Below are 104,894 nucleotides of genomic sequence, written 5' to 3'. Positions count from 1 at the left end.
AGCGAACGCTCCAGACCGGGATGGCCGGCGTGCAGCGCCGCCCGATCCTTGGCCGGCATGCGCTGCTCGAGCGGGCAGAACGTGTAGTCGGCACCCAGCCGATCGGCGGCCAGCCAGCCGTGGAAATTGGCGGATTTGGCGGCCGCGGCATAAAGCGGCAAGGCCTCGCTGCGACGCCCTTGCCGTTCAAGCACGCGTCCCTTGAAATACTGCCACCGGACTTCCTGCTGCTGGGCCGGAAGCAATTGCGAGAATGCATTCAACGTTCGGGCGTCATCATTCACGCTGAACTGGTAGCGCATGTACCATTCCCGCAGATTGGCGCTGCGGGCCGGCTCGGGCAGGGCCTGATAGCGCGATTCGGCCTCCGGAAGATAATTCACCAGCGACCACAGGGCGATCTCATGCCGGACGGTCTGCACCTGCTCCGGCGTCAATGCATAGGTACCGGCATTGGCATCGAGCAATGCCGAAGCCTGTGCGGGATTTTTGCGGGCCTGGGCGCTGTAACTTTTCGTCAGAACGCGTGCACTGCGGCCATCGCGTGGCAGGCCGGCAGTGTCCGCTGTTGGATCGTTCAGAATGTCCCGGTAGCGGGAGGCCAAACCGGCGTCGCTGGCCGGCATGACCGCAATGACTTCCGCAAGCCGCGCTTCGGCATCATCAGCCAACAGCTGGTCGAATCGCTGCCAGGCCGCAGCACTATCCAGTGCGCCACTGACGCGCAGATGATCGAAGACCAGCGCGCAGTGCGCAGGCGATTTGCTTTCCGTGCGCCATACGGCAAGTGCGCTTTGCTGCCATGGGGCATCCCGCTTCGCGGGCTCAACCGCCAGCAGGCTGGCACAACGGTTGCCGGTACTGCTATCCGGATACTGAGTCTGCCATTGTGCAGACGCCGGCCAGTCCTGGCGGCGGACCAACTCACTGCGCCATTGGCCGATCAGCCAGACATTGGCCGGATCTTCCGGATTGCTGCCGATCAGCGCCAGCGGCGCGCTATTGGCGTTCATGTCCTGCTTGAACTGGATTGCTTCCAACCAGGGCAGCAAGGGGTTGCGGCGCAGATTCTGCCGCTGGGTTTCGGTCAGCGCTCCCGACTTGGCGGACAGGAAAGCGCTCCGGAGTTCGGCTTCCTGCGGCGGTGCGGTGGCCGCTGCGGCGGGTAGGGCGGCGGCGATTATAATGGCCAAGAGAGCGAGCTGCTTCCGGTGCATCGCGGAATTCCGATTTACGACGGCGTCAAAGGATAAGCATATGGCGGCTTGGTGGATATATCCAGTGTTGGGCATCGCCGCCGGCCTGCTATCGGGCTTGCTCGGCATCGGCGGCGGTCTGCTGCTGGTGGGTGCGCTCATTCTGCTGCTGCCCGCACAAGGCGTTCCGGAGGCCATTGTGGTGCCGGTTGCCCTGGCCAGTTCGCTGGCCAGTATCGTGCTGACCGGCCTGTCCTCGGCCTATGCGCATCACCGCCGGGATGCCGTGCTGTGGCCGACCGTGCTGTGGTTGGTGCCCGGCATGTTGCTGGGGGCGGTTGTTGCCGGCTTCGGCGTGGTGCAGTGGGCCGGCCCGGGCCTGCGCTGGGTCGTGGCGGGCTATTGCGTGTTGGTCGCGCTGCAGTTGCTTGCCAACTGGCCCCGAGCCGGTGCTGCCGGCTCGAAGGCTCCGGTCGGCTTGCGATGGGGCTTTGCCGGCGTTGTGATCGGGGCAGTTTCCGCCGTCGTCGGCATCGGCGGCGGCAGCATGACGGTGCCTGCGCTGATTTGGCGGGGTGTCGAGGCGGTGAAGGCCGTGGCCACGTCGGCGGTGTGCGGCGTGTTCATTGCCCTGGCGGCAGCCCTGACCTACAGCCAGTTGCACAATCCGCATCCGATGCCGGAATACAGCGTCGGTTATGTTTATCTGCCGGCAGCCCTGGGCGTTGCATTGACCTCGGTGCTGTGCGCCCCGCTCGGTGCGCGCTGGGCCCATCAATTACCGGCGCCGGTTCTCAAGCGTCTGTTTGCAACATTCCTTCTGCTCATGGCGCTGTCGCTGATGTGGAAGTCCTGATCCACTACAGTTGTTAGAATGACGGCTGGCTCGATGATGGAATGGCGATGACGACGGTGGAACAGTATCTCAAGGCGGCGCGACACGCCCATGCCATCGGCAATCCGTTTTTGGCCGGACAGGTCCTTGCTGCGGCATTGATGGTTCACCCGGAACAGCCTGCGCTGTTGACGGAGATGGCCTTGATCTGCCACCGCAATGGTTCAGTCGATGAGGCGGTCGAATGGTTCGAGCGCGCAGCTACGGCTGAGGGCAGTCCGGCATCCTGGTCCAATCTGGCCAGCGCCCTTTGCGATGCGTCGCGCTTTCAGGAGGCATTGGCTGCATTGCAGCAGGCGCGGCAAAATTCTTCCGGCGATGCCTTCATGGGCTTTTGTGCGGCGCGTGCCTTGAGCGGTTTGGGGCGTAAGGATGAGGCTTTGCAAGAAGCCGCCGCCGCCGTCCATGCCGATCCCGAAGATACCGATTACCGTCTGTTGCGAGCGGACATCGCGGCTGCGCTGGATTACCGTGAACAGGCCGCCGAGGATCTCGAAAAACTAATCGAAACGATTACTGACCCTACGCGCGCGCTTCAGGTCGCCTCCTTGCTAATGCGTATCGGACGGTTCGAAGCCGCGCTGTCGCAATACCGGCTTCTGACCTCACGCCTTCCGGAATCCTTCGATGCCTGGATTGGACTGGCGCTTGCCAGCGAACGCGCCAACGATCTCGCCGGTCTGGCAGCCGCCTTGACCCATGCAGCGCGTCTGGTTCGCGTGCCATTTCAGCAGGTGGCGGTGAATCATCTGCGTGGCAAGCAGGCTTATCGCGATGGTGAGTTTGATCAGGCCTGCACGCTCATGGATTCTGCCTGGACGCTGCCGGATGCGGAGACCCGTTGGAAGGCCCAGGTTGGATTTGATTATGCCCTGAGTCTGGACCGGAATCATCGCTTCGGAGAGGCTTGGAACGTGCTGGTGGAAGCGCATGCCTTGCAAGCGCCCACATATGAGGGGCCGGCCATCTTGGAAGCCCGAACCGGTTTTTTCAGGATTCTGCAGACAGCGGTACCGGTCTTTGAAGGTCCGCCATGCATTCCGGATGGCCGCACCGACCCGGTGTTTGTGGTCGGATTCCCGCGTTCGGGTACGACCCTGTTGGAACAGATTCTGGATTCCCGGCCGGGCCTGAAATCCTTCGATGAAAAGCCTTATCTGGTCAAAACATTGCTGGAGTTCAATGCGCTCGGGTTGCGCTATCCGGAGGATCTGGACCGTCTGGATACGCAGCAGATCGCCGTATTGCGCACTTTTTATTTCGAGCAGGTTGAAGCAGACCTGGAGTTGGAAGGACAGCGCGTGGTCGATAAGAACCCTTTGAATTGGGTATACCTGCCGTTCATCCAGACGATTTTCCCGCAGTCAAACATCATTCTGGCGCTACGCCATCCTTTGGATGTCGTCCTGAGCTGTTACATGCAGAACCTGCGCTCTACCGGAAACCTTTATAGCAGCATCGACCGCATCGCCGAACTCTATGTCGCGATGGCGGATTTCTGGCAACGTCTGCAGCCTGATTTCAAGGTCGCCATTTTGACCACCTGTTACGAAGATTTGATTGCCGATCCGATGGCTGAAACCCAGCGCTTAGCCATGTTTCTCGACATGCCATGGAATGAGAGCTGGCTGGACAGCGCCGAGCATGCGCGCCGCAAAGGCATCATCAGCACGCCGAGTTATGCCCAGGTTCTGGAGCCGCTGAACAGCCGCGCCATCGGGCGCTGGCGGCATTACCGACCGTATTTCGATCCAGAGGTTATGGCGCGTCTGACGCCTGCGATTGCAGCCATGGGTTATTCTCTGGACTGATCGCGGGTAATTCAAGATCCAGTGCGATGGCCAGATGATCTGAGCCTGCGGCGATGTGGGTCTGATATTGGCTGCTGTTCATGCCGCCGACCAGAATATGATCGATTGGCCGCTTCGCGGCCCAGCTCGGAAACGTAGGAAGGCTGATCTGCGGTGGCGCCAGACTGGTGAACTGGAACAGCCGGCTCATTTCCGGTGCCAGCAGGTCGCAGTTGAAATCGCCCATCAGCACCAGCCGCGGCCGGTCCGAAAGCAGCTCCGCAAGATAGGCAATCTGCACGCGCCGTGCGCTGGCACTGAGCGACAGGTGGGTGACGGCGATGTGCCAAGGCAGGCCTTCATTGGCGAATTCCGCCAACAGCACGCCCCGGCCGGGAATGCGGCTGGGCAATACAAAATGGTCAATCTTGGACGGCTTCAGCCGCGACAGCAGTGCGTTGCCGGAGCCGGCAAAACGACTGATGCGGCGGGTGGCCTGGTGCGAGCTGAAGGGAAAACCGGCTTTTTCCGCCAGATAATCGGATTGGTTGGAAAAGCCGGAGCGCATACTGCCCGGATCACATTCCTGCAGGCCGACCACATCGAACGGCGCATAGGTCTGGGCCAGTTCATCGAGATTGCCGCGTTTGCCGTTTGGCAAAACATGCGACCACGAACGCGTTACATACTCGCTATATGCCCGGGTGGTGGATCCGGCCTGGATGTTGCTGCTGAGGAGTTTGAGCCGACGGTCCGTCATGCGATGCCCCGCCGGAGCGGGGCCAGGATTTATTTTTTCGCAGCGGCAGGAAGCGCGGCACGCTCCTTGGCAACCAGATATTCGGCCACTTTCAAGGACTCTTCATGCGATTTCGCTGTGATGCGGTATTTGCCGTTGACGATGATGGTCGGCGTGCTGTTGACGCCGGCGCGCTGGGCGAACTGGCGGGCACGGTTGACCTTTCCGGACACGGTGGTGCCTTTCATCACGCTCAGGATTTTCGCGCGGTCGACGCCCAGACCGGCATAGACATCGGCGAATTCTTCAACACTGGCGGTCGTTACTTTCTTTTCGATGAACACCGCCTTGAACACGGCGTCGTGGGTGCGTTCTTGGACTTTCAGGGCTTCCGCGGCGAAAAATGCGCGGGCACCGTTATCCCAGATACCGCCGAAGGCGGCCGGAACGTAACGCAGTTTGACATCAGCCGGCAATGTTTTTTTCCAGTTATTGATCAGGGGTTGGAACTGGGCGCAGTGGATGCAGGTGTAGCCGAACACTTCGGCCACCTCAATGCCACCGGTGCCCCAGGTGGGCTGTGCCGGGCTCAGCACAACATAATCCTTGCCGGCAACCGGGACGCCGGCTTTCAATTGGGCACCAACGGCAAGCGGGGCGAGCAACAGCAGACTGAACACAAGACGACGGATCATAAATACTCCTTAGGGAAAACAAAGCCGATAACATCAGGATGCTATCGGCTTGCTGAACGGATGCTGTCGGGAATTACTTCGCAGCGGATTTGCCGGCCTTGTGCAGACCCTGCAGATACGTGGCCAAGCCTTGGATTTCCTCATCGCTCAGGCCTTTTGCGGCCTGCGACATGATGACGTTGGCATTCTTGTCTTTGCCCCACACCGTGCCGGCACGGAATTCGTTCAGACGCAGGCTGGTGTAATCGGCATGCTGGCCGCCGAGTGCAGGGTAGGTCGGGCCAGGCATGCCGGCGCCGGCCGGGCCGTGGCAGGCCATGCAGGACGGGACGCCATTGGCGGCATTGCCGGAACGGTAGATCTTCTCACCGACCTGATAGAACTTCTTGCCGGCATTGGGGCCTTGGGCGATCACGGTCTCGTCGGCCAGGCCGGCGATGACTTTCTGTTGGCCGAAGTAGGCACCGACATCGCGCATGTCCTGTTCCGTCAAAACTGCGGCCATGCCGAGCATGATGGCGTTGTTACGTTCGCCGGATTTGTACATTTTGAGCTGGCGCCAGATGTACTGCTCATGCTGGCCTGCAAGTTTCGGGTACAGCGCGGCGGCGGCATTGCCGTCCACACCGTGGCAGGCGGCACAGGCGCCGGCCTTGGTCTGGCCTGCCTTCGGATCGCCGGGTTTGACCGGACCGGTGTCCACGGCTAGGACGGGTGCCGGCATGGCAGCTGCCGTGGCATCGGCCGGAGCGACCTCGGGATTTGCCGGAGCAACAGCCTGCTGGGCAATGGCGCCAGTGAATACCAAAGCGGTGCTCAGGACGAGGATGTGGGAGAGCTTCATTGAGACTCCGAAAAGCGAATAAGGTGGATTAAGCGTCGGGCAAACCCGTCAAGCGCCAATTATCCCAGTGTTTACGGGGTTCGGTCAATCCGTAACGGCGCTTTGCCGGAGAAACAAAGGGTAGAATAGGCCAATTCCCCCCGAAGCGGTCCCCATGGCCAATCCTCTTGCCCAAGCCGAATTCGTGCTCTCGGCCAATGCCCTCGCCCAGCTGCCGAAAGACAGTCTGGCCGAAGTCGCATTTGCGGGCCGCTCCAATGCCGGAAAATCGACCGCGCTGAACGCCTTGTGCAATCAGAACTGCCTGGCCCGGACCTCCAAGACGCCGGGCCGTACCCAGCATCTGGTGTATTTCCGCATCACCGAGAACCGCTATCTGGTCGACCTGCCCGGATATGGCTATGCCAAAGTGCCGATTGCCGTGCGCGACCACTGGCAGGCGTTCATCACCCGCTATTTCCAGATCCGCGAGCCCTTGGTCGGCCTGGTGCTGGTGATGGACGTGCGGCACCCCATGCGGGATTACGACCTGCAGATGCTCGACTACGCCTTCAAGCGCAATATTTCCGTGCATTGCCTGTTGACCAAGGCCGACAAACTGGGCCGCAGCGAGCAGGCACGCACCTTGGCCCTGGTCAAGAAGGAGCTGGCCGGACGCGCCAGCGTCCAGCTGTTTTCCGGTTCCGCCAAATTGGGTCTGGACGAAGCGCGCGAGGTGGTCACGGGCTGGCTGATGGCGGCACCCATTGCCGAAGGGCAGGCGCATGGCTGATTCGGACTCCCCCCTGATTACCGGTAAAGACCAGCTGGTTGCTTTCCACGCTTCCGGTGCCCGTGCTCCGCAGGACTGGCGGATCGGCACCGAGCATGAAAAATTCGGCTTCCGCCTCGATGACTTGCGTCCGCCGGCCTACGAGGGCGAGCAGGGCATCGGCGCCCTGCTGAAAGGATTGACCCGCTTCGGTTGGCAGCCGGTTGAAGAAGGCGGCAACATCATCGCTCTATTGCGCGACGATGCATCGATCACTTTGGAACCGGCCGGACAATTCGAGCTGTCCGGAGCGCAGCTGGAAAACATCCACCAGACCTGCAAGGAAACCAATCAGCATCTGGCCGAAGTCAAAGCGGTCGGCGACGAGCTCGGTATCGGCTTTCTGGGCATGGGCTTCCAGCCCAAGTGGGCGCGCAGCGACATGCCCTGGATGCCGAAAGGCCGCTACAAGATCATGCGCGAGTACATGCCGAAAGTGGGCACGCTCGGTCTGGACATGATGACCCGCACCTGCACGGTGCAGACCAATCTCGATTTCGAAAACGAAGCCGACATGGTCAAGAAATTCCGTGTGTCTTTGGCGTTGCAGCCGGTTGCCACCGCGCTGTTCGCCGATTCGCCGTTCACCGAAGGCAAGCCCAACGGCTATCTGAGCTACCGCTCGCACATCTGGACCGACACCGATCCGGACCGCACCGGCATGCTCGATTTCGTGTTCGAGGACGGTTTCGGTTTCGAGCGCTATGTCGATTACCTGCTCGACGTGCCGATGTATTTCGCCTACCGCGACAAAAAATACATTGATTGCGCCGGCCACAGCTTCCGTGATTTCCTCAACGGAAAACTGGCGCCGTTGCCGGGCGAATTGCCGACCTTGGCCGACTGGTCCGATCACATGACCACCGCCTTTCCTGAAGTGCGTTTGAAGAAGTATCTGGAAATGCGCGGTGCCGATGGCGGTCCGTGGCGGCGCCTGTGCGCCCTGCCGGCATTCTGGGTCGGTCTACTTTACGACACCGAAGCCTTGGATGCGGCTTGGGATCTGGTCAAGGATTTCAGCATGACCGAACGCAACCAGCTGCGCGATGGCGTGCCGAAACAGGGCTTGAAGCTGCCGTTCCGAAACAGCAGTCTGCGCGAATTGGCCATCGAAGCGCTCAAGATTTCCGCGCTGGGTCTGAAGAACCGGCGCCGTCTCAACCGGCACGGCGATGATGAGGCGCTGTTCCTGCATCCGCTGATGGAAATCGCGCTGGCGAACGAAACGCCGGCCGAACGCAAGCTGGCGCTGTATCACGGCGTCTGGGGCGGCGATATCGACCAGATCTTCAAACAGTTCGCCTACTGATCCGCTGGTGTTTGCGCCGGCAAAGGCGTAGGGTGGGGGTTCGCATGGATTTGTCCAGCTCCGTTCCCGCCCGTGACCCATCTGGGTCGCACGCCGGTTCTGACTTGCCCGGGATTCATATCACTCACGATTTGAATCCGAGCACGCCATGGCCCCGCCACTGCAGACCTGCGTCGATACCCACCACTTCGATGGCGTTGCCTACCGCATCCGGCGTCTGATTGACGGCAATCAATTCGACGATCCGGACGGCGTCACCGAGGCGCTCGGCATTTCATCGGCGAGCTGGCCGTTTTTCGGCATGCTTTGGCCCTCGGGTCTTCTGCTGGCCGATCTGATCAGCCGGGAAGTACTCGGGCCCGGCAGAATCCTTGAACTCGGTTGCGGTCTGGGCATGGCCAGTCTGGTGGCCAATGCCCGCGGTGGCGATATTCTGGCGACCGATTATCATCCGCGTGCGGAAGTTTTTCTACACGATAACAGCCGTCGAAACGCCTTGACGGATACACCCTTTCAGCGCCTGGATTGGCGCGTGCCGGATCCCGATCTGGGTGTGTTCAACCTGATTATCGGCAGCGATCTGCTCTATGAGCCCGATCATCCGGATTTGCTGACCGCTTTTTTGATGCGGCATAGTGACGCCGCGACCCGCATCATCATCGTCGATCCCAAACGGCGACTTCATGTCCGCTTCCGCAAACAGATGGCCACGGCTGGATTCGCGTGTCAGAGTGTGGCAGGCACGCCGGCGCACTTGGCAACGTTTGGATTCAAGGGGGTCGTGCAGCGTTTTTCCGGATTCAATCCACCGCAGTGATGGATCTGGCCGCCTGTTCGGCCCACAGTCCGTAAGTGACGGAACTGGGGTGGAAACCATCCGCGGCCATGAAGTCCGGCTGCATCGGTGCATCGAAATGCAGCACACGGCAATCGCTACGCGTTGCGACGAAGGCGCACAGCGTCTGATTGAATTTTTTGGCGCGTGCTCCCAGCACCCAGCGCAGCGGCTGCGGCAGCGCCGGAAAGTGATGCATCGGCGGCAGTGCGGTGAATAAGATGCGTTGTGCTCTGAATTTTTCGCGCAAGGTCTCGGCCAATTGCAGCTGCTGATTGCGCCAGGTGTCCAGCGATATGCCGCCGGTCACATCATTGACCCCGAGTGAAATCAGTACCGCATCGAATGATTCGGCCGGAGCCTGTTCCAGAATCTGCAGACTCTGCGCACTGTTGCGCCCATTGGCGGCCCAGAGCTGCCAGGAGATCCGGTAGCTGCCGGACAGCTTCTGGATCAATTGGCCGGACAAGGCCTGCGTTTGGGTTTCGGCACCGACCCCGGCCGCAGCCGAGTCACCCAGAATCAGCAGCCGAAGATTCCGTCCTTGGCCGATTTCGCCGCTTCGCGCCCCCGGGGGTTCCGGCAGGCGTGGCGTGACTTTACGGACATAAAGACCTTGAAGCAGCAGTAACGGTGCCAGCGGCAGAGTCAGTAGTGGATGCATGCACAATCAGGGCGTTGCGGTTTGATCGACCAGCAGAATGTCTTCGCGGCGGAAGCCTTTGGCTACGGCCTTGTCAATCAACTGCTCGCGCAGTGTTGCATCCATCGTCGGCGTGCGTGAAAGCAGCCAGAAATAGGAGGTGTCCGGGCCGCTCACCAGTGCGTACTGATAACCCGGCTGGTCCAGTTCGAACACGATGTAGGCCCCGTAGAACGGGCCGAAGAAGGAGACTTTCAGATGGCCTTTGTCTTCGCCATCAACGAAAAACGCCTTGCCGGCCGATTCCTTCCATTTCCCGGATTCCGCCTCAAAGCCGCGATTGACGACGGTGATGCCGCCGCCCTCGCGTTTGCCATATTCGGCGGTGACACGCGTCAGGCCTATTTCGAAGCGATGATCGATACGGGCGATTTCATACCAGGTGCCGAGGTATTTTTCAGCCTGGAAGTTTTCAACCGGCTTGATGTTATCGGGCTTGCCGGTGCATCCGGCCAGGGTCATAAGCGCTATTAACAGGATATTTTTCATGGGCAACTCCTTGAATGGTGCTTCCAGCCTAGCCCGATTGCACGCGCTTCACTGTGCGGTACGCCCTATACGGGGCAGGAACCGCCCGAAAACCGATGCCGTACCGAGCCCACTGGCGGGTTGGTCGTTTTCGAATGCGATGTTTCCGTTGATGATGACGTTTTTGACCACCCCGTCGTTGCGGTTGACCACGCGCAATAGGCCGCCGAGCTCATCGAAGCGTGCCTCGGCATATTCTCCGACCTTGGCGGCCCGCAGCGCGTCGGGATCAATCAGCACCATGTCGGCGCGCCCGCCCGGAAAAAGCTTTCCGGCATCGATGCCGTACCAGTCGGCGATTTCGCCGGTCAGCCGCCAGACCGCCTTCTCGGGCGTCATGATCGCCTGCTGCTGCGACGCCAGCTGCAGCATGCAGATGCCGAAGTTGTAGAAAGCCATGTTGCGCAGATGCGCGCCGGCATCGGAAAAGCCGATGATGGCGCAGTCATTGTTAAGATTGGCCGCGACGCGTGCCGGATTATGATTGGCAATCAGTGTCGACCAGCGCAGGCTGCGGCCGTAATCGATGACCAGGTCGAGGAAGGTGTTCACCTCATGCTCGCCGCGCTCGTCGGCGATCTGCTTGACGGTCTTGCCGACCAAGGACGCATCCGGGCAAGCGATGACATGCGCGTCGCCGAAATCCCGGTGCCAGACCCGTCCGCCCCATTTGCGCTGGTATTCGGCCTTGAACCGGGCACGGTAGTCCGGGTCGGCGAACAGCTTGTTACGGTCGAAATCGCGCTTCAGGTGCAGCGCGGCTTCGCCGGCCGGGAACTCCTCGAAGATGATGAAATCGATGCCATCGGCGTACACCTGGAACGGCTGCGGCAGGGCCTGCCAACGGAAATTGGCGCCCAGCCAGCGGTTGAAGAACCGGGTGCCTGCGCTGACGATTCTGTCCAGACCCGGTCTGGCTTTCACATCCATCAGGGTAATCAGGGTGGTTTTCAGGCTGCGCCGCATCGCCAGGCTGGCCGAGGTGAACAGGTAGAACACGGCATTGACTGGATTGTTGAGGTTCGGTGCCGACTGCAAGATGGCACCGCGCCGGCGCAGCAGCCTATGCAGGCGCCGGTATTCGCGCCAATGCGCATATACCGACGGCAATGCCGCCGAGCGGTAACGGTCGCCGTCGACTTTGTCCCAGGGATTGGTCATCCCGGACAGGCCGAGCAGCCCCTGGTCGATGCCCTCGTTGAGGTGCTGCTCCATGGCCTGCATTTCCGCTTCGGTCGGCTTTTCTTTCGGATCGACCGCGCGCGCCAGTCCCATCACCGCCGTGCGCAGATCGGAATGGCCCATGTAGCTGGCGATGTTCGGGCCCAAGGGCAGGCTCTTCAGGTGCGCGATATAGCCGGACGCGTCATTCCAAGTCTTGATCCTGCGCAGTGCCGGCAGAACGAATTCGCGCGGAATCGATTCGACCCGCGTGAAGATGTCCGAAGCGTCCTCGGCATCGCAGTAAATCATGCTAATCGAGCAACTACCGACCATGCAGGTGGTTACGCCATGCCGGACCGATTCCTGAAGACCGGGCGCGAGAAGGAGCTCCGCATCGTAATGGGTGTGGATGTCGATGAAGCCAGGGGTCAGCCACAGGCCGTCGGCCTCGATGACCCGCTTGGCGGAATCGACCGGTAGCGGGTCGGCGCTGATGGTGGCGATACGCCCGTCGTGGACCGCGACATCGGCAACATACCGCACCGATCCGGTGCCATCAAACAGTATGGCGCGACGTATCAGCAGATCGTATGGTTCGTGCATTGCAATGTGCCGAGGTCAAGGGGTTGCATCCGATGATAGCGCATTGTCAGAAGGCACTGTCAGGCCTTTTTGACGAACTCCGACTTCAACTGCATGGCGCCGAAACCATCGATCTTGCAGTCGATGTCGTGGTCGCCCTCGACCAGCCGGATGTTCCTGACCTTGGTGCCGACTTTCACCGATGACGAGGACCCTTTGACCTTGAGATCTTTGATGACAGTCACGGTGTCGCCATCCTGCAGGATGTTGCCCACGGCGTCCTTGACGGCTTTGATGTCTTCGGCGGCTTCTCCCGCGGCAATCTGCGGCCATTCATAGGCGCATTCCGGGCAGATGAAATTGTCGCCGTCCCCGTAGGTGTAAATGGATTGGCATTTGGGGCAGTGCGGCAGTGCGGGCATGCAATTTTCTTCAGCCGAAGCGGAGAACTTCATTGTACGTCCTGGGCCTGTGGCTGCCGAAATTGCTGCGCAGATTGCCGGCGCCGACAGCCGTGCCATGGCTTTCTATGGAGAATTCACAAAGTTTTTACAATTATTTTAAGACGCTCCCGGCTCAATTCACGGGATGGCAGAACGCGCGGGCGGTCCTGGCAGGGCTTGGGTGGGTATGTCTCTATTTATTAGGGAGATAGGAGCTTTGCATCAGCTATCTGCTTGATTTAATTATAAAAAAACATAGTCATTATTAATAATATTAATACATATCGACTACTTATTAAAATAATATGGATTTACCTAGGCTTTGGAGCGCCCTCTCTCTACTCCCTCGCTCTCGGGTGTGTTCATTCCATAACACTTTAAGCCACGCACTGCTTGGCTTCTTTTTCCGCCATTGGCAGCCGTCTGCCGACTCTGTATGCTTGACCTATATTAATATAATAACGCATTGAAACCATGAAAGAAAACCAAACGGTGCAGCTGCGCACTTGGATGTGGCGCGCCTTTGTGAAAAGCGCGCTGATTCCCTTGTTGCTGGTCGAAACGGTATTGATTGCCGTTTATCTGCTGAGCAACAGTGCCATCCGCGTTGCCCAAATCGACTACCTGCGCGAAACTGCCCGCAATGACCTACGCTTGGTTGTACGCCAGGAATCCCGCGTCATCGATCAGCAGCTGTCCTCCATCAGTGCATTGACGCGGATGTATGCCAATGAGGTCGGAAGCGCGCTGCGTGACCCCAAGGCCGCGCCCTTGAGCAAAAATCTGGCATTGACCCCTACCGGCGTCCACTACAGTCCGAAAGACGACGGCAGACCAGCCGTGTTCTATTCCGCGGCCCACTGGAAAAACAACAGCCACGATCTGGCCAAACTCGCCAAGCTCGAGCATGTCGACGGACTGATGCGGCAGATCAAGGCAGAGAATCCACTGGTGGCGGCGATTTACCTGAACACCTGGGACAGCCTGAATTACATCTACCCCTGGTTCCTGACCCCGGAACAGTACGATCACAGCCTGGCGATTCCGGAATACAACTTCTATTACCTGGCCGATGCCAAGCACAATCCGAAGCGCGAAGTGGTCTGGACCGATGTCTATGTCGATCCGGCCGGCCAGGGTTGGATGATGTCTGCAATCGCGCCTGTATACCGGTCCGACTTCCTCGAGGGCGTGGTCGGCATCGATCTTACGGTCGGTACCATTCTCAACGAGATCAGCAGCCTTGAAGTTCCGTGGAAGGGGTATGCGGTGCTGGTCAGCGCGGAACTCAATATCATGGCCTTGCCCAAGGCGGGCGAATCGGATTTCGGACTGACGGAACTGACTGACTTCACTTACAACGAGGCTGTCAGCCAGGAGCTGTACAAGCCATCCGATTTCAATCTCGGCAAGCGCGCGGACACCCGCAAGCTGGCGAATGCCATGACAGGCAGTCCTTCCGGCATCCAAGCATTGAGTCTCGGCGGTAAACCGCATCTGGTGGCCTGGACCACCATTGAACAGACCGGCTGGCGCCTGATGACGGTGGTTGCAGAAGAGGACATCTTCGAGCAGACCAATGCCTTGGCGAAGCGGTTCACCCAGATCGGCTATCTGCTGATTGCCGGCTTGGCATTCTTCTATTTGGCGTTCTTCACTTACATGTGGTTGCGCTCACGCTCGCTTAGTGCGCGCTTGGAAAAGCCCATCATCGGTGTTTCCGGGATGATGGATCGGATCGGTAATGGTCAATGGCAACCAACGAAAGTCAATTCCGAAGTCAGTGAGCTCGATGCGATGGCTGGCCATGCGTCGGCTATGGGCCAGCGTCTCGGCAAGAGTGAAGCCGAGCGGCAACAGGCTCATCAACGGCTTGAATTGGTGCTGGAAGGGACCACGGAGAGCATCTGGGAGCAGGATCTGCGCGCCAACACCGTGACTCTACGTGGCCGTCTGGTCAAGCGCTTCGGGCTCAGCGGTGAAACGGTCAGCGAGGAGGAGTTCCGCGCGCATGGGCACCCCGAGGATCTGCCGGCGGTGCTGGAAGCCAAGCAACTCGCGATCGACGGCGTGCAGGATTTCTATTACAGCGAATACCGCTTTGCCGATGCCGCCGGCAATTACCACTGGCTGCTCAGCCGCGGGCGCGTGCTCGAGCGCGACCCGGTAACGGGCAAAGCCCTTCTGGTCGGCGGCACCCACCACGACATCGATGCACTCAAGAATACCGAAATGGAACTGCGCGCGGCCAGCATCGAGGCGCAGGCCGCCAGCGTGGCCAAGTCGCGTTTCATCTCGAGCATGACACACGAGCTGCGCACGCCGCTCAATGCCATCCAGGGATTTGCGCAGCTGATGCGCATGCAGCACCCGCCGGGCTCCGGCGACAACGAACCGGAATACATCGATGAGATCCTCAGTGCCAGCAACCACCTGAACCAGGTGATCGGTGACATCCTCGAATGGTCAAGTGCCCAGGCCGAGCAGCCCGTTCTGGATCTGCAGCCGGTCGGGTTGCGCGAGGTGATGTTGGCCAGCACCGAGTTGGTGCGGCTCGAGATCGAGCATGCCGGATTGTCCCTGAACCTCGATCTGCCTGACGATGCGCTTTATGTTGTGGCGGACGAGCGTCGCCTGCGTCAGATCATCCTGAATCTGATTTCGAATGCAATCAAATACAACTCCCCCGACGGACAGATCACCCTGACTTACCAGATTGCCGGAAAGGACGTCCGCATCATCGTCGAGGACACCGGCATGGGTATCGGCGCCGAATTGCAGGGCCAGCTGTTCCAGCCGTTCCAGCGCCTCGGGCGCGAGAATACCGCGATTCTGGGTACCGGCATCGGCCTGTCCATCTGCCGTGAGTTCGCTGGCCTGATGGGCGGCCGTATGGGCGTGAGCAGCCATCCGGGAATCGGCAGCAGCTTCTGGATCGAGCTTCCCGTCCACGGGTCCGCTACGCCATCCGGGTTGGAAGTGTCGGCAGATTCCGGCATTCCCGGCCCTGTCGTCACGGGGAGGGGCCGGGTGATATTCGTGGAAGACAATCCGGCCACCCAGTTCCTGGTCAAGAAGGCGCTGGAAGACCTGGTTCAGATCGAAATCATCGCCAACGGCCGGGACGCGCTTGCGCGTATAATGGAAGCGCCGCCGGAGCTGTTGCTGCTTGATTTCAATCTTCCTGAAATGAACGGTGAAGAAATCCTGCGGGAGCTGCGTGCCGATCCTCGGACACGGACGCTGAAAGTCATCATCGTCAGCGGCGTGATCGCTGCCGGACAGCAGCTTGATCTGGATTGCCAGGGTTTTATCGGCAAGCCGATTGACAGCGACGAGCTGCGTGAATTGGTCAGTGCGATGTTGAATAACTGAGGTTGAATCGATGCTTCCCGAACACCTGAAGAATGCCACCGTTGTCCTAGTCGACGATACGCCAGCAAATCTGCGCCTTCTCGAATCCAGCATGAAGGCCTTCGGGCTGCGCAATCTGACCGCCTTCACCGATTCAGCGGATGCATTGGATTGGCTCCAGCGCATGCCATGGGATCTTCTGGTGCTCGACCTGGATATGCCGTCACCGAACGGATTCGACATTTTGCATAGTCTCGGCCAACGCGACCGCAGCACATCGCCGATCATCATCGCCAGCGCACTCAGTCGGCCGGAAGACCGTCGCAAGGGGCTATCGCTCGGCGCCAATGATTACATCTGCAAGCCCTTGGATCTTCCCGAACTACTTTTGCGTGTGCGCAACAATCTTGAGCTGGCAGTTGCCAACCATGCATTGCGAACCGAACGCGACCAGCTCGAGCAGGCCGTACACGAGCGAACCGCCCGGCTGCGCGATAGTTACCAGGGCATCATCGGCATGCTCTCTCGTGCCGCAGGATTTAAAGAAAATGAAACCGGACGTCATATGCTGCGCACCGGTGAATATGCCGTGCTGATGGCGCGGGCGATAGGCCTGACAGAAGAGCAATGCCAGCATCTGCATCTGGCAATGCCGATGCATGATATCGGTAAGATCGGTATTTCAGATGCCATTTTGCAGAAACAGGGGCCGTTCACCGCTGAAGAGCGTGAAATCATGGAGCATCACGCCCGCATCGGGTTCCACATCCTGAATGACTCTGCGGCGACACCGCTGACCCGGCTGGCGGTGGAAATCGCGCTTTACCATCATGAGCATTGGGACGGCAGCGGTTATCCGCAGGGCTTGAAAGGTGAAGAAATACCGCTCTCGGGCCGCATTGCCGCCATCTGCGATGTCTACGACGCCCTGCGCTCGGCGCGGCCATACAAGACCGATTGGTCGGCCGAAGACACCCTGACTTTCTTTAGGGAGCGCTCTGGGACACATTTCGATCCCGCGCTGGTGCACGTCTTCGAGCGCGTATTCGATCAGCTGGAAAGCATCCAGAACAATTTAGTTAATGAAATGCCTAAGTCCCTGAATGAGCTTGCCAAGCTGGCCGGTTCACCGATTTCGGACGTCCTCAAGGAAAGCAATATCTAGGTATCTGTCGCGCGCCCGATTTCAGTTATGATGGGAATCGGTTGACGTTTTTTGTGACGGAGAAGTTTACATGGACAGACGTGATTTCCTGGCGGCCTCGGGCGCATCGCTCGGCGGTCTGATGATTCCCGGTTTCGGCCGTGCAGTGGCCGCCGAAGCGCTTCTGGAAACCATGGACCCGGCCCGCAAGAAAGTGCTGGCCGATATCGCCCTCGGCGCCGCCACCGCCGCCGGTGCCAGCTACTGCGACGTCCGCATCGGCCGCTATCTCCGGCAGTCCATCACCACCCGTGAAAAACGGGTGCAGAACGTGCTCAACAGCGAATCCACCGGTGCCGGCATCCGTGTCATCGTCAATGGCACCTGGGGCTTTGCCGCCAGCAGCGATCTCAGCAATGACGGCATCGCGCGTGCAGCCCGCCAGGCGGTCGCTATCGCCAAGGCCAACAGCGTGGCGCAGACCGAGCCGGTGCGTCTGGCGCCGGTCAAAGGTGTCGGTCAGGTTTCCTGGGCCACGCCAATCGGCCGCAATGCCATGGCCGTACCGGTCAAGGACAAGGTCGAGTTGTTGCTCGGCGTGAATGCCGCGGCCATGGCCGCCGGTGCCAATTTCATCAACTCGCAACTATTCATCGTCAATGAACAGAAGTATTTCGCCTCCACTGATGGGTCCTACATCGACCAGGACGTGCACCGGATCTGGCCGAATTTCAATGTCACCGCCATCGACAAGGCCAGCGGCAAGTTCCGCAGCCGCAACGCACTATCATCGCCGATGGGCATGGGCTACGAGTACCTGGAGGGCGGCCGGAGCATCGCACTGCCCAATGGGCTGACGGCTTACAAAGATCGCTATGACATGCTCGAGGACGCCGTACAGGCGGCCAAGCACGCGGTGATGAAGCTAAAGGCGCCTTCAGTCAAGCCCGGCAAATACGATCTGGTGCTCGATCCGAGCAATCTGTTCCTGACCATCCATGAGAACGTGGGCCACCCGCTGGAGCTCGACCGTGTGCTGGGTTATGAAGCCAACTTCGCCGGCACCAGTTTCGCCACGCTCGATAAGCGCGAGCAGGGCTTCCGCTACGGTAGCGATATCGTCACCCTGTTCGCCGACAAGACCGTGCCGGGAACGCTCGGTGCCGTCGGCTTTGATGACGAAGGTGTCCGTACCAAGCGCTGGGATCTGGTTAAGGACGGCATTCTGGTCAATTACCAGGCCATCCGCGATCAGGCCCATATCATCGGCGAAGCCGAATCGCAGGGTTGCTGTTATGCACAGAGCTGGGCAGACGTGCAATTCCAGCGCATGGCGAATGTTTCGCTGTCGCCGGGCAAAAACCCCCTGAAGCCCGCCGACATGATCAAGAACGTCGAAAAAGGCATTTACATCCTCGGCCGCGGTTCGTTCTCGATCGACCAGCAGCGTTACAACGCCCAGTTCGGCGGCCAGCTGTTCTATGAAATCGAAAATGGCAAAATCACCGGCATGATCGAAGACGTGGCTTATCAGATCCGGACCCCGGAGTTCTGGAACGCCTGCACCGCCATCTGCGATGAAAGCGATTTCCGTCATGGCGGTTCCTTCTTCGACGGCAAAGGCCAACCGTCCCAGGTGTCGGCAGTCTCCCATGGCGCGGCCACCACCCGTTTCGACGGCATCAACATCATCAATACCGCCCGCTCGCTCGGATGAACCCCGTCGCCATGACTAATGGGCTATGCCAATGCCGAGCGGCCTTCACTATGATGGGGATTCGCCTGCTGCCCGCTGGTGGCGCGACCCCCTCTATAACCCAGGAGCACTGCGATGGATAGACGACATTTCTTGGCGGCATCGGGCATCGGCCTGAGCGGCTTCATGATTCCAGGCTTCGGCAACGCCGTGGCGGCCGAAGCCTTACTGACCAAAATGGATCCCGCACGCAAGAAAGTGCTGGCGGACATCGCCCTGAATGCCGCGACCGCTGCAGGTGCCAGCTACTGTGACGTCCGCATCGGCCGCTATATGCGCCAATTCGTGATTACCCGCGAAGACAAGGTGCAGAACGTGGTCAATACCGAATCCATCGGCGCCGGCATCCGCGTCATCGCCAATGGCACCTGGGGCTTCGCGGCGACCAGCGACCTCAGCAATGCGGCTATCGCTAAAGCCGCCCAGCAGGCGGTCGCCATCGCCAAAGCCAATGCCAAGTCACAGACCAAGCCGGTGCAGTTGGCGCCGGTCAAGGGCGTCGGCGAAGTGTCCTGGGCCACGCCGATCAAGAAAAACGCGATGGAAGTGCCGGTCAAAGAAAAAGTTGACCTTCTGCTTTCCGCCAACAGTGCGGCCATGGCCGCCGGCGCCAACTTCGTCAACTCGATGCTGTTTCTGGTCAACGAGCAGAAGTATTTCGCTTCCACTGACGGCTCTTACATCGACCAGGACGTGCACCGGATCTGGCCGACCTTCACGGTCACCGCCATCGACAAGACCACCGGCAAATTCCGCAGCCGTGACAGCCTGTCCTCGCCGATGGGCATGGGTTACGAATATCTCGACGGCGACCGCCACATCGAACTGCCGAACGGCTTGATGGCCTACAACGACCGCTTTGACATGAAAGAAGATGCCATTGCTGCGGCCAAGCAGGCGCAGTTGAAACTGAAAGCGCCCTCGGTCAAGCCCGGCAAGTACGATCTGGTGCTCGATCCTTCGCACCTGTGGTTGACCATCCATGAAAACGTCGGCCATCCGCTCGAACTCGACCGTGTCCTCGGTTACGAAGCCAACTATGCCGGTACCAGCTTCGCCACCATCGACAAATTGAAAGACAAGTTCAAGTACGGCAGCGACCGGGTCACCCTGTTCGCCGACAAGATCCAGCCGAACACCCTCGGCGCCGTTGGCTTCGACGACGAAGGCGTCCGTACCAAGCGCTGGGATCTGGTCAAAGACGGCACGCTGGTCAACTACCAGGCCATCCGTGACCAAGCCTATATCATCGGCGAATCCGAATCGCACGGCTGTTGTTATGCCGACTCCTGGTCGAGCGTGCAGTTCCAGCGCATGGCCAACGTCTCGCTGGCACCGGGCAAAACACCGCTGTCGGTGGCCGACATGATCAAGAATGTCGAAAAGGGCATCTACATCATCGGCGACGGTTCGTTCTCGATCGACCAGCAGCGCTACAACGCCCAGTTCGGCGGCCAGCTGTTCTATGAAATCGAAAATGGCAAAATCAAGGGCATGGTCGAAGATGTCGCCTACCAGATCCGCACCCCGGAATTCTGGAGCGCCTGTTCGGCCATCTGCGACGAGCGCGACTACCGTTTCGGCGGATCGTTCTTCGACGGCAAGGGCCAGCCCGGCCAGGTTTCCGCGGTCTCGCACGGTTCCAGCACCGCGCGCTTCGACGGCATCAACGTCATCAGTACGGCCCGGTCCCTGGGCTAACCGACCTCACTACAGGAGCAAGTATCCATGAGCATGTATACGGAACAACAGGCCAAAGCGATCCTCGACAAGGTCATTGCGCTGAGCAAGGCCGATGAGTGCACCGCCACCCTCGGCGGCGGCATCAACGGCAACATCCGCTTCGCGCTGAACAACGTGTCCACCAGTGGCATCGTCACCAATGCCGAACTGGCCGTGCAGGTCGCGTTCGGCAAGCGTGTCGGCGTCGCGACCATCAACGAGTTCGATGACGAATCACTGGCACGCGTGGTCCGCCGCGCCGAGGAGCTGGCGCGGCTGGCGCCCGAGAACGAGGAATTCGTTCCGGCCATCGGCAAGCAGACCTATAAACCCACACCGACTTACAATGCAGGCATCGCCGCGATTACCCCGGAGTACCGCGCGCAGGTCGCCGCCGATTCCATCAACCCCTGCAAAAATGATGGTCTGATTGCCGCTGGATTCCTGTCCGACAGCGTTGGTTTCTTTGCGTCGGCCAACAGCAATGGCAATTTTGCCTACCAGCAGTCGACCGGTCTGGATTACACCTGCACCGTGCGTACCGAAGACGGCACCGGCTCCGGCTGGGTCGCCCGCAATGCCGGCAGTGTTGAAGACTTCAAAGCCTCGCGTGAAATCCAGACGGCCATCCAGAAAGCGAAAGGCTCACGCGGTGCGAAGGCACTTGAGCCGGGCAAGTACACGGTCATCCTGGAGCCAGCGGCTTCGGCCGGCTTGATTTCATTCATGATGAATGGTTTCGATGCCCGTCAGGCCGACGAGGGCCGCAGCTTCCTGACCAAGAAAGGCGGTGGCAACAAAATCGGCGAACAGGTTTTCGATCCGCGTGTCAGTCTGCATACGGATCCATGGAACCCGGACGTGCCGGTGATGCCCTGGGACGGCGAGGGTCTGCCGCGCGAGAAGATGAACATCATCGACAAAGGCAAAGTGTCCTATCTCGAGTATTCCCGCTACTGGGCCAAGCTGAAGGGCAAGGAAGCCAAGGGTTCCCCCGGCAACCTGATCATGGCCGGCGGCACCAAGTCCACCATGGATCTGGTCAAGGGCACCGCGAAAGGCATTCTGGTCACCCGCACCTGGTATATCCGCATGGTGGATCCACAGACCGTGTTGCTGACTGGTCTGACCCGCGACGGAACCTTCTACATCGAGAACGGCGAAATCAAATATCCGATCAAGAACTTCCGTTTCAACGAGTCGCCGGTGATCATGCTCAACAACATCGAAGAACTCGGCAAGCCGATCCGCCTCGGCGATGACGAGTCGCCGTTCGTGATGATGATTCCGCCGATGAAGATCCGCGACTTCACCTTCACGTCGCTGTCGGACGCCGTGTGATGCCCCGGGAGCCGGCATGGACCGTGCCGACTTCCTGCGTTTGATGTTCGGCGGTGCGGCCATGGCCGTACTGCCGCGCATGGCCGCCGCAGGCCCTGAATACGACTTCCGTTTCACCCGGCTGATGTACGAGTCCGGGGACTGGGATGTGGATGCGCGCATGCCGTCCAACATCATCACCTCGCTGATCGATTACACCAGCCTTCGGGTCGACCCGAAAGAACACGTCATCGCTCTGTCGGATCCGAAAATGCGTCTGGCGCCGTTCTGCTATCTGGCCGGTCACAAGCTGGTGCAGTTCAGTCCGGCCGAGCGCCGCAACTTCGAAGCCTACCTGCGCAGCGGCGGCTTCATTTTCGTCGACGACTGCAACCACGATATCGATGGCTTGTTCGCCAAGTCCTTCGAGGCCCAGATGGCCTCCATTTTCGGACCGAAGGCCCTGCGCAAGATTCCCAATACGCACCCGCTGTATTCCAGCTTTTTCCGCTTCAGCGAGCCGCCGACCACCAGTTTCGAATTGAATGGCTGGGGCGACGATATCGTGCATGATTACCTCAAGGGCATCGAATTCGATGGCCGCCTCGGCCTGCTGTACAGCAACAAGGATTACGGCTGTGAGTGGGATTACGATTGGCGCAACAAGCGCTTTCTGGCCGAAGACAATACCAAGTTCGCCGTCAACATCGTGATGTATGCCCTCAATGCCTGATTTACCCAGAACCCACACCCGGAACGCCACGTCATGACCAGTACTGAAGCCGACATCCAAGCCACCCTCAAGCAGCTCGGCGAGCTGCGTGCCGCCATCGCCAAGGCCATCGTCGGCCAGGACGCAGTGGTCGAGCAATTGCTGATCGGGCTGCTCGCCGGCGGCCACTGCCTGCTCGAAGGCGTACCTGGACTGGGCAAGACCCTGCTGGTGCGCTCACTCGGACAGGCGCTGGCCCTGTCGTTCCGGCGCATCCAGTTCACCCCAGATCTGATGCCAAGTGATATCCTCGGCACCGAAATTCTGGAAGAAGATCACGGCACCGGCAAGCGCCACTTCAAATTCCAGCCCGGTCCGGTATTCACCAATCTGCTGCTGGCCGACGAACTCAACCGCACGCCGCCGAAAACCCAGGCCGCCCTGCTGGAGGCCATGCAGGAACATACCGTCAGCTATGCCGGCGTCACGCATGCCTTGCCGGAACCGTTTTTTGTGCTGGCAACGCAGAATCCGCTGGAACAGGCCGGAACCTATCCGCTGCCCGAAGCCCAGCTCGACCGATTCCTGTTGCATATCCGTGTCGATTATCCGAGCGAGGCCGAGGAGCGCGACATCCTGATGCAGACCACCGGCAGCGGCTCTTCGCAGGTGCCGAAGGTGATGGCTGGCGAGGCTGTGCTCGAATTGCAGAAACTGGTGCGCGAGGTTCACATCAGCGCTGACATGCTGGCTTGGATCAATCGTCTGGTGCGTGCCAGCAGGCCGCAGTCCGAAACACCGGGCATCGGGCAATGGGTGAAGTGGGGCGCCGGCCCGCGTGCCGGACAAGCGCTGGTGCTTAGCGCCAAAGCACGCGCCCTCATCTATGGCCGCTTCGCCGTCACCGAAGACGATGTATGCGCCCTGGCAGCGCCGGTGATGCGCCATCGCTTATTGCTCACCTTCATGGCCGAAGCCGAACAGAAAAGCGCTGATGATGTGGTGGCTCTGTTGCTGGCCGCGGTTCCGTATCCGCGCTGAGACATAACGCGATGTCCGGGCCCGATCTGATTCCCGCCGATGTACGGGCGCGCTTGAAAGCGCTGCGCCTGGTGTCACGGCGGGTGTCCGGTGCGCTCGGCATCGGCCAGCATCACAGTCGCTCGCGCGGTGCCGGCATGGAGTTTGCCCAATACCGTGCTTACGAGCCGGGCGACGAGCCGCGCCAGATCGACTGGAAGCTGTATGCGCGCTCGGATAAATTCTTCGTGCGTGAATCCGAACGCGATAGTCCCTTGGCAGCCTGGGTGCTGCTCGATGCGAGTGCTTCGATGGCGCAGTCCGATGCTGCGCGCCCCGGTTGGAGTCGTTTGCAGGCCGCGAAAGCGCAGGCGGCCTGCGTGTTCGAACTGGCCTGCCGGCAAGGCGATCGTTTCGGCCTGATTGCCGTCAGCGGCGAGCGTCTGCAGGTCATCAATGCCGGTAGCGGCACCCGCCATCGGGATCGTTGCCTGCAGGTGCTGGGCGGACTTTCCGCGGCGGGAGGCTGGCCGGATGAAGCCGGCTGCCGACCGATCTGGGAGCGCATTCATGCCAATGATCTGGTGCTGTTGCTCAGCGATGATTTCGATGAAGCCGCGCTTGCTCTAATCGAGCGTCTCGCCGCGGCCCGGCGTGAAGTGCTGAATATCCAGATCCTGACCGTTGAGGAGCGCGACTTCCCGTTCCGTGACGGCCGGCGTTTCATCGATGTCGAATCCGGCGCGGCGGTGCTGACCGATGCCGCTGCCGCCCGCGAGGATTACTTGCATGCCTTTGCCGCCGCCTGCCGCGAACTGACGCTTCGTCTGAGCTCGGCCGGCATCCGCCATGTGCCGTATGTTCTGGATGAAGGCCTTGATGCGCCATTGCAACGTCTGTTCGCGCAGGGCAAGGCGCGCTTTCAGGAAGGCGCATGAATTTCCTGCTGCCCTCCGCGTTGTTCGCCCTGATTGCTCTGGCGCTGCCGGTGTTGATCCATCTGAGTCGGCGCTCGCAGGAACAGCGCACCGATTTCGCCGCCTTGCGCTGGCTGCAGGCCCGCTTCCGTCCCCGCCGTCAGCCGATCGTGCAGGAATGGCTGTTGTTGCTGATCCGCTTGCTTCTGCTGAGCGTGCTTGTGCTTTTTCTGGCGATTCCGGTCCGTCAGCAAACGCCGGCTCCGGAACATTGGCTGGTTGCGGTGCCGAGTGCGGTCTGGCCGTCCGATGCCGAGCTGCCTTCGGAAAAGTCGGTCAGCCGGCATTGGCTGGCTCCGGGATTTCCGCCGGCTGAGCGTCCTGTGCCAAACACGACGGTGCCGGTAGCGAGCCTGTTGCGCGAATTGGATGCAAAGCTTCCTGCAGGAACCCAGCTGACCATTCTGGTGCCGGAAAGACTGCGTGGATGGGATGCCGAACAGCCGCGATTGCAGCGCCCGGTGCGTTGGCAAATCGTGAAAGGCCAGATGGCGGCACCCGCGTCGCGGCTTGAAATACCGTCAATGGTGCTGACGCCCGATCGGGCCAAGGCCGAGCGCGCGCGTTATTTCCGTGCCGCCTACCGGGTCTGGCAAGCGCATTTGCCGGATGCGCAGCAACGTGATGTGCCTTTGGTTGCCGCAGATGCCACGCCACCGGCATCGGCACGGATATGGGTGTATCTATCTTCCGGCAAAATTCCGGAAACGGCGCGCCGGTGGGTTCAAGGTGGCGGCACACTCATGCTGGTACCCGATGCGGTATTCGATGCCGGAGAATCAGACGTGCTTTGGCGCGCGGAGGACGGCAGCATACTGCTCGTGCAGCAGGCCGTCGGCAATGGGCGCATTCTTCAATGGCGACAGCCCTTGAATGGAACGCAAACCCCGCAACTGCTTGATGCCGCCTTTCCTGAGCGTTTACAGGCCGTGCTGACGACATCACCCCAACCGGATGCCACCTTGGCCTCAATTCAGCAGCCACGTTCCGGTGCCTCGCCTGTCGCGCCCGATCCGCAACCGCTGCAACCGTGGCTGATGCTTGCCGTCGCGCTGTTGTTCGTTGCCGAACGCGTTCTGGCCACACGACCAGGCCGGAGCTTGCCGGCATGACGATCATGGCGCGTCCAATGCGCTGGCTCAGGCAGGCCCGGCAACGTGAGGTCGGCATCGCGCTTGCTGCAAGCCTTCCGCTGTCGGCAGCAACAGGCTTCATCCTCTGGCGGAGCTTCGGGGCCTTTGCCGCCGGTGTGTGTGTAGTAGCGACCTTATTGCTGTTGGCCATCATTTTGCAGCGCCGACTGAAGAACAGGGACGAAGCTTGGCTGATAAAGCGCCTTGATGCGTTGGCGGTCATGGAAAACAGTACCGATCTGCTGTTCAGCAATCTGGGAGACGAACCGCGTCTGGTGGCCTTGCAGCGTCAACGGATGCAACAACGGCTGGCGGCCTTGCCGGAGCAGGATCTGCGCCGCCACTATCCGGTGGCACGGATTTCCGGAATGCTGTTACTGTCCTTGGCTCTGCTTGCTGCTGCGCATTTCTGGCCCAAGTCGCAGGATGCAGAAACGCTGATCACAAAGAATAAGTCGAGTTCGGCTGCGCGTACTCCGGTAAAGCTGCTTGAGGGCCGCCTTCGGATCAGCCCGCCGGCGTACACGGGGCTTCCGCTTCGTAACGAAACCGGTCTGCCGGCGAAGTTTCCGGAGGGCAGCCGGATTGCCTGGCAATTGCGTTTCGCACCACAACCCGAGCAGGTGCAGTTGCAGTTTTTCAGCGGCCGTACATTGCCACTGCGACGTGATGGCGATGTCTGGACAGTGGATGCCGTCATGCCCGCCTCGGATGTGTACCGGGTCGTCATTGACGGGCAGGCCCAGACCAAACCCTGGCAGCGGCTGGATGCCATTCCCGATCAGGCGCCGCAATGGCGCGTCAGTCTGCCCGATCGCAGCCTGAGTCTGCTTGCTCCGGGACAACGCACGTGGCCGCTGCAGCTGGAGGCGGAAGACGATTACGGGCTGGCCGACGCGGCCATGGAAATACAGCTCGCGCAGGGCAACGGCGAGAACATCCAATTCAAAAGCATCAGCCGGCCGTTGAACGGCCAGGGCACGGCAAAACGGCGGCGTTATGCCGCTGCATTGGATCTGGCAGCGCTCGGTATGCAGGCCGGCGATGATCTGATTGTGCAGTTCCGCGTTGCTGATAGGCGTCGGCCACAGGCCAATAGTACGGTCAGCGCCGCGTATATCCTGCGCTGGCCGGTCGAGGATGCCTATGAGGCCAGCGGCGTCGAAGGCATGCTAAAAAAAGTGATGCCGGCCTATTTCCGGAGTCAGCGCCAGATCATCATCGACAGTGAAAAACTGTTGGCGGATAAAAAGAAAATCAGCCGTAATCAATTCGAAATTCGTTCCGACACCATCGGCGTTGATCAACGCATCCTTCGGTTACGCTATGGTCAGTTCCTCGGCGAAGAAACCGAAACTCCGGAGCCGCCACCGGAGGACGGCGAGCACAGCGCGGATGATGGACACGACCATGGCGACGGCAAAGCGCCTGAAAAATCCGCGACTGTTTCCAATCAGAGTATCCTCGAAGAATTCGGCCACACGCATGACATTCCGGAGGCAGCCACCCTGCTGGATGCCGAAACAAAATCCTTGCTGCGTTCGGCATTGAATGAAATGTGGCAGGCTGAACTGCACCTGCGGCAGGCCGAGCCGGCCAAAGCGCTGCCCTTCGAATACCGGGCATTGGCCTTCATCAAGAAAGTGCAGCAAGCCGAGCGCATCTATCTGGCCCGTGTCGGTCCTGATCTGCCGCCGATTGATGAAAGCCGTCGACTCAGCGGCGACCGCAGTGGCTTCAAGGCGCCCGAAGACATGCTACGTGCCGCCGATCGCGAGGACGCTCCCCTGCTGGTGTTCTGGCAAAGTCTGGATGCGTCGGATCGGCCGGAGACGGCTGGGTTGAAACGTTGGATGGCCGATCATGGCGATCGTCTGCCCGACTCACTGGGCCTGAAAGTGGCGCTGGCGGAAATGGAGAGTCGACCGGATTGCCGCAGTTGCCGCGAGGCTGTCAAAGCGCTGCTTTGGCCGGTACTGTCTAAACCGCCGGCCGTGCCGAAGGCGCGGCGTCCGCAGTCGGTTGAGAGTCCCTATCAGCGTGCATTACAAAGGGAGCGGCAGCCATGATCTCAGCAAGTCTTCTTGCCGGTCTGTTCGCGATTGCCGTGCTGATCAGCGCGGTTCTGATCCAGCTTTCGGCACGTCGCCATCCGTCACGCCTCTGGCGTGGCATCGCCTTGACGGTGTTGAGCGCGCTTTCGGCGCTGTTGCTGTATTTCACGCTGTTGCCACCCTCGCGGCAGGCGCCGGCTGGCGAGCGCGTGGTGATGACGGCGCATTCCGATACTGTCGGTAATCTTCCTGTGGGCAAGCGTGTAGCCTTGCCGGAGGCACCGACAAGACAGGATGTGCCGCGCGTTCCGGATCTGGCGACGCTGTTGCGGCAATCACCTGGCATTGAAAGCTTGCTGATTGTCGGGGATGGTCTGACCGCCCGCGACCAGGATGCAGTTGCAGGTCGTGGCATCCGGTTTCTACCCGGCACAGCGCCTGTCGGTCTGGTGGATTTCTGGATGCCGGAATCGATTGTGATCGGTGGCCGTTGGCAGTTGCGTCTGCGTGTCTCCGGCATTACCGGCGCGCGCGTAGAACTACGCGATCCTTCCGGTGCATTGGTTGATACCACGGCAATCAGCGCTTCCGGAGACGCCGCATTGTCCGACATCGCACGCGCGGCCGGTCGGGTGAATTATCAACTGCGGGTCTTGGATTCCGCCGGAAAAATCAGGGAGAGTTTCACGGTGCCGGTGGCCGTCAGCCAACCGCCGGCATTGAAACTGCTCAGCCGCTCCGGTGGCCCCGGGCCCGATTTGAAGGCGCTCCGGCGCTGGGCATTGGATGCGGGCCTGCAGCTGCAAAGCCACATTGATCTCGGGCCAGGGATGGCCGTGCGCACCGAGGATGCCACAATCCGCGCCGACACCTTGGCCGCTCAGGACATGCTGATTGTCGACGAACGGGCCTGGCAGGGATTCGATGGCGACCAACGACGGGTTATCCGTGAAGCCGTTGGCAACGGTCTCGGCTTATTGTTGCGCGTGACCGGACCGGTGTCGGCACAAACGGTCGCGGATTTCCGGCAGATGGGCTTGCGCATTGATCCGGCAACGCTAACGCAGAATGTGCAATTAACGCCGGATACCGAAAATGCCGAATGGCCGACACTGAGCCGGCAAGCGCTACGCGTCAGCGCTGCCGATGCCCGGATTGCACTGGCAGGCACGCAGGGTGAAGCTTTGGCCGTCTGGCGCGCTCAGGGCAATGGTCGCGTCGGCATTATCCTATTGTCGGACAGCTACCGCCTGGCCTTGGCCGGTTTCGGCGATGCCCACAGCCGGATCTGGAGCGGTTTGGTTTCGGTGTTGGCGCGTCCGCAATCGGAAGCGTCACCGGTGCGACGAAGTGATTTGGCCTGGCCGCACGAACGCATGGTGTTCTGTCAGTTGCAGGCGGATGCGAGCATTCAGTCCGAGGGCGAATGGCAGCCGCTGATTGTCGAAACCACCGGAATAAACCGGGGTTGCGCGGGATTCTGGCCGGAAACCACCGGTTGGTACACGCTGAACAGCGGCGCAAACCAATTGCCGTTTTATGTCCACGCACCGAAAGAAGGTGAAGCATTGCGGCGCAGCCAGATCCGTGCCGCCACGCTGAAACTGGCCGCACGCGCTCCGGACACGGCCATGGCATCACGCGTGCCGGTACCGGGTTCGCCCTGGCCCTGGTTCATCGGCTGGTTGGTGGTCAGCGGCATGTTGTGGTGGCTGGAGCGCAGCCGGCTCGGGCGTGAACGCGTTCTGTAATTAGGAAAGCCAATGGTTAGCGATGGATTTGCGTGAAAGGACTACCAATCCGATGGCGATAACCAAGACCAAGCCCTGCATCACCATCACGAAAGTGCCGGGATTGACACCGCTGAGGATGAACAGGCCGATGTCCTGCACGATGACGCCGGCCAGTGACAGTTCGAGCAGCACGGCTGACCAGCGCTTGCGCAGTATCAGGCCGATACACCCGGCCGCGCCGCCCCAGACCGCAATGGCCGTAGCCGCCACCGCCCAGGCCGGACGGCTGTTGTACAGCGCCTGTTGGGTCGCATCCATGGCGGCGATGTCTTCTGCGGTCAGTATGACGTCGCTGAGATAGGCGGCACAGCCCATCAGGTTCCAGAGCAGGGCGAGGATTGAAACGGGCAGGTACCACTTCGGACGTGCGGACATGACGGACTCCGTACTCAGGTTTCCGCCATTACAACGGCCTGATATGCATCCGTCAAGTTGCCGGGCTTAGGGGTTCCGCTGAGAGCGCAGGAAGGGGAGCAGTGTCGCGCTCCATGCTCGGTATCCAGCATCGTTCGGATGCACACCATCGGTCACGAACAGTGCCCCGTTCTGTCCGCCTTTTAGATCGGTGAACAGCGGATGCAGATCAAGGAACACGGTATAAGCGGCATGCGGCTGACGTGCAGCCAAGTCCTTTATTCGTGCGTTGACCGGAACCACCACATCGCGGTTGCGCACTTCGTCGTTGGTCGGCAGTAGCGACTGCAGGATGATGCGCGCCTTCGGTTTTCGGGCATGCACGGCATCCAGGACCGACACAATTCCTGCGAAAACGCTCTCGACCACAGGATCTTCCTGTGCCCAGGTATTGTTGATGCCAATCATCAGCACGATGAACTCCGGATCCAGTTCCGGTGCATCCAGTTGACCCAGGCCGCCTGCAGTCTTTCGCTGGATGCGGTAAAGCACATGTTCGGTTCGGTCACCGGAAATGCCCATGTTCAGCGCCCGGTTTTCCGGAAGTCCTTCAACGAAGGCCGGCTTCCAGCTGTCTATGCCGAACTTCTGCCCGCGCACCCAAGGGTTCTCGCCGAGTTGCCAGAAATCGGTGATGGAGTCGCCGAGAAAGACCAGTTTCACCGCCGGCAAGGCGGCAAGGTTTTCCAGTTCGGCATTGATGGTTTCCGAGCGCAGCTGCCAGTACTCTACGCGCCGTAACGGGGATTCCGAAACAAAACCGTTTTCGCCTGCGGCGGAAACCGAACAGGAAACGGCAATCGCGGCAAAAGCCAGCATCCGAAACATGGGCAACATGAAGCGTAAATTCGATAATGGCTGCGTCTTCATGAAATCGATGTCCTTGGTGAATGGCCGAGTTATTTCTGCAGTTCCCGCAATCCCAGCTCCGCCAGCATCTGCACCATCTGTCCGGCCTGCTGGGCCTGTTCGCTCGAGGCATTGCCCTGCTGTGCGCGTTTGGCCACACCTTGGGCGATGGCGGCCAGGCGGAAGAAGCTGAAGGCCAGAACGAACGGCCAGTCGGCAGGGATGCTGCGCCCGGTCAACTCGGCATAACGGACCAGCAGCGCCGGCTCGTCGGGAATGCCGAGTGCTTCGCGGTCCATGCCGGCCAGACCCGGCAGGGCCGGATTGCGCGGCAGACGCAGCGCCATGCACAGATAACCCAGATCGGCGAGCGGGTGGCCGAGCGTGGACAGCTCCCAGTCAACCACGGCGAGCACCTTGCCGCCGTCCGGCGTGAACATGAGATTGTCGATGCGGAAATCCCCATGCACCAGGGCAATGCTGCCGTCATCTTCCGGGCAGCGCGGGGGGAGCTGCGTAATCAGCGCTTCCATGGCTGGAATGGCCTGCGTTTCCGAATTGCGGTATTGCCGGCTCCAGCGATCCAGCTGGCGTGCGAAATAGTTTCCCGGCTTGCCGTAATCAATCAGACCGGCTTTGTCGACATCCACCGCGTGGATGGCCGCCAGTGTTTGCAACAGAACCTCGTAAAGCGCGGTGCGCTGTTCCGTCTGCAGTTCCGGCAGGGACGGATCCCAGAACACCCGGCCGTCGATATAGGACATCACATAGAACATTGACCCGATGATTGCGTCATCGGTGCACAGGTGCAGGGGATGTGCAACCGGAACGCCGGAGCCGTGAAGTGCTTTCAGTACGCGGAATTCCCGGTCGACCGCATGCGCCGAGCCCAGCAAGGTGCCTGGCGGTTTGCGACGAAGCACATACCGGCCGCTGGCGGCTTCCAGCAGATAGGTCGGATTGCTCTGCCCGCCTTTGAACTTGCTCGATTGCAACGGGCCTTGAAAGCCGGGAATGTGTGCGCCCAGATATTCAGCCAGTGCTGCATCTGGGAGTTGCAGGGAAGCGCGGGAGTCGCCCATGGAATTACTTCAGTAGCCCGCGGGCCAAGGACGTGATGTGCACTTCATCCGGGCCATCAACCAGACGCAGACAGCGGGCGCCGACCCAGGCATGCGGCAGGAACGGATGTTGTAGACCTTCGGCGCCGAACAGCTGGATGGCGCGGTCGATGACCTGCAACGCCATGCGCGGCGCGACGATTTTAATCATTCCTATTTCGTTTTTGGCGGCCTTGTTGCCGCCGGCGTCTAGCATGGCGGCGGCATTGAGCGTCAGCAGCCGCGCCTGCGCGATTTCGCAATGCGACAGTGCGATCATTTCCTGCGCCATGCCTTGCGCACCGAGCGGCTTGCCGAAGGCGATACGCGATTTCGCGCGCTCGATCATCAGTTCCTGCGCGCGTTGCGCCAGGCCGATCAGGCGCATGCAGTGGTGGATGCGGCCCGGACCGAGCCGCGCCTGGGCCAGGGCGAAACCGCTGCCTTCGGCACCGATCAGATTCGATTTCGGAACACGGACATTCTCGAAAACCAGTTCCATGTGACCGCTGGGCGCGTCATCGAAGCCGAAGGCTTCCAGCGCACGCGCAATGCGAACTCCCGGCGTATTCATCGGCACCAGTACCATCGAGTGCCGTGCGTGTTTATCGGCCTCCGGATTGGTCACGCCCATCACGATCAGGATGGCACAGCGCGGATCGCCTGCGCCGGTGATCCACCATTTGCGTCCGTTAAGGACATAGTCGTTTCCGTCCGTACGGATACTAAGCGCGATATTAGTGGCATCGGAAGAGGCCACCTCCGGTTCGGTCATGGCAAAGGCGGAACGGATCTCGCCACGCAGCAGGGGCGACAGCCATTTGGTTTTTTGATCGGTATTGCCGAAGTGCGCCAGGACTTCCATGTTGCCGGTGTCCGGCGCATTGCAGTTGAACACTTCCGAAGCCCACAGCACGCGCCCCATCTGTTCGGCCATCGGCGCATAGTCCCGGTTGCTCAGGCCGGCACCGTGTTCGGCATCGGGCAGGAACAGATTCCACAGGCCGGCATCACGGGCCTGTGCTTTCAGGGCTTCGATTCGTGGGCAGGGCAACCAGCGCGTTTGCGGATCGTTTTGCCATGCGGCGACCTCGGCTTCCGCCGGGTAAACATGCTCCTGCATGAATTCCGATAACTTCCGGAGCAGGATATCGGCGCTTGCGCTTGCGGGACTGGTCGGACTCAAAGCGAACTCCTGGAAAAGTGACGGAAAAACCGCTGGTACCTCGGCTGCGGACGAAAAATCCGTCCGACCATCATAAGCACTGTGCCAATAGCGGGCAACGCCTAAGGACGGTAACCCAAATCGCAGTTGCTGCTTTTGAAAACGATTGGGTCGAGCGGACCTACCCATCCCGGCGGTTTCGGTTTCACATCGCGGATGAAGGAAGCGATGCACTCGCGTTCATAACGGACTGTATAGGCATCGAGGTCGATGGCGTTCAGTCCGGCCTCGATTCTCGGATGCTGCTGGATGAATGCCAGCATGACCTCCAGATCCCTTCGGTTCTGGTATTGCGGCGGCAGCGCAGCCTGGGCCGGCAGGGCGAGAATCAACAGCAGGGCGGCAGTTTTTTTCATGCAGGTGCTCCGGCAGTAAGTGCTGGGCTCAGCGGGGCGATAAATCCGTGGAGTGCAGTCCAGCCATCAGTTTAAGCCAGTAATCCGCACCGAGTGCACGGGCCTTGGCGATGTTGTTTTCAGGAATCGCATCGGGATCGGGATAGCTGGCGATGGCGGCTTCCAGTCCATCTTCCCGAAGCAGGTGCAGCATCGGATAGGGGCTTCGATTGGTATAGTTGGCCGGGTCATCGGCGTCGGCGTCGGCAAAGCGGTAATCCGGGTGGAAGCTGGCGACCTGATACACGCCTTCATAGCCACGATCGGCCAGCAGATCTTCAGCTAAACCGGCAAGATCGAGATAGTCGTCAAAATCGGCGAAGCCTTCAGGCAGGATCAGCAGCGTGGTTTGCGTGCCGTCATCGACATCCAGATGCGTACATTCGTCAATCAGCTGCAAGAGCACGGACTCTATGTCCGGGTCCGGACTGACGATGAAGCGTACCGTATCGCGCCGCATCTCGCGCTTGGCGAACGGGCAGAAATTCATACCGATCACCACGGTTTCAATCCACTGCCGGCTTCGGGCAATGATGGATTCCGGCGTTTCGGTGACCGACATCGGCTTACTTGACGTCGACCAGTTGCCAGTGGGTTCCGGCCAGCTGGCGCATGCGGTGCTTGAATGCAGCACCGTTGAGTACGGTGTCGGCAATCAGCATGAAACCAAGACCGTGCTGTTTCGCGGAGACCTTGGCTTTGGCATCGATGGCCAGGAGTGCCGGATCAACCTGGTCGGCCTTGTCCTCATCCATGCCGGCCAGCCAGTTCTCGACGAAGCGGCGGTCGGACAGTGCATGCTGCAATTGCTCGGCGAACGTATCGTGGCCGTTGGCGGTGAAGCTGAGCGCGGGATTGTCCCCGCGTGCACTTTCCGGGTCAGGCAGGGTAATGTAGAACTTCATGGCAGACTCCAAAAAAGGAAAGCGCCGTTGCCGGCGCCTTCCAGTGTAGCAAAGCACAGAGCATCAATCGCCCTGGGCTTCCATGGTCGGCCCGTATTCCTGACCAACGCTCAAACCGCTTTGCTGGCGGTTGAAGTAGAACTCCGGCGCCGGGCGCTGTTTGCCGCCGATTTCCGCCATGGTGGCGGCATCGAACAGACGGCCGTTGACCATCACGTAAGCGGTATCGATGGTGTTTTCGATCTTGTCCAGCGGGTTCGTGTTGGTGATGACCAGATCGGCGCGTTTGCCTGCTTCCAGTGAGCCGATTTCGGCACCGAAACCGAGATAATCGGCACCGTCGATGGTGGCGGCGCGCAGCGCTTCCCAAGGTGAGAAGCCGCCTTGAACCAGCGACCAGATTTCCCAGTTCGGCGACAGTCCCTGCATCTGCCCGTGACCGCCGATCTGGATGCGGATGCCGGCATCGCGCAGACGTTTGGCTTGTTGCGCTACCTTGATATGGTAGTAGTCCCAGTCCGGCGCAGTTTCCCGGCGGATGGAGCGGGCATCCAACGCTTCGCGCGGATAGAAGTTCAGGAAGCGCTGGTTTTCCCAGATGTTCATCTTGTCGTACCACCAGTACTCGGCATTCAGGCCGCCATAGTTGACCACCAGCGTCGGTGTATTGCGGACATCGGTAGCCTTCCAGGTGTCGACCACATCCTTGTAAAGCGGTGCGACCGGAATGTTGTGTTCGATGCCGGTGACGCCGTCAAGCATCATGGTCATGTTGTGGTTGAAGGTGGAGCCGCCTTCTTCGACCACGAGGACCCCCTGTTCACGCGCGGCCTGATTGATCTGCTGGCGTTGGTCGCGGCGCGGCTGGTTGTAGCTCTTGATGCTGAACGCCCCGACCGCTTTCATGCGCGCGATGGTGTTGCGGGCATCTTCGAGCGAGTTGATGACGGCTTTGAAATCGCCATCGGCGCCGTACAAAATGGTGCCGGTCGACATCACGCGCGGACCGACCAGAGTGCCTGCTTTCTGCAATTCGGCCTGCGAGAACACCGTTTCCGAGGTTGCCGACGGATCATGCATGGTGGTGATGCCGAACGCGAGATTGGCATAGTAAGCCCAGTTCTGCTGCGTAACCACACCGCCGCCGAAATGGGCGGCATGGGCGTGTGCATCGACGATGCCGGGGAAGATGGTCTTGCCGCGGGCATCGATGACGCGCGCACCGGCAGGCACCGCAACGCTCGCGCCGACCGCGGTGATTTTGTCACCCTGCACCAGTACCGTGCCGTTCTCGATGACTTCCTGCTGGCGCTCGGCATTTTTCATGGTGATGATGCGGGCACCTGTGAAGGCCACGGTTTCGGAAGGACGGTCGCTCGGCATGCTGAACGCCATCGATGTCGCTGCATTCGTAGCGCCGGGTTTGATATCCCGGCTGAAATACTGGTTGCCCAGCATCCAATGCACGCTATCGGCGTCCGACCAGTGCAGATACGGGCCGGCGTTGCTGGTCAGTTTAGTAACCGGCACTGCGGTAGTGTCCTTGCTCAATTCAATGCTGCCGCCATAGGCGGGAAGCGGTGCGACATAGGCATTGAACAGTTCGGTGAAGGCGACATGCTTTCCGTCCGGGCTCAGCTGCACCGAGTCGGCGTATTTCAAACTCAGCAGTTCGCGCTTATTCTGGCCATGCAGGCCGATCCGATTCACCTTTTTGGAAAGGCCGCCGCCGCTCATGTACAGCAGCGCTTTCGAATCCGGCGTGAACTGCGGCTCGCCGCCGTCGGCGATCTTCTGCGGTGACCAGCTGGCAGTCGGGGTGATGTAGATGCCGGGGATGCCGGTATTCAGACTGCCGGTAAGGCCACCACCACCGTCCTTGATGAACACCAGATACTTGCCGTCCGGCGACCACTTCGGTTGGTAATAAAAACCGGGTTCGTCACTGAGCGTGCGGATGTTGCCGCTGGCCAGATCGATTTCGCGGATGCTGCCCTGGGCTTTGTCGCTCCAGGTCGTGTAAAGCAGCTTGCGGCCATCTCGGCTGAAATGCGGCTGGTATTCAAACGCCACGTTTTCGCTGGTCAGGCGGGTGATGGCGCCGCCTGGCAGATTGCGTTTCCAGAGCTGTCCGACCGCATGGAAGACTACGGTTTTGCCATCCGGCGAGGTCGCTACATCCCGGAGCATTTTCGGGGTGAAGCTGTCACCTTCCAAGCGCTGGCTAAACCGGATGGGAGCCGTCAGTTTCTGTTGCACTTCGGCAGTGAACGCAATCGCACTCGGTTTGCCGCTGGCCATGTCCACACGCCACAGTTTGCCCTGGGCCCAGATCACCACCGATTGCGAGTCCGGGGTCCAGTTGAAATTGGCATAAGGACCGAAAATCGCCCACACTTCCTGCATGTCGTGCGAGAGACCGTCCCAGACCGGCGATACTTTACCGGATTTGAGATCGACCACATGCAGCACGGTTTTATCGCGCACGCGCTTCACGAACGCCAGACGTTTTCCATCCGGAGAAGGCTGCGGCCGAATCGCGCCGCCAGGCGTATTGACCACCGTTTCGGTCTCGCCGGTTTCACGGTCGAGCCGTTTGATGGCGTAAATCACGCCGTGTACGTTCTTGTTGTATTCAAAGGAACTGCCGGGACTGACGTCTTCCGAGTAATACACATAGCGGCCATCGGGACTCACCGCCGGCTCGCCCAGATCCATCTGGTCGTTGCGGCGCTTGGTCAGCTGCAGACCTTCGCCACCGTTGCGGTGGGTCATCCACAGTTCACCGGCGCCCAGCGAGCGGCCCGAGGTGAAGTGCTTGCGGCCAATCAGGTACTGACCGTCGGGCGTCCACACCGGATTGTTGAACAGCCGGAATTTCTCTTTGGTCACGGCGACGGCATTGCTGCCATCGGCGGCCATGCGCCAGAGGTTGTTGCCACCGCTGCGGTCGGAGGTGAATGCGATTTCGCGGCCGTCCGGCGAGAAACGCGGCTGCACATCCCAAGCCGGACCGGTGCTGATGCGTTGGGCGGTGCCGCCGGAGATCGGCAACAGATAGATGTCACCCATCATCGAGAATGCGATGCGCTTGCCGTCCGGACTGACATCCAGATCCAGCCAAGTGCCCTCATCGGTACTGAAGCGCACGCTTTTGGTTTTGCCGTGATCGGCCGATACATCCCAGGCCGGTTTGTCGGCGGCAACCAAGGGGGGCAGCAACAGGGCGCTGCAGATCAGCGCCAAAGGTTTGATGGTCATGCGGATTCCTCAGGGTTGATAGGCGCGGGGCAGGCTGCTTTCCGGTGCCAGATAGCGGTCACGCAGCAGGGTCTGGCGAGAGACCAGCGGGGTGTTCTTGCCTGCCAACCACATTGCGGACGCCGTTGAAGCCACATCCAGCGGGTCGCCGGTCCACAGCACCAGATCAGCGGTTTTGCCGACTTCGATGCTGCCGATTTTGCTATCTACGCCGAGTGCCTTCGCCGGTGCCGAAGTGATGCCGGCCAAGCCTGCTTCCCAGGGCAGGCCGTTGGATACCGCAACGCCGGCGATCTGACGGACCTTGCGTGCGTTATGCGAGGCATCATTGCCATTGATGAAACTGACGCTGACACCGGCACGGTGCAGGCGTGCGGCATTTTCCTCGCTGGCGCCGATCTGCTCGAAGCTGCCCGGCAGATTGTCCAGCGCATCCAGGAACACCGGTACCTTTGCCGCCGCCAGTTCGTCACTGAGGCGCCAGGCTTCGGCACCGCCGACAATGGCAATGCGGATGCCGGTTTTCGACGACAGCTTCAAAGCCTGCCGGATATCGGCTTCACGGTTCACTGTCACCAGGAAACGGTTACCGAGTACGGCTACGTTCAATGCATTGCGTCCGGCGGCAGTCAGCAGGCGCGGATCTCCGGCAACCGGCATCTTGGCTTCGGCAAAGGCCTGCTCCAGCAACATGAACTGGGCGGCGCGGCTGGATCCGCTTTCATTCAGCTGGCTGCTGCCGATGCGGATGAAGGGCGTGCGGTGCAGCGGTTCATAACCACCGTCCAGGCGCATCACGCCGCCTTGGCCGGGCAGCAGGCTGCCGCCGGTATTGAGCGCGGTGAAACTCATGCCACCCACGCGCGCGACCGCCAACAGCGTCGAGCGCGGATTATAAGCACGGGTCGCGTCGAATTCCGGGCGCAGGGTTTCAATCAGGCCGGAATCTCCGGTCTTCAGATTCAGATTGGCGTCGACGGTGCTGTCTTCAGCGCTGATTTCTTCCAGGCCGATGTCAGTTATGCCGCCGAACAGTCCCGGCGTCAGTGGTTTGCCTCCTGCATCCACGACCGGTGCATTGCCGGTATTGGCCAGATTCCGGCCGACCGCGCGGATGATGCCGCCTTGCACCAAAACGTCGGCATTCTGCAGCGTGCCCTGGGCGCCGGCGGTGTGCACCGTGGCATTGCGGATCAGCACATTCTGCGCTTGGGCGCCGAAAGCGAAGGCCATCAGGCCGAGAAATACGATGCGGCGGCTCATGGCTGGCCCTCCTGTCCGAGAATGAAATCGACCCGTGGCTGCAAGGCGCGATTGCCGCGGTCATACAGCAGTGCGCCGTCGATGTAGACTTTTTCCGCCTTGGCGTAGGTCGAGAACGGCATGCCGTTCCAGACCACGACATCGGCCATTTTTCCGGCTTGCAGGCTGCCGGTTTTGTCGTCGATACGGAGCGCCTTGGCGGCATTCGAGGTCAGCCAGCGGATGGCATGTTCGGGGCTGATGTCGATATTGACGCGTTTGGATGACGCCATGACTTTCGCAGCCTCCTGATTCAGGCGTTGGATGCCTTCCGAAGAGTCCGAATGCACGATGGCGCAGCCGCCTGGCGCGCGGTCGACCAGCGCGATATTTTCTTCGATGCCGTCATAGGCCTCCAGCTTGAAGCCCCACCAATCGGCCCAGAGCGCACCACAGATGTTTTCGCGGGCGAGCAGGTCGGCCACCTTGTAAGCTTCCACGGCATGGTGGAACGAGGCGATCTTGAAGCCGAACTCCCTCGAAAGATCGATCATCTGTGCCATTTCATCGGCACGGTAGCAGTGGATGTTGACGGTGATGTCGCCGCGCATGACGCCAGCCAGCGTTTCATTGCGCAGATTGGGTTCAGGGGTTTCGCCGCGGTCGAGCTGACGGCGGTAGCCTTCGGCGTTCTGGAAGGCTTCACGGAAACCCGCCATATTACCCATGCGCGTGGCAGGACCGCCCTTATTGCCGTAAACCCGCTTCGGATTCTCGCCACAGGCCATTTTGATACCATGCGGCGCATCGGGGAATTTCATGTCCTGTACGGTGGTGGCGGCCACATTTTTCAGGATGACGCTGCGGCCGCCGATCAGATTGGCGGAGCCCGGAAGGATCTGCAGGCTGGTGACGCCACCGGCCAATGCTTTGGCGAAGCCGGCATCCTGGGGCCATACCGAGTGCTCTGCCCAGACTTCGGCCGTGACCGGGCTGGTCATTTCGTTGCCGTCGCCGGTGGAATCGATGCCCGGGCTCGGGTAAACACCCAGATGCGAGTGCGTATCGATGATGCCTGGGGTGATCCATTTGCCGGTGGCATCCACGCTCAGCGCACCCTCCGGTGCCGTTAGGCCCTTGCCGACGCCTTGGATTTTTCCGTTCTGCATCAGCACATCGGCGTTATCAAGACGTTCTCCGGTACCGGTCAGCACGGTGGCATTGCGCAGCAGCACGGGCGGCGAGGCGATGGGCCGGTAGGTGCTGGCGTAGGGCGCGGGCTTGGCAGCTTCGGCCGGGACTTTGGATTTTTTCGCCTGTACAGGGGCTGCGCACAGGGCAAATGCCATGGCCAGGCAGAGCGGGGTTTTCGACATGGTAATCTCCGATTGAACGAATACCGTATAGCAGATAGCGCCATCTGCCAAGAATTTTTACCGGAAAGCCGGTGCATGGCACAATAGTGCAAAGGAGAACCGATGAAAGACAAACAGGAAATCGTCAGTAATTGGCTGCCGCGCTATACCGGACTGGCCCTGGAGGACTTCGGCGAGCATATCCTGCTCACCAACTTCGGCGGCTATCTGGATACCTTCGCCCGACTGACCGGCGCCGAAGTGGTCGGCCGTGACAAACCAATGCCCAGTGCCACCTTTGATGGCATCACCATGATTAATTTCGGGATGGGTTCGGCCAATGCCGCCACCATGATGGACCTGTTGAGCGCGTTGCCACCGAAAGCCGTGCTGTTTCTGGGCAAATGCGGTGGCCTGAAAAGGAAAAACGAGCTCGGCGATCTGATTCTGCCAATCGCCGCCATTCGCGGCGAGGGCACCTCGAACGATTATCTGCCGCCCGAGGTGCCGGCTCTGCCGGCATTCGCCATGCAGCGGGTGATTTCCACCATGATCCGCGATTTGGATCACGATTACTGGACGGGTACCGTCTACACCACCAACCGCCGGGTCTGGGAGCACGATGAGGAATTCAAAAGCTATCTGCGCAAGCTGCGTTGCATGGCGATTGACATGGAAACCGCCACTATCTTCGCTGCCGGGTTCGCCAACTCGATTCCCTGCGGCGCCCTGCTACTGGTCTCCGACCAGCCGATGGTGCCGGAGGGAGTCAAGACCGAAGCGTCGGACCGCAAAGTCACCGAGAATTTCGTCGAACGCCACATCACCATCGGCATCGAGGCCCTCAAGCTGATCCGCCGTCACGGCAAATCGGTCAAGCACCTGCGCTTTGATTGAGGCATTCGGCACGGATATGAAAACCCCCGCTTTGGCGGGGGTTTTCGTTGCAGGCGACAAGGTTTAGAAAATGAAGTTGATGTACGTCACCTCATCAGGCTTGCCTTCCTGCACGCGTACTTTGCACTCCAGCGTCTGCTTGGCTTCATCGCGAAGCCCCGGGTCGATCACAATCGGAACCTGCATCGCCCAGACATCGTCCTCAAGTTTGGCGCTCTGCGCCAAGGCTGCGGCATCAAGCTGGTAGGTTTTTTCGCCGATGCGGATTTTTGCCTCGGCCTCGCAAGCTGCTGCGGCACGTTCTTTCGGCGAATTCGATGCGCCGCCACCGCCGCTGCAGGCGCTGAGGCAAATCGCAGTCATCATTACTATGGGAAATTTCATGCGGCGGAACCCTCCTTTCACGCATGACTACAATCTACCGAACTTTCCAGTGCAAAGCAAAGCCCGTGCCCAGAGCCGGTGCATGTCCGCCGAGGGGTGCAGGCCATCCTCGGCATGCTTACGCGGATCGGCGCGGTGCCGGCGGGTCAGACCCGTGACGTCGAGCAAGGCGATATCGTGGAGGGCGCACACTTCAGTGATGACATGGTTATAGGCATCGATTTCGGCACTGACCTGATTCAGGTCCCGGCCGCAGGCTGCGCCGAACGGTGTTTGTCCCCAATCGGGAATCGATAGCACGTGCACGCGCTTAGGGCGATTGGCCACGGCAATCATGGCGGTATCGAGCAGGCCATTGAATTCTAAACGGAAATTTACCAGATCCCGGCCACGGTATTGATTATTGACGCCGATCATCAGCGTCGCCAGATCCCAGGATCCAATCGGCTCCGCCGCGGCAATGGCCTGGGCCAGCTCATCGGTAGTCCAACCGGTTTGGGCAATCACGCGGACCGGACGGGCGATGGCATGGCCCTCGGTCTGCATCAGCCCGGCCCATTGTTCAACCCACCGTTGTTCGGGCGGAACGGCTTCACCGATGGTGTAGGAGTCGCCGAGGGCGAGGAGGCGGAGCATGCGGGATTCCCAGACGGGCAGGGCTGTTCTGCCGATGATAACGGGTATCGTCTCAGAATGAACACCGGGCCAGAATGCCGTTACCATAGGAAGATGTCCGATTCGAATCCCCTGCCGCCCGACCTGCTCGCCGTCGCCAAGCGCCTATTGCACCGCCCGGCCGATTGCCATAAGTACGATTTCGGTCGGGTTCTGGTCATCGGTGGCAGCCGGTCGATGGCCGGTGCGCCGGCCTTGGCCGGAATGGCGGCGCTGCGTGGCGGTAGCGGTTTGGTGGAAGTCTGTGTGCCGCAGTCGGTGGCCAATATCGTTGCCGGATTCGACCCGGCGCTGATCGTGCATGGTCTGCCCGAGGCGGCCGACGGCAGTTTTGATGCCACGGCGGTCAATGCCCTGTTGGCATTGGTGCAACATGCCGATGTGGTGGTCTGTGGTCCGGGCATGGGGCGTTCGCCTGCCTTGCTGGATTTGGTGTTGGCACTGTGGCGGGATTTTCCGCGTACCTTGCTGTTGGATGCCGATGGCTTGAATGCCCTGTCCGAACTGCCGGAGGATCGCCTGAAGATTCCGGCCGGCCCCCGCATCCTGACCCCGCACGCCGGCGAAATGCGCCGACTGCATGCCGGTACACCCAACGGGCGTCCCGAATTCGATGCCGCGGTCGATGCCTTTGCCAGCAGCCGACATGCCGTCCTGGTGCTGAAAGGCCATCGGAGCCGGATTACGGACGGCAAGCGCCATGACCTCAATACCAGCGGCGGGCCGGGCTTGGCTACCGCCGGCACTGGTGATGTGCTTTCCGGCGTGATCGGCGCGATTGCCGCGCAAGGTATTGCGCCCTATGACGCTGCCCGTTTCGGGGTCTGGCTGCACGGCGTGGCCGGTGAATTGGCCTGTGATGCGCTGACGGCACCGGGCATGACCGCCGGCGATGTATTGGACGCCTTGCCTGTCGCCTGGAAGGCGTTGGACGCGTGACCGAACCCCGTTTCGACTTCGGTGCCATCGGCTGGCTACCGGCACAATCGATTGCCGAGGCGCTGGCGCCCTGGCCCGAGGCACAATTGGCGCGTGTGGTCGCGCAGCATCGCAGCGGCTATGAATTGGCCCAACACCCCGAACACAGTTTCCGCGCCCAGGCGCCGGCCGGCTGGTTGCGTCCGCGCACCGATCCCGAGTTACGGGCTGTGGTCGGCGATTGGGTCGCGTTGGACGCTGCCGGAAAACAGATTCTCGGGTTGCTGCCCCGGCATGCCTTGCTCAAACGCGCCGCCGCCGGCGAGCATTTTCAACAGCAACTGATCGCCGCCAACATCGATCATGTGCTCTTGGTTAGCGGTATGGATGCCGATTTCAATGCCAAGCGCATCGAACGCTATCTGCTTTTGATTGCTGCATCGGGCGCCAAGCCGGTGCTGGTACTGACCAAGCTCGACAAGTGCGGTGACCCCGATTTTTATATCACCCAGTTGCAGGCACTGGCCGAGGGCGGTATTCCGGTGCACGCACTCAATGCCAAAAGCCCTGAAGAAGCGGCCGTCCTGCATACGTATTTATCCCCGGGCAAATCGGCGGTACTGGTAGGCTCGTCAGGTGCCGGCAAATCCACGCTGACCAACACCTTGCTCGGAACCGAAAAGATGAAGACCCGTAGCGTGCGCGAAGCCGATGCCAAAGGCCGCCACACCACCACGCATCGGGCACTGATTGCGTTGCCGCAGGGGGGCTGTCTGATCGATACCCCGGGCATGCGTGAACTGAAACTCAGCGGTGACGAGCGCTTCGATGAGGGCATGTTCGCCGAGTTCGCCACCTTGGCCTGCCAGTGTCGGTTCAGTGATTGCAGCCATGGCAATGAGCCCGGTTGTGCGGTGCAGGCCGCCATTGCCGAGGGGCGTTTGACCTTGGAGCGTTACCAGCATTACTGCAAGCTCAAGGATGAGCGGGATGCGGCAGCCATGACCCTGGCTGACCGGCGTGCTTCGGACAAGGCGCAGAGTGCTCGGGTTAAACGCCACGTCAAGGATAAATACGGGCGGAAATAAGCAGTTAGGGCCGGATTAAGCCGGTTTTGACCGGCATTGGGTACAATAGAGCGTTAGCACTAACCGTGCTCGATTCTGGAAGCGGAAATGTCTGAAGAAGATTTCAAGCAAGCGGCACTGGATTACCACCGGATGGCGCCATACGGCAAGATCAAGGTCAGTGCCACAAAGCCGATGGTGACCCAGCGCGACTTGGCCTTGGCCTATTCGCCCGGGGTGGCGCATGCCTGTGAGGCCATCCTGGCCGATCCAAGCCAGGCGTCTTCGCTCACCGCGCGCGCCAACCTGGTGGCCGTGGTCACCAACGGCACCGCGGTGCTCGGCCTGGGCAACATCGGACCCTTGGCCGGCAAGCCGGTGATGGAAGGCAAGGGTGTGTTGTTCCAGAAGTTCGCCGGCATCGATGTGTTCGATATCGAGATCGATGAAAACGATCCGGACAAACTGGTCGACATTATCGCCAGCATGGAACCGACCTTCGGCGGCATCAATCTGGAAGACATCAAGGCGCCGGAATGCTTCGAGGTTGAGCGCAAGCTGCGCGAACGCATGAAAATTCCGGTATTCCATGATGACCAGCATGGCACCGCCATCATCGTCGGCGCTGCGGTCATCAATGCCTTGCATGTCGCCGGAAAGGCCATCGAAGACGTGAAACTGGCCACCAGCGGCGCCGGTGCTGCCGGCATTGCCTGCCTCGACATGCTGGTCGCGCTTGGACTGAAACCGGAAAACATTCTGGCCATCGACCGCGACGGCGTGCTGTTCGAAGGTCGCGAAGGTCTGGATGCCGACAAAGCGCGTTATGCCCGCAAGACCGACAAACGCACACTGGCTGAAATCATCGAAGGTGCCGATATTTTTCTCGGACTGTCGGCCGGCGGCGTACTGAAGCCGGAAATGGTCGCCACCATGGCCGAGCGCCCGATTATTTTTGCGCTGGCCAATCCCTATCCGGAAATCCTGCCGGATGCGGCCATAGCGGTGCGCCCGGACGCCATCATCGGCACCGGCCGTTCCGATTATCCGAATCAGATCAATAACGCGCTGTGCTTTCCTTATATTTTCCGGGGCGCGCTCGACGTCGGTGCGACCTGCATCAACGAGGACATGAAGCGCGCCTGCGTCTATGCCATCGCCGAACTGGCACGCAAGGAAGCCTCCGATCTGGGTTCGGCCTACAGCGGTGAAACACCGCGCTTCGGCGCTGACTATCTGATTCCGCGCCCGTTCGACCCGCGCCTGCTGATCTCGCTGGCGCCGGCCGTGGCCCAGGCGGCGATGCTGTCCGGTGTGGCCACCCGTCCGATTGCCGACATCCACGCCTACCGCGAGCAGCTGTCGCAGTTCGTGTACCGTACCGGTCTGCTGATGCGGCCGATGTTCGAGCGTGCGCGCGCCGATCTCAAACGCGTGGTGTACGCCGAAGGCGAAGAGGAAACCGTACTGCGCGCGGTGCAGACCGTGGTCGATGACGGCCTGGCCCGTCCGATCCTGATCGGCCGCCCGGCGGTGATCGAACGCCGCATCGAAAAGCTCGGCCTGCGTCTGAAGCAGGGCGTCGATTTCGACCTGACCAATCTCGACGACGATCCGCGCTTCAATGACTACTGGCAGCACTATCTGCAGATCATGTCGCGAAAAGGCGTCAGCCCGCCGGCCGCGAAGGCCATCGTTCGTTCGCGTGGCACCGTGGTGGCTGCCCTGATGGTCAAGCGCGGCGAAGCCGATGCCATGCTCTGCGGCATCGTCGGCAAGTATTCCGGCAAGCTCAAGCATGTCATCGATGTCATCGGCGTCGATCCGGCGGTCAGCGCGGTCTCGGCCATGTCGGTGGTGATCAGCGACAAGGGGCCATTGTTCTTCACCGATACCCATGTCCAGCATAGTCCGAGCGCCGAGCAGATCGCCGAAGCGGCGCTGCAGGCGGCATTCCGTCTTCGCCTGTTCGGCATCAATCCGAAAGTCGCCCTGGTCTGCCATTCCAACTTCGGTTCGTCGGAAGCGGCCAGCGCCAAAAAAATGCGTGAAGCCCTGCAACTGATTCTGGCGCGTTCACCACGATTGGAAGTCGAGGGCGAGATGCATGTGGATGCCGCGTTGCGGCCGGAAATCCGTGATCGCTTGTTTCCGGATTCGCGCCTGACCGGTGCCGCCAACTTGTTGGTGATGCCGGATATGGATACCGCCAATACCGCCTACAACCTGACCCGGGTGATGACCGACGGCATCGGCATCGGTCCGATTCTGATGGGCATGGCCAAGCCGGTACATGTGCTGACGCCCTCTGCGACCGTGCGGCGCGTGGTCAACATGACGGCCATCGCCGCCGTGGAAGCACAGATCCGCGAGCAACGCGGGGCCTGATCGACAACCTGAAGACAATACAACATAAAGAGAACCTGGAAAACGCTATGAGCTGGATTAATGATGTGCTGAACAACGACCACGATCCGAAGGAAACCCGGGAGTGGCTGGAGTCGCTGAAGGCCGTGCTCGACCACGACGGGGCCGAGCGCGCGCATCATCTGCTTGAACGCATGGTGGAGCTGACCCGCCGCGCCGGCGGCAATCTGCCCTTCCATCCGACCACCGAATACATCAACACCATTCCGGCCGAAAGCGAGCCGGCGATGGACGGTGATCTGGCCATGGAGTGGCGCATCCGCTCGATCATCCGCTGGAACGCGATGGCGATGGTGGTGCGCGCCAACCGCAAGCCGGGCGAGCTCGGTGGGCACATCGCCAGTTTCGCTTCCAGTGCAACCTTGTACGATGTTGGTTTCAATTATTTCTGGCGTGCGCCGAGCGATACGCATCCGGGTGATCTGCTTTACATTCAGGGTCACTCCTCGCCCGGTATCTATGCCCGCGCATTCCTTGAGGGCCGCATCAGCGCAGACCAGCTCGACAACTTCCGCATGGAGGTTGACGGCCGTGGCGTGTCTTCGTATCCGCATCCCTGGCTGATGCCGGATTTCTGGCAGACACCGACGGTATCGATGGGTCTGGGCCCGATCAGCGCCATTTATCAGGCGCGCTTCTGGAAATACCTGGAAGGCCGTGGCCTGATGCCGAAGACCGACCGCAAGATCTGGTGCTTCATGGGCGACGGCGAATGCGATGAGCCGGAAAGCCTGGGCGCCATCGCGCTGGCCGGCCGCGAGGGTCTCGACAATCTGTGTTTCGTCATCAACTGCAATCTGCAACGGCTGGACGGGCCGGTTCGTGGTAACGGCAAGATCATCCAGGAACTGGAAGGCAGTTTCCGTGGTGCCGGCTGGAATGTGTTGAAAGTCGTTTGGGGCAGCTACTGGGATCCGCTTCTGGCGCGCGACAATAGCGGGCAATTGAAAAAAATCATGATGGATACCGTCGATGGCGAGTATCAGAACTGCAAGGCCTTCGGCGGCGCCTACACGCGCGAACATTTCTTCGGAAAAACCCCCGAAACCGCAGAGCTCGTTTCCAAGCTGAGCGATCAGGACATCGCACGCCTGAATCGCGGCGGTCACGATCCGCATAAAGTACACGCCGCCTATGCCGTCGCTACCGCGCATAAAGGCCAACCGACCGTGATCTTGGCCAAGACCGTGAAAGGCTACGGCATGGGTTCGGCCGGCGAATCGCTGAACCCGACCCACCAGACCAAGAAGCTGGATACCGAGTCGGTCAAATCCTTCCGCGATCGTTTCAATATTCCGGTCAGTGACGAACAGATCGAGAATCTCGGCTTCTACCATCCGGGCGAGGACTCGCCGGAAGTGAAGTACATGAAAGCACGTCGCCAGGCCATGGGCGGCTACCTCCCGCAGCGTCGTCAGAAGTCCGACTTGACCCTGCCGGTGCCGGCACTCGAGACCTTCGAGCGTCTGCTGAAATCTTCCGGTGACCGCGAAATCTCCACCACCATGGCCTTCGTGCAGACCCTCAACATCATCCTGCGCGACAAGGAAGTGGGTCCGCGCGTGGTGCCGATTGTGGCTGACGAAGCCCGCACCTTCGGCATGGAAGGTCTGTTCCGCCAAATCGGCATCTATGCGCCGTTCGGCCAGAAATACAAACCGGTCGATGCCGACCAGCTGATGTACTACCGCGAAGACACCGCCGGTCAGGTGCTGGAAGAGGGCATTACCGAAGCCGGTGCGTTCTCCAGCTGGCTGGCCGCCGCCACCAGCTACTCCAGCAACAACCAGCCGATGCTGCCGTTCTACATTTTCTATTCGATGTTCGGCTTCCAGCGCATCGGCGATTCGGCCTGGCAGGCCGCCGACATGCGCGCCCGCGGCTTCCTGCTCGGTGCCACCGCCGGCCGCACCACGCTCAATGGTGAAGGCCTGCAGCATGAAGACGGTCATTCGCATCTGCTGGCCGGCGCCGTGCCGAACTGCAAATCCTACGATCCGAGCTTCGGCTATGAAGTGACCGTCATCGTGCAGGAGGGCATGCAGCGCATGCTGGCCGAACAACGCGACGAGTACTACTACATCACCCTGATGAACGAGAACTACCCGATGCCGGAAATGCCGGAAGGCAGCCGCGAGGGCATTCTCAAGGGCATGTACCTGTTCAAGGATGCCGGCAAAGCCAAGAAGGGCGAGCTGCGCGTGCAGCTGCTCGGCTCGGGCACCATCCTGCGCGAAGCCCTCGCCGCCGCCGAACTGCTCGATAAGGATTTCGGCGTGTCCGCCGACATCTGGTCCTGCCCGAGCTTCAATGAGCTGCGCCGTGACGGCTTCGATGCCGAACGCTGGAACCGCCTGCATCCGGAAAGCGAAAAGCGTACATCGCATGTCGAGCGCTGCCTGGCCGGCCGCAGTGGTCCGGCCATCGCCGCCACCGACTATGTGCGCGCCTTCGCCGACCAGATCCGCGCCTTCGTGCCGATGCATTACACCGTGCTCGGTACCGATGGCTTCGGCCGCTCGGATACCCGTAGCAATCTGCGCCGATTCTTCGAAGTCGACCGCTATTACATTGCCCATGCCGCCATTGCCGCATTGGCGGCCGAGGGCAAAATGAACGCGAAGGATGTGGCACGCGCCATCAAAACCTATAACATCGATCCCGAGAAAGCCAACCCGATCGGCGTCTGACGCCGATTCTACTGTGAGGTTTCCATGAAACAGCCCGTAATCCTGATCGCACTTCTCGCTGCCGGTACCGCAAGCGCGGCTGATGGCCCAACGTTTGACGCACAGCGTCTTTCGCAGCATGTGAAGACGCTGTCTTCGGATGCCTTCGAGGGCCGGGGGCCGAATACCGCCGGCGAAGAGAAAACCGTTGCCTATCTCATCGAGCAGTTCAAGGCCGCCGGCCTGAAGCCGGGTGGCGATAACAAGAATGGCAAGCGTTTGTGGACGCAGGCCGTTCCGCTCGGACGCTTCGAAATCAAAGGCCCGGTGCAGGCATCAGTGTCACTCGGTGGCAAAGCCATGCCCTTGCAGCAAGGCAACGAGATCGCCATCCGCGCTGCCATGAACGGGCAAACCTCGGTCGCCATCAAGGATGCACCGCTGGTGTTCGTCGGTTATGGCGTGAGGGCACCTGAGCGTAACTGGGACGATTTCAAAGGTGTCGACCTGAAAGGCAAAATTGCGGTGGTGCTGATCAATGATCCGGATTTCGAAACCGGGCAGGGTGCCTTCGGCGGCAAGGCCATGACTTATTACGGCCGGTGGACCTACAAGTTCGAGGAAATGGCCCGACAGGGCGCGATCGGTACCATGATTGTGCATGAAACCGCGCCGGCCTCCTATGGCTGGCCGACGGTAAAGAATTCCAACACCAATGTCATGTTCGACATCGTCCGCCAGGAGCCGCAGAAGTCGCATGCCCCGCTCGAGTCCTGGATCCAACGCGATACCGCGGTGGCCTGGTTCAAGCAGGCCGGCCTGAACTTCGATACCCTCAAGAAGCAGGCGCAGACCCCGGCCTTCAAGCCGGTCACGCTGAAGGGCGTTACTTTCTCGGCCGATTACGCCGTCAATGCACAGACCATCGTCTCGCAGAACGTGGTGGCCCGCATCGAAGGCAGTAAAAATCCGAAACAAACCGTCATTTACAGCGGACACTGGGACCATCTCGGCGTCGGTGCTCCCGATGCCAAAGGCGACACCATTTACAATGGCGCGGTCGACAACGGCACCGGCATTGCCGGCATGATCGAGTTGGCGCGCGCTTACGGCAAAGCCCCGAAAACCCGCCGCTCCGTGGTGTTCCTGGCGGTGACCGCTGAAGAAAAGGGTCTGCTCGGCTCCGAGTATTACGCCTCTAACCCGGTGTTCCCGCTTGGTAAAACCGTCGCCATGATCAACATGGATGCGCTCAGCCCGGGCGGCAAGGCGCGTAATTTCAGCATCTCCGGCAGCGCCAAGCTGGATCTGCTCGATCGGCTGATAGCCACCGCCGAAAAATGGAATGTGTCGTATACGCCCGATTCGAAACCGGAAGCCGGTTACTTCTTCCGGTCCGATCACTTCCCGATGGCCAAGCGCGGCGTGCCGGCGATTTCCTATGGCAGTGGTGCTGACTTACTGGAAGGTGGCAAAGCCGCTGGTGACAAGGAAAAGGCAGACTACACTGCAGCCCGTTACCACCAGCCGGCCGATGAATGGCAGGCCGGTTGGAGCTTCGAAGGCATGACCCGCGATCTCCAGATCCTGTACACCCTGGGCCGCGATCTGGCCAACTCGAACGATTGGCCGAACTGGTCGGTGGATTCCGAGTTCCGCGGCGCACGCGACCAGAGCGCTTCCGAGCGCAAGGGTGACTGATCTGCGCGGCCGCCGCGCATGAAGTTGGTCAAACTGTTGGCCAACCTCGGTTACGGGTCACGCAAAGACGTGGCCCGGCTGATCCGCAACGGCTGGCTGACCCGGCGTGACGGCAGCACCGTCGGTCTGGATGACGACTTCTTGCATGAAGACCTGCTGGTCGATGATGAACCGATCGATCCGCCGCAAGGGGTTCTGATTCTGTTCAACAAGCCGATTGGTTACACCTGTTCGACCAAGGATCCCGGGCGCGTGGTCTACGATTTATTGCCGGAGCGCTTCCGCTACCGCAATCCGGTATTGAGCACGGTCGGCCGGCTCGATCGCGATACCTCCGGCCTGTTGATGCTGACCGATGATGGCCACCTGCTGCATCGCATCATTTCACCGAAAGCCGAGTTGCCGAAAATCTACGAGGTGGAGTTGGCGGAAGACCTGCGCGGCGACGAGGCCGCGCTGTTCGCCGCCGGCACGCTGCTGCTGGAAAGCGAAACCACGCCCTTGGCGCCTGCGGTGATGGAAACCATCGATACGCGTCAAGCCCGCTTGATCCTCATTGAAGGGCGTTATCACCAGGTGCGGCGCATGTTCGCGGCTACCGGCAATCGTGTGCTCAGTCTGCATCGCAGTCGCACCGGCCGGCTCGATCTGGAAGGGCTCGAACCGGGCCAGTGGCGAATTGTGCCGCGTGACGAGGCCGAGTCGAAATTGTTCACCTGACTGGCATGACTTCCGGCCATTGTCGCCGGCAGCCGGCGGGCCTATGCTTGGCTGATAACCCCACCAAGGAGACCGGCATGCGCCGTCTATTCACCCTCTTCCTGGCCCTGAGCCTATTCAGTGGCATGCTGGTGGCACAGGAAGCCGCACCGGTCGCCGGCGAACGCGAACTGCCGGCCGGTCTGATTGTGCCCGAGGCCGCAAAGCCCGGCCCGAACTTCGACGTCGATAAGGCCACCCAGTCCTACATTGACCTGTTGACCCCGGATCAGCGCGCACAATCCGATGCCTATTTCGAGGGCGGCTACTGGCTGCAGCTGTGGGGCTTTCTCTACGGAGTGCTGGTCTGCACCGTGCTCATCGTGAGTGGATTGTCGGTCAAAATGCGGGACACCGCCAAACGCATCAGCCACCGGCCTTGGTTGTATACCGCCATCTATGGTGCGTTTTGGCTGGTCAGTGCCGAATTGCTGAGCCTTCCGTGGGCGCTGTATGCCGGATACTTCCGCGAGCATGCCTACGGCCTGTCCAATCTGTCGATGGGTGCTTGGTTCGGCGAAGCCGGAAAAGGACTGCTGGTCAGTCTGATCATTATGCCGTGGCTGATTGCCGGCATCTTCGCAGCGGTACGCAAAGCCGGAGAAAGCTGGTGGCTGCGCGCCGGCGTCGCCAGCTTCGCGTTCCTGTTGCTGCTGATCATGGTTTCGCCGGTGTTCATCAACCCGCTGTTCAACGACTACAAACCATTACCCGAAGGCCCGGTCAAATCGGCGATTTTCTCCTTGGCGCGTGCCAATCAGATTCCGACCGACAATGTGATGTATTTCGATGCGTCCAAGCAGACCACCCGGGTCAGCGCCAATGTTTCCGGCTTCGCCGGCACTACCCAGGTCAGCCTCAACGACAATCTGTTGAACAAGACCTCGTTGCCGGAAATCAAGGCGGTCATGGGCCACGAGATGGGCCACTACGTGCTCAACCATGGCGTCCGTAATCTGGCCTATATCAGCATCGTGTTGATGTTCGGCTTCTGGTTCGTGCACAAGTTGATCGATCGCATCATCGCCAGGGTCGGTGTGCGCTACGGCATCACCGAACGCACCGATCCCGCGGTATTGCCGATCGCGGTGGCGGTATTCAGTTTCTATATGCTGTTGGCCACGCCGGTACTCAATACCATCACTCGAACCGCCGAAAGAGAAGCGGATCTTTACGGATTGAATTCGGCGCGTGAACCGCATGGTTTCGCCACCGCCGCCATGCGTCTCAGCACTTACCGGAAAATACAGCCTGGGTTCTGGGAAGAAGTTATTTTCTACACGCATCCCAGTGGCTACAACCGCGTCCGTTCATCGATGCTGTGGTTGCAGGAGAACCAGGACCTGGCCACCGGCCAGCCCTGAGTCCGATTTAATCTGGAATGGAAGGGGAGGGCTTGCCCTCCTTTTCATGCGCGGCATTCACGCCCTGCGCACATTTCCAACACAACACGCTCACGCGAATCTGACGCGCTCTGCACAGCCGAATCGGCATAGTGGCGCTGTGCCAAAGCACACCTCCCATGAACCGCAGAAGGAAATTCCATGAACGTATTCAAGCATGCCCTGTTCGCCCTCGCACTGGCCGGCGTCAGCTCCGCCGCACTGGCGCACAATCATGAAAAGAAAGAAGCCGGCACCATCGTTGCCGTCGCCGCAGGAAACCCGGACTTCTCGACGCTTGTCGCCGCAGTGAAAGCCGCCGGTCTGGTCGACACTTTGAATTCCGCCGGACCATTCACCGTGTTCGCGCCGACCAACGCGGCTTTCGCCAAGCTGCCGGCAGGCACCGTGGAAAGTCTGTTGAAGCCGGAAAACAAAGCCAAGCTGACCGCCATCCTGACCTATCACGTGGTCGCCGGTAAAGTCACCGCCGCCGATGTGGTCAAGCTGAGCAGCGCCGACACCGTGAACGGCAAAGCCGTCAAGATCACGACCGGCCATCACGGCGTCAAGGTCAATGACGCCAGCGTTACCGCCACCGACATCAAAGCCAGCAATGGCGTGATTCACGTGATTGACAGCGTACTGATTCCGTAATGTCTTGCAGAGCAGAAAAGCGGCCTTCGGGCCGCTTTTTTTGGATTCAAATCGAGGGTGGCTCGCTGCGGCTGCGGTAGCGAGCGGTCAGATAAACGGTAATCAGCACAAACAGCAGCCCGGCGGCGGAAGCGAATACCAGTGGCACGCCCTTGCCAGTGTACCGGTAAAGCGCTACCGCATAAAACAGAGAAATCGAGGAAGACACGATCCAGATCGACCAGGAGCGCAAGGACAGGTCCCGGCTGGATTTGGTGTCGATCAGTTTTTTCCATTGCGGCAGATAGGCAATCAGCGAAATGACCGGAACCGCCGATTGCAGGGTGCCGGCAATGATCAATAAATCGTGATTGTCCGCCACGTCCGGTCGGATCAGTCGCGGAAGTTCTCGAACTGCAGTGGCAGTTCGAAATCCTTGGATTTCAGCAGGGCAATGGCTTCCTGCAGGTCATCCCGTTTTTTGCCCATCACCTTCAGCTTGTCGCCGTTGATCTGGGAGTCGACCTTCAGCTTGGCTTCCTTGAGCGCGGCCGCGATTTTCTTCGCGGTCTTCTGCTCGATGCCGGATTTCAGCGTGACTTTCTGCTTGGCCGTGGCCAGGTTCACCTCCGGTTCGCCGATGTCCATGCAGCGGGCATCGATGCCGCGTGCAATCAGGCGCGCCTTCAGGATGTCGAGCATCTGCTGGACCTGGAAATCGCTCGGGGCCTGCAGGGTCACCACGAATTTCTCGAGCATGAACGAAGCGTCCACATTCTTGAAGTCGAAACGGTTCTTCAGCTCGCGGTTGGCGATGTCGATGGCATTGGTCAGTTCGTGGTTGTCCACTTCGGAAACGATGTCGAACGAGGGCATAGATCCTCCGGAAATAATGTGGCTAGTGTGACTCGGCGGCGGAGGATGTGCAATCATGGAGCATGTCCCATGATTCCAAAAACGATAATAAACGCCGGGGCATCCTGATGATGCTGCTGGCTTGCCTGTTCTTCAGTCTGATGGATGCAGTGATGAAGGGGCTGGCCTCCGATTTTTCGCCGATGCAGGTGACGGCCCTGCGGGCCATGAGCTCGCTGCCGTTGATTCTGCTGTATGTGCACTGGCGTGGCGCCTGGGCCTCGCTTTGGCGGGTGCGTTGGCCGTTGCATTTGTTGCGTGTCGGCCTCGGGGTACTGATGCTGACCCTGTTCATCTATGCCATCAAGCGTCTGCCGCTGACCGAAGCCTATGCGATTTTCTACATCTCGCCGTTCGCCATTGCGGCCCTGTCCATTCCGCTTCTGGGTGAAAAAGTCGCGCGGGCCAGCTGGATCGCCATCGGTGTCGGTCTGCTCGGCGTATTGCTGGTGCTGAAACCGACCGGTGAAGGTCTGGTCAGTCTGGCCGGACTGGCCATACTTGCGGCGGCACTGTGCTATGCGGTTTCGGCCATCAGCGTCCGCCTGCTCAGCCGAACCGACAGCGCCGAGAGCATGGTCTGGTGGTCGATGGCGGGGATTGCAGTTGTGGCCGGATTACTGGCCCTGCCGGAGTGGGTGCCATTGCAGCGCCATCATCTCCTGCCACTGGCGGCACTGGCGGTTACCGGCTTTTTCGGCCAGCTCACCATCACCGAGGCGTTCCGCATTGCGCCGGCGGCCACGGTTACCCCATTTGAGTATTCGGCCTTGGCCTGGGCGCTTGGACTGGATGTGTTGGTCTGGCAGGTGGTGCCCGAAGCGCGGGTCTTCATCGGGGCCGCCATCATCGTTGCAAGCGGGGTTTATCTGGCCCGCCATGAAGCCGGTCTTCCGGAATCGGAACGGCCCTGAGCGGGACGGCTGATGGCAATTTCAAGCGCTATCCGATAAAGTAAGGACGCCGGATGAGCCCCGTCCGACCGCACCCGTGCGGAAACTTCCCAGAATTGACCGAGGTGTTTATGAAGTCCCTATTGCTCAAAGCCGTCCTGTTCGGATCCGCCCTGAGTCTGGCCGGTTGCGCCAGCCAGCCCAGCATCAGCAGTCAGTCGCGTCCGAACGTGGATTTCACATCCTACAAAACCTACGGCTGGGTCACCCCGCTTGCGACCGACAAGGCCGGTTACTCGACCATGATCACCGGGCATTTCAAGAATGCGGTAAAGAATGAAATGGCCGCCCGCGGGTATGTTTACGATGCCAACAATCCGGATCTGCAGGTCAATTTCTACTCCAACATCGAAAACCGCAGTGAAACCTACAGCAGCCCGACCATGTCTGTGGGCTATTACGGTTATCGCGGCGGTTTCGGCTACGGCTTGGGCATTCCGGTCTATGGTTCCGATGTCGAGACCCGTAACTATAAAGTCGGTACCGTCAGCGTCGACATCGTCGACACCAAACGCAAGGAGCTGATCTGGGAAGGCGTGCTTGAAGGCACCCTGAGCAAGAAAGCCATGGAAAATCCGGGAGCCGCCATCCAGTATGCGGTAACACAGATCTACACCCGTTATCCGGTAGCTGCGCGCACAGCCGCACCGGCCCAGTAAGGCGTTCCTCTATGCCCATGAAAATCGGCCCGTTCGGGCCGATTTTTATTGTGCTTGCGGAAAGTCCCCGGGCAATACATAGAGCATGCGGTCGCGCGAGCCGGGCTTCTTGCCCTCAATCCATTCACCGCGCTTTTCCGGGGCGATTCCGGCCTGGGCCACTTCGCCCAGAAAGCGCTCTTCGATTTCGCGCTTGAGGATGAACACGCGGCGGTCCGGGGGAAGCGCCAACTCCTCAGCAAGACTGGAGTCGTAGGAGGAATCGGAAATCGGTTTCACGCGCGCGGTAAACGACACCTTTTTGATGTCGGCATCGAAATAAAGATTCAGGCCGTTGCGCGACATGTCTTCAACGAAGATGATCTGTTCCGGTTTGCCCGGAAGCATCGGCCGGATGTCTTGGGCAAAGGCACGGGAGTCCTTGTCATGATCGTCCAAAGCAACCGGTAACAAACCCTTGATGGCCAGAATCGCAGCAAGCCAAGCCGCCATGGCGATGGCGGCACCACGACCGAAGGGCGCGTTTTCCAACCTGCGGCTCAGCAGCAACAAGGCCGGCACGGTCAGGCCCAGCACATACAGCGGCAGTCGCGACTGCGCCAGGCTGAATACCAGTAGCGGTAAGGCGAACCACAGCCAGAGAAAGCGTGTTTGTTCCTGAGGCCGTGTCGGTGCCGGAGATTTTTTGCGGAAAACCGCAAGGGCAATCAGCGCGGGCAAGGTGCCGAGCCATAGCGTCGGCAGGAACTGGGTGAACGGACCGTACCACTCACTGTTCCGGTTATGGGTATCGGTGGCGATGCGGGCGACCACTTCATGGCCGAGAAAATAATCCAGAAGTCCCGGATGGCGGTGGATGACCGTCGCGTACCAGGTGAATCCGATCAAAATGAAGCCGAGCAAGCCAAGCGGACGCAATAGGGCGCGGCCGTCCCGGTGCCAGAGTGCGAACACCACCACGGCGAGCAAAGGCAACAGACCAGGAGGTCCTTTGGTCATGAATGCCAGCGCGAAAGCGCACCACATCGCATCTAGCCATCGGCGATTGCCACCGCCGAAACGGTACTGGGCATAGCAGGTCATTGCCAGAGTGGTCATCGCGGCCAGCACCGTGTCGGTATTCACCCAGCTGGCGGCCAGCAGTATCAGTGGCGATGCCGGAATGAACAATGCCGGCAGCCAGGGCCGTGAAGGCACGAACAGGCGACCCAGACGGTAGCCCAGGAAAACCAGCAGCAGAAACGCCAGGGCCATGGGCAGCCGGACGGCCCACTCGTTGTGACCGAACAGACTGACCGATGCGGCCACCATCCAGTAGGTGAGTGGCGGCTTGGTGAAGTGCAGACTGTCCTGATTGCGGTAAAGGGAGATCCAGTCATCGTGTTGCAGTATCTGCAGCGCGACGTTGGTATAGCGCCCTTCATCGGGCTCCATCAAGCCGCGACTGCCTTGGAAGGACAGCGCCCAGATGCCGGCCAGCAGCATCAAACAGAGCAGGGTATGGTTCCGGATGAATTCGCGCATGGGGTCCACCTTCAGGGTCACTCCATTCTAATGCAAAGCCTGGCCTGATTCATGACGAAAGTCATGCCAACCATCGGCACATGGCAGGCAGCGGTCGCTGCCCTAAACTGGAACCATCTACCTGAGAGAGAGAACTGATGCGCACCTCGCCTCTACTCGTCACCGCAACACTGGCCGCCAGCTTGCTGGTCTGTGCACCGATTTCCGCCGAAAACACCGGCACCGATATCAAGGTCAGTTGCGATGCCTATTCCGACTATCAGGTCAGCATGAGCGGCCAGGCCTTCGTATTCGAAAACAATGACGGACGCAACACCCGAATGGTGCTTGGCGGTGGTCAGTTATACATCAACGGCAAACAGACGGCAGTATCGGCCGCGGACCAAAATCGTCTTGATGGTTTCGAAGCGGAGCTGCGCCTTCTGGTGCCGGAGTCGCGCAAAGTGGTTACCGAAGCCGTCAATATTGCTTTCGACGCCCTCGGCGCGGTTTCGGTTGCGCTTTCCGGTGATGCCGGAAAATCTACGGATTACGACAAGGCCCGTGCCAAAGCCGTGTCTTCGGCCAATGATCCGACCCGCTTGCCGATTTTCAACGACCAATCCATGCGCGGCATCGTCGAGCCGATCGTTTCCGAGTTCGTGCCCGATATCGTCGGCAGCGCGCTGGGTTTCGCGATGAAGGCGATGTTCGCCGGCGAGGAGAAAGCCGCGGCGATGGAATCCCGCATGAATGCCATGGAAAAAGATCTGGACGCCAGCATCGATGCGCGTGCCAAGGCGCTCGAGCCCTTGGCCGATGGCATGTGCAAACGTATTCAGCGCATGGACGCTCTCGACAATGCCTTGGATGTCCGACTGCCCAACGGCAAGCCAATCGACTTTCTCAGCATCAAATAGACCTTTGCAATCGCCGTAATCCCCCTATTTCCTCTCCCTCCCGCTCCGGCGGGATTTTTTTGACCGCCACAGCCATTGGCAAGGGCTCCGGTTCGGGCGACAATAGCTTGGATATTCCATTTGGGTGAGTTATGTCTGAATTGATCGAAGCGCGTGTCCCAGACCTTGGCAGCGATTCCGGGGTGCCGGTCATCGAGTTGCTGGTGAAAGTCGGCGAGACCGTGAAAAAGGACCAAGGCCTGCTGACCCTTGAATCCGATAAAGCCACCATGGAAGTGCCGTCGCCGGTTACCGGCGAAATCATCGAAATCATCGCCAAGCTCGGTGATGAACTCTCGGCCGGCGATCTGGTTGCCCGCATTAAAGTTTCGGCGGCTGCCGCAACACCGGCACCTGCTGCCGTGGCCACTCCGGTAGTTGCGCCCGCGCCCGTATCCGCACCTTCAGCTACGCCGCAAGCCCCGATGCCGGCACCGACGCCCGCAACGACCCCGGCACCAGCCCCATCGGTAGCCATGCATGCGCCTGATAACAGCGAGTTGGTTCCGGGCATAGTGCCTTATGCCAGTCCGGCCGTGCGCGTATTCGCCCGCGAGCTTGGCGTCGATCTGGCGCAGGTCAAGGGCAGTGAACGCGGCGGCCGCATTAGCAAAGAGGATGTGCAGCAATTCGTGAAAGCGACCTTAGCCGGCGGAGTGCCCTCAGCGGGTGGCGGCAGTGGTCTGAATCTGATTCCGTGGCCGCAGGTTGATTTCAGCAAGTTCGGTCCGGTCAGCAGCGAACCGCTGTCGCGCATCAAGAAGCTGTCGGGCGCCAACCTTGCGCGCAACTGGGCGATGATTCCCCACGTCACCCAATTCGATGAAGCCGACATCACCGAGATGGAAGTTTTCCGCAAGAAGCTCGGTGAAGAACACAAAGACGTGAAAGTGACTCCGCTGGTGTTCCTGATCAAGGCCGCCGTGGCAGGGCTGAAGAAATTTCCGAACTTCAATGCCTCGCTCGATGGTGACAATCTGGTGCTCAAGCAGTATTTCCATATCGGCATCGCGGTCGATACACCGGACGGTCTGGTGGTTCCGGTCATCCGTGATTGCGATAAAAAGGGATTGATCGAGCTCTCGCACGAACTGGCCACCATCAGCGTCAAGGCCCGCGAGAAGAAACTCACCGGCGCCGACATGCAGGGTGGCTGCTTCACCATTTCCTCGCTGGGCGGCATTGGCGGCACGGCTTTCACGCCGATCATCAATGCCCCGGAAGTGGCCATCCTCGGTGTTTCCAAGGCGCAGACCAAGCCGGTCTGGAACGGCGCGGAGTTCGCGCCGAAATTGATGCTGCCGCTCTCGCTGTCCTATGACCACCGCGTCATTGATGGTGCAGCCGCTGCCCGTTTCACCGTCTACATGGCTCAGGTCCTCGCCGATCTGCGTCGCCTGCTGGTCTGACGCCATGGCTACCATTGAACTGAAAGTCCCCGATATCGGCGGCAGTGCTGCCGTCATCGAATTCCTGGTGAAGGAGGGCGACACCGTTGCCAGCAATCAGGGCCTGCTCACACTGGAATCCGACAAAGCCACCATGGAAGTCCCGGCCAGTGCCAGCGGTGTGCTGAAACAATGGAAAGTCAAGCTCGGCGATACCCTCAGCGAGGGCGATGTCATTGCCCTGCTCGAAGCGGCGGGTGAGCCCGCCGCAGTGCCTGCGCCAACGGCAACGCCCGCTGCGCCCGCGCCAAAATCCGGGCCAGTACCTGCCACGCCTGCAGCCAAGGCCGCACCGGCGCCGAAAGGCGATGCCGATCACGCCTGTCAGCTGGTGGTCATTGGTTCCGGCCCGGGCGGGTACACGGCCGCCTTCCGCGCCGCGGATCTGGGCATGGACGTGATTCTGGTCGAGCGCTATGCGCAGCTCGGCGGGGTCTGCCTGAATGTCGGGTGCATCCCTTCGAAAGCGCTGCTGCATGCCGCCAATGTCATCGAAGAAGTCAAACACGTGGCCGACATCGGCCTGGACTTCGGCGCTGCAAAAATCGATCTGGATAAGCTGCGCGCGCACAAAGAAAAAACCGTCGGTACGCTCAGCAAGGGCATTGCCGGCATGGCGAAACAGCGCAAGGTGCGAACTGTCATCGGCGTTGCCGAGTTTGCCTCCGCTAACCGACTGTCGATAGCGACCAAAAAAGGCGTTGAAACCATCGATTTCGCGCAATGCATCATTGCCGCCGGTTCGCAGCCGGTGAAACTGCCGGCCTTTCCCTGGGAAGATCCGCGGGTCATGGACTCGACCGATGCGCTGATGCTGGCCGATGTGCCCAAGCGTCTGCTGGTGGTTGGCGGCGGTATCATCGGTCTGGAAATGGCCTGCGTGTATTCCGCGTTGGGCAGCGCCGTCACCGTAGTCGAATTTATGGATCAATTGATGCCGGGTGCCGATCCGGACCTGGTCAAGCCGTTACAGGTTTTGCTGAAAAAGCGCGGCGTAGCAATTCATACGTCCTGCAAAGTCACCCAGGTCACGGCCGGCAAGAAGGCGCTCAGCGCTGAATTCGAGGGCGCATCGGTTCCGGAAAGCAAGGATTACGAGCGCGTGCTGGTGTCGGTCGGGCGCAGCCCGAACGGCGGCAAGCTGAAAGTGGAAAATGCCGGCGTGCAGGTCAGTGAGCGCGGGTTCATTTCGGTCGACAAGCAGATGCGCACCAATGTGCCGCACATCTTTGCCATCGGCGATCTGGTCGGTCAGCCGATGCTGGCGCACAAAGCCACACATGAAGCCAAAGTGGCGGCGGAAGTCGTGGCCGGACACAAACGTGAATGGGTGGCGCGGGTCATCCCATCGGTGGCCTATACCGATCCGGAAATCGCCTGGGTGGGATTGACCGAAATCGAGGCCAAAGCCAAGAGCATCGCCTATGAAGTCGGCAAGTTTCCGTGGGCGGCCTCGGGCCGCGCCATTGGCATTGGCCGTACCGAAGGCTTCACCAAGCTGTTGTTCGATCCGTCCACACACCGCGTCATCGGTGCCGGTATCGTCGGTTCGCATGCCGGCGATCTGATTGCCGAAATCGCGCTGGCCATCGAAATGGGCTGCGAAGCAGCCGACATCGGCCACACCATCCATCCGCATCCGACCTTGAGCGAAACCGTGGCCATGGCGGCGGAAGTGTTCGATGGCAGCATCACCGATCTGTATATTCCGAAGAAGAAATAAGCAGCTACCAATAAAAATGAAAAGGCGCTTCGGCGCCTTTTCTCATATCAGTACCGCCCAACATACCGCACAAACCACCAGCACGCTGACGATATCCAGCCAGAAACCTTCGCGCAGCATGTCTTTGCTGCGGATGAAGCCCGAACCATAGGCCACGGCGTTGGGCGCCGTTGCTACCGGTAGCATGAAACCGATGCTGGCGGCCATGGCGGCGGGCAGCATCAGCAAGGCCGGTTCGATGTTCAGGCCTTTGGCAGCGGCGGCCAGAATCGGCATCAGCAATACTGCAGTGGCGGTGTTGCTGGCGATTTCCGAAAGCAAGACCACGCTGGCGATGATGATCACCATCATTGCGAACAGCGGTAAATGGTGTGCCGAAACCAGCGAGTTGCTGATGGCATCGCTGATGCCGCTTTCCTGAAAGGCGGTTGCCAGGGCAATGCCGCCGGCGAACAGCAGGAGCACGCCCCAGGGTATGCGGCTTGCAGCCTGCCAGGTCAACAGCGGCTGCTTTTCTGGGTTGCCGGACGGAACCAGAGCCATCACCGCAACGGCCAGCAAAGCGACGCTGGCGTCATTGGCGCCCGGCAGGTTGAGCCACTCACTCCAGCCGCCAAAAGGCGCGGCGCGTGTAATCCATGCCAGAGCAGTTAGACCGAATACCCACAGTACGCGTTTTTCCGCACGCGTCCACGCGCCTAATGTCGGAAGCGTTGCGGCCGGGCTGTTACGCAAATGCCGCGAGAGACCGAAGGCCAGAATCGGCAGCAGCAGAAGCATGACCGGAATGCCGACCTGCATCCAATCCAGGAAACTGTAGGCGGTTCCGGTGGCCTGTTGGTATTGCTGCATGAACACCAGATTCGGCGGGCTGCCGATGGGCGTTCCAAGGCCGCCGATACTGGCGGCATAGGCAATGCATAAAACCAAGGGCATGGCCAGTCGGGGGTCTTTGTAGTGTTCGATGATGGCATAGGCCACTGGCAGCATGATCAGGGTAGTGGCGGTATTGGATATCCACATGCTGATGAAGGCGGTTGCAAAGGTAAATCCGATGATGAGGCTGCGCCCGGATCCGCCGCCCACCGCATTTACCATGGCATAGGCCAGTCGCCGGTGCGCGCCACTGGCTTCCAATGCGCGCGACAGCATGAATCCGCCCATGAGCAGCAGAATGAGTTCATTGCCAACGCTTTGCGCCACTTGCTTGGCATCCAAAATTCCGGCCATGGGCAATACAGCTAAGGCCAGTAGGGCGGTAAATGCCGGATCAACCGCCTCACTCATCCACCACACCGCGCACAGCACGGTCAATGCCAGTGTGGCGGCGAAGGCGAACGGCATTTCGGACGCGGTAGCCAGACCATAGGCAAACAGAGCCGCCAAAGGACCAAACCAGCGGAAAAAACGGGTAATCGGGGTCATCGCGGCGTCCGTGATTTTTAGCGATTATAATCGGCTTGTCCCATAAGGAAGTCCCCATGCACGATTCGTCCCGCAGTCCCCGACAGGAAAACCCGGAATCTCTGGCCATGCACCGACGTGCGCTGGCAGGCCTGAATGCCTTCATGAAAATGGAGGCCGCCGGTGGCATCGTGCTGGTATTGGCTACCGTCGTGGCGATGGTCGTGGCCAATTCGGCGCTGGCGGGTGACTATCAGGCCTGGCTGAATACCCATTTAAGCATCGGCTTCGGCCATCTGGCGCTGGATAAGTCGGTCTCGCACTGGATCAATGACGGCCTGATGGTGGTATTTTTCCTGGTGGTCGGCATGGAGCTCAAGCGCGAGCTGGTCGAAGGCCAATTCGCCGACCGGGCCAATATCACCCTGCCGGTCATCGGCGCGCTGGGCGGCATGGCCGTGCCGATGCTGATCTATGCCGGCCTGAATGCCGGTGATCCGGCGGCGCTGCATGGCGTGGCCATTCCGGCCGCGACCGATATCGCGTTCGCACTCGGCATCCTGTCCTTGTTGGGCTCGCGGGTGCCGATGGTGCTGAAAATGCTGCTGTTGGCCATCGCCGTGGCCGATGATCTGGGCGCCATCATTATCATTGCGCTGTTCTATACCGACCATCTGTCGGTGGTCGGGCTGGTGACGGCGCTGGCCTTGACCGGCGTTCTGGCCACGATGAACCGCTTCAAGGTCGGCAACTTAGGTCTTTATCTGTTTATCGGCTTCCTGCTCTGGCTGGCCGTGCTCAATTCCGGGGTGCATGCCACCATTGCCGGGGTCATCCTCGGGCTCATGATTCCTCTGGGCAAGGGCAGCAAGGATGGTTCCTCGGAAGCCCTGATGCATGCTCTGCACCCCTGGGTGGCCTTTGCCATCCTGCCCATTTTTGCCTTTGCCAATGCCGGCGTGCCTCTGGCCGGCCTGGGTGTGAACGACCTGTTGGCCCCGGTCCCCCTGGGGATTGCCGCGGGTCTGTTCTTTGGCAAGCAAATCGGGGTTTTCGGCTTCATTTGGGTCTGTGTCCGGCTGAAGTTCGCCAAACTGGACCCCGACATCGGCTGGCCGGCCTTGTTCGGCATGGCCACGCTGTGCGGCATCGGTTTCACCATGAGCCTGTTTGTCGGCTCCTTGTCCTTCGGTCCGGAGCATGTGGATTATCAGCTCAGCCATCGTTTGGGCATCCTGGGCGGCTCCTTGCTGTCGGCCCTGGTCGGCTATGCCATCCTGCGCCGGGTTCTGCGGGGGCATCCGCCGGCCTGAATCCGGCTCGGCCGGACCTCCATACGAGGGGGTATTGCGCTTTTCTAACGAATATTTAATACTGCATTAGACAAAACACTCTAATTGCCCGAAATAGCCTGCCGAGTGCTTGCCGTCGTGATGGTTTTTGCAGCGCCCGTTTCGTTTCCAAAAGCTCATGAAACGCGGTGGTTGCGGAAGATACGGACTCCACATTCAACAATAACTGGAAATACACCCATGAAGAAAATGCAACGTTTCGTGCAACGCTCGCCGCTCGCCGCGGCCGTCGCCCTCGGCCTGTTCGCGGCGCCGATGGCACAGGCTTTTGAATTCGAAAATGGCGAGCTAAAGGGCAGTCTGGACACCACCGTTTCTTACGGTATTTCCATCCGCACCGAAGATCCGGCCGAAGGCCTGATTGGTAAAGCCACCATCAATCCGCTGATTGCGCTTCAGGGTCAGACCCTGCCGGGCCCGTTGGCCGGTCTGGGTGCTTTTCCGGGATCCGCCGCGCAAATCGCCGCTCCGGGTCGCTTCTCCGGCAACCGTGACGACGGCAACATCAAGTACGAAAAAGGCGACGCCTTCTCGAATGCCTTCAAGATCACTTCCGAACTGGAGTTGACCTACCGCGATTGGGGCTTCTTCACCCGCGCCAGCTACTTCTACGATTTCGAAAACAGCGACCGGGACGATTTCACCAAAGCTGCCAAGGAAAAGGTCGCCAGCGACTTCCGTCTCTACGACGCCTTCATCTGGAAGAACTACGCCATCGGCGCCAATGACGAAGTGTCCGGTACCATCCGCTTCGGTAAGCAGGTCGTGAGCTGGGGCGAAAGCACCTTCATCCAGAACGGCATCAACGTGGTCAATCCGGTCGATGTCTCGCGTCTGCGCGTGGCCGGTGCCGAGCTGAAGGAAGCCTTCCTGCCGACCAACATGCTGTTCGCCTCGACCAAGTTCAGCGAATCGGTGTCGATGGAAGCCTATTACCAGTTTGATTGGAAACCGACCGAAGTCGACCCGTCCGGTACTTATTTCAGCACCAACGACTTCGCCTCGCCGGGCGGTACTTACATCATGCTCGGTTTCGGCACCGTGACCCAGCCGGTGAACAACCCGGAAAACTTCGCCAGCACCTGTATCCTCGGCCAGCCGGCCGCAGGCCAGACCAATGTCGCCAACTCTGACCGCTTCGCTGAACTGTCCGCCATTTACGGCGCACCGACTGCTGGTGCCCTGTTGGCTGCTGCCTGCGGTGCCGCCGGTGCCCGTCTGGAAGACAACGAGGCCCGTGACTCCGGTCAGTTCGGTTTGGCCCTGCGCTGGTATGCCGAAGGTCTGAATCAGACCGAATTCGGTTTCTACGCGATGAACTACCACAGCCGTCTGCCCTTGCTGTCGGGCCGTGCCGCCAATGTGATTCTGCCGGCACCGGCCGCCAACTCGGCCGCGCTGATCGTCGAGTATCCGGAAGACATCCATCTGTTCGGCGTCAGCTTCAACACCACCCTTCCGGGTGGCGTAGCCTGGCAGGGCGAGGTCAGCTACCGTCCGAACATGCCCTTGCAGGTGGATGACGTAGAAGTGCTGTTTGCCGGTCTGAGCCCGATCAATCAGGCTCTGACTGCCGGTGGTGCGCCGCCGGCCGCCTTCTTCTGCAGCCAGTTGCTGCCGGGCTGCACATCGGTCGCCCCGGGTGCCTATGTCAAAGGCTGGCGCGAACATGAAGTGACGCAATTGCAGATGACCTTCACCAAGGCCTTCAGCTCGGTGCTCGGCGCCGAACAGATTGCCCTGGTCGGTGAGCTTGGCGGTACGCAAGCCAACCTGCCTGACCAATCGGTCTTGCGTTATGAAGGTGAAGGTACCGATACCGGCGGCGGTTGCAATGTCGGCGACGTGGTCGCCGGACTGCCGGGCAGCGTTCTGCAGCCCGGTTGCCTGCGCAATCCGTTGACCCAAGTCGGCGGTTTCCCGACCAACTTCTCGTGGGGCTATCGCCTGGCTGCGCGCGCGGACTACAACAGCGTGTTTGGTTCGCCCGTTACCCTGTCGCCGCGTGTCGCGTTCAACCACGACGTCAAGGGAATCACCCCAGGTCCGGGCGGCAACTTCATGGAAGGCCGCAAATCCATCACGGTCGGTGTGGAAGCCAACTACCTGCAACGGTGGGTGTTCGATCTGAGCTATACCGGCTTCAACGGTGCCGGCCAGCTGAACCAGATCTACGACCGCGACTTCTACTCGTTCTCCGTGAAATATTCGTTCTAACACTCCTGGGAGGGATTCTGAATGACTGCAACACATAAAAACAAATTGGCGCTGGCCGTAATGATCGGCGCCGGTCTCGCCCTGGCTTCGGCGGCAACCGCCAAAGTCGGTGCCGATAAAGCATCTCAGCTGGATGGTACGCTGACCCCGTTGGGCGGCGAGAAAGCCGGTAACGGCGGCGCTATTCCGGCCTACACCGGCGGCATCACCAAACCGCCGTCAGGCTATAAGGCCGGCATGTTCCATCCGGATCCGTTCGCCGCTGACAAGGTCGAGTTCAGCATCACCCCGGCCAATTACAAGCAGTATGCCGGCAAGCTGTCGCCGGGCCAGGAAGCGATGTTCGGGAAGTACAAGACCTTCAAAATGAATGTCTATCCGACCCGTCGCTCTGCTTCGGCGCCGCAGCGCATTTACGACTTCACCAAGCGCAATGCCACCCAGTGCGAGCTCGTCGCCGGCGGTGAAGGTGTCAAGAACTGCGCCGAGGGCATTCCGTTTCCGATTCCGCAGAACGGCTACGAAGTCATCTGGAACCACAAGCTGAAATACAAAGGTGTCTCGTTCTCTCGCTTCGCCAACCAGGCCGCGCCTTCGGCTTCGGGTGCATTCACCCTGACCCGCCTGCGTGAAGACGGTCTGGGCCTCTACTACAAGCCGGGCAACACCACCGAAAACATCAACAGCATCCTGCTGTACTTCAAACAGGAAGTGCTGGGTCCGGCGCGTCTGGCCGGCCAGGTATTGCTGGTGCACGAAAGTCTGAACTCGGTGGCTTCACCGCGCAAAGCCTGGGTCTACAATCCCGGTCAACGCCGCGTCCGCCTCGCTCCGAACGTGGCCTACGACAACCCGGGTACCGCCACTGACGGCCTGCGCACCAATGACATGACCGATATGTTCAACGGCGCGATGGACCGCTTCAACTGGAAACTGGTCGGCAAGCAGGAAATGTACGTGCCGTACAACTCCTACAAGGCGCACAGCGGCAGCACCAAGGTCAAGGATCTGATCCGTCCGAACCATCTGAACCCGGATTTCCTGCGTTATGAACTCCACCGCGTCTGGGTGGTCGATGCCACGCTGAAAGCCGGTCAACGCCACATCAATTCGCGCCGTACGTTCTATGTGGATGAAGACAGCTGGCAGATCCTGCTGGTCGACCACTACGATGGTCAAGGCAAGCTGTGGCGCTTCTCGCAGGCCGATAGCATCAACTACTTCGAAGTGCCGGTATTCTGGGCCACGGTCGAGACCCATCACGACCTGAAGTCCGGTCGTTACATCGCCGGTCTGCTCGACAACGAAGACAAGCCGTTCAACTTCGGCTTCCAGAGTGCTCCGAGCGATTACACGCCGCAGAACCTCCGCAACGAAGGCGTGCGTTGATCCAACCAAGCCGCGCCTTCGGGCGCGGCTTTCTTTGTGCCAAATCCATCCGGGGGATCTCCATGGCTAATCGGCCGAAAACATCCTGGCGCCTTGTGGGCGCCACCGCATTATTGACGGTGCCGTTCATCGCGCTGTCGCTGGACATCGCCGAAGACGATCCGTCGGTCAGCGAATCCGAAATTCTTCCCAAAGCCGCCAGCAGCCTGCTGCTCGACATCGCGCGCACGGACAGCGGCTTCGTTGCCGTCGGCGAGCGCGGCCATGTGCTGATTTCCACGGACGGCAAAACCTGGGAGCAGGTCGCCACGCCGACCCGCTCAACGCTCTCCACCGTATCCGCGCAGGGCGCGTCGGTTTGGGCTGCCGGTCATGATGGCATCATCCTTTTTTCTGCCGACTCCGGCCGGACCTGGCAGCGCCAGCGCGCACAGCCGTGGTCAGCCGACAGCCAGGAGCTGACCAACGGCTCACCGGTTCTCGACACCCTGTTCACCAGTCCGACCGAGGGCTATGCCGTCGGTGCTTACAGCCTGTTGCTGAAAACCGAGGATGCAGGCACCACCTGGACTGCATTATCGGTCGGTGGCAGTTCGCCCGCCGCTGTGGTCGATATGACTGCCAGCGATACGGGTACCTTCGATGACAGCGCACTGGAACTCGGCGCCGAGTCCGACCCGCATCTGAATGCCATCACCCGCACCGAATCCGGCGTGCTGTTGGTGATGGGTGAGCGTGGTGCCGGCTTCCGTTCCGCCGATGGCGGTGCCAGCTGGAGCAAACTGCGCCTGCCTTATGCCGGCTCCATGTTCGGCCTGATTACCCTCGGTGGCGAACGTGTGCTGGCCTTCGGTCTGCGTGGCAATGTCTACCAGTCCGATAATGCCGGCGGCAGCTGGCGCAAAATCGAAAGCGGTACCGAAATCAGTCTGATCGGCGGGACGGTCGGTGCCGATGGCACGGTCGTTCTGGTCGGCAGCAACGGCACCCTGCTGGCGCGCCGTGTCGGCGAGGAGAACTTCAGTGCCAAAAACATCCAGCTCGGCTCCGGCCAGACGCCGGCGCTGTCTGCGGCCGTCGCCACCGATGGCGGTTATCTGCTGACGTCCGATCTGGGCGCCGTCAACACCAACGTTCAGTGAGGCTGCAGTCATGAGTAAATTCGATCAACTCGCCGAACGCATCATTTTCGGTAACCGTGCGCTGGTACTGGCTGCATTCGTGCTGATTACCGTGGTCATGGCTTTCTTCGCCAGCCAGCTGAAGGTGGATGCCGGCTTCAACAAGCAGGTGCCGCTACAGCATGAATATATGCGAACCTTCACCGATTATCAGGCCGATTTCGGTGGTGCCAACCGCGTTCTGATTGCGGTCATGGCCAAGGACGGCAACATGTTCTCGAAAGAGTACATGGCCACCTTGGAAAACGTCACCAACGATGTCATCAATCTCGACGCCACCGATGATGCCAAGGCGCGTTCGTTGTTCACGCCGAACGTGCGCTTCATCGAAGTGGTCGAAGACGGGCTGTCCGGTGGCAACGTCATTCCGCAGGACTTCACCCCGAACCTGGAAGGCTTCGAAGCCACTCCGGAACAATTCGATACGATCAAGGGCAACATCGTCAAGGCCGGCATCACCGGCCGTCTGGTCGCCAAGGATTATTCCGGTGCGATGGTCTGGGCCGATCTGATTCCGGAAAGCGATGTCAACAAACTCGATTACCAGAAAGTCGCCAAGCAGCTGGAAGCAATCCGAACCAAGTACGAAAACGACAACACCAGTGTGCACATCATTGGTTTTGCCAAAATGGTCGGCGACATCTCCGACGGCGCGATGAGTGTCATCAAATTCTTCCTGATCACCATCGCGTTCACCTGGATTCTGCTGTTCCTGTATTCCAGTTCCGCCAAGCTGGCCTCGCTGACTGTTCTGGCTGCGCTGGTGTCGGTGGTCTGGATGCTGGGTGCGCTCAAGTTGATGGGTTTCGGCATTGACCCGATGAACATGCTGACGCCGTTCTTGATTTTCGCCATTGCGGTCAGCCACGGCGAGCAGATGATCAACCGTTTCCGCGGCGAGATTTTCTTCGGGGGTCTTGAAGAAGGTACCGTCGAAGAGCTGCGTGCGCGCGCGGCGCATGCCGTTGATCCGCTGACCGCGGCGCACCGCAGCTTCAAGGCACTGTTGGTTCCCGGCACCGTGGCATTGTTGGCGGGTTGTATCGGCTTCGGCGCGATCATGGTGATTCCGATTCAGATGATCCGCGAGCTGGCCATCACCGCCACCGTCGGCGTGGCGCTGACCATCCTGACCGATCTGGTGCTGCTGCCGATTTTGCTCAGCTACACCAAATTGCGCAATCTCGACAAGAAACGTGAGTTCCGCCTGCGCCAGCTGACTCAATTCGACAAGATCTGGGCGGCACTGTCCAAGCTGTCGCGCCCGAAAGCCGCAGCGACCGTGTTGACCCTCGGCGCGGTGGTCTGGGCTGCCGCATGGTGGCATGGCAACAAGGTCATGATCGGCGACGCCCAACAGGGCGTGGCCGAACTGCGCCCAGAAGCCCGTTACAACCAGGATGCGCGCCTGATCAGTTCGCGCTTCGCGCTTGGTGTGGATACCATGAACATTATCGTGGAAGCCGGTCCGTCGGCCTGTACCACCAGCTACAAGGCGATGGAAACCATCGACCGTTTCGCTTGGCATATGGCCAATGTCGAAGGCGTCGAACAGGTCATCACCCTGCCGATGGCCGCCAAGCAGGTCAATGCCGGCTGGAATGACGGTTCGCCGCGCTGGAAAGTGCTGCCGCGTGATCCGGATACGCTGCGCCAGTCGACGCAGAGCTTCGAAACCGATTCCGGTCTGCTCAATGCCGACTGCTCGGCGATTCCGGTGACCGTGTTCACCAAAGACCACAAGTCGACCACCATCGATCGCTTGGTCTCCGAAACCAAGAAGTTCCGCACCGAGAACAAGGCCTACGAAGAAGGCTTCGCCAAGAAGCGTGATGCCGCCATGGCCAAGGCCCAGGAAAACGGCGAGGAATACACCACCGATCAGGTCAATTTCCGCCTGGCCACCGGTCCGCTGGGAGTGCAGGCCGCGACCAACGACACCGTGCGCGAAAAAGAACATCTTATTCTCTGGCTGCTATACGGTGCGGTATTCGTGATGTGCTGGATCAGCTTCAAGAACTGGCGTTCTGCCCTGTGCGTGACGCTGCCGCTGATGCTGGTGACCGAACTCGGCCACAGCCTGATGGTCGAGCTTGGTATCGGCATGAAAGTGAATACATTGACCGTGGTCGCGCTCGGCGTCGGCATCGGCGTCGATTACGGCATCTATATTTTCGCGCGCATGCGCGAGGCCCTGAATCAGGGCAAGACCCTGTCGGAAAGCTACTTCATCGCTCTGAAGACCACCGGCATCGCCATTTTCTACACCGCGCTGACGCTGGCGGTGGGTGTGGCCATGTGGATCTTCTCCGATCTGAAGTTCCAGGCCGACATGGGCGTGATGCTGACTTTCATGTTCGTGGTCAATATGATCGCCGCCATCGTATTCCTGCCGGCGCTGTGCCGCTGGCTGCTGCGTCCCAAAGAACAGGACAACTGGGTCGCGCATCTGTAACCGAAAGGGCCCGCAAGGGCCCTTTCCTTTATGCGGTTAAACCAGATCCGCTGCCACCGGCGGTTCCGGTTTGGCTTTCTGCAGGTTGCGCATCGCCACGCCGAGCACGCCAGACAACACCATCGCGCCGCCGATCCAGACGCGGATACCGACCTGATCACCCAGCAAGACGACGCCGAGGATGGCGGCCAGCAGCGGCGCGGTGAGCAGATAGGGTGTAATCATCGCCACCGGGTGGCGTTTGATCAACACGAAGAACAGACCGTGCCCGACCAGCGAAGCAATCAACGCCGCGTACAGTACACCGATCCAGGCCTGCGTGCCGGCATTTTGGATGTGTGCCAGCGGATTGCCTTCCACCAACACGCTCATCAGCCAGATCGGAATCAGGCCAATGGCGGCGGTCCAGCCCTGCTGCTGGATCAGGTCCATCTGCAGGCCACGCATGGCGATGGTGCCAAGTGCGATGAACAGGGCTGAAATCAGCATCAGCCCCAGCGGCAGCGGATCGGCCAGGATGGCCGGATCGAAGCCGAGCACCAGCACGCCCAGAAAGCTGACCGCAATGGCGGTGCCGGTGCGCCAATGAAATTTCTCGCCAAGCAGCCACCAGGCGAGCAGGGCCACCATCGGCACATAGCTTTGCATCACGATCGCCGGTGAGGCGATGTTGTGCGAGAGCTTGAGCGACCAGAAACTGAGCGCGAAGTGCAGAACCCCGTTGAACAGGGCTACCGCCAGCAGCCGTGGCCAGACCGTGCGCGGCGGCAGTTTCAGGAAGGCGCCGAGCAACAGGGTCAGCAGCAGCAGGCGAAGCGCGGTGAACAGAAACGGCGGAAAATCCTCTAAGGCCAGTTTCGAGGTGATGAAGTTGCCGGCCCAGGCCAGACAGATCAGCGCGACCAGACCGAGTTCACGGCCGCTCAGGCGGCCGCTTTCAGATGGCAATGCCGGTCTTCTTGTAAAGCTTGCTCAGGGTCCACAGCGGACCGACCAGCAGGTAGACCAGGTCGGTGAAGAAGCTCGGGCGCTTGCCTTCCCATTTGTGCCCGATGAACTGGCCGATCCAGGCCACGATGAATACGCCGCTGGCGATTTTGAGCAGGCCATCGATGCCGAAGCGGGCGGCCAGCGCATAATTGATGAAACCAAAGGCGACGAATCCGAGCAGACTGCCCAGCGCCAACGACTTGGATAGTTTCCAGTAATACATCCAGGTGAAGAACAGCGCAAACGCGAACCAGAAGCCCGGCTTGAGCAGGCTCTCCGGCACCGGAATGCACCAGAGCATGGCGGTCACCGACCAGACGATCAAGGGCACGCATACCAGATGCATGCGCTGGTTGGCGGGGTTCTGGTGATCGTTCGAATAATTCGTCAGCAGTTCGTCGATACGGCGCATGGGTTTACTCCACGGTGATGTCGGCAAGGCGAAGCAGGGCTTCGGCGTATTTGCCGCGGGTGGCGGCGATGATGTCGGTCGGTACATGCGGACCGGGCGCGGTTTTGTTCCAGTCCAGGGTCTCCAGATAATCGCGCACGTACTGCTTGTCGTAACTCGGCGGACTGATGCCGGTCTGATAGGTGTCGGCCGGCCAGAAGCGCGAGGAATCCGGTGTCAGCATTTCGTCCATCACATGCAGCACGCCGTTTTCATCCAGGCCGAATTCCAGCTTGGTGTCGGCGATGATGATGCCGCGTTCGCGCGCATACTGGGCGGCGAAGGCGTAAATTTCGAGGGTTTTGGCGCGGACCTGTTCGGCCAGCTCGGCGCCGACTTTATCCACCACCACATCGAAGCCGACGTTCTCGTCGTGATCGCCGACAGCCGCTTTGGTGCTGGGCGTGAAAATCGGCTCCGGCAGTTGTTCGGCCTGACGCAACCCAGCCGGAAGCCGGATGCCGCAGATGGCGCCGTTGGCCTGGTAGTCCTTCCAGCCCGAACCGATGATATAGCCGCGGGCGATGGCTTCAACCGGCAGGGCTTTCAACTTCTTGGCGACCACCGAGCGTTTGGTGTAAAGCGCGGCTTCCACGCCCGCCGGCAGCACTGAGGCCACCGGTTCATGGGTCAAGTGGTTGGGGCACAGGTGCGCGGTCTTGCCGAACCAGAAGTTGGAAATCTGGCAGAGCATTTCGCCTTTGCCGGGAATCGGGTCGGGCAGAACCACATCAAAGGCCGACAGCCGGTCGGAGGCGACCATCAGCAGGCGGTTGCCGGGCAAGCCATAGACATCGCGGACTTTGCCGCGGTGCAACAGGGGCAGGTCGAGATCGGAAGTGTGCAGGGTGGTGGCCACGGGGGAACCTTGATAAGCGCGGACTTTCGTTATTGTACCGCTAAGCGGGCGGGCTGACTGCTAGAATAAGCGCATGTCCCGTGTCCTCTTTCTCCTGTTGCTGGCAGCGTGCCCATGGGTGTATGCCCAAAGCAAGGCGCCGCCGAAATCCGGCCAGTGCACCGCCTGTCATGGTGTCGACGGCCAGAGCCGGATTCCCGCCAATCCAATTCTGCGTTGCCAGCATGAAGCCTATCTGGTGACGGCCTTGCAGGCCTACCGTAACGGCAACCGCAAACACCCGGTGATGAACAACATTGCCAATACACTGCAGCCGAAAGATATCAACACACTCGCCGCCTGGTACGCCAACCAACCCGGATGCCGCAAATGAATTCACTCTCGCAATGGAAAGGTAAGATCATCGGTGGCTTGATCGGCCTGTTGCTGCGCCGACCGGTGTTCATCATCATCGGTATCGTCATCGGCCACCTGTATGACAAAGGCGCATTTTCCGGCAAACGCAAGCCTGAAGCGCCGTCAACCGGTGACGCCGCGGATCCTTACGCGGTGCTGGATGTCGATGAAGGCGCCGATATGGACGCCATCGATGCCGCTTACCGGCGCCGGATGTCCGAGTACCATCCCGATAAAGTCGCCAATGCTGCCCCTGAAATCAAGGAGCTGGCAGAACGCCGCGCGCGCGACATCAATGCGGCCTACGAAGAAATCCGCAAACGTCGGCAACAACCCTGAGGCCCGTCATGAAACCGATCATCGCTCCGTCCATCCTGTCCGCTAATTTCGCCAAGCTTGGTGAAGAAGTCGACGCCGTTCTCGCCGCCGGTGCCGACTGGGTGCACTTCGACGTGATGGATAACCATTACGTTCCGAATCTCACCATCGGACCGCTCGTGTGCGAAGCTCTGCGAAAACATGGCGTGACCGCTCCGATCGATGTGCACCTGATGGTCAAGCCGGTCGATCGGCTCGTACCCGATTTCGCCAAGGCCGGCGCCAGTCTGATCAGCTTCCATCCCGAAGCCTCTGAGCACGTCGACCGCACCATCGGTCTGATTCACGACAGCGGCTGCCAGGCCGGTCTGGTGCTGAATCCGGCGACGCCATTGAACGTGCTCGACCATGTGCTCGACAAGCTCGATCTGGTGCTGATCATGTCGGTCAATCCCGGTTTCGGCGGGCAGAGTTTCATCCCGCAGGCGCTGGACAAAATCCGTCTGGTGCGCGAACGCATCCGTGAAACCGGCCGTCTGATCCGTCTGGAAGTGGACGGTGGCATCAAGATTGATAACATCGGCGCGGTGGCCGAGGCCGGCGCCGATGCCTTCGTGGCCGGATCAGCTATTTTCGGGGCCGGCGATTACGCCGAGACCATCCGGCGCATGCGCGACGAAATCGCCAAAGCTTTATGACCAATCAGGCTGAATTCGACCAAGCCGTATCCGCCGGCTACAACCGCATTCCTGTCGTGCGCGAGGTGCTGTCCGATCTCGACACCCCGCTGTCGGTTTACCTCAAGCTGGCCGATGGTCCGAACACCTATCTGTTCGAGTCGGTCGAGGGTGGTGAAACCTGGGGTCGCTATTCCATCATCGGTCTTCCGGCGCGTCGCAGTTTCGTGTTCCGCGGCTACCAGTTCGAAGAGCAGGACTGCGGCGTAACCGTCGCTTCCGAAACCTTGGCCGATCCGCTGGCAAAGGTGGATGAATTGCGTGAACGGTACCATGTTCCGAAACTGCCGCAGCTGCCGGATTTTTCCGGCGGTCTAGTCGGTTACTTCGGTTTCGAAACCATTGCTTGGATTGAACCGAAACTGGCGGCCTCGCACAAGCCCGACGCGCTGCCGGTACCGGATGCGCTCTTGCTGCTCAGCGAGGAAGTGGCGGTGTTCGACAACCTGAAAGGCCGACTTTACCTGATTGTGCATGCCGATCCGTCCGAGCCGCAGGCTTTCGCCAAAGCCCAGCGCCGGCTGGATGAGCTGGTGTACCGTCTTCGCCATTCCGGGCGCAGCTATCCGGATGTGCTGCACCCTTCATTGCTGGATGAGTCCGATTTCGTGTCCGGATTTTCCGAGCCGGAATTCACTGCGGCGGTAGCCAAGGCCAAGGATTACATCCGCGCCGGGGATGCCTTCCAGGTGGTGCTGAGCCAGCGCATGAGTATTCCGTTTAAAGCGCGGCCGGTCGATGTTTACCGTGCGCTGCGTGCGCTGAATCCGTCGCCGTACATGTACTTCCTGGATTTCGGCGGCTATCAGGTGGTCGGCTCCTCGCCGGAGATTCTGGTGCGTGCCAAGAACGGCCGGGTTACCGTGCGCCCGATTGCCGGCACCCGCCCGCGCGGCGCCGATGCCGAGCACGATGCCGCGCTGGAAACCGAACTGCTGGGCGATGCCAAAGAATGCGCCGAGCACCTGATGCTGATCGATCTGGGTCGCAACGACGTTGGTCGCGTTGCCGAACCGAATTCGGTGACTGTGCCGCAGCGTTTCGTGATCGAGCGCTATTCGCATGTGATGCATATCGTTTCGGAAGTGCAGGGCCGTTTGAAGGACGGACTCGGCTTTGCCGACATATTCCGTGCCACCTTTCCGGCCGGCACCGTAAGCGGCGCGCCGAAAATCCGTGCGCTGGAAATCATCCAGGAGCTGGAACCGCACAAGCGCCATATCTATTCCGGTGCAGTGGGTTACATCAATTGGTGGGGCGATACCGACACCGCCATCGCCATCCGCACCGCCGTGATCATGGACGGCATGCTGCATGTACAGGCCGGTGCCGGCATCGTGTACGATTCGCAGCCGGCCATGGAGTGGCAGGAAACCATGAACAAGGGCCGCGCCCTATTCCGCGCCGTGCAGCAGGCGGCGCAGGGGCTGTAATCAACCAGGAGTATCTATGAAAATCCGATTGGTCTATGCGTTAATTGCTCTGATGTTTGCCGGCACCGTCGCCGCACAATCGCTTCCGGCATCGCCCTACGTGGTGGTGCGCGGCCATGCCGAGCGCAGCCTGGCGCCCGACCGCTTCGAGGTCGGCATCACCGTGCACAAGTCCAGTCTGTCCACCTCGGAAGCCAGTGCGGTGGTCGAGCAGAAAACCGGTGAAATCGTCGGCAATCTGAAGGCCGCCGGTCTGAAGCCGGCACAGATCACCGCCACCAATATCAGCATCAATCCCGAATACCGCTACGACAACACCACCCAGCGCAATGTGTTCACCGGCAATCAGGTGACCCGCAACATCTCAGCGAAATTCAACGACAAGAAAAGCCTGCAGAAATTTCTGGCGCAGGTGCCGGCCGGTGAAGAGATCCGCGTCAGTGGCATTTCGCCATCGCTGAGCACGCAGAAAGCGGTGGAAGCGGAGCTGCTCGATGCTGCCGTGGCCGATGTAAAGAACCAAGCGGAAATCCTGCTCGGAAAATTCGGCCAGAAAATCATCGGCATCCATTCCATCTCACAGGAAGCGCCGAGCGTCGGTTTTGAGGCCAAAGCCATGTACCGCAGAATGGATGCTGAAGCCGCACCGCCGGCACTGGGCGACACGTTGGAAGAAGGCCAGATCATGGTCAGCAAAGACGTGTACGTGGTGTATCTAATCGCGGCCAAGTAAGCCATGTCGCTCGAATCCCGCATCAAGTCCGCCATCCGCGATGTGCCGGATTTCCCCAAGGAAGGCATCCTGTTCAAGGATGTGACCACCCTGCTGCTGCATCCGGAGCTTTCCAACCAGGTGTTGGATGCCCTGGCCGAATGCTACCGCGATGTGCCTTTGGATGCGGTGGCCGGTATCGAGAGCCGCGGGTTTCTGTTCGGCAATGCCTTGGCTTTGCGTCTGGGCAAGCCGTTCGTGATGATCCGCAAGGCCGGCAAGCTGCCTGCCGACAAAATCAGCCACAGTTACGAACTCGAATACGGGCGTGCCACCATCGAAATGCACTGTGATGCTGTCAGCCCGGGCCAGCGCGTGCTGATTCATGACGATCTGTTGGCCACCGGCGGGTCGGCCGAAGCGGCCGCTCAATTGATTCGCGATGCCGGCGGTGATGTTGCCGGGTTTAGTTTTCTGGTCGAATTGGGCTTTCTGGGCGGACGAAGCCGTTTGCAGGCCATTCACTCGGAAATCCGAAGCTTAGCGGTGTACTAAAGGAATCATCGGTATGCGCGTCCTTGCAATCTTCAAGCATTACCCCACGCTCTCCCAGACCTACAAGGAGAACGAACTGCGGGCATTATTGGCGGGGCATGAGGTGCGTATTGCCAGCATTGGTGGCTCGAAGGCCATGTACCGACACCATTTGCCGTATGACATGATCGAGCAGCCTTCCGATCTGGACCGGATTGTGGCCGAATTCCAGCCCGAGGTCATTCACGGCCATTATCTGCACCAGATCGATATTCTGCATGAGGCCGCCGAGAAGGCGAATGTCCGTTTTACGCTCAGAACGCATTCATTTGATGTACTGGGACTGGATGACGATGGCCTCCGTCGCTGGTTGCCATTCGTGACATCATCGCATTGCGCCGGCATTCTGGCGTTCCCTTTCCTTGCCGAACGTCTTCTCAAGGCGGGGTATCCCGAAGATAAGGTGATTGAGGACTGGCCGGTGGTGCCGATTGACCGCTTCTACGATACATCGCCGAACCAAGAAGGCATCCTTAACATGGGAGCCTGCATCCCGAAGAAGAACATGCCTGCCTATCTTGCACTTGCGAAATCGATGCCGGAGCGGCGGTTTTCCCTCTGCCCCATTGGATTCAACACCGAGCGCCTTCAGGATCTGAACCGCCGCATGGGTTCGCCAGTCAATTTCCACGCGACCGTTGAGCCGGAGGCCATGCCGGCGGTTTACAAGCAACATGATTGGCTGGTCTATACCGCCGATCGTCAATTAGCCAGTGTCGGCTGGCCGATGGCGATAGCCGAGGCGCAGGCGGCCGGTCTTGGGGTTCTGATGCAGAACATCCGGCCCGATCTTCGCCAGTTCATCGGCCCGGCTGGCTTTCTGTTCGATGACATTCACGATGCGAAACGTATTCTCTCTCAGCCCTACCCGCAGGAAATGCGTGAGGCCGGCTTTGAACATTGCCGGAAATCGGATATCCAGCGAAACATCGGCAAGCTCACATCCTTATGGATGGATTGACATGAAAAACACCCCGGCATGCGATAATAACTGTCTGTAAACGGGGTTCCCACCATGCTTTTGATGATCGACAACTACGACAGCTTCACCTACAACCTGGTGCATTATTTCGCCGAGTTGGGTCAGGCCGTGGACGTCGTCCGCAACGATGCGCTCACGGTCGCGCAGGCCGCGGCGCTGGAGCCGGATTACATCGTACTCTCGCCGGGCCCCTGTACCCCGAACGAGGCCGGCATCTGTGTTCCGGTACTGGAACAGTTGTCCGGGCGTTTCCCGGTATTTGGCGTCTGTCTCGGCCATCAGAGCATCGGGCAGGCCTTCGGCGGCAATGTCGTGCGTGCCAAAACCATCATGCACGGCAAAACCTCGATGATCCACCACAAGGGGCTCGGCGTATTCGCCGGACTGCCGTCACCCTTCGAGGCGACGCGCTATCACTCACTGGTGGTGGAACACGCGACGCTGCCGGACTGTCTGGAAGTCACCGCCTGGACCGAGAACCCGGATGGCAGCCTTGACGAGATCATGGGGCTGCGCCACCGGACCCTGCCGGTCGAGGGTGTGCAGTTCCATCCCGAATCCATCCTGACCCAACACGGACACGCCATGCTGCGCAATTTCCTGCAGCAGCATGCCCCGGAGACGCGCGCATGAATCCGCAAGAAGCCCTGCAACGCATCATCGATCATCGCGAGATCTTCCATGACGAAATGGTCGCGCTGATGCGGCTGATCATGCGTGGCGAAGTGTCCGATGTGATGATTGCCGCCATCCTGACCGGCATGCGTGTGAAGAAGGAAACCATCGGCGAGATCACCGGTGCCGCCCAGGTCATGCGCGAGTTCGCGGTCAAGGTGCCGACGCCGCCGGGCGTCGGGCTGGTCGACATCGTCGGCACCGGCGGTGATGGTGCGCACACCTTCAATATTTCCACAGCCGCGATGTTCGTCGCGGCTGCGGCCGGTGCCCAGATTGCCAAACACGGCAACCGCAGCGTGTCTTCCAAATCCGGCAGCGCCGATGTGCTGGAAGCCCTCGGTGCCGATATCGAATTGACGCCCGAACAGGTCGGCCAATGCCTGAACCGCACCGGCATCGGATTCATGTTTGCACCCAATCACCATCCGGCCATGAAACATGTGGCTGCGGTTCGCCGCGAGATGGGCGTGCGAACCATCTTCAACATCCTCGGTCCGCTGACCAATCCGGCCAATGCGCCGAACGTGCTGATGGGCGTTTTCCACCCCGATCTGGTCGGTATCCAGATTCGCGTGTTGCAGCGTCTCGGCGCCGAACGCGCACTGGTGGTGTACGGCCGCGACGGGCTCGATGAAATATCCCTGGGCGCGGCGACGCTGGTCGGTGAGCTGCGTGGCGGACAGATCCGCGAGTATGAAATCCATCCAGAGGACTTTGGCTTGGCCATGGCCTCCACGCGCAATCTGCGGGTTGAAAATGCGGTTGAATCCAAAGCCATGCTGGAAGCCGCCTTCACGGCCGAGGCCGGCGTCGCGCATGACATCGTAGCGCTCAATGCCGGTGCTGCTTTGTATGTTTCCGGACAGGCCAAGAACATTCCCGATGGCATCGAGAAGGCCCGGGCGGCGATGCACTCCGGTGCGGCTTCCGCCAAAATGCGCCAGTTCATCGACGCCACCCGGGTCCTCGGCGGGCGCTGATGGCCGATATCCTGCAACGCATTCTGGCCCGCAAACACGAGGAAGTCGCACTGCGGCGCAGATATGCCACGCAGGCGCAGCTGATTGCGCGCTGCAATGACATGCCGGAGCCACGCGGGTTCAACGCCGCATTGCAGGCCAAGCGCGATGCCGGCCTGCCGGCGGTCATCGCCGAAGTCAAGAAGGCCAGCCCGAGCAAGGGTGTCATCCGCGCACAATTCGATCCGGAGTCGATTGCCCGCAGCTATGCCGGCGCCGGCGCCGCCTGTCTGTCGGTGTTGACCGATGTCGACTTTTTCCAGGGCAGCGACATCTATCTGCAGCAGGCGCGGGATGCCTGTGCGTTGCCGGTGCTGCGCAAGGATTTCATCGTCGATGAATACCAGATTTACGAAGCGCGCGTACTGGGCGCCGACTGCGTCCTGCTGATTGCGGCGGCGTTGACCGATGCGCAGCTGCAGAGCTATACCCAGCTGGCCCGTATGCTGCAGATGGATGTGCTATTGGAAGTGCACGACGCCGATGAAATGGCGCGTGCGTTAAAGGCCGATTCTCCGTTGATCGGCATCAATAACCGCAATCTGCGCAGTTTCGAAGTCAGTTTGCAGACGACACTGACATTGAAGGGTGCCGTGCCGGATGGCCGTCTGGTGGTTACTGAAAGTGGCATCAAAAACCGGGACGATGTGGCACTGATGCGCGCCAACGGGATTGATGTGTTCCTGGTGGGCGAGGCGATGATGCGCGCCCAGGATCCGGGCGCCGAATTGCGGGCCTTATTTAGTTAGCGGCTGCCGAACAGGACGATGGTTTTTCCGCGTGCGGTCAGCAGGTTTTTCTGCTGCAGCTGCTTGAGAACGCGGCCGGCCATTTCGCGCGAGCAACCGGTGATGCGCGCCAGTTCCTGGCGTGAAACCTTGAGCTGCATGCCATCGGGGTGCCGAATCGCATCTGGTTCGCGGCTGAGGTCGTGCAGGGTGCGCAGGATGCGGTTGGCGACATCCAAGTGTGCGAGCCGGCTGGCCTTACGGCTGGTTTCCAGCAGGCGCTTGGAAATCTGGGCGCCGATGGCAAACATGATTTTAGGGCCTTCCTGGGCAAGCTGGTGGGTGAACAGCTGGCGCAGGGACTCGTAGCCGATTTCAGCAAGTTCGCACGGACCCTTGGTGCGCAAAACGACTTCCCGGCGTTCGACTTTGAAGAACAGTCCCATTTCACCGATGAATTCGCCGGGGTTGACGTAGCCCAGCACCAGTTCGCGGCCTTCCGGCTCTTCGGTGTTGATGGTCAGGGATCCGCTGATGACGAAGAAGAGTGAGCTGGCTGGATCGCCCGGACGGAAAACATCTGTTTTCGCCGGATAGCGGCGCTTGTGCGTATGGCTGAGAAAGGCTTTCAGCGCGACATCATCCATCTCCAGTTCGGTTTTCACCAGCTCGAAAGGGGGGGCGGAGGCGGTCGTATTGAGCTCGGTCATGGATTGCCAGATCAGCGGATTGCTAGCATCAGAATACTCCCAGAGTGCCGTTCAGCTCAAGTGCCGTGGGGCTTTTGGGGAGAAAATGCTTGCATTTGGGGGTAGATATCCGATAATTGCGCCTCACCGCCACTCATATCCAAGGAATACTGCGTTGGTCAAGCCACTGCCCCGGTTGCGCCTGCAAGGATTCAACAATCTGACGAAATCCTTGAGTTTCAATATCTATGACATCTGCTACGCCGCGTCGGAAGACCAGCGTCAGCGTTATATCGAGTATATCGATGAGGTCTACAACGCCGAGCGTCTGACCCAGATCCTGACCGAAGTGGCCAATATCATCGGCGCCAACATCCTGAATGTGGCGCGTCAGGATTACGATCCGCAGGGCGCCTCGGTGACCATTCTCATTTCCGAGGAACCGGTCATCGACAAGAAGGCCGCCGGCAAGGAGCTGATTTCGGATGCCGTGGTCGCGCATCTGGACAAGTCACACATCACCGTGCACACCTATCCGGAAACGCATCCGCACAACGGCATCGCCACTTTTCGTGCCGACATCGATGTAGCCACCTGCGGCGTGATTTCACCGCTGAAGGCCCTGAATTACCTGATTGAGAGTTTCGATTCCGACATCGTGGTCACCGATTACCGCGTGCGTGGCTTCACCCGCGACATCAAAGGCAAGAAGCATTACATCGATCACAAGATCAACTCCATCCAGGATTTCCTCGCCAAGGACATCAAGGCGCATTACGAGATGATGGACGTCAATGTGTATCAGGAAAACCTGTTCCACACCAAGATGCATGTCAAGGAATTCGATCTCGATACTTATCTTTTCGAAGGCAAGGCCAAGAGCCTGAGCTTCAAGGAGCGCCAGCGCATCGAGTTGCAGGTCCGTCGCGAAATCGAAGAACTCTACCACGGCCGCAATCTGGCCGACTGAGATCGTGCATGGTTTCATGTAAAACCCCCGCGACTGCGTGGGTTTTTCGTTCAGAACCTGTAGGCGATGGCCTTCATGAAGCGCGAAGACAGCGCCATCAATGCCGGGATAGGCGGTGGCAGTTTGCGGGCGCCATGGGTTTCGGCGTGTTCGGCATGGCGGATCTCATCATCCTTCATCACCGACAGGATGGCACGGCTGCGCCGGTCCTCCGGCGGAAGCGTGTCGAGGTGTTCGGCCAGATGCGCTTCCACCTGGCGCTCGGTTTCGGAAACGAAACCCAGATTCCAACCATCCCCTTTCAGGCCGGCACCGAGGCCGATGGCGTAGCTGCCGAGATACCAGATCGGATTGAACAGGCTGGGCCGGCTGTCGAGTTCTTTCAGGCGGGCATCGCACCAGGCCAGATGATCGGCTTCTTCGTCGGCGGCATGCAGCAGTTGCGCGCGCGTCTCCGAACTTTCAGCCACCCGCGCCTGACCCAGATAGAGGGCTTGGGCGCAGACTTCACCGGTGTGATTGATACGCATCAATCCGGCACTGTGCCGGATCTGTGCCGGTGACATTTCCAGATCGCGCTCGTCTGCTGCCGGATTGGCGCGTGCCGCCGGACCATCGGCCGAACGGGTGACCACGCCTGCGGTGGTATTGAGGGCGTGCTGAAATTCACCCAGAATGCGGTCGAGTGGTGACGTATGGCGTTGGAAAGTCATAGCAGATAGTTTGCCATGAATTCGATCGGGTGCTGAACCGGGAGCTTGCCAGCCAGATGCAGACGGCAGCCGATATTGGCTGAGAGCAACACATCGGCGGTCTCCGGAATGGCAGCCAGAACCGGCGCACGCAAGCTGGCGGCACGATCCGGATCTGCCAGTTGATGAAGGCCGGCGCCGCCGCAGCACCCGGTATCGGGCAAGACGGTAATGCGCAGATCCGGAATCCTGGACAGGAGTGCGTGAACGGCGTTGCCGGGTCCGTGGAAAGACGCCGTGCATGGAGTATGTAGGGCGACATGCCGGCCGTGCGCCGAGCGGAATTGCAGTTTTTCCGCACGCTCGGCCAGATAGGTCATGGCATCTACGACCGGAACCCCGGCGCTGTCCTGCAAAGCGCTGCGACATCCGCTGGCCAGCACCAACACCCGATCGAAACTGGAGAATGCGGACTGATTGGTGGCGGCCAAGCTTGCCGCCCGTGCAGTCTGCCCGGCATGGCGCGCGGCCTGACCGCAGCAGCCCGGAGTGGAAGGGATGGCCGCATCATCGCCCAAGGTCTGCAACAGTTGCAGCAATGCCGTGCGGGCATGATGTTCGTAGCTGTTGGCCACGCAACCGGTAAAAATCGCATTCCGGCTGCGAGCAGGCGCCGGATCGGCGCTTGCTGCCGGTGGTCGCGGCAGGGGCCGCCAACGCGTTGGCAGAATCGGATAAGCCGTCCGATAGAATCCAAGGCCCCCGTTCAGCAGCGATTTATGCGCCATCAGCCACAGCGCGGCCTTTTCACGCCATGTCAGGGCCGGTGGGTGCACTACGCGGGTTTCGACCAGAAGCTGCTCATAGGACACATCGGCTGGGCAGACGGATTCGCAACGCCGGCACCCGAGACAGGCGTCCAAGTGCTTGAAAACGCCGGCTTGACCGGGGTTTTCGGCTAAATCGGCCATCTGCATGATGCGTCCGCGCGGGGACTCGGCCTCCATGCCGGCCAGGGCGTATGTCGGGCAGTGCGGCAGGCACAGGCCGCATTTCACGCACTGCCGGGCCAGATCGGCACGGGACGGGGATTTCAGGACGGGAAGCATGGCTCAAATCCTAACACGGGACGCACAAGGGCTTGCGCGAGTCCGGAATTCGGGTTATCATTCCGCTTCTTATTCACTTGATTTTGTTGGAGCCCGTCATGAAAGCCATGACCGTCAGCGCCAAACCCGAAACCGTTCAGCAAGACTGGTACATCGTAGATGCCAGCGGCAAGACACTCGGTCGTTTGTCCTCGGAACTCGCCCGTCGCCTGCGCGGCAAGCACAAGCCCGTATTCACCCCGCACGTGGATACCGGTGATTACATCGTCGTGATCAACGCCGAGAAGATCGCCGTCACCGGCAAGAAGCTTCAGGACAAGATGTACTACCGTTTCACCGGTTACATCGGCAACATGAAGTCGGAAAACCTGTCGCAGGCTTTGGCCGCCCACCCGGAACGCGTGATTGAAACCGCGGTCAAGGGCATGCTGCCGAAGAACCCGCTCGGCCGCGCCATGTTCAAGAAGCTGAAAGTCTACAAAGGCTCCGAGCATCCCCACACCGCCCAGCAGCCGCAAGCGCTGGACATCTGAAAGACCTACAGGTAAATCATCATGGCTGTTCAGCAAAACTACGGCACCGGTCGCCGCAAATCCTCCACCGCCCGCGTGTTCCTGCGCAAGGGCTCGGGCAACATCGTCATCAACGGTCGCGCCATTGACGAATTCTTCGGTCGCGAAACCTCGCGCATGATCGTCCGTCAACCGCTGGAACTGACCCAGACCACCGAACAGTTCGACGTCAACGTGACGGTCGAAGGCGGCGGCATCACCGGCCAGGCCGGCGCCATCCGTCTGGGCATCGCCCGCGCCCTGGTGGAATACAACGACACCCTGAAATCCGATCTGCGCAAAGCCGGCCTGATGACCCGCGATGCCCGTGAAGTGGAACGTAAGAAAGTCGGTCTGCGCAAAGCACGTCGCGCTACCCAGTTCTCGAAACGTTAATCGGTTTCACGCATCAAACGAAAAACCCGCCGGAAGGCGGGTTTTTTATTGAATGCCGGACGAATTCATTGGTGCGTCAATTCATGCGCGGATTTCGCCGCCGGTAATGACCAGATCGGCACCGCGCGCCGCGAACAGGCCGTTGCAGACCACGCCGACAATGGCGTTCAGATCGCTTTCCAGTTTCACCGGGTCGGTGATTGACCAACCATGCACATCGAGGATCCAGTTGCCGTTGTCGGTGACCACATCTTCGCGCCAGATCGGTTGGCCGCCCAGTTTGACGATTTCACGGGCGACATGCGAGCGCGCCATCGGAATCACTTCCACCGGTACCGGAAAGCGGCCGAGCACCGGTACCAGCTTCGAGGGATCCACGATGCAGATGAACTGCGTGCTGGCCGCCGCGATGATTTTCTCGCGGGTCAGTGCCGCGCCGCCGCCTTTGATCAGGCGGTTATGCGGATCGCACTCGTCGGCCCCGTCGACATACAGGCCGAGTGGACCGGAGGCGTTCAGATCAAGTACGGCAATGCCGAGATCCTTCAGCTGTTTCGTGCTCTGTTCCGAGCTCGAGACCGCGCCTTCGATGCGGTGTTTGATGCGGCCGAGGCCCTGGATGAAGTAAGCGACCGTGGATCCGGTGCCGACGCCGACGATGCTGCCGTCCTGCACGTAGTCGAGCGCGCGTTCGGCCGAAGCCTGTTTGCCTTGTTCGGGGGTCATTTGGTTTTTTCCAGTTTGAGGACGGTCTGCCATTGGGCTTTGCTGACCGGGACGATGGACAGGCGGTTGCCGCGATTGAGCAGGGCGAAATCGCCGAGCGCCAACGTATGTGTTTTCAGTTCTTCCAGGCTCAGCTCGCGCTTGAGCCGGCGTTCGAAGGCCACATCGACCAGAAACCAGCGCGGATTCTCGCGCGTGGCTTTCGGATCGAAGTAGTCTGAGTCCGGATCGAACTGGGTCGGATCGGGATAGGCGGCGCTGGCCACTTTCGCCAGCCCGACGATGCCGGGGATTTTGGCATTGGAGTGGTAGAAGAACACGCCGTCACCGATACGCATGTCCTTCCACATGAAATTACGCGCCTGGTAATTGCGTACGCCGCTCCAGGGTTCCTGCCCGACCTTGGCCAGATCATCGATGGAAAAGGCATCGGGTTCGGATTTCATCAACCAGTAACGCATCAGTCAGAGTCCTCAGGGGAACAGTCGATCCAGCCACGATCAGTCGCCACGGCATCCAAGCGGACATCCCAATCCTGCGCGTCCAGGGCGTCGAGCTCCTGGCTGGCATAGGCGGCGCCGATCAACAGGGGCGGTGCGGGAGTGTGCTTGCGGAAGGCAAAGCTGCGGTCATAGTAACCACCGCCCATGCCCAAACGCAGGCCGTCCGCAGTGAATCCCAGTAACGGCAGAATGACGGCGTGCAGGTCTTCCGGTTTCAGGCAGGCATCCGCCGATAGCATCGGCTCGGGGATGCCGTAACGGTTGCTGCCCAATGCATCGCCGCCACGCCAGGGTGCAAAACCGAGTTTTTTTTCGGGCAGCAAGACCGGCAGGCACCAGATCCAATTCGCCGGCAGGCGCATTTGAAGGATATGCAGGGGCAGTTCGCCGCCAGCCGCCCAGTAGCCGGCCAGATAGCCGCCGGAGGCGGGCAGGTGTTCGAGAATGGTGATGGCGACCGCTTCGGCCGCAACCATGCGCGCGGCCGGTGCAATCCGCAGGCGTTCGGCTTTGAGGTGCTGTCGCAGTGCTTGGCGCATGCCCGGTTCCCGGAATAAGGAGTCCTCCACCATGCCGATGCCTGCCAACGACCTTGATCCCTAGGATCAAGTGGGTGTCGCCTTGCCGTCTTCAGGCTTTCCGCAACTCAGGCGGACATGCACACCGACGGTTCGAGCGACTCCCGGGTCGTGTTTATGGGTCAAGGGCTAATGTTGAGCACGCTGTCGAACACGGCAGAGGACGCAATGCCATTATAGCGCGAAGGGGTGACGGCGAGGTCAGCGCGGAAGGCTGTCGAACAGATCGTCGAGCTTGCGGTTCATGTCGCCGAGGTTGCGGCCGATGACGGCATCGGATTTGACGCGGCCGTCTTTCAGTATCTGCAGGTCGTGCGCGATGTTCAGCGCCGCCAGCACGGCCACGCGTTCCAGACTGACGGTTTTGTTGCCGCCTTGAATCTCCCGCATCTGGGCATCCAGATACTTGGCTGCGGCCTGCAGGCTCTCGGCCTGGTCCGGTGGGCAGCCGACGCTATAATCGCGGTCGAGTACCTTGATGGTCACGATATTACCGGTCATCGCTGCGCTCCATGTCGTTGAGGCGGCCGAGCATGCTTTCAACGCGGTGACGGACCAGTTCGGTCTTGCCCTGCAGGGCATTACGTTCGCTGGTCAGTTGCTCGAGTTGCTGTTTCAGGCCGGTGTTTTCAGCGGTCAGGCGCGCGGTCGCTTCCAGCAGGCGATCGAGGCGCTGGGCCAAATCCTGGATCTGCTGGGCGTGGTCGGGGAATAAACTCATCCCCATACCCTAGTGGGCAATGACGGCGGCGTCAAGCCGCAGGGGTCGACAGGGTCCGTCGCCGCTGCTCGTGCTCCTGGATGAAGGCCAGACATTGTTCGGCCGGCAGCGGCCGCGACAACCAATAGCCCTGGATCTCGTCGCAGCCGAACTGCTTGAGCATCTGCAGGTGTTGTTCGCTTTCAACGCCTTCGGCAATCATCACCATGCCGAGCGAATGCCCGAGTGCGATGATGGTTTCCACCAGCATGTTGTCGTTGGCGTTCGGGCCGATTTCACGGATGAAACTCTTGTCGATTTTCAGGGTGTCGATCGGCAGCTGTTTCAGATAGGACAGCGAGGAGTAGCCGGTTCCGAAGTCATCCAGGGACAGGGTCACACCGAGGTCCTTCAACGCCCAGAGATTCGACAGCGGCTGGCTGTTCTGGCTGAGCACCATCGATTCGGTGATTTCCAGTTCGATGCAGTATTCGGGAATGGCGTATTTTTCGATCAGGATACTGATCTGGCCGGCCAGTTTCGAACGCAGCAGTTGCAGCGCCGAAACATTGATGGACATGCCCAGATGGTTCAAACCGAAACCATGCCAGCGGCTCAGCGTGCCGATGGCTTCCTTCAGTACCCATTCGCCGATTTCGATGATTTGCCCGGACTCTTCGGCCAGCGGAATGAACACATCCGGGCCGATACTACCCATCTCGGCGCTGTTCCAGCGCAGCAGCGCTTCGACGCTGGTGATGTTGCCGGTTTCCAGGCTCAGGCGCGGCTGGAAATGCAATTGGAACTCGTCGCGAATCAGCGCCATCTTGAGTGCGCCGAGCAGCTGCGCGCGGTGCCGCGACTTGGCGTCCATTTCCTCGCTGAAGTACTGGACGGTGTTCCGGCCTTCGGTTTTGGCCTGGTACATCGCGATATCGGCGAACTTCAGCAGATCGGAAGGGGTTTGGGCATGATCCGGGAACACGCTGACGCCGATCGAGCCGGTCAGGTTGGCGGCATGATTCTCGCTCAGAAGAATGGGGTTGCTGAACTGCGCCAGTACCCGCGAGGCCACTTCGCTGATCTGGCGGTCGCTTTCCGGCGCCTCCACCATGATGACGAATTCATCGCCCGACAGCCGTGCAACCATGCCGAAATCACGGGTGGCCGCCAGCAGGCGCTGGGCCACCACCACCAGCAGGCGGTCGCCGGCAGTGTGGCCGAGCGAGTCATTGATGTTCTTGAAGTTGTCGAGATCGAGGAACAGCACGGCGACCCGGCCCTGACTGCGCCGGGCTTTGATGATCGCTTTGCTCAGGCGTTCAATCAGCAGGCCGCGGCTGGGCAGGCCGGTCAGGGCATCGTACTTGGCGAGCTGGATCAGTTCCTGTTCGATGCGTTTGCGATCGGTGATGTCACTGACGACGGCCACAAAGTGGCTGCGCTGGCCGCGGCTATCAAGCACTTCCGAGACATCCACCTGCGAGAGGAATTCGCCTTCGTCCTTGCGCTTCTGCCAGAGTTCACCCGACCAGTGCCCGGTCTCCTGCAGTTGCCGCTGGACGTCTTCGTAGAATTGCGGATCATGCTGGTCGGAATTGAGCAGGTGCCCGCCCTTACCGATGATTTCGTCGCGGCTGTAGCCGGTGATCTTGGAGAATGTCGGATTGATCGAAACGAACTGGAAATGCAGATCGACCACGGCCACCGCCTCGGCCATGCTGCGCATGACCTCGAGCGCGATCCGGCTTTCGCTTTCCGAATCGCGGCTGTGACTGATGTCTTTGCTTGCACCGGCGATGCGCAGCGGTTGCCGGTGCGGGCCATGTTCGACCACACGCCCACGGCTGTTGATCCAGATCCAGCCCTTGCGGTAGTGGCGTAATCGGTAACTGACATCGAATGCCGCGGTGTCGCCACGCAGATGTTCATCGATGGCCTGCTGAAAATCGGGGGCGTCTTCCGGGTGGATGAACACCTGGATGAATTCAATGGCGTTGATGCGTTTGGGAAATTCGCCTTCCACCAAGGGCTCGAAACCGACCTGGGTGATTTCCTGGGTATCCAGATGCCAGATCCAGATGGCTTCGCCGGTACCGCGCAAGGCCAGACCCAGATCCCGGCGTTGGCCGTCAATCTGGTCCTGCATCAGGGTGGCACGGCGTTTCACCAGCCATGCGAAGACCAGCAGGACCAAGGTGAAGCCGATGCTGAGCAGCAACAATCCCATCAGCGCCGCCGCCCCGCGTTTGCGGAAAGCGCATGACTGCCGTTGCCGGCCGCTGGCGTGATCCCTTTATCCATGATTCCCCATTGGTTTTCTTGTATTGACTGCTGTTGTCAGTGTAGGAGTGTTTCGGGGATTCGACAAGCCCGCGCCGCTGCGCCGCCGTTTGCTACACTAGGCGGAAAAAGGAGCGTCCGGATGACCACCACCATGCCCGATTACGATGCCATCCAGTCTGCGCTTGGCGATCTGCGCATTCCGATCTCCGCCGCCGAACTGCATGGCGCACTGTCCGGCTGCCTGTGCGCCGGTGCCGAACTGACGCCGCGCAACTGGCTCGCCTATGCATTGACCGATGCCGAATTGGATGGCCAGGCCGAATCGGATGCGGTGCTTGCCGCGTTCTTCGATGCCGTCAGCGAACAGCTGGCCGGCGATGTCATGGATTTCGAGTTCGATTTGCTGCTGCCCGATGACGACAAGCCGGTCTCCGAGCGCGGTCCAGCGATGGTTGATTGGTGCCAGGGCTTCCTCGGCGGTTTCGGCGTGGTGCCCACGCCGACCCAGCCGTTGTCGGATGAGGCCGATGAGGCCTTGCAGGATCTGGCCAAAATCGCCGCCTCCGACCTCAATTACGAGGATTCGGATGCCGACGAAGAGGCGCTCATCGAAGTCTGCGAATACATCCGGGTGGCGGCCGTTCTTCTTTACAACGAGCGCGTGGTCAACCGCCGCGCCCGTCAGCGCCTGAACTGATGATTGCCGTTTCCGAGTTCGTCAAACGCCGCCGCCGGCTGATGGCTTTGGCCGATGACGGCGCCATTCTGATCATTCCGGCCGGCAAGGAACGTCTGCGCAGCAAAGACACCACCTATCCGTTCCGTCAGGATTCCGATTTCTGGTATCTGACCGGGTTCAACGAACCCGAGGCGGTGTTGGTGCTGGTCCCCGGCCGCCGTCAGGGCGAGTGCCTGCTGTTCTGCCGCGAACGCGATGCCGAAAAGGAAGCCTGGGATGGCCCGCGCCTAGGCCCGGAAGGCGCGGTCGATGGTCTGAAAGTGGATGATGCCTACCCGATCACCGATCTGGACGACATCCTGCCCGGCCTGATCGAGGGCCGCTCGCGCGTGTATTACCATTACGGCCGCGATGCCGATTTCGATCTGGCGCTGATGGGTTGGCTGAATCGGGTGTGCGCGCAGAAGCGTCTGGGCGCCGAACCGCCGCATGAATTCCTCGAGTTGGGCCATCTGCTTGATGAGCTGCGTCTGTTCAAGAGCGCCGGCGAAATTGCCTTGATGCGCAAAAGCGCCGATATCGCCGTTGAGGCGCAGATCGCCGCGATGCGGGCCAGCCGCAGCGCCCGCTTCGAATACGAAGTGGAGGCCGCGTTGCAGCATGTGTACCGCCGGCATGGCGCGGTAGCCTCGTACGAACCGATCGTGGGAAGCGGCCCGAATGCCTGTGTGCTGCATTACCGCGCCAACAACGCGCCGGTGAAGAAAGGTGATCTGTTGCTGTGCGATGCCGGCGCCGAGTACGCGTTGTATGCTTCCGACATCACCCGCACCTGGCCGGTTTCCGGTACCTTCAGCGCCGCCCAGCGCGCACTGTATGAGGTGGTGTTGGCGGCGCAGAACGAATGCATCAGCAAGGCTCGTGTCGGCGTTCCGTACGACACCATCCATGCCACCGCGGTCGAGGTGTTGACCGACGGCCTGCTGTCGCTCGGCCTGCTCAAAGGTACGCTGAAGAAAAATATCACCAGCGAAGCCTACAAAAAATTCTACATGCACAAGACCGGACACTGGATTGGACTGGACGTGCACGATGTGGGCGAATACAAACTCGGCGGCGCTTCGCGTCTGCTCGAGCCGGGCATGGTGTTCACCGTCGAACCGGGCCTGTACATCGCACCGGGCACGCCGGGCGTGCCGGCCAAATACCAGGGCATCGGCATCCGCATCGAAGACGACATCCTGATGACCAAATCCGGGCCGGAAAATCTGACCGATGGCGTGCCGAAAGCGGCGGATGAAATAGAAGAACTGTTGGCCTGAAAAAATCCCCGCTGCGGCGGGGATTTTATTTACATCTCGTTGCGCTTGAGTTCGTGTCCGAGCTTTTTGTACTCCAGCCAACGCTGGCGCGCCGGTTCGCGCGCCGCTTCCTCGGCCGGAACAATCTCCAATACGCGTTGGTAGCCGGCCGGCGGCAGCACATTACGCAGATTGATGACCAAGGCCCGCATGCCGGTCTCCACGCCCGGCGGCACGATCAACACCGGGGTGTCGTCCATGTCTTCGTCTTCCTCCATGCCCACAATCTGGTGCGGAATGAAGGCGTCCTCATCGAATTCCCAAAGCAGGTCATCGAGAAAATCGGCCTGCTCGGCGCTGTCGCAGAAGATCAGGCAGGGTTGCCCGGACTGCACGGCTTTTTCGGCCAGCTTGCACACCAGCAGCAGGGGCTGCGCCACGAACGCGGGCTTGCCCGCGATCATGTAGAAGTCAGCCCGGATGGCCATGCTCAGTGCTTGGCCTGATCAAGTAGCCACTGGCTCAGCAGACCCACCGGACGTCCGGAAGCCATGCCTTTGCGGCCTTCATCGTTGGATACGCCGGCGATGTCCAGATGTGCCCAGCGCTGGCCTTCGGTGAAGCGCGACAGGAAGCAGCCGGCGGTAATCGCGCCTGCGCCCTTGCCGCCGATGTTGTAGATGTCGGCGAACACGGAGTCGAGCTGGGTCTGGTATTCGTCCCACAGCGGCAGACGCCAGGCGCGGTCGAACACCGTTTCGCCGGCGGCAAGCAATTCTTCGGAAAGATCGTCGTGCTTGCTCATCAGGCCGGCGGCGTACTTGCCGAGCGCGATGATGCAGGCGCCGGTCAGGGTCGCCACGTCCACGGTCGCCTTCGGTTCGAAACGCTGCACGTAGGTGAGTGCATCGCACAGGATCAGGCGGCCTTCGGCATCGGTGTTGCCGACTTCGATGGTCTTGCCGTTCATCGCGGTCAGCACATCGCTCGGGCGATACGCATCGGCGTCCGGCATGTTTTCCACGGCCGGCACCACGGTCACCAGATTGATCGGCAACTGCAGTTTGGCGCAGGCCAGGAACGTGCCGAGCACCGAAGCCGCGCCGCACATGTCGTACTTCATTTCTTCGATACCGCCCTGGACTTTCAGGTTGATGCCGCCGGTATCGAAGGTGATGCCTTTGCCGACCAGGGCCAGCGGTTTGGCGTCGCCGGCACCGGTGTATTTCAGCACGATCAGTTTCGGCGGGTTGGCCGAGCCACGGGCCACGGCCAGCAGCGAGCCCATGCCGAGCGCCTGCATTTCATCGCGGCCCAGTACGTCGCAAGTTACGTTGTCGTGTTCGGCGGCGATCTGCAGACTCTGTTCGGCCAGATAGGACGGATTGCAGATGTTCGGCGGCAGGTTGCCCAGCTCGCGGGTGAACTGGATGCCGGCGGCAATGCCTTCGCCTTGGCGGAAGGCGTTCATCTGGGCATCGGCCACATGCACCGATACTTCACTCAGCGTTACGCTGGCTTTCTTACTGCGGGTGGCGGTGTATTCGTATGCGGCGTGATCGGCGGCGATCAGTGCCTGACGTACGGCCCAATCGGTGTCACGGCCTTTCACCGGCAGATCGCTCAGGGTCAGGTAGGCCGATTTGACCGGACCGCTGCGCAGGGCGCGCACGGCATCAGCCACGGCTTTCAGATACTGCGGCACGGCGAATTTTTCCGGATCGCCCAGACCGATGACCAGCACACGCGGCGCGGCAACGCCGGCGACATCGGGAAGCAACAACGTCTGTCCGGTCTTGCCGGAAATGTCACCGCGTTCGGCCAGGGCTTTCAAACGACCACCGGCGGCGACATCAAGCGCGGTGCCGGAAGGTGAAAAGGTTTTATTATTGAACGCGCCGATGACCACACAATCGCTGGTGTCGGTATGAACGGGGCTTTGGGACGGCAGAAAACGCAGGGCCATGGGGCTTCTCTCGGTCGGGCGCCAGCAGGGCGCATGATGGTAAACTGCTATTGTAAATCATCCCGAACCGAGTTTCCCCGCCCGTGCCGATGCCGCTGATCAACCGTTACCTGTTCAGACAGTTCAGCCAGCTGGTGTTTGCGGTGCTGACGGTGCTGTTCCTGATCAGCGTAGGCGGTTTTCTGACCGATCTGATCGCGGAAATCTCGCGGGGCAAGGTGCCGGCCGGGCTGATGCTGCAGCTCTTGGTGCTGCGCTTGCCGCGCTTCATCAGCTTCGTACTGCCTCTGGCCCTGTTCATCGGATTGATGATGGGCATCGCCCGCCTGTACGCCGACAGCGAAATGGCAGTGCTGGCCTCGGTCGGCGTCAGCAGCCAGCAATTGCTGAAGCCGGTGCTTTGGGTGGCCGCGCCGCTGGTGCTGCTGATCGCCTTCGCCTCGCTGTGGCTGGTGCCGTTCACCGCCAACAAAGCCAAAAGCATGGTGGAAGAAGCCAACCGCAGTTTCCTGATTTCCGGGCTGGAGCCGGGGCGCTTCGTCGAGCTGCCAGGTAGGTCCGGCATCCTGTTCGTGACCGAACTCAGCCGTGATGGCCGGCAGTTCAAGAATTTGTTCGTGCAACGCGAGAACAACGGCCGCCTTGACATCATCACCGCCAGCAAAGGCGATCTGCGTCTGGTCGGTGGTGCCCGCATTCTGCGCTTGGAAGACGGCACCCGCATGGAAGGTGAACTCGGCCGCCGTGATTTCCGCAAAGTGCAATTCAAGGTCAACGAAATTAAAGTGCCGGAACCGGGCGAGAGCAAGCCCTCCAACAAACTGGATTCGGTGAGCACGCTGGGCTTGATCAAACGTGGCGATGCCGCGGCGCTGGCCGAACTGCACTGGCGGATTGCCTTGCCCTTGTTCGCGGCCATTCTGAGCTTACTGGCGATTCCGTTGGCGCGCAGCGAGCCCCGGCAACCGCAGTATGGTCTGGTGCTGTTCGCGGTGATGGCCTATCTGCTCGGCATGCTGAGCCTGTTGGCGGGCACTTACTTGCTCAGCAACGGCAGTATCCCGGTGTTTCTGGGCTTGTGGTGGGCGGTGCTACCGATGGCGGCATTGAGTTACTGGCTGTACCGGCGTGACGGCCGGCTGAAGCCGCAGGCGGTGCCGGCATGAACCGCATCGGCCGGGAGATGACCGAATACCTTGCGCTGATCGTGCTGAAAACCATCGCACTGGTCTGGCTGGTACTGCTCGGTTTCGATCTGATCAATGCGTTCTACAACAGTTTTTCCGATGTCGGCAAGAACGGATTCACGCTGAACTATGCCTTGTTGAGTACGCTGTTCACCACACCGCGGCGCGCCTACGATCTGCTGCCGGTGGTGTCGGTGATCGGGCTGTTGCTGGGCCTCGGACAGCTCGCCGGAAAATCCGAACTGATCGCCATGGCCTCCGTCGGGGTCTCGCGCCTGCAGATCGCCATCGGCGCACTACTGCCTGCTGTGGTCTTGTCAGGTGCGATGATCATCACCAATGAAACCGTCGGCATCGCCAGTGAAAAGCAGGCGCTTAGTCTGAACAGCCACAAAGCCAGCAAGTTCACGCTGGCCCGTTACTCCGGCGTGTGGGCTAAAGACGGCGATCTGTATTTCAATGCCCGCTCCGGCTCGGCCAAGGGCAGTGGCGATGCCGCTTGGCTGGAACTGGCCGATGTCCGCTTGTATCGGGTCGGCAAGGACGGCGCGCTGGCTTCCATCACCCAGGCCAAGTCCGCCAGCAATCAGTCCGATCACTGGCAGTTGAACGAAGTGCAACGCACCACCTTCAAACCGGATTCGGTCCTTCTCGAGCGCATGGGCCAGATTCCCTGGAAAACCCAAATTACCAACGAATCGCTGGAAGCCACGCTGTCGCGTCCAGGCAATCTGAGCCTGCACGAACTGCGCACCAACATCGATTACCTCGAACGCAACAAGCTCGATGCCCGCGTGTTCACCACCGCTTACTGGGGGCGTTTGTTCTATCCGTTCAAAATCGCATTGCTGTGTCTGGCGGTGCTGCCGTTCGCGTTCGGATCACTGCGCTCCGGCGGCTTGGGCAAAAGTCTTTTCCTCGGCATCATAGTCGGCGTCAGCGCGATGCTGCTCGAACGTCTGTTCGTCAGCCTGTCCGATGTCTACCGCTTCGACGTGCGCGTGGCCTATGTGTTGGCGCCACTGAGCGTGTTCGCGCTGTGCTGGGGTTATCTGGCAAAACGGATTTAAGTCTGGCGTCGCACCAACAGCGTGCCGGCGGCCAGATCATGCAGTCCGCGGCGCTGGCCATCGAACAGACACCACAGCAGCGACATCCCGAGACTGAGGCTGGTCACCGCGTAACGGATCATCAGTGCGCGCCAGGACGGCCGATTGCCCTCGGCGGTAACGACCTGCAGACGCCAGGGTTTCATGCCGATGGTTTGCCCGCCGCGCCGCCAGGACAGCACGGCATAGGCACCAATGACCGCCCACAGGGCGATGAACACCAACAGTGCCGCCGCTGTGCCGGGTTCGACCGGGCGATGGTCCGGTTTCAGCGCCAAGGACAGGGCGCTGACGACAAACAGGAACGTAATGGAAATCACCACATCGTAGACCAAGGCCAGCAGGCGCCAGCCAAGATGGGCGGGAACGGCAGTTGTGCGGGAAGGAGACTCGGACATGCGCATTAGCATAGCGGTGAACCGGCATCCGCGCTAAGCTTTTCGGTATGAGTGCCAAAACCAATGCCATCCGCCAGCGCGCCCGTGCCCGCGACGCCGTCGCTGCCGATTCCTGCGCCCAGGTCGATGTCGCCCTTGAGCGCCTGTGGGCCGAGCATGGTCTGTCGGCCGCCACCCTGGCCGGCTATCGCCGGGATCTTTTGGGTTTGGCCGGTTTTCTGGAAGCACGCGGCAAAGGCCTTGATGCAGCCGCGCAGGCCGATCTGTTCGATTATCTCGGTTGGCGGGTGAACCAGGGCTATGCCGCCAAAAGCAATGCCCGATTGCTGTCGAGCCTGCGCGCGTTTTACGCACTGAAAAAACGCAACGGCGACATCAACGAAGATCCGACCCGCTTGCTGGAAATGCCACGCCTGCCGCGACCGGTGCCGAAAGCGCTGTCCGAGTCACAGGTGGAGGCGCTGCTGCGTGCCGACAGTAGCGAGGCGCCGGAACACATGACGCTGCGCGCCATGCTGGAATTGATGTACGCCTGCGGGCTGCGCGTCAGCGAACTGGTGGAGTTGCCGGCCGCCGCGGTCAATCTGCGCCAGGGCCTGTTGCGGGTCATGGGCAAAGGCAGCAAGGAGCGTCTGGTGCCGATGGGCGAAGAAGCCCAGCACTGGCTGGAACGCTATCTGCAAGCGGTGCGCCCGGCCCGGGTGGGCAAGCGCTCGGTCGCTGTCCTGTTCGTCGATGCCGGCGGGCACGGCTGGACCCGGCAGCAGTTCTGGTCGGCCTTGAAGCGCCGCGCCCAAATGGCCGGGATCGATCCGGCGCGGGTCAGTCCGCATGTGCTGCGGCACAGTTTCGCCACCCATCTGCTCAACCACGGCGCCGATCTGCGGGCTCTGCAGATGCTGTTGGGTCACAGCTCGCTGTCGAGCACCCAGATCTACACCTTGATCGCCAAAGAAGGCCTGAAGAAAATGCACCGCGCCCACCATCCGCGCGGCTGAGCCGTCCATCCCCTTCGTCCGGCCGTTCGTCCCGCGCTGTCGCGGTGTTCACGTTCGATGTGGCAGAATAAACCTCTGTTGAAATCGGACCTGTAACCCATGACCTTTTCCCGAACCCTGATGGCCTCCTTGTTGATGTTCAGCCTGCCGGCCTGTGCCCAAAGCACTGCCCCGGCGCCGGCCAAGAAAGCCGCCGCTCCGGCCGCTGCCGGTGATGCTGCCATCCGTCAGTCGCTCACCAACGTGGTGCCGAATGTGAAAATCACCGCTATCCGGCCTTCGCCCCTGGCCGGTTTGAAAGAAGTGGTGGTCGATGGTCAGATTCTGTACGTCAGCAACGACGGCAAACTGCTGTTCCAGGGCGCGATCATCGATCTGAATACGCGCACCAATCTGACCGAGGCCAGCGAGGCGGGCGAGCGCCGCATCATCCTCGCCGCCGTGCCGGCCGCACAAAAAATCAGCTTCGCCCCGGCCAAGCCGAAATACCGCATTACCGTGTTCACCGACATCGACTGCGGTTACTGCCGCAAGATGCACGAGCACATGGCCGAGTACAACAAGCTCGGCATCGCCGTCGATTACCTGTTCTACCCGCGCGCCGGCATCGGTTCCGAATCCTTCCAGAAAGCGGTGAACGTCTGGTGCGCGCCCGATCGCAAGGTGGCGATGACTTCGTCCAAAGCCGGCAAAACCCTGCCCAAAAAGAACTGCAGCAACTTCGTCAGCGCCGATTTCACGCTTGGCCAGAAAATCGGCGTGGATGGCACCCCGGCGGTGTATGCCGCCAATGGCGCCCAGATCGGCGGCTATCTGAATCCGGCCGATATGCTCAAAGCGCTGGAAAAGCAGAGTAAATAACGGAATGAGAAGGCAATGGTCGTGAAAATGCGACCGGCTTGGGGCTGATAAGGTAAAATATGGGGCTAAAACCCCCTCAGCGTGCAGCCATGATCGTTCTTGAAGGCCTTCCGGCCTTATCCGCTTTCCGACGCGACCGTCTCCAAGCCCGACTGCAACAGATCGTTCCCGATGCCAGCATCGTCGGCGCTTGGCACCTGTATTTCGTTGATACCCACGCGGAATTGCACGATACCGCCACCCTCGGCCGCATTCTGGAAGGCTGCATCGGCCGCATGGAAGCGCTGACCGGCGCGGTGTCGCGCATCGTCACGCCGCGCTTGGGTACCCGTTCGCCGTGGTCGAGTAAGGCCACTGAAATTCTGCAGGGCGCCGGCTTGCCGGTGCGTCGTGCCGAACGCGGTCTGCGTCTGGATCTGTTGGGCATGCCACCGGAAGGCGATGCGCTCTGGCGCGACATCGACAAACTGCTGTCCGATCCGATGACCCAAAGCGTGTGCGCCAGCCTCGAGCAGGCCGGTGCCTTGTTTGCCGCTCTGGCGCGCGGACCGCTGCAGCGCCTGGCCATCGCCCAATTGCCGCAGGCCAATGCCGAACTCGGCCTGGCGCTGAGCGAAGACGAAGTGGCTTATCTGCAGGAGCGCTATGGTGCGCTCGGCCGTGATCCGTCCGATGCCGAACTGATGATGTTCGCGCAGGCCAATTCCGAACACTGCCGGCACAAGATCTTCAACGCGTCCTACCGCATCGACGGCCGCGACATGCCGCACAGCCTATTCGGCATGATCCGCAACACGCACAAACTCGCGCCGCAGTACACGCTGAGTGCTTACAAAGACAATGCCGCGGTCATCGAAGGTCACGTGGCCCGCCATCTGCGCGCGGATGATGCCGGAACTTACCGCTTCGGCGAAGCCGCCGCCAGTGCGTTCTGCATCAAGGTCGAATCCCACAACCACCCGACCGCCATCTCGCCGTTTCCCGGCGCGTCCACCGGTGCCGGTGGTGAAATCCGCGACGAAGGCGCGACCGGCCGTGGCGGAAAACCGAAAGCCGGCCTGACCGGATTCTCGGTTTCGCATCTGCGTATTCCGACACTTCCGCAAGCCTGGGAAGCACCGCGCGTGCTGAACCCGCGCATGGCTTCGGCCTTCGAAATCATGACCGACGGCCCGCTCGGCGGCGCCGCGTTCAATAACGAATTCGGCCGGCCGAATCTGACCGGCTATTTCCGCAGCTTCGAACTGGCTGGCAGCGATGCCACGCACGTGCGTGCCTACGACAAACCGATCATGCTGGCCGGCGGCCTGGGCACGGTTGATCCGGGTCAGGTGCAGAAACTGCCGATGCGCGACGGCGACATCGTCATCGTGCTCGGCGGTCCGGCCATGCTCATTGGTCTGGGCGGTGGCGCGGCCTCTTCGGTGGCGTCCGGACAAAGCTCGGAAGCGCTCGATTTCGCCTCGGTGCAACGCGACAACCCGGAAATGGAACGGCGCTGCCAGGAAGTGATCAACCGCTGCTTCGCGCGCGGCGATGCCAACCCGATCCGCTTCATGCACGACGTCGGCGCCGGCGGTCTGTCGAACGCCATCCCGGAACTGCTGCACGATTCCGACAAGGGCGGCATCATCGATCTGGGCAAAGTGCCCTGCGATGATCCCTCGCTGTCGCCAATGCAATTGTGGTGCAATGAATCGCAGGAACGCTACGTGCTCGGCATCGCGCCCGAACATCTGGCCGAATTCCGCGCCCTGTGCGAACGCGAACGCTGCCCGTTCGCGGCAGTCGGCATTGCTACCGACGAAGAAAGTCTGATTGTGGCTTACGGTGCCGAACGCGGCACCATGGACGCCATCGCCCCGCAGGACCGCGCCATCGACATGCCAATGGACCTGCTGTTCGGCAAGCCGCCGAAGATGCAGCGCGATGCCGTGGCACCGATCATCGATGCGCACCCGGCCTTCGATGCCGGCGGCATCGGCGTGTACGAAGCCGGCCTGAAAGTGCTGGCGCACCCGAGCGTGGCCGCCAAACAATTCCTGATCACCATCGGTGACCGCAGCGTGGGCGGCCTGACCGCACGCGACCAGATGGTTGGCCCGTGGCAGATGCCAGTGGCCGATTGCGCCATCACCAGTGCCGATTTCACCGGGTTCGCCGGCGAAGCCATGGCCATGGGCGAACGCACCCCGATTGCCGTGTTGAACGCGGCCGCTTCGGCGCGCTTGGCGGTTGGCGAGGCGATTACCAATCTTTTGGCGGCACCGATTGCCGGTTTGGATGAAGTGAAACTGTCGGCCAACTGGATGGCCGCGGCCGGCCAGCCCGGCGAAGACGCCGCGCTGTATCAGGCGGTGCAGGCGGTGGGCATGGAATTATGCCCGGCGCTGGACATCAGTATTCCGGTCGGCAAGGATTCGCTGTCGATGCAATCGCGCTGGCAGAGCGGCGGCGAAACGCAGACCTCAAGCTCGCCGGTATCCCTGATCATTTCCGCCTTCGCGCGCGTGGACGATGTGCGTACGCAATCGACACCCGTGTTGGATACGTCGGTGGAATCCGACATCTGGCTGATCGGCCTGGGTGCCGGCAAGAAACGCATGGGCGGCAGCATTCTGGCTCAGGTGCAGAACCGCTTCGGCGGCGAGTGCCCGGATCTGGACGCGCCCGAACTGCTGGCCGCGCTGGCGCAGCTGATCATCCGTGCGCGCAAGCAGGAACTGATTCTCGCCTATCACGACCGTTCCGACGGTGGCGCCTTTGCTGCGCTGTGCGAAATGGCCTTTGCCGGCCATTGCGGTCTCGACATCAAACTCGATTACTGGGGCAACAACGATCTGGCCTGCCTGTTCAACGAAGAACTCGGCGTGCTGGTGCAGGTGGCGAAAGACGACCGCGCCGCCTTCGCCGATCTGATCAACCAATGCGATCTGACCCACTGCGCCCAGCGCGTGGCCAAACCAAACGGCTTGGACTGCATCCGCGTACTGCGCGACAACGACACCGTGGCCGCCTGGTCCTGGCAGACCCTGTTCGATGCCTGGTGGTCGGTGACGCACGCCATGCAGAAGCTGCGCGACAACCCCGAATGCGCCGATGCCGAGTTCGAAGCTGCGAGCCAGTTCGATGCGCCCGGCATGCAGCCGCAGCTGAGCTTCGTGCCCGAAGCACCGATGATCAACACCGGCGCCGCGCCGCGCGTGGCCATTCTGCGCGAGCAGGGCGTGAACGGCCAGATCGAAATGGCGGCCGCCTTCACCCGCGCCGGCTTCGAAGCGGTGGACGTGCACATGTCCGACCTGATTGCCGGCCGTACCGACCTGTCCAGCTTCAAAGGCCTGGCCGCCTGTGGCGGTTTCAGTTACGGCGATGTGCTGGGTGCCGGCCGCGGTTGGGCCACCTCCATTCTGGAACGCGAAGCCCTGCGTACTTTGTTCGCCGAATTCTTCGCGCGCCAAGACAGCTTTTCCCTGGGCGTGTGCAACGGCTGCCAGATGCTGAGCCAGCTGAAAGCGCTGATTCCCGGTGCCGAGGCCTGGCCGCGTTTCCTGCGCAACCACAGCGAACAATTCGAAGCGCGTTTCAGTATGGTGGAAGTGGTCGAATCGCCGTCCATTCTGCTGGCCGGCATGGCCGGTTCGCGCATTCCGGTGGTGGTTTCGCACGGCGAAGGCCGCGCGGCATTCAGTGCTGAAACCGATCTCGCTGCCGCGGCCGTATCCCTGCGCTATATCGACAACACCGGCGATCTGGCCAGCAGTTATCCGGCCAACCCGAATGGCTCGCCGATGGGCATTACCGGTCTGACCTCGGCCGATGGCCGCGCCACGCTGATGATGCCGCACCCCGAGCGCGTGGCGTTCAGCAAGCAGATGAGCTGGCATCCGAAGCAGTGGGACGAGCTCTCGCCGTGGATGCAGTTGTTCGTCAACGCCCGGAAGTGGGTGAATTAATCCCCCTGCGCTTCGCGCAACAAGAAGTGAATCCCCCTGCGCTTCGCACCAGAAGCAAATCCCCCTGCGCTTCGCGCATCCCCCTTTCAAGAAAGGGGGAAAGGGTTATCTCCTCCCTTCTTCAGAAGGGAGGCCGGGAGGGATGTAGGGGTAATTTGCGGAATCTAATTCAGATCTACCGCATGTTTCTTCAGCAGCTCGAATGGGACGATATCCAGCGCGCGGATATGGGTTCGTTTCAGATGGACTCTGGGCGCCATGTTGTTTTCTGCCGCTTCCAGCCATCGGCCTGCACACAGGCACCAGCTGTCGCCGGGCTGCAGGCCAGGGAAGTTGTATTCCGGCATCGGCGTGGATAAATCATTGCCGCGGAATCGGGAAAACTCCAGAAAAGCCCGCGTCACTTCTACGCAGACGGTATGCGAGCCCGTGTCTTCCTTGCAGGTGTTGCAATTGCCATCGCGCAAGAAGCCGGTCACCGGATCGGCGCCGCAAAGCTCCAGCGGTTCGCCAAACACATTCAGCGATTCATCGATTTTCATGCATTCATTCCTTGGTTCGGGCGTGAATCCCCCTGCGCTTCGTGCATCCCCCTTTCAGGAAAGGGGGATGGGGCGTTAGACGCTGCCGATGAAATCCTTCTTGCCGATCAGCACGCCGTTGTGGCGCAGGATGTTGTACGCGGTGGTGACGTGGAAATAGAAATTCGGCAGGCCGGCGTGGTGGGCGTAGTCCAGGCCGCTGTATTCGCGCTTGGTGTCTTTGCGCATGATCACGATCTGGCGGGTTTCGGCACCGGCAAAGGCATCGGCCGGCAGCGTCTGGATGAGGGCGATGGTGTTGGCGATGCGGGCCTTGTACTCGGCCAGCGTGGTTTCGGTGTCCTCGAAGTTCGGCATGTCGGCTTGGGCCAGACGGGCGCTCACGCCTTTGGCGAAATCGCAGGCGATTTGGATCTGCCGGCCGAGCGGGAACATATCGGGGGCAAGGCGTGCGCCGAACAGGCTGGTGATGTCGAAACCGACGGTTTCGGCATGGGCCTGGGCTTTGTCAAGGCAGGCGTCGAGGGCGCGCAGGCTGCGGGTGAAGGCGGGAACGGTGGCGTCAAACAGGGCGGGGTTCATGGTGGGCTCCAAATGGGAGTGCCATCATCGCATATTCTCAATCACAGGTAGCGGTTGATCTCATCCCGCTGCTTCAAGGCTGCAGCCCTTGCGGCTTCGGCAAAATCGGTGCCATTGCCGGCATACAGAATGGCCCGCGAGGAGCTGATGATCAGCGCATCGGACGATTTGCCGCGGCCGTTCTGGATGATCTGCTGCACATCGCCGCCCTGCGCGCCCACACCGGGCACCAGGAAGGGCATATCGCCCACAATGGCGCGGACTTCGGCCAGCTGCTGTG

At 60.4% G+C, this 104,894-nt stretch carries 95 protein-coding genes, 1 other RNA gene and 2 pseudogenes (1 of these 98 only partly in view); 55 read left to right on the top strand and 43 right to left on the bottom strand.

Features of this window, described 5'->3' with window-relative positions; genetic code table 11:
* Positions 1-1,217 (bottom strand): annotated as a pseudogene (locus ACIQ1A_RS05035) (hypothetical protein); the annotation flags it as partial.
* Between the two features lie 40 nt (positions 1,218-1,257).
* Here ACIQ1A_RS05035 and ACIQ1A_RS05030 point away from each other — a divergent pair.
* Positions 1,258-2,052: a sulfite exporter TauE/SafE family protein gene (locus ACIQ1A_RS05030; protein WP_395769978.1), complete on the top strand. Its 795-nt coding sequence runs from the start codon at positions 1,258-1,260 to the stop codon at positions 2,050-2,052.
* Between the two features lie 47 nt (positions 2,053-2,099).
* A complete protein-coding gene (locus ACIQ1A_RS05025; protein WP_395769977.1) occupies positions 2,100-3,902 on the top strand; it encodes a tetratricopeptide repeat-containing sulfotransferase family protein in 1,803 nt (600 codons plus the stop codon).
* On the opposite strand, the gene ACIQ1A_RS05020 is transcribed toward ACIQ1A_RS05025, so the two are convergent.
* The 3 genes from ACIQ1A_RS05020 to ACIQ1A_RS05010 form a co-directional block, all read right to left on the bottom strand.
* Complete coding sequence (locus tag ACIQ1A_RS05020; RefSeq protein WP_395769976.1) at positions 3,850-4,641, bottom strand: endonuclease/exonuclease/phosphatase family protein; 792 nt, start codon at positions 4,639-4,641, stop codon at positions 3,850-3,852. The two genes, ACIQ1A_RS05025 and ACIQ1A_RS05020, sit on opposite strands and share 53 nt — an antisense overlap.
* Before the next feature lie 29 nt (positions 4,642-4,670).
* Positions 4,671-5,315, bottom strand: coding sequence for a thiol:disulfide interchange protein DsbA/DsbL (locus tag ACIQ1A_RS05015; protein ID WP_395769975.1), 645 nt, complete (start codon positions 5,313-5,315; stop codon positions 4,671-4,673).
* 73 nt (positions 5,316-5,388) lie between these two features.
* Positions 5,389-6,159 carry a c-type cytochrome gene (locus ACIQ1A_RS05010; RefSeq protein WP_395769974.1) on the bottom strand — a complete coding sequence of 257 codons (771 nt, stop codon included), beginning with the start codon at positions 6,157-6,159 and terminating at the stop codon, positions 5,389-5,391.
* 154 nt (positions 6,160-6,313) lie between these two features.
* Between ACIQ1A_RS05010 and yihA the strand changes: the two genes are divergently transcribed.
* The 3 genes from yihA to ACIQ1A_RS04995 all read left to right on the top strand — a co-directional run bounded on the left by yihA (position 6,314) and on the right by ACIQ1A_RS04995 (position 9,096).
* A complete protein-coding gene (yihA, locus tag ACIQ1A_RS05005) occupies positions 6,314-6,931 on the top strand; it encodes a ribosome biogenesis GTP-binding protein YihA/YsxC (protein WP_395769973.1) in 618 nt (205 codons plus the stop codon).
* Positions 6,924-8,279, top strand: coding sequence for a glutamate--cysteine ligase (locus ACIQ1A_RS05000; RefSeq protein ID WP_395769972.1), 1,356 nt, complete (start codon positions 6,924-6,926; stop codon positions 8,277-8,279). Before yihA ends, ACIQ1A_RS05000 begins: the two co-directional genes overlap by 8 nt.
* Before the next feature lie 148 nt (positions 8,280-8,427).
* Positions 8,428-9,096 carry a class I SAM-dependent methyltransferase gene (locus ACIQ1A_RS04995; protein WP_395769971.1) on the top strand — a complete coding sequence of 223 codons (669 nt, stop codon included), beginning with the start codon at positions 8,428-8,430 and terminating at the stop codon, positions 9,094-9,096.
* On the opposite strand, the gene ACIQ1A_RS04990 is transcribed toward ACIQ1A_RS04995, so the two are convergent.
* From ACIQ1A_RS04990 to ACIQ1A_RS04975, 4 genes are read right to left on the bottom strand one after another with little or no spacing between them, the layout of a single operon-like run.
* On the bottom strand, positions 9,080-9,778 hold the full coding sequence (locus ACIQ1A_RS04990; RefSeq protein WP_395769970.1) for an SGNH/GDSL hydrolase family protein: 699 nt from the start codon (positions 9,776-9,778) through the stop codon (positions 9,080-9,082). The genes ACIQ1A_RS04995 and ACIQ1A_RS04990 overlap by 17 nt on opposite strands.
* A gap of 6 nt (positions 9,779-9,784) precedes the next feature.
* Positions 9,785-10,306, bottom strand: coding sequence for a lipocalin family protein (locus ACIQ1A_RS04985; RefSeq protein ID WP_395769969.1), 522 nt, complete (start codon positions 10,304-10,306; stop codon positions 9,785-9,787).
* A gap of 48 nt (positions 10,307-10,354) precedes the next feature.
* Positions 10,355-12,112, bottom strand: coding sequence for an amidohydrolase family protein (locus ACIQ1A_RS04980; protein WP_395769968.1), 1,758 nt, complete (start codon positions 12,110-12,112; stop codon positions 10,355-10,357).
* A gap of 59 nt (positions 12,113-12,171) precedes the next feature.
* Positions 12,172-12,513, bottom strand: a complete 342-nt coding sequence (locus ACIQ1A_RS04975; protein WP_395769967.1) for a zinc ribbon domain-containing protein YjdM — start codon at positions 12,511-12,513, stop codon at positions 12,172-12,174.
* Between the two features lie 495 nt (positions 12,514-13,008).
* Here ACIQ1A_RS04975 and ACIQ1A_RS04970 point away from each other — a divergent pair, with 495 nt between their 5' ends.
* The 11 genes from ACIQ1A_RS04970 to ACIQ1A_RS04920 all read left to right on the top strand — a co-directional run bounded on the left by ACIQ1A_RS04970 (position 13,009) and on the right by ACIQ1A_RS04920 (position 29,477).
* A complete protein-coding gene (locus ACIQ1A_RS04970; protein ID WP_395769966.1) occupies positions 13,009-15,909 on the top strand; it encodes an ATP-binding protein in 2,901 nt (966 codons plus the stop codon).
* Between the two features lie 10 nt (positions 15,910-15,919).
* Positions 15,920-17,053: an HD-GYP domain-containing protein gene (locus tag ACIQ1A_RS04965; RefSeq protein ID WP_395769965.1), complete on the top strand. Its 1,134-nt coding sequence runs from the start codon at positions 15,920-15,922 to the stop codon at positions 17,051-17,053.
* A 70-nt stretch (positions 17,054-17,123) separates the two neighbouring features.
* Complete coding sequence (locus ACIQ1A_RS04960) at positions 17,124-18,749, top strand: metallopeptidase TldD-related protein (protein ID WP_395769964.1); 1,626 nt, start codon at positions 17,124-17,126, stop codon at positions 18,747-18,749.
* A 114-nt stretch (positions 18,750-18,863) separates the two neighbouring features.
* Positions 18,864-20,489, top strand: a complete 1,626-nt coding sequence (locus tag ACIQ1A_RS04955) for a TldD/PmbA family protein (RefSeq protein WP_395769963.1) — start codon at positions 18,864-18,866, stop codon at positions 20,487-20,489.
* A gap of 27 nt (positions 20,490-20,516) precedes the next feature.
* On the top strand, positions 20,517-21,851 hold the full coding sequence (locus ACIQ1A_RS04950; protein WP_395769962.1) for a TldD/PmbA family protein: 1,335 nt from the start codon (positions 20,517-20,519) through the stop codon (positions 21,849-21,851).
* A 16-nt stretch (positions 21,852-21,867) separates the two neighbouring features.
* Entirely contained in the window at positions 21,868-22,563 is a 696-nt protein-coding gene (locus tag ACIQ1A_RS04945) for a DUF4159 domain-containing protein (RefSeq protein WP_395769961.1), read from the top strand.
* Positions 22,564-22,596: 33 nt separating this feature from the next.
* Positions 22,597-23,583, top strand: a complete 987-nt coding sequence (locus ACIQ1A_RS04940; RefSeq protein ID WP_395769960.1) for an AAA family ATPase — start codon at positions 22,597-22,599, stop codon at positions 23,581-23,583.
* Between the two features lie 11 nt (positions 23,584-23,594).
* The gene (locus ACIQ1A_RS04935; RefSeq protein WP_395769959.1) at positions 23,595-24,500 is read left to right on the top strand and encodes a DUF58 domain-containing protein; all 906 of its coding nucleotides are present in this window, start codon (positions 23,595-23,597) and stop codon (positions 24,498-24,500) included.
* Positions 24,497-25,651, top strand: a complete 1,155-nt coding sequence (locus ACIQ1A_RS04930) for a BatA domain-containing protein (RefSeq protein WP_395769958.1) — start codon at positions 24,497-24,499, stop codon at positions 25,649-25,651. Before ACIQ1A_RS04935 ends, ACIQ1A_RS04930 begins: the two co-directional genes overlap by 4 nt.
* The gene (locus ACIQ1A_RS04925) at positions 25,648-27,741 is read left to right on the top strand and encodes a hypothetical protein (protein WP_395769957.1); all 2,094 of its coding nucleotides are present in this window, start codon (positions 25,648-25,650) and stop codon (positions 27,739-27,741) included. Before ACIQ1A_RS04930 ends, ACIQ1A_RS04925 begins: the two co-directional genes overlap by 4 nt.
* Positions 27,738-29,477, top strand: coding sequence for a hypothetical protein (locus tag ACIQ1A_RS04920; RefSeq protein ID WP_395769956.1), 1,740 nt, complete (start codon positions 27,738-27,740; stop codon positions 29,475-29,477). Before ACIQ1A_RS04925 ends, ACIQ1A_RS04920 begins: the two co-directional genes overlap by 4 nt.
* On the opposite strand, the gene ACIQ1A_RS04915 is transcribed toward ACIQ1A_RS04920, so the two are convergent.
* From ACIQ1A_RS04915 to ACIQ1A_RS04870, 10 genes and pseudogenes are all read right to left on the bottom strand, one after another.
* Entirely contained in the window at positions 29,478-29,894 is a 417-nt protein-coding gene (locus tag ACIQ1A_RS04915) for a hypothetical protein (protein ID WP_395769955.1), read from the bottom strand.
* Between the two features lie 66 nt (positions 29,895-29,960).
* Positions 29,961-30,770, bottom strand: coding sequence for an SGNH/GDSL hydrolase family protein (locus ACIQ1A_RS04910; protein WP_395769954.1), 810 nt, complete (start codon positions 30,768-30,770; stop codon positions 29,961-29,963).
* Positions 30,771-30,832: 62 nt separating this feature from the next.
* On the bottom strand, positions 30,833-31,864 hold the full coding sequence (locus tag ACIQ1A_RS04905) for a phosphotransferase family protein (protein ID WP_395769953.1): 1,032 nt from the start codon (positions 31,862-31,864) through the stop codon (positions 30,833-30,835).
* A 4-nt stretch (positions 31,865-31,868) separates the two neighbouring features.
* Positions 31,869-33,068 (bottom strand): acyl-CoA dehydrogenase family protein, encoded by a 1,200-nt coding sequence (locus ACIQ1A_RS04900; protein WP_395769952.1) that lies wholly within the window; start codon positions 33,066-33,068, stop codon positions 31,869-31,871.
* Between the two features lie 101 nt (positions 33,069-33,169).
* The gene (locus ACIQ1A_RS04895) at positions 33,170-33,463 is read right to left on the bottom strand and encodes a hypothetical protein (protein ID WP_395769951.1); all 294 of its coding nucleotides are present in this window, start codon (positions 33,461-33,463) and stop codon (positions 33,170-33,172) included.
* 28 nt (positions 33,464-33,491) lie between these two features.
* A complete protein-coding gene (locus tag ACIQ1A_RS04890; RefSeq protein WP_395769950.1) occupies positions 33,492-34,064 on the bottom strand; it encodes a DUF1415 domain-containing protein in 573 nt (190 codons plus the stop codon).
* A gap of 4 nt (positions 34,065-34,068) precedes the next feature.
* The gene (locus tag ACIQ1A_RS04885; RefSeq protein WP_395769949.1) at positions 34,069-34,407 is read right to left on the bottom strand and encodes a hypothetical protein; all 339 of its coding nucleotides are present in this window, start codon (positions 34,405-34,407) and stop codon (positions 34,069-34,071) included.
* A 63-nt stretch (positions 34,408-34,470) separates the two neighbouring features.
* Positions 34,471-37,668, bottom strand: coding sequence for an amidohydrolase family protein (locus tag ACIQ1A_RS04880; RefSeq protein WP_395769948.1), 3,198 nt, complete (start codon positions 37,666-37,668; stop codon positions 34,471-34,473).
* A 9-nt stretch (positions 37,669-37,677) separates the two neighbouring features.
* Positions 37,678-38,931 (bottom strand): amidohydrolase family protein, encoded by a 1,254-nt coding sequence (locus tag ACIQ1A_RS04875; RefSeq protein ID WP_395769947.1) that lies wholly within the window; start codon positions 38,929-38,931, stop codon positions 37,678-37,680.
* A pseudogene (locus ACIQ1A_RS04870) lies at positions 38,928-40,184 on the bottom strand (amidohydrolase); the annotation flags it as partial. The pseudogene ACIQ1A_RS04870 and the gene ACIQ1A_RS04875, both read right to left, overlap by 4 nt.
* A gap of 204 nt (positions 40,185-40,388) precedes the next feature.
* On the opposite strand from ACIQ1A_RS04870, the gene ACIQ1A_RS04865 reads away from it, so the two are divergent.
* Entirely contained in the window at positions 40,389-41,162 is a 774-nt protein-coding gene (locus ACIQ1A_RS04865) for an AMP nucleosidase (RefSeq protein WP_395769946.1), read from the top strand.
* 63 nt (positions 41,163-41,225) lie between these two features.
* Here ACIQ1A_RS04865 and ACIQ1A_RS04860 read toward each other — a convergent pair whose 3' ends face one another.
* Together ACIQ1A_RS04860 and ACIQ1A_RS04855 are read right to left on the bottom strand one after the other, a co-directional pair.
* A complete protein-coding gene (locus ACIQ1A_RS04860) occupies positions 41,226-41,546 on the bottom strand; it encodes a hypothetical protein (protein WP_395769945.1) in 321 nt (106 codons plus the stop codon).
* 27 nt (positions 41,547-41,573) lie between these two features.
* Positions 41,574-42,182: an SGNH/GDSL hydrolase family protein gene (locus tag ACIQ1A_RS04855; protein WP_395769944.1), complete on the bottom strand. Its 609-nt coding sequence runs from the start codon at positions 42,180-42,182 to the stop codon at positions 41,574-41,576.
* Positions 42,183-42,275: 93 nt separating this feature from the next.
* Here ACIQ1A_RS04855 and ACIQ1A_RS04850 point away from each other — a divergent pair, with 93 nt between their 5' ends.
* From ACIQ1A_RS04850 to ACIQ1A_RS04815, 8 genes are all read left to right on the top strand, one after another.
* Complete coding sequence (locus ACIQ1A_RS04850) at positions 42,276-43,160, top strand: NAD(P)H-hydrate dehydratase (protein ID WP_395769943.1); 885 nt, start codon at positions 42,276-42,278, stop codon at positions 43,158-43,160.
* On the top strand, positions 43,157-44,227 hold the full coding sequence (gene rsgA / locus ACIQ1A_RS04845) for a ribosome small subunit-dependent GTPase A (RefSeq protein ID WP_395769942.1): 1,071 nt from the start codon (positions 43,157-43,159) through the stop codon (positions 44,225-44,227). Before ACIQ1A_RS04850 ends, rsgA begins: the two co-directional genes overlap by 4 nt.
* 87 nt (positions 44,228-44,314) lie before the next feature.
* On the top strand, positions 44,315-46,594 hold the full coding sequence (locus ACIQ1A_RS04840) for an NADP-dependent malic enzyme (protein ID WP_395769941.1): 2,280 nt from the start codon (positions 44,315-44,317) through the stop codon (positions 46,592-46,594).
* 47 nt (positions 46,595-46,641) lie between these two features.
* Positions 46,642-49,323: a pyruvate dehydrogenase (acetyl-transferring), homodimeric type gene (aceE, locus tag ACIQ1A_RS04835; RefSeq protein WP_395769940.1), complete on the top strand. Its 2,682-nt coding sequence runs from the start codon at positions 46,642-46,644 to the stop codon at positions 49,321-49,323.
* Positions 49,324-49,347: 24 nt separating this feature from the next.
* Positions 49,348-51,003: a M28 family metallopeptidase gene (locus tag ACIQ1A_RS04830; protein ID WP_395769939.1), complete on the top strand. Its 1,656-nt coding sequence runs from the start codon at positions 49,348-49,350 to the stop codon at positions 51,001-51,003.
* An 18-nt stretch (positions 51,004-51,021) separates the two neighbouring features.
* Positions 51,022-51,723 (top strand): pseudouridine synthase, encoded by a 702-nt coding sequence (locus tag ACIQ1A_RS04825; protein ID WP_395769938.1) that lies wholly within the window; start codon positions 51,022-51,024, stop codon positions 51,721-51,723.
* Between the two features lie 77 nt (positions 51,724-51,800).
* Complete coding sequence (locus ACIQ1A_RS04820; protein ID WP_395769937.1) at positions 51,801-53,126, top strand: M48 family metallopeptidase; 1,326 nt, start codon at positions 51,801-51,803, stop codon at positions 53,124-53,126.
* Positions 53,127-53,306: 180 nt separating this feature from the next.
* Positions 53,307-53,801 carry a fasciclin domain-containing protein gene (locus ACIQ1A_RS04815; RefSeq protein ID WP_395769936.1) on the top strand — a complete coding sequence of 165 codons (495 nt, stop codon included), beginning with the start codon at positions 53,307-53,309 and terminating at the stop codon, positions 53,799-53,801.
* Between the two features lie 46 nt (positions 53,802-53,847).
* Here ACIQ1A_RS04815 and ACIQ1A_RS04810 read toward each other — a convergent pair whose 3' ends face one another.
* Both ACIQ1A_RS04810 and ACIQ1A_RS04805 read right to left on the bottom strand, forming a co-directional pair.
* Positions 53,848-54,162 (bottom strand): PQ-loop domain-containing transporter, encoded by a 315-nt coding sequence (locus ACIQ1A_RS04810; protein ID WP_395769935.1) that lies wholly within the window; start codon positions 54,160-54,162, stop codon positions 53,848-53,850.
* An 11-nt stretch (positions 54,163-54,173) separates the two neighbouring features.
* Positions 54,174-54,656, bottom strand: coding sequence for a YajQ family cyclic di-GMP-binding protein (locus ACIQ1A_RS04805; protein ID WP_395769934.1), 483 nt, complete (start codon positions 54,654-54,656; stop codon positions 54,174-54,176).
* A gap of 62 nt (positions 54,657-54,718) precedes the next feature.
* Between ACIQ1A_RS04805 and ACIQ1A_RS04800 the strand changes: the two genes are divergently transcribed.
* A complete protein-coding gene (locus ACIQ1A_RS04800) occupies positions 54,719-55,609 on the top strand; it encodes a DMT family transporter (protein WP_395769933.1) in 891 nt (296 codons plus the stop codon).
* A 110-nt stretch (positions 55,610-55,719) separates the two neighbouring features.
* A complete protein-coding gene (locus ACIQ1A_RS04795) occupies positions 55,720-56,307 on the top strand; it encodes a DUF4136 domain-containing protein (RefSeq protein ID WP_395769932.1) in 588 nt (195 codons plus the stop codon).
* 45 nt (positions 56,308-56,352) lie between these two features.
* Here ACIQ1A_RS04795 and ACIQ1A_RS04790 read toward each other — a convergent pair whose 3' ends face one another.
* Positions 56,353-57,831, bottom strand: coding sequence for an ArnT family glycosyltransferase (locus ACIQ1A_RS04790; RefSeq protein WP_395769931.1), 1,479 nt, complete (start codon positions 57,829-57,831; stop codon positions 56,353-56,355).
* Between the two features lie 137 nt (positions 57,832-57,968).
* Between ACIQ1A_RS04790 and ACIQ1A_RS04785 the strand changes: the two genes are divergently transcribed.
* The 3 genes from ACIQ1A_RS04785 (at position 57,969) to lpdA (ending at position 61,940) form a co-directional block, all read left to right on the top strand.
* On the top strand, positions 57,969-58,730 hold the full coding sequence (locus tag ACIQ1A_RS04785; RefSeq protein WP_395769930.1) for a DUF2884 family protein: 762 nt from the start codon (positions 57,969-57,971) through the stop codon (positions 58,728-58,730).
* A 131-nt stretch (positions 58,731-58,861) separates the two neighbouring features.
* On the top strand, positions 58,862-60,178 hold the full coding sequence (gene aceF / locus ACIQ1A_RS04780) for a dihydrolipoyllysine-residue acetyltransferase (protein WP_395769929.1): 1,317 nt from the start codon (positions 58,862-58,864) through the stop codon (positions 60,176-60,178).
* 4 nt (positions 60,179-60,182) lie between these two features.
* On the top strand, positions 60,183-61,940 hold the full coding sequence (gene lpdA, locus ACIQ1A_RS04775) for a dihydrolipoyl dehydrogenase (protein ID WP_395769928.1): 1,758 nt from the start codon (positions 60,183-60,185) through the stop codon (positions 61,938-61,940).
* Between the two features lie 42 nt (positions 61,941-61,982).
* On the opposite strand, the gene ACIQ1A_RS04770 is transcribed toward lpdA, so the two are convergent.
* Entirely contained in the window at positions 61,983-63,365 is a 1,383-nt protein-coding gene (locus ACIQ1A_RS04770) for an SLC13 family permease (protein WP_395769927.1), read from the bottom strand.
* Between the two features lie 56 nt (positions 63,366-63,421).
* Between ACIQ1A_RS04770 and nhaA the strand changes: the two genes are divergently transcribed.
* The 5 genes from nhaA to ACIQ1A_RS04745 all read left to right on the top strand — a co-directional run bounded on the left by nhaA (position 63,422) and on the right by ACIQ1A_RS04745 (position 71,938).
* Positions 63,422-64,657 (top strand): Na+/H+ antiporter NhaA, encoded by a 1,236-nt coding sequence (nhaA, locus tag ACIQ1A_RS04765; protein ID WP_395769926.1) that lies wholly within the window; start codon positions 63,422-63,424, stop codon positions 64,655-64,657.
* Positions 64,658-64,876: 219 nt separating this feature from the next.
* Positions 64,877-66,913: a DUF1302 domain-containing protein gene (locus ACIQ1A_RS04760; protein ID WP_395769925.1), complete on the top strand. Its 2,037-nt coding sequence runs from the start codon at positions 64,877-64,879 to the stop codon at positions 66,911-66,913.
* A gap of 21 nt (positions 66,914-66,934) precedes the next feature.
* Entirely contained in the window at positions 66,935-68,302 is a 1,368-nt protein-coding gene (locus ACIQ1A_RS04755) for a DUF1329 domain-containing protein (RefSeq protein ID WP_395769924.1), read from the top strand.
* 62 nt (positions 68,303-68,364) lie between these two features.
* Positions 68,365-69,444, top strand: coding sequence for a YCF48-related protein (locus ACIQ1A_RS04750; RefSeq protein ID WP_395769923.1), 1,080 nt, complete (start codon positions 68,365-68,367; stop codon positions 69,442-69,444).
* A 10-nt stretch (positions 69,445-69,454) separates the two neighbouring features.
* Positions 69,455-71,938, top strand: a complete 2,484-nt coding sequence (locus ACIQ1A_RS04745) for an RND family transporter (protein WP_395769922.1) — start codon at positions 69,455-69,457, stop codon at positions 71,936-71,938.
* 36 nt (positions 71,939-71,974) lie between these two features.
* Here ACIQ1A_RS04745 and ACIQ1A_RS04740 read toward each other — a convergent pair whose 3' ends face one another.
* The 3 genes from ACIQ1A_RS04740 to ACIQ1A_RS04730 are packed head-to-tail and all read right to left on the bottom strand — an operon-like array spanning position 71,975 to position 74,238.
* Complete coding sequence (locus tag ACIQ1A_RS04740; RefSeq protein WP_395769921.1) at positions 71,975-72,886, bottom strand: DMT family transporter; 912 nt, start codon at positions 72,884-72,886, stop codon at positions 71,975-71,977.
* The gene (locus tag ACIQ1A_RS04735) at positions 72,876-73,340 is read right to left on the bottom strand and encodes a DUF962 domain-containing protein (protein ID WP_395769920.1); all 465 of its coding nucleotides are present in this window, start codon (positions 73,338-73,340) and stop codon (positions 72,876-72,878) included. Before ACIQ1A_RS04735 ends, ACIQ1A_RS04740 begins: the two co-directional genes overlap by 11 nt.
* Positions 73,341-73,344: 4 nt before the next feature.
* Positions 73,345-74,238 (bottom strand): phosphoribosylaminoimidazolesuccinocarboxamide synthase, encoded by an 894-nt coding sequence (locus ACIQ1A_RS04730; protein WP_395769919.1) that lies wholly within the window; start codon positions 74,236-74,238, stop codon positions 73,345-73,347.
* 73 nt (positions 74,239-74,311) lie between these two features.
* Here ACIQ1A_RS04730 and ACIQ1A_RS04725 point away from each other — a divergent pair, with 73 nt between their 5' ends.
* Genes ACIQ1A_RS04725 through trpC form a run of 10 tightly spaced genes read left to right on the top strand, consistent with a single transcriptional unit; the run spans position 74,312 to position 81,856 of the window.
* Complete coding sequence (locus ACIQ1A_RS04725) at positions 74,312-74,611, top strand: c-type cytochrome (RefSeq protein WP_395769918.1); 300 nt, start codon at positions 74,312-74,314, stop codon at positions 74,609-74,611.
* Complete coding sequence (locus tag ACIQ1A_RS04720; RefSeq protein ID WP_395769917.1) at positions 74,608-74,973, top strand: DnaJ family molecular chaperone; 366 nt, start codon at positions 74,608-74,610, stop codon at positions 74,971-74,973. The genes ACIQ1A_RS04725 and ACIQ1A_RS04720 overlap by 4 nt, the downstream gene beginning before the upstream one ends.
* Positions 74,974-74,981: 8 nt before the next feature.
* Positions 74,982-75,650: a ribulose-phosphate 3-epimerase gene (rpe, locus tag ACIQ1A_RS04715; RefSeq protein WP_395769916.1), complete on the top strand. Its 669-nt coding sequence runs from the start codon at positions 74,982-74,984 to the stop codon at positions 75,648-75,650.
* The gene (trpE, locus tag ACIQ1A_RS04710; RefSeq protein WP_395769915.1) at positions 75,647-77,122 is read left to right on the top strand and encodes an anthranilate synthase component I; all 1,476 of its coding nucleotides are present in this window, start codon (positions 75,647-75,649) and stop codon (positions 77,120-77,122) included. The genes rpe and trpE overlap by 4 nt, the downstream gene beginning before the upstream one ends.
* 16 nt (positions 77,123-77,138) lie before the next feature.
* Positions 77,139-77,855, top strand: coding sequence for an SIMPL domain-containing protein (locus ACIQ1A_RS04705; RefSeq protein ID WP_395769914.1), 717 nt, complete (start codon positions 77,139-77,141; stop codon positions 77,853-77,855).
* Positions 77,856-77,858: 3 nt separating this feature from the next.
* Positions 77,859-78,389: an adenine phosphoribosyltransferase gene (locus tag ACIQ1A_RS04700; protein WP_395769913.1), complete on the top strand. Its 531-nt coding sequence runs from the start codon at positions 77,859-77,861 to the stop codon at positions 78,387-78,389.
* 13 nt (positions 78,390-78,402) lie between these two features.
* On the top strand, positions 78,403-79,389 hold the full coding sequence (locus tag ACIQ1A_RS04695) for a glycosyltransferase (protein WP_395769912.1): 987 nt from the start codon (positions 78,403-78,405) through the stop codon (positions 79,387-79,389).
* 54 nt (positions 79,390-79,443) lie between these two features.
* The gene (locus ACIQ1A_RS04690) at positions 79,444-80,043 is read left to right on the top strand and encodes an anthranilate synthase component II (RefSeq protein ID WP_395769911.1); all 600 of its coding nucleotides are present in this window, start codon (positions 79,444-79,446) and stop codon (positions 80,041-80,043) included.
* Positions 80,040-81,068 carry an anthranilate phosphoribosyltransferase gene (trpD, locus tag ACIQ1A_RS04685; protein ID WP_395769910.1) on the top strand — a complete coding sequence of 343 codons (1,029 nt, stop codon included), beginning with the start codon at positions 80,040-80,042 and terminating at the stop codon, positions 81,066-81,068. The genes ACIQ1A_RS04690 and trpD overlap by 4 nt, the downstream gene beginning before the upstream one ends.
* Positions 81,068-81,856 (top strand): indole-3-glycerol phosphate synthase TrpC, encoded by a 789-nt coding sequence (trpC, locus tag ACIQ1A_RS04680; RefSeq protein ID WP_395769909.1) that lies wholly within the window; start codon positions 81,068-81,070, stop codon positions 81,854-81,856. Before trpD ends, trpC begins: the two co-directional genes overlap by 1 nt.
* On the opposite strand, the gene crp is transcribed toward trpC, so the two are convergent.
* Entirely contained in the window at positions 81,853-82,545 is a 693-nt protein-coding gene (gene crp / locus ACIQ1A_RS04675; RefSeq protein ID WP_395769908.1) for a cAMP-activated global transcriptional regulator CRP, read from the bottom strand. The genes trpC and crp overlap by 4 nt on opposite strands.
* A gap of 154 nt (positions 82,546-82,699) precedes the next feature.
* Here crp and speD point away from each other — a divergent pair, with 154 nt between their 5' ends.
* Entirely contained in the window at positions 82,700-83,494 is a 795-nt protein-coding gene (gene speD / locus ACIQ1A_RS04670) for an adenosylmethionine decarboxylase (protein WP_395769907.1), read from the top strand.
* A gap of 50 nt (positions 83,495-83,544) precedes the next feature.
* Here the strand turns inward: speD and coq7 are convergent, their stop codons facing one another.
* Both coq7 and ACIQ1A_RS04660 read right to left on the bottom strand, forming a co-directional pair.
* Positions 83,545-84,207 (bottom strand): 2-polyprenyl-3-methyl-6-methoxy-1,4-benzoquinone monooxygenase, encoded by a 663-nt coding sequence (gene coq7, locus ACIQ1A_RS04665; protein ID WP_395769906.1) that lies wholly within the window; start codon positions 84,205-84,207, stop codon positions 83,545-83,547.
* Positions 84,204-85,295: a (Fe-S)-binding protein gene (locus ACIQ1A_RS04660; protein ID WP_395769905.1), complete on the bottom strand. Its 1,092-nt coding sequence runs from the start codon at positions 85,293-85,295 to the stop codon at positions 84,204-84,206. The genes coq7 and ACIQ1A_RS04660 overlap by 4 nt, the downstream gene beginning before the upstream one ends.
* Before the next feature lie 107 nt (positions 85,296-85,402).
* On the opposite strand from ACIQ1A_RS04660, the gene rplM reads away from it, so the two are divergent.
* Positions 85,403-85,828, top strand: a complete 426-nt coding sequence (gene rplM, locus ACIQ1A_RS04655; protein WP_395769981.1) for a 50S ribosomal protein L13 — start codon at positions 85,403-85,405, stop codon at positions 85,826-85,828.
* Positions 85,829-85,849: 21 nt separating this feature from the next.
* Positions 85,850-86,242 carry a 30S ribosomal protein S9 gene (gene rpsI / locus ACIQ1A_RS04650; protein WP_395769904.1) on the top strand — a complete coding sequence of 131 codons (393 nt, stop codon included), beginning with the start codon at positions 85,850-85,852 and terminating at the stop codon, positions 86,240-86,242.
* Positions 86,243-86,323: 81 nt separating this feature from the next.
* On the opposite strand, the gene rpiA is transcribed toward rpsI, so the two are convergent.
* From rpiA to ACIQ1A_RS04615, 7 genes are all read right to left on the bottom strand, one after another.
* Complete coding sequence (gene rpiA / locus ACIQ1A_RS04645; protein ID WP_395769903.1) at positions 86,324-86,968, bottom strand: ribose-5-phosphate isomerase RpiA; 645 nt, start codon at positions 86,966-86,968, stop codon at positions 86,324-86,326.
* On the bottom strand, positions 86,965-87,429 hold the full coding sequence (locus ACIQ1A_RS04640) for an EVE domain-containing protein (protein WP_395769902.1): 465 nt from the start codon (positions 87,427-87,429) through the stop codon (positions 86,965-86,967). The genes rpiA and ACIQ1A_RS04640 overlap by 4 nt, the downstream gene beginning before the upstream one ends.
* Positions 87,429-88,010: a 5-formyltetrahydrofolate cyclo-ligase gene (locus ACIQ1A_RS04635; protein ID WP_395769901.1), complete on the bottom strand. Its 582-nt coding sequence runs from the start codon at positions 88,008-88,010 to the stop codon at positions 87,429-87,431. The genes ACIQ1A_RS04640 and ACIQ1A_RS04635 overlap by 1 nt, the downstream gene beginning before the upstream one ends.
* A 19-nt stretch (positions 88,011-88,029) precedes the next feature.
* Positions 88,030-88,215: non-coding RNA, 6S RNA (gene ssrS, locus ACIQ1A_RS04630), on the bottom strand.
* 35 nt (positions 88,216-88,250) lie between these two features.
* Complete coding sequence (locus ACIQ1A_RS04625) at positions 88,251-88,550, bottom strand: cell division protein ZapA (protein WP_395769900.1); 300 nt, start codon at positions 88,548-88,550, stop codon at positions 88,251-88,253.
* Complete coding sequence (locus ACIQ1A_RS04620) at positions 88,540-88,770, bottom strand: hypothetical protein (protein WP_395769899.1); 231 nt, start codon at positions 88,768-88,770, stop codon at positions 88,540-88,542. Before ACIQ1A_RS04620 ends, ACIQ1A_RS04625 begins: the two co-directional genes overlap by 11 nt.
* 31 nt (positions 88,771-88,801) lie before the next feature.
* Entirely contained in the window at positions 88,802-90,979 is a 2,178-nt protein-coding gene (locus tag ACIQ1A_RS04615) for a putative bifunctional diguanylate cyclase/phosphodiesterase (RefSeq protein WP_395769898.1), read from the bottom strand.
* A 195-nt stretch (positions 90,980-91,174) separates the two neighbouring features.
* Here ACIQ1A_RS04615 and ACIQ1A_RS04610 point away from each other — a divergent pair, with 195 nt between their 5' ends.
* Positions 91,175-91,732, top strand: a complete 558-nt coding sequence (locus ACIQ1A_RS04610) for a UPF0149 family protein (RefSeq protein ID WP_395769897.1) — start codon at positions 91,175-91,177, stop codon at positions 91,730-91,732.
* Positions 91,732-93,036, top strand: a complete 1,305-nt coding sequence (locus ACIQ1A_RS04605) for an aminopeptidase P N-terminal domain-containing protein (RefSeq protein ID WP_395769896.1) — start codon at positions 91,732-91,734, stop codon at positions 93,034-93,036. Before ACIQ1A_RS04610 ends, ACIQ1A_RS04605 begins: the two co-directional genes overlap by 1 nt.
* Positions 93,037-93,065: 29 nt before the next feature.
* Here ACIQ1A_RS04605 and ACIQ1A_RS04600 read toward each other — a convergent pair whose 3' ends face one another.
* Positions 93,066-93,503, bottom strand: a complete 438-nt coding sequence (locus ACIQ1A_RS04600) for a DNA polymerase III subunit chi (protein WP_395769895.1) — start codon at positions 93,501-93,503, stop codon at positions 93,066-93,068.
* A 2-nt stretch (positions 93,504-93,505) separates the two neighbouring features.
* Positions 93,506-94,981, bottom strand: coding sequence for a leucyl aminopeptidase (locus tag ACIQ1A_RS04595; RefSeq protein WP_395769894.1), 1,476 nt, complete (start codon positions 94,979-94,981; stop codon positions 93,506-93,508).
* 89 nt (positions 94,982-95,070) lie between these two features.
* Here ACIQ1A_RS04595 and lptF point away from each other — a divergent pair, with 89 nt between their 5' ends.
* Positions 95,071-96,147, top strand: coding sequence for an LPS export ABC transporter permease LptF (lptF, locus tag ACIQ1A_RS04590; protein ID WP_395769980.1), 1,077 nt, complete (start codon positions 95,071-95,073; stop codon positions 96,145-96,147).
* Positions 96,144-97,238, top strand: a complete 1,095-nt coding sequence (gene lptG / locus ACIQ1A_RS04585) for an LPS export ABC transporter permease LptG (RefSeq protein WP_395769893.1) — start codon at positions 96,144-96,146, stop codon at positions 97,236-97,238. The genes lptF and lptG overlap by 4 nt, the downstream gene beginning before the upstream one ends.
* Here lptG and ACIQ1A_RS04580 read toward each other — a convergent pair.
* A complete protein-coding gene (locus tag ACIQ1A_RS04580) occupies positions 97,235-97,675 on the bottom strand; it encodes an RDD family protein (protein WP_395769892.1) in 441 nt (146 codons plus the stop codon). The two genes, lptG and ACIQ1A_RS04580, sit on opposite strands and share 4 nt — an antisense overlap.
* Positions 97,676-97,722: 47 nt before the next feature.
* On the opposite strand from ACIQ1A_RS04580, the gene xerD reads away from it, so the two are divergent.
* From xerD to purL, 3 genes are all read left to right on the top strand, one after another.
* Positions 97,723-98,673, top strand: coding sequence for a site-specific tyrosine recombinase XerD (gene xerD / locus ACIQ1A_RS04575; protein ID WP_395769891.1), 951 nt, complete (start codon positions 97,723-97,725; stop codon positions 98,671-98,673).
* A gap of 99 nt (positions 98,674-98,772) precedes the next feature.
* Positions 98,773-99,534: a DsbC family protein gene (locus ACIQ1A_RS04570; RefSeq protein WP_395769890.1), complete on the top strand. Its 762-nt coding sequence runs from the start codon at positions 98,773-98,775 to the stop codon at positions 99,532-99,534.
* An 89-nt stretch (positions 99,535-99,623) separates the two neighbouring features.
* On the top strand, positions 99,624-103,490 hold the full coding sequence (gene purL, locus ACIQ1A_RS04565; protein ID WP_395769889.1) for a phosphoribosylformylglycinamidine synthase: 3,867 nt from the start codon (positions 99,624-99,626) through the stop codon (positions 103,488-103,490).
* A 164-nt stretch (positions 103,491-103,654) separates the two neighbouring features.
* On the opposite strand, the gene ACIQ1A_RS04560 is transcribed toward purL, so the two are convergent.
* From ACIQ1A_RS04560 to pyrF, 3 genes are all read right to left on the bottom strand, one after another.
* Positions 103,655-104,032 (bottom strand): DUF2237 family protein, encoded by a 378-nt coding sequence (locus tag ACIQ1A_RS04560; RefSeq protein ID WP_395769888.1) that lies wholly within the window; start codon positions 104,030-104,032, stop codon positions 103,655-103,657.
* A 75-nt stretch (positions 104,033-104,107) separates the two neighbouring features.
* Complete coding sequence (locus tag ACIQ1A_RS04555; protein WP_395769887.1) at positions 104,108-104,614, bottom strand: DUF1993 family protein; 507 nt, start codon at positions 104,612-104,614, stop codon at positions 104,108-104,110.
* Positions 104,615-104,655: 41 nt separating this feature from the next.
* On the bottom strand, positions 104,656-104,894 hold the end of the coding sequence (pyrF, locus tag ACIQ1A_RS04550) for an orotidine-5'-phosphate decarboxylase (protein WP_395769886.1). 574 nt of this gene lie beyond the right edge of the window; 239 of the gene's 813 nt are visible here — the last part of the coding sequence; the start codon falls outside the window, past its right edge; it ends in the stop codon at positions 104,656-104,658.

Origin of the sequence: Arenimonas sp. (assembly GCF_044353605.1) — a bacterium.
In the GTDB taxonomy this organism is placed as follows: Bacteria; Pseudomonadota; Gammaproteobacteria; order Xanthomonadales; family Xanthomonadaceae; genus Arenimonas.
The sequence above is the reverse complement of the archived record's forward strand: the minus strand, read 5'-3'. Positions and strand labels throughout refer to the sequence as shown.

Excerpts from the sequence above, each read along its gene's own strand:
- ACIQ1A_RS04635 (WP_395769901.1), bottom strand. The coding sequence starts at position 88,010 with ATGCGCCAAGCACTGCGACAGCACCTCAAAGCCGAACGCCTGCGGATT.
- ACIQ1A_RS04990 (WP_395769970.1), bottom strand. The coding sequence starts at position 9,778 with ATGCATCCACTACTGACTCTGCCGCTGGCACCGTTACTGCTGCTTCAA.
- ACIQ1A_RS04705 (WP_395769914.1), top strand. The coding sequence starts at position 77,139 with ATGAAAATCCGATTGGTCTATGCGTTAATTGCTCTGATGTTTGCCGGC.
- ACIQ1A_RS05000 (WP_395769972.1), top strand. The coding sequence starts at position 6,924 with ATGGCTGATTCGGACTCCCCCCTGATTACCGGTAAAGACCAGCTGGTT.
- ACIQ1A_RS04860 (WP_395769945.1), bottom strand. The coding sequence starts at position 41,546 with ATGAAATTTCCCATAGTAATGATGACTGCGATTTGCCTCAGCGCCTGC.
- rpsI (WP_395769904.1), top strand. The coding sequence starts at position 85,850 with ATGGCTGTTCAGCAAAACTACGGCACCGGTCGCCGCAAATCCTCCACC.
- xerD (WP_395769891.1), top strand. The coding sequence starts at position 97,723 with ATGAGTGCCAAAACCAATGCCATCCGCCAGCGCGCCCGTGCCCGCGAC.
- ACIQ1A_RS04975 (WP_395769967.1), bottom strand. The coding sequence starts at position 12,513 with ATGCCCGCACTGCCGCACTGCCCCAAATGCCAATCCATTTACACCTAC.
- ACIQ1A_RS04745 (WP_395769922.1), top strand. The coding sequence starts at position 69,455 with ATGAGTAAATTCGATCAACTCGCCGAACGCATCATTTTCGGTAACCGT.
- lptG (WP_395769893.1), top strand. The coding sequence starts at position 96,144 with ATGAACCGCATCGGCCGGGAGATGACCGAATACCTTGCGCTGATCGTG.
- nhaA (WP_395769926.1), top strand. The coding sequence starts at position 63,422 with ATGCACGATTCGTCCCGCAGTCCCCGACAGGAAAACCCGGAATCTCTG.
- ACIQ1A_RS04815 (WP_395769936.1), top strand. The coding sequence starts at position 53,307 with ATGAACGTATTCAAGCATGCCCTGTTCGCCCTCGCACTGGCCGGCGTC.
- ACIQ1A_RS04795 (WP_395769932.1), top strand. The coding sequence starts at position 55,720 with ATGAAGTCCCTATTGCTCAAAGCCGTCCTGTTCGGATCCGCCCTGAGT.
- ACIQ1A_RS05025 (WP_395769977.1), top strand. The coding sequence starts at position 2,100 with ATGACGACGGTGGAACAGTATCTCAAGGCGGCGCGACACGCCCATGCC.
- ACIQ1A_RS04755 (WP_395769924.1), top strand. The coding sequence starts at position 66,935 with ATGACTGCAACACATAAAAACAAATTGGCGCTGGCCGTAATGATCGGC.
- ACIQ1A_RS04620 (WP_395769899.1), bottom strand. The coding sequence starts at position 88,770 with ATGAGTTTATTCCCCGACCACGCCCAGCAGATCCAGGATTTGGCCCAG.
- ACIQ1A_RS04965 (WP_395769965.1), top strand. The coding sequence starts at position 15,920 with ATGCTTCCCGAACACCTGAAGAATGCCACCGTTGTCCTAGTCGACGAT.
- ACIQ1A_RS04555 (WP_395769887.1), bottom strand. The coding sequence starts at position 104,614 with ATGAACCCCGCCCTGTTTGACGCCACCGTTCCCGCCTTCACCCGCAGC.
- ACIQ1A_RS04955 (WP_395769963.1), top strand. The coding sequence starts at position 18,864 with ATGGATAGACGACATTTCTTGGCGGCATCGGGCATCGGCCTGAGCGGC.
- ACIQ1A_RS05030 (WP_395769978.1), top strand. The coding sequence starts at position 1,258 with ATGGCGGCTTGGTGGATATATCCAGTGTTGGGCATCGCCGCCGGCCTG.
- ACIQ1A_RS04830 (WP_395769939.1), top strand. The coding sequence starts at position 49,348 with ATGAAACAGCCCGTAATCCTGATCGCACTTCTCGCTGCCGGTACCGCA.
- ACIQ1A_RS04580 (WP_395769892.1), bottom strand. The coding sequence starts at position 97,675 with ATGTCCGAGTCTCCTTCCCGCACAACTGCCGTTCCCGCCCATCTTGGC.
- ACIQ1A_RS04660 (WP_395769905.1), bottom strand. The coding sequence starts at position 85,295 with ATGCTTCCCGTCCTGAAATCCCCGTCCCGTGCCGATCTGGCCCGGCAG.
- trpD (WP_395769910.1), top strand. The coding sequence starts at position 80,040 with ATGAATCCGCAAGAAGCCCTGCAACGCATCATCGATCATCGCGAGATC.
- purL (WP_395769889.1), top strand. The coding sequence starts at position 99,624 with ATGATCGTTCTTGAAGGCCTTCCGGCCTTATCCGCTTTCCGACGCGAC.
- ACIQ1A_RS04895 (WP_395769951.1), bottom strand. The coding sequence starts at position 33,463 with ATGAAAAAAACTGCCGCCCTGCTGTTGATTCTCGCCCTGCCGGCCCAG.
- ACIQ1A_RS04910 (WP_395769954.1), bottom strand. The coding sequence starts at position 30,770 with ATGTTGCCCATGTTTCGGATGCTGGCTTTTGCCGCGATTGCCGTTTCC.
- rplM (WP_395769981.1), top strand. The coding sequence starts at position 85,403 with ATGACCGTCAGCGCCAAACCCGAAACCGTTCAGCAAGACTGGTACATC.
- ACIQ1A_RS05010 (WP_395769974.1), bottom strand. The coding sequence starts at position 6,159 with ATGAAGCTCTCCCACATCCTCGTCCTGAGCACCGCTTTGGTATTCACT.
- ACIQ1A_RS04985 (WP_395769969.1), bottom strand. The coding sequence starts at position 10,306 with ATGAAAAATATCCTGTTAATAGCGCTTATGACCCTGGCCGGATGCACC.
- ACIQ1A_RS04690 (WP_395769911.1), top strand. The coding sequence starts at position 79,444 with ATGCTTTTGATGATCGACAACTACGACAGCTTCACCTACAACCTGGTG.
- ACIQ1A_RS04880 (WP_395769948.1), bottom strand. The coding sequence starts at position 37,668 with ATGACCATCAAACCTTTGGCGCTGATCTGCAGCGCCCTGTTGCTGCCC.
- trpE (WP_395769915.1), top strand. The coding sequence starts at position 75,647 with ATGACCAATCAGGCTGAATTCGACCAAGCCGTATCCGCCGGCTACAAC.
- ACIQ1A_RS04600 (WP_395769895.1), bottom strand. The coding sequence starts at position 93,503 with ATGGCCATCCGGGCTGACTTCTACATGATCGCGGGCAAGCCCGCGTTC.
- aceF (WP_395769929.1), top strand. The coding sequence starts at position 58,862 with ATGTCTGAATTGATCGAAGCGCGTGTCCCAGACCTTGGCAGCGATTCC.
- ACIQ1A_RS04595 (WP_395769894.1), bottom strand. The coding sequence starts at position 94,981 with ATGGCCCTGCGTTTTCTGCCGTCCCAAAGCCCCGTTCATACCGACACC.
- ACIQ1A_RS04890 (WP_395769950.1), bottom strand. The coding sequence starts at position 34,064 with ATGTCGGTCACCGAAACGCCGGAATCCATCATTGCCCGAAGCCGGCAG.
- lptF (WP_395769980.1), top strand. The coding sequence starts at position 95,071 with ATGCCGCTGATCAACCGTTACCTGTTCAGACAGTTCAGCCAGCTGGTG.
- ACIQ1A_RS04770 (WP_395769927.1), bottom strand. The coding sequence starts at position 63,365 with ATGACCCCGATTACCCGTTTTTTCCGCTGGTTTGGTCCTTTGGCGGCT.
- ACIQ1A_RS04560 (WP_395769888.1), bottom strand. The coding sequence starts at position 104,032 with ATGAAAATCGATGAATCGCTGAATGTGTTTGGCGAACCGCTGGAGCTT.
- ACIQ1A_RS04825 (WP_395769938.1), top strand. The coding sequence starts at position 51,022 with ATGAAGTTGGTCAAACTGTTGGCCAACCTCGGTTACGGGTCACGCAAA.
- ACIQ1A_RS04875 (WP_395769947.1), bottom strand. The coding sequence starts at position 38,931 with ATGAGCCGCCGCATCGTATTTCTCGGCCTGATGGCCTTCGCTTTCGGC.
- ACIQ1A_RS04950 (WP_395769962.1), top strand. The coding sequence starts at position 20,517 with ATGAGCATGTATACGGAACAACAGGCCAAAGCGATCCTCGACAAGGTC.
- rpiA (WP_395769903.1), bottom strand. The coding sequence starts at position 86,968 with ATGACCCCCGAACAAGGCAAACAGGCTTCGGCCGAACGCGCGCTCGAC.
- ACIQ1A_RS04735 (WP_395769920.1), bottom strand. The coding sequence starts at position 73,340 with ATGCGCCGTATCGACGAACTGCTGACGAATTATTCGAACGATCACCAG.
- crp (WP_395769908.1), bottom strand. The coding sequence starts at position 82,545 with ATGACCGAGCTCAATACGACCGCCTCCGCCCCCCCTTTCGAGCTGGTG.
- ACIQ1A_RS04865 (WP_395769946.1), top strand. The coding sequence starts at position 40,389 with ATGAAAGACAAACAGGAAATCGTCAGTAATTGGCTGCCGCGCTATACC.
- ACIQ1A_RS04610 (WP_395769897.1), top strand. The coding sequence starts at position 91,175 with ATGACCACCACCATGCCCGATTACGATGCCATCCAGTCTGCGCTTGGC.
- ACIQ1A_RS04935 (WP_395769959.1), top strand. The coding sequence starts at position 23,595 with ATGTCCGGGCCCGATCTGATTCCCGCCGATGTACGGGCGCGCTTGAAA.
- ACIQ1A_RS04885 (WP_395769949.1), bottom strand. The coding sequence starts at position 34,407 with ATGAAGTTCTACATTACCCTGCCTGACCCGGAAAGTGCACGCGGGGAC.
- ACIQ1A_RS04840 (WP_395769941.1), top strand. The coding sequence starts at position 44,315 with ATGTCTGAAGAAGATTTCAAGCAAGCGGCACTGGATTACCACCGGATG.
- ACIQ1A_RS04915 (WP_395769955.1), bottom strand. The coding sequence starts at position 29,894 with ATGTCCGCACGTCCGAAGTGGTACCTGCCCGTTTCAATCCTCGCCCTG.
- rpe (WP_395769916.1), top strand. The coding sequence starts at position 74,982 with ATGAAACCGATCATCGCTCCGTCCATCCTGTCCGCTAATTTCGCCAAG.
- ACIQ1A_RS04905 (WP_395769953.1), bottom strand. The coding sequence starts at position 31,864 with ATGGGCGACTCCCGCGCTTCCCTGCAACTCCCAGATGCAGCACTGGCT.
- ACIQ1A_RS04695 (WP_395769912.1), top strand. The coding sequence starts at position 78,403 with ATGCGCGTCCTTGCAATCTTCAAGCATTACCCCACGCTCTCCCAGACC.
- ACIQ1A_RS04940 (WP_395769960.1), top strand. The coding sequence starts at position 22,597 with ATGACCAGTACTGAAGCCGACATCCAAGCCACCCTCAAGCAGCTCGGC.
- ACIQ1A_RS04980 (WP_395769968.1), bottom strand. The coding sequence starts at position 12,112 with ATGCACGAACCATACGATCTGCTGATACGTCGCGCCATACTGTTTGAT.
- lpdA (WP_395769928.1), top strand. The coding sequence starts at position 60,183 with ATGGCTACCATTGAACTGAAAGTCCCCGATATCGGCGGCAGTGCTGCC.
- ACIQ1A_RS04920 (WP_395769956.1), top strand. The coding sequence starts at position 27,738 with ATGATCTCAGCAAGTCTTCTTGCCGGTCTGTTCGCGATTGCCGTGCTG.
- ACIQ1A_RS04785 (WP_395769930.1), top strand. The coding sequence starts at position 57,969 with ATGCGCACCTCGCCTCTACTCGTCACCGCAACACTGGCCGCCAGCTTG.
- ACIQ1A_RS04700 (WP_395769913.1), top strand. The coding sequence starts at position 77,859 with ATGTCGCTCGAATCCCGCATCAAGTCCGCCATCCGCGATGTGCCGGAT.
- ACIQ1A_RS04960 (WP_395769964.1), top strand. The coding sequence starts at position 17,124 with ATGGACAGACGTGATTTCCTGGCGGCCTCGGGCGCATCGCTCGGCGGT.
- ACIQ1A_RS04570 (WP_395769890.1), top strand. The coding sequence starts at position 98,773 with ATGACCTTTTCCCGAACCCTGATGGCCTCCTTGTTGATGTTCAGCCTG.
- ACIQ1A_RS05015 (WP_395769975.1), bottom strand. The coding sequence starts at position 5,315 with ATGATCCGTCGTCTTGTGTTCAGTCTGCTGTTGCTCGCCCCGCTTGCC.
- ACIQ1A_RS04805 (WP_395769934.1), bottom strand. The coding sequence starts at position 54,656 with ATGCCCTCGTTCGACATCGTTTCCGAAGTGGACAACCACGAACTGACC.
- ACIQ1A_RS04800 (WP_395769933.1), top strand. The coding sequence starts at position 54,719 with ATGTCCCATGATTCCAAAAACGATAATAAACGCCGGGGCATCCTGATG.
- ACIQ1A_RS04640 (WP_395769902.1), bottom strand. The coding sequence starts at position 87,429 with ATGCGTTACTGGTTGATGAAATCCGAACCCGATGCCTTTTCCATCGAT.
- ACIQ1A_RS04855 (WP_395769944.1), bottom strand. The coding sequence starts at position 42,182 with ATGCTCCGCCTCCTCGCCCTCGGCGACTCCTACACCATCGGTGAAGCC.
- coq7 (WP_395769906.1), bottom strand. The coding sequence starts at position 84,207 with ATGACTTTCCAACGCCATACGTCACCACTCGACCGCATTCTGGGTGAA.
- ACIQ1A_RS04615 (WP_395769898.1), bottom strand. The coding sequence starts at position 90,979 with ATGGGATTGTTGCTGCTCAGCATCGGCTTCACCTTGGTCCTGCTGGTC.
- yihA (WP_395769973.1), top strand. The coding sequence starts at position 6,314 with ATGGCCAATCCTCTTGCCCAAGCCGAATTCGTGCTCTCGGCCAATGCC.
- ACIQ1A_RS04850 (WP_395769943.1), top strand. The coding sequence starts at position 42,276 with ATGTCCGATTCGAATCCCCTGCCGCCCGACCTGCTCGCCGTCGCCAAG.
- ACIQ1A_RS04930 (WP_395769958.1), top strand. The coding sequence starts at position 24,497 with ATGAATTTCCTGCTGCCCTCCGCGTTGTTCGCCCTGATTGCTCTGGCG.
- ACIQ1A_RS04750 (WP_395769923.1), top strand. The coding sequence starts at position 68,365 with ATGGCTAATCGGCCGAAAACATCCTGGCGCCTTGTGGGCGCCACCGCA.
- ACIQ1A_RS04790 (WP_395769931.1), bottom strand. The coding sequence starts at position 57,831 with ATGCGCGAATTCATCCGGAACCATACCCTGCTCTGTTTGATGCTGCTG.
- ACIQ1A_RS04925 (WP_395769957.1), top strand. The coding sequence starts at position 25,648 with ATGACGATCATGGCGCGTCCAATGCGCTGGCTCAGGCAGGCCCGGCAA.
- trpC (WP_395769909.1), top strand. The coding sequence starts at position 81,068 with ATGGCCGATATCCTGCAACGCATTCTGGCCCGCAAACACGAGGAAGTC.
- ACIQ1A_RS04605 (WP_395769896.1), top strand. The coding sequence starts at position 91,732 with ATGATTGCCGTTTCCGAGTTCGTCAAACGCCGCCGCCGGCTGATGGCT.
- ACIQ1A_RS04725 (WP_395769918.1), top strand. The coding sequence starts at position 74,312 with ATGTCCCGTGTCCTCTTTCTCCTGTTGCTGGCAGCGTGCCCATGGGTG.
- ACIQ1A_RS04970 (WP_395769966.1), top strand. The coding sequence starts at position 13,009 with ATGAAAGAAAACCAAACGGTGCAGCTGCGCACTTGGATGTGGCGCGCC.
- ACIQ1A_RS04945 (WP_395769961.1), top strand. The coding sequence starts at position 21,868 with ATGGACCGTGCCGACTTCCTGCGTTTGATGTTCGGCGGTGCGGCCATG.
- ACIQ1A_RS04720 (WP_395769917.1), top strand. The coding sequence starts at position 74,608 with ATGAATTCACTCTCGCAATGGAAAGGTAAGATCATCGGTGGCTTGATC.
- ACIQ1A_RS04625 (WP_395769900.1), bottom strand. The coding sequence starts at position 88,550 with ATGACCGGTAATATCGTGACCATCAAGGTACTCGACCGCGATTATAGC.
- aceE (WP_395769940.1), top strand. The coding sequence starts at position 46,642 with ATGAGCTGGATTAATGATGTGCTGAACAACGACCACGATCCGAAGGAA.
- ACIQ1A_RS04820 (WP_395769937.1), top strand. The coding sequence starts at position 51,801 with ATGCGCCGTCTATTCACCCTCTTCCTGGCCCTGAGCCTATTCAGTGGC.
- ACIQ1A_RS04995 (WP_395769971.1), top strand. The coding sequence starts at position 8,428 with ATGGCCCCGCCACTGCAGACCTGCGTCGATACCCACCACTTCGATGGC.
- ACIQ1A_RS04760 (WP_395769925.1), top strand. The coding sequence starts at position 64,877 with ATGAAGAAAATGCAACGTTTCGTGCAACGCTCGCCGCTCGCCGCGGCC.
- ACIQ1A_RS05020 (WP_395769976.1), bottom strand. The coding sequence starts at position 4,641 with ATGACGGACCGTCGGCTCAAACTCCTCAGCAGCAACATCCAGGCCGGA.